118 protein-coding genes and 1 pseudogene (1 of these 119 running past the window's edge) are annotated in these 112,616 nt (G+C 71.1%); 58 read left to right on the forward strand and 61 right to left on the reverse strand.

Features of this window, described 5'->3' with window-relative positions; all coding sequences use genetic code 11:
* Positions 1-431: 431 nt before the first annotated feature.
* The 3 genes from AB0C12_RS08735 to mshA are packed head-to-tail and all read right to left on the reverse strand — an operon-like array spanning position 432 to position 3,537.
* Positions 432-1,709, reverse strand: a complete 1,278-nt coding sequence (locus AB0C12_RS08735; protein ID WP_360545685.1) for an MFS transporter — start codon at positions 1,707-1,709, stop codon at positions 432-434.
* Positions 1,710-1,741: 32 nt separating this feature from the next.
* The gene (locus tag AB0C12_RS08740) at positions 1,742-2,239 is read right to left on the reverse strand and encodes a YbjN domain-containing protein (protein WP_360545687.1); all 498 of its coding nucleotides are present in this window, start codon (positions 2,237-2,239) and stop codon (positions 1,742-1,744) included.
* Positions 2,233-3,537: a D-inositol-3-phosphate glycosyltransferase gene (gene mshA, locus AB0C12_RS08745; protein WP_360545689.1), complete on the reverse strand. Its 1,305-nt coding sequence runs from the start codon at positions 3,535-3,537 to the stop codon at positions 2,233-2,235. Before mshA ends, AB0C12_RS08740 begins: the two co-directional genes overlap by 7 nt.
* A gap of 143 nt (positions 3,538-3,680) precedes the next feature.
* Between mshA and AB0C12_RS08750 the strand changes: the two genes are divergently transcribed.
* A complete protein-coding gene (locus AB0C12_RS08750) occupies positions 3,681-4,442 on the forward strand; it encodes an SDR family oxidoreductase (protein ID WP_360545691.1) in 762 nt (253 codons plus the stop codon).
* 4 nt (positions 4,443-4,446) lie between these two features.
* Entirely contained in the window at positions 4,447-5,193 is a 747-nt protein-coding gene (locus AB0C12_RS08755; RefSeq protein WP_360545693.1) for a class I SAM-dependent methyltransferase, read from the forward strand.
* Between the two features lie 36 nt (positions 5,194-5,229).
* Here AB0C12_RS08755 and AB0C12_RS08760 read toward each other — a convergent pair whose 3' ends face one another.
* The 3 genes from AB0C12_RS08760 to AB0C12_RS08770 all read right to left on the reverse strand — a co-directional run bounded on the left by AB0C12_RS08760 (position 5,230) and on the right by AB0C12_RS08770 (position 9,353).
* Positions 5,230-6,945 carry a DNRLRE domain-containing protein gene (locus AB0C12_RS08760; RefSeq protein WP_360545695.1) on the reverse strand — a complete coding sequence of 572 codons (1,716 nt, stop codon included), beginning with the start codon at positions 6,943-6,945 and terminating at the stop codon, positions 5,230-5,232.
* Positions 6,946-7,181: 236 nt separating this feature from the next.
* Positions 7,182-7,583, reverse strand: coding sequence for a response regulator (locus tag AB0C12_RS08765; RefSeq protein ID WP_360545697.1), 402 nt, complete (start codon positions 7,581-7,583; stop codon positions 7,182-7,184).
* A gap of 72 nt (positions 7,584-7,655) precedes the next feature.
* Positions 7,656-9,353, reverse strand: coding sequence for a S8 family serine peptidase (locus tag AB0C12_RS08770; protein WP_360545699.1), 1,698 nt, complete (start codon positions 9,351-9,353; stop codon positions 7,656-7,658).
* Positions 9,354-9,582: 229 nt separating this feature from the next.
* Here AB0C12_RS08770 and AB0C12_RS08775 point away from each other — a divergent pair, with 229 nt between their 5' ends.
* On the forward strand, positions 9,583-9,810 hold the full coding sequence (locus tag AB0C12_RS08775; protein WP_360545701.1) for a hypothetical protein: 228 nt from the start codon (positions 9,583-9,585) through the stop codon (positions 9,808-9,810).
* 79 nt (positions 9,811-9,889) lie between these two features.
* Positions 9,890-11,701, forward strand: a complete 1,812-nt coding sequence (locus tag AB0C12_RS08780) for a PAS domain-containing sensor histidine kinase (protein ID WP_360545703.1) — start codon at positions 9,890-9,892, stop codon at positions 11,699-11,701.
* A gap of 7 nt (positions 11,702-11,708) precedes the next feature.
* Here the strand turns inward: AB0C12_RS08780 and AB0C12_RS08785 are convergent, their stop codons facing one another.
* From AB0C12_RS08785 to AB0C12_RS08795, 3 genes are all read right to left on the reverse strand, one after another.
* Positions 11,709-12,491 carry an SRPBCC family protein gene (locus tag AB0C12_RS08785; protein WP_360545705.1) on the reverse strand — a complete coding sequence of 261 codons (783 nt, stop codon included), beginning with the start codon at positions 12,489-12,491 and terminating at the stop codon, positions 11,709-11,711.
* A 73-nt stretch (positions 12,492-12,564) separates the two neighbouring features.
* Positions 12,565-13,317: a hydrolase gene (locus AB0C12_RS08790; RefSeq protein WP_360545707.1), complete on the reverse strand. Its 753-nt coding sequence runs from the start codon at positions 13,315-13,317 to the stop codon at positions 12,565-12,567.
* A gap of 113 nt (positions 13,318-13,430) precedes the next feature.
* Positions 13,431-14,990: a methyl-accepting chemotaxis protein gene (locus AB0C12_RS08795; RefSeq protein WP_360545709.1), complete on the reverse strand. Its 1,560-nt coding sequence runs from the start codon at positions 14,988-14,990 to the stop codon at positions 13,431-13,433.
* Between the two features lie 208 nt (positions 14,991-15,198).
* On the opposite strand from AB0C12_RS08795, the gene AB0C12_RS08800 reads away from it, so the two are divergent.
* The gene (locus AB0C12_RS08800; RefSeq protein ID WP_360545711.1) at positions 15,199-16,047 is read left to right on the forward strand and encodes a peptidoglycan DD-metalloendopeptidase family protein; all 849 of its coding nucleotides are present in this window, start codon (positions 15,199-15,201) and stop codon (positions 16,045-16,047) included.
* Positions 16,048-16,166: 119 nt separating this feature from the next.
* Here the strand turns inward: AB0C12_RS08800 and csrA are convergent, their stop codons facing one another.
* From csrA to flgN, 5 genes are read right to left on the reverse strand one after another with little or no spacing between them, the layout of a single operon-like run.
* Positions 16,167-16,418 (reverse strand): carbon storage regulator CsrA, encoded by a 252-nt coding sequence (gene csrA / locus AB0C12_RS08805; protein WP_360545713.1) that lies wholly within the window; start codon positions 16,416-16,418, stop codon positions 16,167-16,169.
* A gap of 48 nt (positions 16,419-16,466) precedes the next feature.
* On the reverse strand, positions 16,467-16,865 hold the full coding sequence (locus AB0C12_RS08810) for a flagellar assembly protein FliW (protein WP_360545715.1): 399 nt from the start codon (positions 16,863-16,865) through the stop codon (positions 16,467-16,469).
* A gap of 41 nt (positions 16,866-16,906) precedes the next feature.
* Positions 16,907-17,797 (reverse strand): flagellin, encoded by an 891-nt coding sequence (locus tag AB0C12_RS08815; RefSeq protein WP_360545717.1) that lies wholly within the window; start codon positions 17,795-17,797, stop codon positions 16,907-16,909.
* Between the two features lie 50 nt (positions 17,798-17,847).
* Complete coding sequence (gene flgK, locus AB0C12_RS08820) at positions 17,848-19,239, reverse strand: flagellar hook-associated protein FlgK (RefSeq protein WP_360545719.1); 1,392 nt, start codon at positions 19,237-19,239, stop codon at positions 17,848-17,850.
* On the reverse strand, positions 19,239-19,724 hold the full coding sequence (flgN, locus tag AB0C12_RS08825) for a flagellar export chaperone FlgN (protein WP_360545721.1): 486 nt from the start codon (positions 19,722-19,724) through the stop codon (positions 19,239-19,241). The genes flgK and flgN overlap by 1 nt, the downstream gene beginning before the upstream one ends.
* A 248-nt stretch (positions 19,725-19,972) precedes the next feature.
* Between flgN and AB0C12_RS08830 the strand changes: the two genes are divergently transcribed.
* The 30 genes from AB0C12_RS08830 (at position 19,973) to AB0C12_RS08975 (ending at position 47,792) form a co-directional block, all read left to right on the forward strand.
* A complete protein-coding gene (locus tag AB0C12_RS08830; RefSeq protein ID WP_360545723.1) occupies positions 19,973-21,106 on the forward strand; it encodes a flagellin in 1,134 nt (377 codons plus the stop codon).
* A 144-nt stretch (positions 21,107-21,250) separates the two neighbouring features.
* Positions 21,251-22,720 carry a flagellar filament capping protein FliD gene (gene fliD, locus AB0C12_RS08835; RefSeq protein ID WP_360545725.1) on the forward strand — a complete coding sequence of 490 codons (1,470 nt, stop codon included), beginning with the start codon at positions 21,251-21,253 and terminating at the stop codon, positions 22,718-22,720.
* 14 nt (positions 22,721-22,734) lie between these two features.
* Complete coding sequence (gene fliS / locus AB0C12_RS08840) at positions 22,735-23,127, forward strand: flagellar export chaperone FliS (protein ID WP_360545727.1); 393 nt, start codon at positions 22,735-22,737, stop codon at positions 23,125-23,127.
* A gap of 5 nt (positions 23,128-23,132) precedes the next feature.
* On the forward strand, positions 23,133-23,456 hold the full coding sequence (locus AB0C12_RS08845; RefSeq protein WP_360545729.1) for a hypothetical protein: 324 nt from the start codon (positions 23,133-23,135) through the stop codon (positions 23,454-23,456).
* 185 nt (positions 23,457-23,641) lie between these two features.
* Positions 23,642-23,989 carry a flagellar basal body rod protein FlgB gene (gene flgB, locus AB0C12_RS08850; protein ID WP_360545731.1) on the forward strand — a complete coding sequence of 116 codons (348 nt, stop codon included), beginning with the start codon at positions 23,642-23,644 and terminating at the stop codon, positions 23,987-23,989.
* A 5-nt stretch (positions 23,990-23,994) separates the two neighbouring features.
* Positions 23,995-24,390, forward strand: a complete 396-nt coding sequence (locus AB0C12_RS08855) for a flagellar basal body rod C-terminal domain-containing protein (RefSeq protein WP_360545733.1) — start codon at positions 23,995-23,997, stop codon at positions 24,388-24,390.
* A gap of 2 nt (positions 24,391-24,392) precedes the next feature.
* A complete protein-coding gene (gene fliE / locus AB0C12_RS08860; protein ID WP_360545734.1) occupies positions 24,393-24,728 on the forward strand; it encodes a flagellar hook-basal body complex protein FliE in 336 nt (111 codons plus the stop codon).
* 1 nt (position 24,729) lies between these two features.
* Positions 24,730-26,331: a flagellar basal-body MS-ring/collar protein FliF gene (gene fliF / locus AB0C12_RS08865; protein ID WP_360545737.1), complete on the forward strand. Its 1,602-nt coding sequence runs from the start codon at positions 24,730-24,732 to the stop codon at positions 26,329-26,331.
* A 42-nt stretch (positions 26,332-26,373) separates the two neighbouring features.
* Entirely contained in the window at positions 26,374-27,399 is a 1,026-nt protein-coding gene (fliG, locus tag AB0C12_RS08870; RefSeq protein ID WP_360545739.1) for a flagellar motor switch protein FliG, read from the forward strand.
* Positions 27,383-28,057, forward strand: coding sequence for a FliH/SctL family protein (locus tag AB0C12_RS08875; protein WP_360545741.1), 675 nt, complete (start codon positions 27,383-27,385; stop codon positions 28,055-28,057). Before fliG ends, AB0C12_RS08875 begins: the two co-directional genes overlap by 17 nt.
* Positions 28,058-28,069: 12 nt before the next feature.
* A complete protein-coding gene (locus AB0C12_RS08880; protein WP_360545743.1) occupies positions 28,070-29,377 on the forward strand; it encodes a FliI/YscN family ATPase in 1,308 nt (435 codons plus the stop codon).
* A gap of 89 nt (positions 29,378-29,466) precedes the next feature.
* On the forward strand, positions 29,467-30,141 hold the full coding sequence (locus AB0C12_RS08885; RefSeq protein WP_360545745.1) for a hypothetical protein: 675 nt from the start codon (positions 29,467-29,469) through the stop codon (positions 30,139-30,141).
* Positions 30,142-30,158: 17 nt separating this feature from the next.
* Complete coding sequence (locus AB0C12_RS08890) at positions 30,159-31,091, forward strand: transglycosylase SLT domain-containing protein (RefSeq protein WP_360545747.1); 933 nt, start codon at positions 30,159-30,161, stop codon at positions 31,089-31,091.
* Between the two features lie 27 nt (positions 31,092-31,118).
* Complete coding sequence (locus AB0C12_RS08895; protein WP_360545749.1) at positions 31,119-33,164, forward strand: flagellar hook-length control protein FliK; 2,046 nt, start codon at positions 31,119-31,121, stop codon at positions 33,162-33,164.
* An 84-nt stretch (positions 33,165-33,248) separates the two neighbouring features.
* Positions 33,249-33,740, forward strand: coding sequence for a flagellar hook capping FlgD N-terminal domain-containing protein (locus tag AB0C12_RS08900; RefSeq protein ID WP_360545751.1), 492 nt, complete (start codon positions 33,249-33,251; stop codon positions 33,738-33,740).
* 3 nt (positions 33,741-33,743) lie between these two features.
* Positions 33,744-34,943: a flagellar hook protein FlgE gene (locus AB0C12_RS08905; RefSeq protein ID WP_360545753.1), complete on the forward strand. Its 1,200-nt coding sequence runs from the start codon at positions 33,744-33,746 to the stop codon at positions 34,941-34,943.
* 271 nt (positions 34,944-35,214) lie between these two features.
* On the forward strand, positions 35,215-35,508 hold the full coding sequence (locus AB0C12_RS08910; RefSeq protein WP_360545755.1) for a flagellar FlbD family protein: 294 nt from the start codon (positions 35,215-35,217) through the stop codon (positions 35,506-35,508).
* Positions 35,508-36,296 (forward strand): flagellar motor protein, encoded by a 789-nt coding sequence (locus AB0C12_RS08915; protein ID WP_360545757.1) that lies wholly within the window; start codon positions 35,508-35,510, stop codon positions 36,294-36,296. Before AB0C12_RS08910 ends, AB0C12_RS08915 begins: the two co-directional genes overlap by 1 nt.
* Before the next feature lie 2 nt (positions 36,297-36,298).
* The gene (locus AB0C12_RS08920) at positions 36,299-37,315 is read left to right on the forward strand and encodes a flagellar motor protein MotB (protein WP_360545759.1); all 1,017 of its coding nucleotides are present in this window, start codon (positions 36,299-36,301) and stop codon (positions 37,313-37,315) included.
* A 20-nt stretch (positions 37,316-37,335) separates the two neighbouring features.
* A complete protein-coding gene (locus AB0C12_RS08925) occupies positions 37,336-37,803 on the forward strand; it encodes a flagellar basal body-associated FliL family protein (RefSeq protein ID WP_360545761.1) in 468 nt (155 codons plus the stop codon).
* Between the two features lie 109 nt (positions 37,804-37,912).
* A complete protein-coding gene (locus AB0C12_RS08930) occupies positions 37,913-38,845 on the forward strand; it encodes a flagellar motor switch protein FliM (protein ID WP_360545763.1) in 933 nt (310 codons plus the stop codon).
* Positions 38,842-39,594 (forward strand): flagellar motor switch protein FliN, encoded by a 753-nt coding sequence (fliN, locus tag AB0C12_RS08935; RefSeq protein ID WP_360545765.1) that lies wholly within the window; start codon positions 38,842-38,844, stop codon positions 39,592-39,594. The genes AB0C12_RS08930 and fliN overlap by 4 nt, the downstream gene beginning before the upstream one ends.
* Before the next feature lie 3 nt (positions 39,595-39,597).
* Positions 39,598-40,020 (forward strand): flagellar biosynthetic protein FliO, encoded by a 423-nt coding sequence (fliO, locus tag AB0C12_RS08940; protein WP_360545767.1) that lies wholly within the window; start codon positions 39,598-39,600, stop codon positions 40,018-40,020.
* Between the two features lies 1 nt (position 40,021).
* Positions 40,022-40,876, forward strand: a complete 855-nt coding sequence (gene fliP, locus AB0C12_RS08945) for a flagellar type III secretion system pore protein FliP (protein ID WP_360545769.1) — start codon at positions 40,022-40,024, stop codon at positions 40,874-40,876.
* Positions 40,873-41,637, forward strand: coding sequence for a flagellar biosynthetic protein FliR (locus tag AB0C12_RS08950; RefSeq protein ID WP_360545771.1), 765 nt, complete (start codon positions 40,873-40,875; stop codon positions 41,635-41,637). Before fliP ends, AB0C12_RS08950 begins: the two co-directional genes overlap by 4 nt.
* A gap of 3 nt (positions 41,638-41,640) precedes the next feature.
* Positions 41,641-42,732 (forward strand): EscU/YscU/HrcU family type III secretion system export apparatus switch protein, encoded by a 1,092-nt coding sequence (locus AB0C12_RS08955; RefSeq protein WP_360545773.1) that lies wholly within the window; start codon positions 41,641-41,643, stop codon positions 42,730-42,732.
* A gap of 77 nt (positions 42,733-42,809) precedes the next feature.
* Positions 42,810-44,852: a flagellar biosynthesis protein FlhA gene (gene flhA, locus AB0C12_RS08960; protein ID WP_360545775.1), complete on the forward strand. Its 2,043-nt coding sequence runs from the start codon at positions 42,810-42,812 to the stop codon at positions 44,850-44,852.
* A complete protein-coding gene (locus AB0C12_RS08965; protein WP_360545777.1) occupies positions 44,842-46,410 on the forward strand; it encodes a hypothetical protein in 1,569 nt (522 codons plus the stop codon). The genes flhA and AB0C12_RS08965 overlap by 11 nt, the downstream gene beginning before the upstream one ends.
* A gap of 3 nt (positions 46,411-46,413) precedes the next feature.
* Entirely contained in the window at positions 46,414-46,671 is a 258-nt protein-coding gene (locus AB0C12_RS08970; protein WP_360545779.1) for a hypothetical protein, read from the forward strand.
* A gap of 71 nt (positions 46,672-46,742) precedes the next feature.
* Positions 46,743-47,792: a sulfotransferase gene (locus AB0C12_RS08975; protein ID WP_360545781.1), complete on the forward strand. Its 1,050-nt coding sequence runs from the start codon at positions 46,743-46,745 to the stop codon at positions 47,790-47,792.
* On the opposite strand, the gene AB0C12_RS08980 is transcribed toward AB0C12_RS08975, so the two are convergent.
* The 11 genes from AB0C12_RS08980 to AB0C12_RS09030 all read right to left on the reverse strand — a co-directional run bounded on the left by AB0C12_RS08980 (position 47,745) and on the right by AB0C12_RS09030 (position 57,104).
* On the reverse strand, positions 47,745-48,803 hold the full coding sequence (locus AB0C12_RS08980) for a winged helix DNA-binding domain-containing protein (RefSeq protein ID WP_360545783.1): 1,059 nt from the start codon (positions 48,801-48,803) through the stop codon (positions 47,745-47,747). The two genes, AB0C12_RS08975 and AB0C12_RS08980, sit on opposite strands and share 48 nt — an antisense overlap.
* Positions 48,804-48,899: 96 nt before the next feature.
* Positions 48,900-49,385: a hypothetical protein gene (locus AB0C12_RS08985; RefSeq protein WP_360545785.1), complete on the reverse strand. Its 486-nt coding sequence runs from the start codon at positions 49,383-49,385 to the stop codon at positions 48,900-48,902.
* A gap of 7 nt (positions 49,386-49,392) precedes the next feature.
* Positions 49,393-49,755, reverse strand: a complete 363-nt coding sequence (locus AB0C12_RS08990) for a response regulator (protein WP_360545787.1) — start codon at positions 49,753-49,755, stop codon at positions 49,393-49,395.
* On the reverse strand, positions 49,752-50,228 hold the full coding sequence (locus tag AB0C12_RS08995; protein ID WP_360545789.1) for a chemotaxis protein CheX: 477 nt from the start codon (positions 50,226-50,228) through the stop codon (positions 49,752-49,754). The genes AB0C12_RS08990 and AB0C12_RS08995 overlap by 4 nt, the downstream gene beginning before the upstream one ends.
* The gene (locus tag AB0C12_RS09000; RefSeq protein WP_246595167.1) at positions 50,225-50,602 is read right to left on the reverse strand and encodes a response regulator; all 378 of its coding nucleotides are present in this window, start codon (positions 50,600-50,602) and stop codon (positions 50,225-50,227) included. The genes AB0C12_RS08995 and AB0C12_RS09000 overlap by 4 nt, the downstream gene beginning before the upstream one ends.
* A 15-nt stretch (positions 50,603-50,617) precedes the next feature.
* Positions 50,618-51,463, reverse strand: coding sequence for a protein-glutamate O-methyltransferase CheR (locus tag AB0C12_RS09005; protein WP_360545791.1), 846 nt, complete (start codon positions 51,461-51,463; stop codon positions 50,618-50,620).
* Entirely contained in the window at positions 51,460-52,650 is a 1,191-nt protein-coding gene (locus tag AB0C12_RS09010; protein ID WP_360545793.1) for a chemotaxis response regulator protein-glutamate methylesterase, read from the reverse strand. Before AB0C12_RS09010 ends, AB0C12_RS09005 begins: the two co-directional genes overlap by 4 nt.
* A gap of 16 nt (positions 52,651-52,666) precedes the next feature.
* Complete coding sequence (locus AB0C12_RS09015) at positions 52,667-53,539, reverse strand: hypothetical protein (protein WP_360545795.1); 873 nt, start codon at positions 53,537-53,539, stop codon at positions 52,667-52,669.
* Positions 53,539-53,976, reverse strand: coding sequence for a chemotaxis protein CheW (locus tag AB0C12_RS09020; RefSeq protein ID WP_125812421.1), 438 nt, complete (start codon positions 53,974-53,976; stop codon positions 53,539-53,541). The genes AB0C12_RS09015 and AB0C12_RS09020 overlap by 1 nt, the downstream gene beginning before the upstream one ends.
* A 1-nt stretch (position 53,977) precedes the next feature.
* Positions 53,978-56,320, reverse strand: a complete 2,343-nt coding sequence (locus AB0C12_RS09025; protein WP_360545798.1) for a chemotaxis protein CheA — start codon at positions 56,318-56,320, stop codon at positions 53,978-53,980.
* Between the two features lie 85 nt (positions 56,321-56,405).
* Complete coding sequence (locus AB0C12_RS09030) at positions 56,406-57,104, reverse strand: response regulator transcription factor (protein WP_360545800.1); 699 nt, start codon at positions 57,102-57,104, stop codon at positions 56,406-56,408.
* A gap of 223 nt (positions 57,105-57,327) precedes the next feature.
* Between AB0C12_RS09030 and AB0C12_RS09035 the strand changes: the two genes are divergently transcribed.
* Both AB0C12_RS09035 and AB0C12_RS09040 read left to right on the forward strand, forming a co-directional pair.
* A complete protein-coding gene (locus AB0C12_RS09035; RefSeq protein ID WP_360545802.1) occupies positions 57,328-58,041 on the forward strand; it encodes a HAMP domain-containing sensor histidine kinase in 714 nt (237 codons plus the stop codon).
* A 119-nt stretch (positions 58,042-58,160) separates the two neighbouring features.
* Positions 58,161-58,673 (forward strand): CAP domain-containing protein, encoded by a 513-nt coding sequence (locus tag AB0C12_RS09040; protein ID WP_360545804.1) that lies wholly within the window; start codon positions 58,161-58,163, stop codon positions 58,671-58,673.
* Positions 58,674-58,677: 4 nt separating this feature from the next.
* Here the strand turns inward: AB0C12_RS09040 and AB0C12_RS09045 are convergent, their stop codons facing one another.
* A complete protein-coding gene (locus AB0C12_RS09045; protein WP_360545806.1) occupies positions 58,678-59,763 on the reverse strand; it encodes a UDP-N-acetylmuramate dehydrogenase in 1,086 nt (361 codons plus the stop codon).
* A gap of 66 nt (positions 59,764-59,829) precedes the next feature.
* On the opposite strand from AB0C12_RS09045, the gene AB0C12_RS09050 reads away from it, so the two are divergent.
* From AB0C12_RS09050 to AB0C12_RS09060, 3 genes are all read left to right on the forward strand, one after another.
* The gene (locus AB0C12_RS09050) at positions 59,830-60,591 is read left to right on the forward strand and encodes a maleylpyruvate isomerase family mycothiol-dependent enzyme (RefSeq protein WP_360545808.1); all 762 of its coding nucleotides are present in this window, start codon (positions 59,830-59,832) and stop codon (positions 60,589-60,591) included.
* Between the two features lie 180 nt (positions 60,592-60,771).
* Positions 60,772-62,199 carry a GH1 family beta-glucosidase gene (locus AB0C12_RS09055; RefSeq protein WP_360545810.1) on the forward strand — a complete coding sequence of 476 codons (1,428 nt, stop codon included), beginning with the start codon at positions 60,772-60,774 and terminating at the stop codon, positions 62,197-62,199.
* A 4-nt stretch (positions 62,200-62,203) separates the two neighbouring features.
* Positions 62,204-63,220 carry a LacI family DNA-binding transcriptional regulator gene (locus AB0C12_RS09060; protein ID WP_360545812.1) on the forward strand — a complete coding sequence of 339 codons (1,017 nt, stop codon included), beginning with the start codon at positions 62,204-62,206 and terminating at the stop codon, positions 63,218-63,220.
* Between the two features lie 6 nt (positions 63,221-63,226).
* On the opposite strand, the gene AB0C12_RS09065 is transcribed toward AB0C12_RS09060, so the two are convergent.
* Together AB0C12_RS09065 and AB0C12_RS09070 are read right to left on the reverse strand one after the other, a co-directional pair.
* Complete coding sequence (locus AB0C12_RS09065) at positions 63,227-64,036, reverse strand: EI24 domain-containing protein (RefSeq protein ID WP_360545814.1); 810 nt, start codon at positions 64,034-64,036, stop codon at positions 63,227-63,229.
* 11 nt (positions 64,037-64,047) lie between these two features.
* On the reverse strand, positions 64,048-64,509 hold the full coding sequence (locus AB0C12_RS09070; RefSeq protein WP_360545816.1) for a hypothetical protein: 462 nt from the start codon (positions 64,507-64,509) through the stop codon (positions 64,048-64,050).
* Between the two features lie 152 nt (positions 64,510-64,661).
* Here AB0C12_RS09070 and AB0C12_RS09075 point away from each other — a divergent pair, with 152 nt between their 5' ends.
* Positions 64,662-65,696, forward strand: a complete 1,035-nt coding sequence (locus AB0C12_RS09075; protein WP_360545818.1) for a hypothetical protein — start codon at positions 64,662-64,664, stop codon at positions 65,694-65,696.
* A gap of 1 nt (position 65,697) precedes the next feature.
* Here the strand turns inward: AB0C12_RS09075 and AB0C12_RS09080 are convergent, their stop codons facing one another.
* The 8 genes from AB0C12_RS09080 to AB0C12_RS09115 form a co-directional block, all read right to left on the reverse strand.
* Positions 65,698-66,588, reverse strand: coding sequence for an alpha/beta fold hydrolase (locus AB0C12_RS09080; protein ID WP_360545820.1), 891 nt, complete (start codon positions 66,586-66,588; stop codon positions 65,698-65,700).
* Positions 66,585-66,908, reverse strand: coding sequence for a DUF2516 family protein (locus AB0C12_RS09085; RefSeq protein ID WP_360545822.1), 324 nt, complete (start codon positions 66,906-66,908; stop codon positions 66,585-66,587). Before AB0C12_RS09085 ends, AB0C12_RS09080 begins: the two co-directional genes overlap by 4 nt.
* A 70-nt stretch (positions 66,909-66,978) precedes the next feature.
* Positions 66,979-67,431, reverse strand: a complete 453-nt coding sequence (locus AB0C12_RS09090) for a hypothetical protein (protein WP_360545824.1) — start codon at positions 67,429-67,431, stop codon at positions 66,979-66,981.
* Positions 67,428-67,958: a helix-turn-helix domain-containing protein gene (locus AB0C12_RS09095; RefSeq protein ID WP_360545826.1), complete on the reverse strand. Its 531-nt coding sequence runs from the start codon at positions 67,956-67,958 to the stop codon at positions 67,428-67,430. Before AB0C12_RS09095 ends, AB0C12_RS09090 begins: the two co-directional genes overlap by 4 nt.
* Positions 67,959-68,027: 69 nt before the next feature.
* Positions 68,028-68,963, reverse strand: a complete 936-nt coding sequence (locus AB0C12_RS09100; RefSeq protein WP_360545828.1) for an asparaginase — start codon at positions 68,961-68,963, stop codon at positions 68,028-68,030.
* Positions 68,960-69,793: a 3-keto-5-aminohexanoate cleavage protein gene (locus tag AB0C12_RS09105; protein WP_360545830.1), complete on the reverse strand. Its 834-nt coding sequence runs from the start codon at positions 69,791-69,793 to the stop codon at positions 68,960-68,962. Before AB0C12_RS09105 ends, AB0C12_RS09100 begins: the two co-directional genes overlap by 4 nt.
* Before the next feature lie 27 nt (positions 69,794-69,820).
* A complete protein-coding gene (locus AB0C12_RS09110) occupies positions 69,821-70,882 on the reverse strand; it encodes a folate-binding protein (protein ID WP_360545832.1) in 1,062 nt (353 codons plus the stop codon).
* Positions 70,879-71,277: a Fur family transcriptional regulator gene (locus AB0C12_RS09115; protein WP_360547078.1), complete on the reverse strand. Its 399-nt coding sequence runs from the start codon at positions 71,275-71,277 to the stop codon at positions 70,879-70,881. Before AB0C12_RS09115 ends, AB0C12_RS09110 begins: the two co-directional genes overlap by 4 nt.
* 62 nt (positions 71,278-71,339) lie before the next feature.
* Between AB0C12_RS09115 and AB0C12_RS09120 the strand changes: the two genes are divergently transcribed.
* Positions 71,340-72,131, forward strand: a complete 792-nt coding sequence (locus tag AB0C12_RS09120; RefSeq protein ID WP_360545834.1) for an aminotransferase class IV — start codon at positions 71,340-71,342, stop codon at positions 72,129-72,131.
* An 88-nt stretch (positions 72,132-72,219) separates the two neighbouring features.
* On the opposite strand, the gene AB0C12_RS09125 is transcribed toward AB0C12_RS09120, so the two are convergent.
* Positions 72,220-72,819, reverse strand: coding sequence for an FABP family protein (locus AB0C12_RS09125; RefSeq protein WP_360545836.1), 600 nt, complete (start codon positions 72,817-72,819; stop codon positions 72,220-72,222).
* Complete coding sequence (mtfM, locus tag AB0C12_RS09130) at positions 72,816-72,920, reverse strand: small membrane protein MtfM (protein ID WP_281420991.1); 105 nt, start codon at positions 72,918-72,920, stop codon at positions 72,816-72,818. The genes AB0C12_RS09125 and mtfM overlap by 4 nt, the downstream gene beginning before the upstream one ends.
* 14 nt (positions 72,921-72,934) lie before the next feature.
* Here mtfM and AB0C12_RS09135 point away from each other — a divergent pair, with 14 nt between their 5' ends.
* The 3 genes from AB0C12_RS09135 to AB0C12_RS09145 are packed head-to-tail and all read left to right on the forward strand — an operon-like array spanning position 72,935 to position 74,468.
* The gene (locus AB0C12_RS09135; RefSeq protein WP_360545838.1) at positions 72,935-73,309 is read left to right on the forward strand and encodes a DsrE family protein; all 375 of its coding nucleotides are present in this window, start codon (positions 72,935-72,937) and stop codon (positions 73,307-73,309) included.
* Positions 73,310-73,351: 42 nt separating this feature from the next.
* Complete coding sequence (locus AB0C12_RS09140; protein ID WP_360545840.1) at positions 73,352-73,867, forward strand: sigma factor-like helix-turn-helix DNA-binding protein; 516 nt, start codon at positions 73,352-73,354, stop codon at positions 73,865-73,867.
* The gene (locus tag AB0C12_RS09145; protein WP_360545842.1) at positions 73,848-74,468 is read left to right on the forward strand and encodes a hypothetical protein; all 621 of its coding nucleotides are present in this window, start codon (positions 73,848-73,850) and stop codon (positions 74,466-74,468) included. Before AB0C12_RS09140 ends, AB0C12_RS09145 begins: the two co-directional genes overlap by 20 nt.
* On the opposite strand, the gene AB0C12_RS09150 is transcribed toward AB0C12_RS09145, so the two are convergent.
* From AB0C12_RS09150 to AB0C12_RS09180, 7 genes are all read right to left on the reverse strand, one after another.
* Positions 74,465-77,287, reverse strand: coding sequence for an RICIN domain-containing protein (locus tag AB0C12_RS09150; protein WP_360545844.1), 2,823 nt, complete (start codon positions 77,285-77,287; stop codon positions 74,465-74,467). The two genes, AB0C12_RS09145 and AB0C12_RS09150, sit on opposite strands and share 4 nt — an antisense overlap.
* 124 nt (positions 77,288-77,411) lie before the next feature.
* Positions 77,412-78,275 carry a hypothetical protein gene (locus AB0C12_RS09155; RefSeq protein ID WP_360545846.1) on the reverse strand — a complete coding sequence of 288 codons (864 nt, stop codon included), beginning with the start codon at positions 78,273-78,275 and terminating at the stop codon, positions 77,412-77,414.
* Positions 78,276-78,344: 69 nt separating this feature from the next.
* A complete protein-coding gene (locus AB0C12_RS09160; protein ID WP_360545848.1) occupies positions 78,345-78,674 on the reverse strand; it encodes a DUF1416 domain-containing protein in 330 nt (109 codons plus the stop codon).
* A 2-nt stretch (positions 78,675-78,676) separates the two neighbouring features.
* Positions 78,677-79,525 (reverse strand): sulfurtransferase, encoded by an 849-nt coding sequence (locus AB0C12_RS09165; protein ID WP_360545850.1) that lies wholly within the window; start codon positions 79,523-79,525, stop codon positions 78,677-78,679.
* A 172-nt stretch (positions 79,526-79,697) separates the two neighbouring features.
* Entirely contained in the window at positions 79,698-79,826 is a 129-nt protein-coding gene (locus AB0C12_RS09170; RefSeq protein ID WP_360545852.1) for an Ms5788A family Cys-rich leader peptide, read from the reverse strand.
* Between the two features lie 18 nt (positions 79,827-79,844).
* The gene (locus tag AB0C12_RS09175) at positions 79,845-80,633 is read right to left on the reverse strand and encodes a DUF2993 domain-containing protein (protein WP_360545854.1); all 789 of its coding nucleotides are present in this window, start codon (positions 80,631-80,633) and stop codon (positions 79,845-79,847) included.
* 65 nt (positions 80,634-80,698) lie between these two features.
* Positions 80,699-81,718: a hypothetical protein gene (locus AB0C12_RS09180; RefSeq protein ID WP_360545856.1), complete on the reverse strand. Its 1,020-nt coding sequence runs from the start codon at positions 81,716-81,718 to the stop codon at positions 80,699-80,701.
* 328 nt (positions 81,719-82,046) lie between these two features.
* Here AB0C12_RS09180 and AB0C12_RS09185 point away from each other — a divergent pair, with 328 nt between their 5' ends.
* Together AB0C12_RS09185 and mshD are read left to right on the forward strand one after the other, a co-directional pair.
* The gene (locus AB0C12_RS09185) at positions 82,047-82,763 is read left to right on the forward strand and encodes a response regulator transcription factor (protein WP_212989174.1); all 717 of its coding nucleotides are present in this window, start codon (positions 82,047-82,049) and stop codon (positions 82,761-82,763) included.
* Complete coding sequence (gene mshD / locus AB0C12_RS09190; RefSeq protein ID WP_360545858.1) at positions 82,760-83,626, forward strand: mycothiol synthase; 867 nt, start codon at positions 82,760-82,762, stop codon at positions 83,624-83,626. The genes AB0C12_RS09185 and mshD overlap by 4 nt, the downstream gene beginning before the upstream one ends.
* Positions 83,627-83,636: 10 nt before the next feature.
* On the opposite strand, the gene AB0C12_RS09195 is transcribed toward mshD, so the two are convergent.
* From AB0C12_RS09195 to AB0C12_RS09205, 3 genes are read right to left on the reverse strand one after another with little or no spacing between them, the layout of a single operon-like run.
* Positions 83,637-84,092, reverse strand: a complete 456-nt coding sequence (locus AB0C12_RS09195; RefSeq protein WP_360545860.1) for a universal stress protein — start codon at positions 84,090-84,092, stop codon at positions 83,637-83,639.
* A 4-nt stretch (positions 84,093-84,096) separates the two neighbouring features.
* A complete protein-coding gene (locus AB0C12_RS09200; RefSeq protein ID WP_360545862.1) occupies positions 84,097-85,803 on the reverse strand; it encodes an MFS transporter in 1,707 nt (568 codons plus the stop codon).
* On the reverse strand, positions 85,800-86,240 hold the full coding sequence (locus AB0C12_RS09205; RefSeq protein ID WP_360545864.1) for a MarR family transcriptional regulator: 441 nt from the start codon (positions 86,238-86,240) through the stop codon (positions 85,800-85,802). Before AB0C12_RS09205 ends, AB0C12_RS09200 begins: the two co-directional genes overlap by 4 nt.
* Positions 86,241-86,563: 323 nt before the next feature.
* Between AB0C12_RS09205 and pstS the strand changes: the two genes are divergently transcribed.
* The 4 genes from pstS to pstB are packed head-to-tail and all read left to right on the forward strand — an operon-like array spanning position 86,564 to position 90,660.
* Positions 86,564-87,655, forward strand: coding sequence for a phosphate ABC transporter substrate-binding protein PstS (pstS, locus tag AB0C12_RS09210; protein WP_360545866.1), 1,092 nt, complete (start codon positions 86,564-86,566; stop codon positions 87,653-87,655).
* A 47-nt stretch (positions 87,656-87,702) separates the two neighbouring features.
* Positions 87,703-88,788 (forward strand): phosphate ABC transporter permease subunit PstC, encoded by a 1,086-nt coding sequence (gene pstC / locus AB0C12_RS09215; RefSeq protein WP_360545868.1) that lies wholly within the window; start codon positions 87,703-87,705, stop codon positions 88,786-88,788.
* The gene (gene pstA, locus AB0C12_RS09220) at positions 88,785-89,867 is read left to right on the forward strand and encodes a phosphate ABC transporter permease PstA (protein WP_360545870.1); all 1,083 of its coding nucleotides are present in this window, start codon (positions 88,785-88,787) and stop codon (positions 89,865-89,867) included. Before pstC ends, pstA begins: the two co-directional genes overlap by 4 nt.
* A gap of 16 nt (positions 89,868-89,883) precedes the next feature.
* The gene (pstB, locus tag AB0C12_RS09225) at positions 89,884-90,660 is read left to right on the forward strand and encodes a phosphate ABC transporter ATP-binding protein PstB (RefSeq protein ID WP_360545872.1); all 777 of its coding nucleotides are present in this window, start codon (positions 89,884-89,886) and stop codon (positions 90,658-90,660) included.
* On the opposite strand, the gene AB0C12_RS09230 is transcribed toward pstB, so the two are convergent.
* Positions 90,661-91,422: an NUDIX domain-containing protein gene (locus tag AB0C12_RS09230; RefSeq protein WP_360547080.1), complete on the reverse strand. Its 762-nt coding sequence runs from the start codon at positions 91,420-91,422 to the stop codon at positions 90,661-90,663.
* 105 nt (positions 91,423-91,527) lie between these two features.
* Between AB0C12_RS09230 and AB0C12_RS09235 the strand changes: the two genes are divergently transcribed.
* The gene (locus AB0C12_RS09235) at positions 91,528-92,517 is read left to right on the forward strand and encodes a Gfo/Idh/MocA family oxidoreductase (protein WP_360545874.1); all 990 of its coding nucleotides are present in this window, start codon (positions 91,528-91,530) and stop codon (positions 92,515-92,517) included.
* Here the strand turns inward: AB0C12_RS09235 and AB0C12_RS09240 are convergent.
* The 5 genes from AB0C12_RS09240 to AB0C12_RS09260 form a co-directional block, all read right to left on the reverse strand.
* Positions 92,507-92,785 carry a hypothetical protein gene (locus AB0C12_RS09240; protein WP_360545876.1) on the reverse strand — a complete coding sequence of 93 codons (279 nt, stop codon included), beginning with the start codon at positions 92,783-92,785 and terminating at the stop codon, positions 92,507-92,509. The two genes, AB0C12_RS09235 and AB0C12_RS09240, sit on opposite strands and share 11 nt — an antisense overlap.
* Positions 92,778-93,263: a carboxymuconolactone decarboxylase family protein gene (locus AB0C12_RS09245; RefSeq protein ID WP_360545878.1), complete on the reverse strand. Its 486-nt coding sequence runs from the start codon at positions 93,261-93,263 to the stop codon at positions 92,778-92,780. The genes AB0C12_RS09240 and AB0C12_RS09245 overlap by 8 nt, the downstream gene beginning before the upstream one ends.
* A gap of 72 nt (positions 93,264-93,335) precedes the next feature.
* Complete coding sequence (locus AB0C12_RS09250) at positions 93,336-94,343, reverse strand: inorganic phosphate transporter (protein ID WP_360545880.1); 1,008 nt, start codon at positions 94,341-94,343, stop codon at positions 93,336-93,338.
* 3 nt (positions 94,344-94,346) lie between these two features.
* Entirely contained in the window at positions 94,347-94,973 is a 627-nt protein-coding gene (locus tag AB0C12_RS09255; RefSeq protein WP_360545882.1) for a DUF47 family protein, read from the reverse strand.
* 156 nt (positions 94,974-95,129) lie between these two features.
* Positions 95,130-96,098: a hypothetical protein gene (locus tag AB0C12_RS09260; RefSeq protein WP_360545884.1), complete on the reverse strand. Its 969-nt coding sequence runs from the start codon at positions 96,096-96,098 to the stop codon at positions 95,130-95,132.
* Between the two features lie 111 nt (positions 96,099-96,209).
* Here AB0C12_RS09260 and sigJ point away from each other — a divergent pair, with 111 nt between their 5' ends.
* Complete coding sequence (sigJ, locus tag AB0C12_RS09265) at positions 96,210-97,094, forward strand: RNA polymerase sigma factor SigJ (protein ID WP_360545886.1); 885 nt, start codon at positions 96,210-96,212, stop codon at positions 97,092-97,094.
* Here the strand turns inward: sigJ and AB0C12_RS09270 are convergent.
* Positions 97,077-97,583 (reverse strand): DUF402 domain-containing protein, encoded by a 507-nt coding sequence (locus AB0C12_RS09270; protein ID WP_360545888.1) that lies wholly within the window; start codon positions 97,581-97,583, stop codon positions 97,077-97,079. The two genes, sigJ and AB0C12_RS09270, sit on opposite strands and share 18 nt — an antisense overlap.
* Positions 97,584-97,603: 20 nt before the next feature.
* Here AB0C12_RS09270 and AB0C12_RS09275 point away from each other — a divergent pair, with 20 nt between their 5' ends.
* Both AB0C12_RS09275 and AB0C12_RS09280 read left to right on the forward strand, forming a co-directional pair.
* Positions 97,604-99,673 (forward strand): ATP-dependent DNA helicase, encoded by a 2,070-nt coding sequence (locus tag AB0C12_RS09275; protein WP_360545890.1) that lies wholly within the window; start codon positions 97,604-97,606, stop codon positions 99,671-99,673.
* Between the two features lie 114 nt (positions 99,674-99,787).
* Positions 99,788-102,535, forward strand: a complete 2,748-nt coding sequence (locus tag AB0C12_RS09280) for a transglycosylase domain-containing protein (RefSeq protein WP_360545892.1) — start codon at positions 99,788-99,790, stop codon at positions 102,533-102,535.
* Here the strand turns inward: AB0C12_RS09280 and AB0C12_RS09285 are convergent.
* Entirely contained in the window at positions 102,520-103,812 is a 1,293-nt protein-coding gene (locus AB0C12_RS09285) for an AI-2E family transporter (protein ID WP_360547082.1), read from the reverse strand. The two genes, AB0C12_RS09280 and AB0C12_RS09285, sit on opposite strands and share 16 nt — an antisense overlap.
* Before the next feature lie 137 nt (positions 103,813-103,949).
* On the opposite strand from AB0C12_RS09285, the gene AB0C12_RS09290 reads away from it, so the two are divergent.
* Positions 103,950-104,246: a co-chaperone GroES gene (locus AB0C12_RS09290; protein ID WP_212989171.1), complete on the forward strand. Its 297-nt coding sequence runs from the start codon at positions 103,950-103,952 to the stop codon at positions 104,244-104,246.
* Between the two features lie 1,052 nt (positions 104,247-105,298).
* Here AB0C12_RS09290 and AB0C12_RS09295 read toward each other — a convergent pair.
* A pseudogene (locus AB0C12_RS09295) lies at positions 105,299-106,657 on the reverse strand (PrsW family intramembrane metalloprotease); the annotation flags it as partial.
* 471 nt (positions 106,658-107,128) lie between these two features.
* Positions 107,129-108,337 (reverse strand): FUSC family protein, encoded by a 1,209-nt coding sequence (locus AB0C12_RS09300; protein ID WP_360545894.1) that lies wholly within the window; start codon positions 108,335-108,337, stop codon positions 107,129-107,131.
* A 30-nt stretch (positions 108,338-108,367) separates the two neighbouring features.
* Here AB0C12_RS09300 and AB0C12_RS09305 point away from each other — a divergent pair, with 30 nt between their 5' ends.
* The gene (locus tag AB0C12_RS09305; protein WP_360545896.1) at positions 108,368-109,015 is read left to right on the forward strand and encodes a metal-dependent phosphohydrolase; all 648 of its coding nucleotides are present in this window, start codon (positions 108,368-108,370) and stop codon (positions 109,013-109,015) included.
* On the opposite strand, the gene AB0C12_RS09310 is transcribed toward AB0C12_RS09305, so the two are convergent.
* The 3 genes from AB0C12_RS09310 to AB0C12_RS09320 form a co-directional block, all read right to left on the reverse strand.
* The gene (locus tag AB0C12_RS09310) at positions 108,999-109,268 is read right to left on the reverse strand and encodes a DUF4031 domain-containing protein (protein ID WP_360545898.1); all 270 of its coding nucleotides are present in this window, start codon (positions 109,266-109,268) and stop codon (positions 108,999-109,001) included. The genes AB0C12_RS09305 and AB0C12_RS09310 overlap by 17 nt on opposite strands.
* Complete coding sequence (locus AB0C12_RS09315) at positions 109,265-111,064, reverse strand: glycerol-3-phosphate dehydrogenase/oxidase (RefSeq protein WP_360545900.1); 1,800 nt, start codon at positions 111,062-111,064, stop codon at positions 109,265-109,267. The genes AB0C12_RS09310 and AB0C12_RS09315 overlap by 4 nt, the downstream gene beginning before the upstream one ends.
* A 149-nt stretch (positions 111,065-111,213) precedes the next feature.
* Positions 111,214-112,050 carry a winged helix-turn-helix transcriptional regulator gene (locus AB0C12_RS09320; RefSeq protein WP_360545902.1) on the reverse strand — a complete coding sequence of 279 codons (837 nt, stop codon included), beginning with the start codon at positions 112,048-112,050 and terminating at the stop codon, positions 111,214-111,216.
* A 25-nt stretch (positions 112,051-112,075) separates the two neighbouring features.
* Between AB0C12_RS09320 and AB0C12_RS09325 the strand changes: the two genes are divergently transcribed.
* A protein-coding gene (locus AB0C12_RS09325) for an MFS transporter (protein ID WP_360545904.1) crosses the window boundary here: on the forward strand, positions 112,076-112,616 show its 5' portion. The gene runs 722 nt beyond the window's last position; the window shows 541 of its 1,263 coding nt (coding positions 1-541); the start codon lies at positions 112,076-112,078; its stop codon lies off the right edge, out of view.

A 112,616-nucleotide genomic window follows, 5' to 3' on the forward strand; every position in this document is an offset into this window, starting at 1 on the left:
CGGACGTCAGCGAGAGCGCCATCGCCGCCATGAAGGTCGATGATCTGCGTCGCCGGTTGCGGGGGCACGGCGTCAAGGGCACCGGCGAGTTGAAGAAGCCGGAGCTGGTCCAGCGGCTCATCAAGGTCGAGACGGCGGGCGCCAAGAAGAAGGCCTCGAAGAAGTAGGGACGAACGGCGGACGGCCAGCGGTTGACAGCCGGACGACCGAGGCGGGCATCATCCGTGAGGGTGAAGTTGCCAGGTGTGACGGTTCAGACAGATGGCAGACAGCCAACCCGCTTGTGGCCCTTGACCGGCCCAACTAGCGTGGTCGATGGACGCCGAGCCGTCAGTTCGGGGAACGGGTCGGCCCTTCGGGGCCACCGCGGATCGGCGTTCGGGGACGGGTGGCATCAGCCGTTGGGGGACGGCGTTACCCGAGACCGGCGGTTAGTGCGGGCGACGCCTATGGGGATGGGTGTCGCCCGCCGCCGCCGGCGCCGTCAGCCTCTCGGCCTTCGGCTCCGCCGCCTTCACTCTTCGCTCCCGGCTCGGGCCCGCCGCCAGATGCAGAATCGCGGCGACGACACCCACGGCAGCAACGATCAGCCAGTGCGCCGGGCCGAACGCTTGCAGGCTCACCCCGCCCAGCGCCGGCGCCAGGAAAGCCGCCGCGGGGAAGGTGAGGAAGAACACCGCCTGGTAGCGCCCGCGCAGTTCGACCGGCGCCAGCTCCGAATTGATCTCCGCGTTCGGCGGCGCGGCCAGCATCGAGCCGACCGTCCAGATCGCCGCCGCCACCAGGTAGCCGCCGAGCCGGTCGGCGAACGTCAGCGTCGCGAAACCCACTGCCATCACCGCCACCGCCGTCGCCAGCACCCGGTCCTTGCGGTGCCGGTCGATCAGCCGCGGCACGAACAGCTGGCCCACCACGATCAGCGTCCCGCCCAGCGCGGTCACCAGTCCGTAGCTCGACGGGCTCAGCCCGTCGTCGCTCATCGCCAGCGGCACGATCGTGCTGGTCTGGGCATAGAGCAGCGCCTGCAGCAAGGTCAGGCCGACAAAGACCAGAAAGACCTTGTCGGCCAGCACCGCGCTGGTTTTCGCGGCGGCCATCCGCGGCCGCCGGCTGAGCGTCTCCGGGACCTTCCAGGCGATGAGTACGCCGGTGAGCAGAGTCGACGCCGCGTCGATCAGGAACAGCCCCGGATAGCTCCACTCGGCCAGCAGCCCGGCCAGCAGCGACGCCCCGGCCATGCCCAGGTTGAACGCCCAGAACTGGAGGTTGAACGCCCGGGAGCGGCGCTCGGCGGGCACCACGTCGATGATCGCCGCGACGAACGCCGGGCCGGGCATCGACTGGGCCAGCCCGAGCAGCAGGCCGAGCCCGGCCACGAACCGCAGATCCGTGCTCACCGCCAGGGCGACCAGCAGCGCGGCGGTGGCGAAGTGCGAGGCCAGCAGCGTGGGGCGGCGGCCCCAGCGGTCGGTGAGCAGACCACCGAGCAGGGTGCCGGCGACGCCGCCGATGCCGTACCCGCCGACGATGAGGCCGGCCAGGGCCGGGCTCGCGCCGCGCTGGGCGGTGAGATAGAGGCTCAGGAACAGCACGGCGAAGCCGCCGACCCGGTTGATCAGCAGACCGGTCCAGAGATACCAGTACGTCGCGGGCAGTCCTCCGGCCGCGTCCGTCCACCACTTACGCCCGGTCGGCACCCGGTCCCCCAACTGATAACGCTCTTAACAGTTAAGGCTTGAGGTTAGCCCGGGGTCTCCTCGTCGGCGAGGTGGGCGAAGGCCTGGAGGTTGGCCAGCGACTCGCCGCGCTTGACCCGCCACTCCCACTCACGCTTGATGGACGAGCCGAAGCCGATCTCGAGCATCGAGTCGAAGGATTCGTCGGCGTACGTCAGCACCGCGCCCAGCAGCCGGTCCAGCTCGTCCTCGTCCAGGCCCTGCAGCGACACCCGTCCGGTCAGGTAGACGTCGCCGGCCGCGTCGATCGAGAAACTCACGCCGTACATGCGGGCGTTGCGGCGCAGCAGCCAGGCCCAGAGCTCCTCGCTCCGCTCATCCGGGTGGCGCATCACGAACGCCTCGATGCGCAGGGCGTGCTCACCCACGATGAGGTTGCAGGCCGTCTTGAGCTTGTGCGTGCCCGGCAGGGTCACCACCCACGAGGCATCGCCGGTGGACTCGCACTCCAGCTCGCGTTCCGCGCAGACCCGCTCGATCAGCGCGCCGATCCCGGTCACCATGAGAACGAGCCTGCCAGGCGGGCCTCGATCAGCGCACGGTGCTCGGTCACCGCCTCGCGATAGACCCGCAGCAGACCGTCCGCGGTGCGGTCCCAGGAGAAGTTGGTGGCGTGCCGGACCGCACCGATCGACAACCGCAGCCGGCGGGCCGGTGCCAGCAGCAGATCGGCCAGCACCCTGCCCCAGTCGGCGGGATCGTGCCCGTCCACCAGCACTCCGCTGACACCGTCGGTGACCGCCGTGACCAGTCCACCCACGGCCGCCGCGACCACCGGCGTGCCGCAGGCCTGCGCCTCCAGCGCCACCAGCCCGAACGACTCGTTGTGGGAGGGGACGGCGACCAGGTCGGCGGCCCGGTAGAGCGCGGCCAGGGCCTCGCCGGTCTGCGGCGCCACGAAGCGCACCTTGTGCGAGACGCCGAGCGAGGCGGCCAGCTCGATCAGGGCGGTCGGCCGGTCCAGGCCGCTGCCGCTGGGGCCGCCGCAGATCACCACGGTCACGTCCTCGTCGCGCAGGGCGGGTGCGGCCAGCGCGTTGATCAGCACGTCCGGACCCTTGAGGGGCTGGATCCGGCCGACGAAGGCCACCACGTACCCGCGTTCGGGCAGGCCGAGCCGGCGGCGGTCGGCCGCCCGGGTGGACCGGGGTCGAAAGCGGTCCAGGTCCACGCCCGGCTGCACCACGGTGAGCCGGGTCGGGTCGGCGTCGTAACAGCTGACCAGGTCCTGGGCCTCGAACCGGGTGTTGGCGACCAGCCGGTCCGCCTCGGCGATGACCTGCTCCTCGCCGATCACCCGAGCCTTGGGCTCGGGGCGGTCACCGGCGGCGATGAACCTGTTCTTGACCTTGGCCAGGGTGTGCGCGGTGTGCACGTGCGGAACGCCCCAGCGCTCCCGGGCCAGCCAGCCGACCTGGCCGGACATCCAGTAGTGCGAGTGGATCAGGTCGTACGCGCCGGGCGGGCGCGCGGCCTCGGCCCGCAGCACACCGTTGGTGAAGGCGCAGAGCTGCGAGGGCAGCTCCTCCTTCGACAGGCCCTCGAACGGCCCCGCGGTGACATGGCGCACAGTCACGCCCGGCGCCATCTCGACGACCGGCGGCAGCTCGCTCGACGTGGCGCGGGTGAAGATCTCCACCTCGACGTCCCGCTCGGCCAGCCGCTTGGACACCTCGACGATGTACACGTTCATGCCACCGGCGTCGCCCGTGCCCGGCTGCTCCAGTGGCGAGGTGTGCACGGAGAGGGTGGCGATGCGCCGGGGGGTCGGCCAGGGGCCTGCAGCCCGCAGCTCAGCCACGTCGTGTCCCTTCGCGAAAGCAGTGGAACGTAACGGGGAACTGTTACGCCGTCGTTCATCTTCCCCATCCACCGGCCCTCAACCCAACGCCAGGAGGCCGGGGGTGACCCAGCTCTCCCGCCGCGGTGAGGCAGGATCAAAGGATGGTGCAGAAGAAGATCGCCGTCGTCACCGGGGCGTCCAGCGGTATCGGCGCGGCCACCGCACGCCGGCTGGCCGCCGAGGGCTTCCACGTGGTGGCCGCCGCGCGCCGGGCCGACCGGCTGGAGACGCTGGTCACCGAGATCGGCGCGGACGCCACCGCCGTGGTGTGCGACGTCACGTCCGACGACTCCGTGGACGGACTGGCCGCGGCGGTCGGCGAGCTCGGTGCGCCGGTGGCGCTGCTGGTCAACAACGCCGGCGGCGCGCGCGGGATGGACCCGGTCGAGGCCGGCTCGGTCGCCGACTGGCAGTGGATGTACGAGGTGAACGTCCTCGGCACGCTGCGGGTCACCAAGGCGCTGCTGCCGGCCCTGGAGGCCAGTGGCGCGGGCACGGTGGTCACCATCGGGTCGACCGCGGCCTTCACGGTCTACGAGGGTGGCGCCGGTTACACGGCGGCCAAGCACGCGCAGAACGCCCTGGTCGGCACGCTGCGCCTGGAGCTGGCCGGGCGGCCGGTGCGGGTCATCGAGATCGACCCGGGCATGGTGCGCACGGAGGAATTCTCGCTCAACCGCCTCGGCGACCCGGCCAAGGTCGACGCGATCTACGCCGGGGTGCGTGAGCCGCTGGTCGCCGAGGACATCGCGGACTGCGTCGCCTGGGTCGCCACCCGCCCGCAGCACGTCAACGTCGACCGGCTGGTGGTGCGCCCGATCGCCCAGGCGGCCCAGCACAAGGTGGCCCGGGAGCAGAGCTGACGCCATGAAGCCGGTCGGTGCGGTCACCCGGGGCACCACGAACCCCAACCGGCTGCGCCGGGTGGACAACTTCATCGCGTACCGCTGCGGCGAGCTGCTGGCCCGCGCGGCCGCACCGCTGGTCGTGGATCTGGGCTACGGCGCGACGCCGGTCACGGCGGTCGAGCTGCGCGGCCGGCTGGCCGCGGCGGTCCGCCCGGACATCGCGGTGGTCGGTCTCGAGATCGATCCGGTACGGGTGAGCGACGCCCAGCCGTGGGCGGACCCGCCGCTGCTGGAGTTCCGCCGGGGCGGCTTCGAGCTGGCCGGCCTGCGCCCCCAGGTGGTCCGCGCGTTCAACGTGCTGCGCCAGTATGACGAGGACGAGGTGCCCGCCGCGTGGGCCACCATGACCGCCACCGGCGCCCTGCTGGTCGAGGGCACCTGTGACGAGCTAGGCCGGATCGCCACCTGGGCGGTGGTCGGCGCGGACGGGCCGCAGACGCTGACCCTGTCGGCGCGACTGTCCGATCTGGACCACCCGGCCACCTTCGCCGAACGCCTGCCCAAGGCTCTGATCCATCACAACGTGCCCGGCTTCCCGATCCACGACCTGCTGCGGACCCTGGGCGCCGCCTGGGACGCGTCGGCCACGCCGTTCGGGCCCCGGCAGCGGTGGCGGACCACCGTCGAGAAGTTCCGCGAGCAGTGGCCGGTGCTACCCGGTCCGGCCCGCTGGCGCCGCGGTGAGCTGACCGTGCCCTGGCCCTGACCTACTCGGATCAGGGCCGGGCCCGGTCGAGCGATGTCACTTGCCGATGGTCACCTTGAACATCGGGTCGGCGGCGACCTTCCGGAACGCGGTGAGGCTGCTCGGCATCGAGTTCACCGAGATGTCCCGGTCACCCTCGTCGTCGCTGGCGGTGTCGAAGTAGACGACGGCCTTGATCGCCGGGTGAGCCTTCAGCTCGGGGATGACCGAGGCGAACGCGGCGGACTTGTCGGTGAGGGTCGCGCGGCGGTGGTACATGCCCCACTCGGCCACCATGATCGGCTTGGTGGGGTGGTTCCGCACGGCCCAGTCGTACCAGCCGAGGCCGCCGCCGGTGGGCTGGCGGTCGAGGATGTCACCCATGTCGCCGTAGTGGTAGTAGCCCTTCTCCACGCTGACGTAGGAGTCGAGGCCGACCCAGTCGACGTACGCGTCGCCCGGGTAGAGGTCCTTCCACCAGGACTGGGCCATCCACTTCTCGTTGCCCATGTAGGCGATCACGTTGACGGCGTTGGTGACGCCGTTGGCCCGCAGCCGGGTGATCACGTGCCGGTACATCGCGGCATAGTCCTTGGCGGTCATGCCCGACGCGGCGGTGGTCTGCACGTCGTTCTCCGGCTCGTGGTGCAGCGCGAGGAAGAACTTCTGCTGGAAGTTCTGCTTGACGTACGCGGACCACTTGTCGATCCGGGCGTCCTGCTGGCCGGCGGCGACCTTGGCCCAGGTCGAGTTGTAGGCGACCTTCCAGTTCAGCAACAGCACCCGCGGGCGCTGCGGGTCCTGGGTCATGGCGATCTCGGCCTTGGTCGGGAACTGCTCGTCGCCCTTGTGGTACTGGTGGAAGATCGTCGCGGTGCGCCCGGTGAGCGTCTCCCAGGTCTTGAGGGCCTGGTCGCGCGGGGTGTCGGTGAAGCCACCGGCCGCGGCGCCCCACAGCACGCCGCAGGACGGCACGAGCAGCGCACCGGTGACGCACTCCGCCGGCGGCGCCGTGGTCGGCGGGACCGTGGTCGGCGGGACCGTGGTCGGCGGGACCGTGGTCGGCGGGACCGTGGTCGGCGGGACGGTCGTCGGCGGCGTGGTGGTCGGCGGGACGGTCGTCGGCGGCGTGGTGGTCGGCGGCGTGGTGGTCGGCGGGACGGTCGTCGTCGGGGCGGTGGTGGTCGTGGCGCGCTTGACCGTCAGGACCAGCTCGGGGCCACCGGCGGTGGTGGTGCCGTACTCGATGGCGCGCAGCCGGGTGACGCCGGTGGTGGCCGCCGACTTCAGCGCGAACGCGTAGGTACCGGCCTTGGTGACCACTTTGGAGACGTCGAAGCGCAGCGTGGTGTCGGTGAGCTTGGGCTTGATCGAGGCCACCAGCGGGCCGAGGGCCGGCGCGTTCGCCGCGGTGAGCTTCTGCTCCGACCACCCGCTCGCCACCGAATAGACGCTGAGCGTGGCGGCGACCGGCTTGCTCTCCACCGGCAGCCGCAGCTCGGCCGCGGTGACGGTGGCACCCGCGGCGACCTTGGGCGCGAACTTCACATAGGACAGCCGGGTCTCCCCCGACTCCTTGCCGACCACCAGCTTGTCGGCCGAGCCGAAGTTCACCGTCCGGCGGGTGCTGGACGTGTAGGCGTCGTCGGTGCTGTAGGTGGTCGTCGTCTCGGTTGTCGTCGCGGCGTTCGCCGTACCGGTCAGCGCGACACCCGCGCCGGCCACCACCACACCCGTCAGTGCGACTCCGATCGTCCTGCGCCTGGCCGTCACGTCGTTCCCCCTGTATGTCAAACAATTGCTGTCTGACATTCAGGTTCGGCGCGGGCGGGTGCCGGTCCGGATCGCGAACGGGTGCAGGCCAGGAGCCGCGCCACAGTGGACCCTCTGGCGGCAGGAGCCCCAGCGGATGAAGGGCTTTGCGGCCGACGGCCCCTCCGCCGTTCGGCCGAGGCCGGAACGCAGAAAACGCCGCCGGAGCAGCTCCGGCGGCGTTCTCGCTCAGGTCGTCACACGGTCGGTGCCCGCTGGTCGAGGATCGAGCGCAGGGCCTCGAGCAGCAGATCGGCGGTGAACGGCTTCTTGACCAGCAACGCGTCCGCCTCGATCAGGCCTTTGGTGACGGCGATGTCCTTGGGCAGGCCCGAGATGAACACGACGCCCATCTCGGGACGCAGCCCGGTCGCGGTGCGGGCCAGCTCGCCACCCGAGTCGCCGGGCAGGTTGAGATCGGTGACCAGCACGTCGATCACCCCGGGATGGTCCTGGCAGACCGCGACAGCCTGCTCGCGGTCGCCGGCCACCAGGGTGGCGAAGCCGCGGCGCTCGAGCATCCGGCGCATGATGTCCCGCAGGTCCTCCTCGTCGTCGACGACGAGGACCGTGGGGCGCTCTTGCGTGGCCTCAGTCATGGCGGCCTCCTTGGCTCTACTAACGAGACACGCTATCGGCGCGGCCGCGCACCGGTACGGCTTTCCGAGCTTTCAGAACGTCAACTTCCACTTGTCCAGGATTCCGGTCGTGGTGCCGTAGGAGTCCTTGACCTGCAACGTCCACGTACCGTTGCGCGACGTACCGGACAGGTTGATCGGGTACGTGTGGGCCAGATTCGCCCCGGTGTCCGTCTTGTCGGCCTGCTTCAGGGTGTACTTCGTGCCCCGCGGACTCACCAGCGAGACGACGAGCGATCCGCGGTAGCCGTGCGCGACGGTCACCGTCACGCTGGAGGTCGCCGACGCGGTGCCGGTGCAGCCGGAGATGCTGACGCTGCTCGACGCGGTGCCGTACTTGCTGATCCGCACGTCCGTACCCATGGTGAACGGCCCGCACGCGGTCACCGGCGCACTCGTGACGGGGGTCGTCGTGGGCGGGGCGGTCGTCGGAGCGGTGGTCGGTGCGCTCGTCGGGGCTGTCGTGGTGGGGATCGTGGTCGGCGTGGGGCTCGGGGTGCCGACGGTGGCGTTCAGCCAGGTGGTGTTGAGCAGCTTGTTGACCGAGCCCGTACCCGGCGAGGTCACCTTGTCCGCTGACGCCTTCGTGGTGAGGGCGGTGAGCACCTGGGCCGGCGTGGCCGCCGGGTCGGCCCCCAGCACCAGCGCCGCCGCGCCCGCCACGTGCGGGGCCGCCATCGAGGTGCCGCTCATCGACTGGGTGCCGGTGTCCGACGAGTAGCCCGCGGACGTGATCTTGGCGCCCGGCGCGAAGATGTCGAGGCAGGAGCCGAAGTTGGAGAAGGAGGCCCGGGCGTCGGTGCTCTCGGTGGCGCCGACCGTGATCGCGTTGGGCGTGGCCGCCGGCGAGTAGTTGCAGGCGTTCTTGTTCTCGTTGCCGGCCGCCACCGCGTACGTGACGCCGGAGGCGATGGACTTGGTGACCGCGGCGTTGAGCGCGGAGCTCAGCGTGCCGCCGATGCTCATGTTGGCCACGGCCGGCTTGACCGCGTGCGTGGTCACCCAGTCGACGCCGGCGATGATCGCCGAGTACGAGCCGGACCCGGTGCAGTCCAGCACCCGCACGCCGACCAGCTTGACGTCCTTGGCGACGCCGTACGTGCGGCCGCCGATCGTGCCCGCCACGTGGGTGCCGTGCCCGTTGCAGTCCTGGGCGGTGGCGTCCTTGTCGATGAAGTCCCAGCCGTGGCCGGCCCGGCCGCCGAACTCGGTGTGGCTGATCCGGATGCCGGTGTCCAGCACGTACGCGGTCACGTTGGCCGCCGAGCGGTAGGTGTAGGTCTTCGACAGCGGGAGCGCGGGCTGGTCGATGCGGTCCAGGCCCCACGTCGGGGTGGTCTGGGTGTCGGCCATCCGGACGGTGGCGTCCTGCTCGACATAGTCGACAGCCGGGTTCGCGGCGAGCCGACGGGCCGCGGTGGCCGTCATGGTGGCCTGGAAGCCCCGGACGGCCGAGAGGTAGTTGGCGCGGACCTGGCCGCCGTACCGCTTCACGAGGGACCGGGAAGCGGAGGTGACCTGGGCGGCCGCCGCCGTACCGGGCTTGAGCACCACGATGTAGCTGCCGGGGATCGCGTCCACGGTGGCCGCCGCGCGGATCGGGCCGGTGGGCAGGGCGGTGGGCGTACCCGCGAGGGCCGAGCCGGTGACGCCGGTCACTGCGGCCGCGGTGGCGATGCCGGCGGTCAGCGCGAAGCGCGCGGTGCGGCGCCGGCCGTCGTTGCGAGTCATTCTGGGTTCCCTCCCGTTAAGCCACAGGCGAACGACTTCACCCGCGTGACGGCGCATGGCCGGTGGCGTCTGAGGGAAAGGTTGACGACGGGACAGAGTCACCAGGGACCTTGCCGGTTGCGCCTCAGTTGCAGGGCCCCGAACGACGTCCCGAGGGCTAAGGCGCCCTTCCGGCGGGCCGAAGTACCCGCTGTCAGGACCGCTGCACCGCCACCGAGCAAGGAGAGCGATGATGACCACCATGCTGTCGCCCGAGATCGTCACCGTCCCGTCCCTGGTCGACCGCTGCGACAGCTGCAGCGCGGCCGCCAAGGCCGAGATCGCCCTCAGCAGCGGCGGCTCGCTGGTGTTCTGCGGGCACCACGCCAACAAGCACGCCGACCGGCTGGTGCTGGTCGCGGCCAAGGTCACCGTCGAGGACGGCTTCGAGTGGGCCGGACAGTCTCACACGGCGTGACCACTTGATCCCATCCGCCGCGATATGATCACTCCCTCACACTTGGGCGGAAACGCCCATATTTAGAGGGGTTCCACCGGTGCAGATCGCGGCGCAGGACGTGGGCAGGCTGTCCCGGATCCTCGCCGGGTGCGCCGGTGTCGCGGTGGCCGTCTTCGGCGCCCTGAACCTGCTCACCTCCCCCGCTGGAGAGAACACCCTGACGTCGAGCCCGGCGGCCGCACTGCTGGCCGCCGGGCTCGCTCTGCTGCTGCTGGCGCCGACCCGGTCCACGCCGGTGTCGCGCGTCACCGCGTACGTCCTGGCCGGCGTGGCTGCTCTGCTGGGAGCCGCCGCCCTGGCCCGGCATCCGGCGGCGGCCGTCGCCACCCTGCTGACCGGGCTCGCCCTGACCTGCATCGACGTACGGATCCGCCGGCCCGGTGAGCAGTCCCGGTTCCGGATCGCCGATCCCCTGCTGGCCGGGGCCACGATCATCGCGCTGGTCGCGCTCGTGCCGCGGATGTTCGCGCCGACCTTTCCGGACGGCGGTGGGCCGGACAGTGTGATGACGCCGTACCACGCCGGCGCCCTGCTCACGCTGGCGCTGGGGGCCATCCTCGCGCGGCCGGAAGCGGGTCCGTTGCGTACCGCCGCGGCCGCCGGACCCGGCACCAAGATCCGGCACACGCTGCCCGCGGTGATCGCCGTACCGGTGGTCGCCGCACTGATCAGCGCGCTGGCGGTGCGCACCGGGATCAGCCGGCCCGCGGCCGCGATCAGCACCGGCGCGATCCTGGCCGCGCTCGCCGTGCTGGCCCTGATCGGCTTCCTGGTCCGTTCGCTGGAGGGCGCCGACCGCCAGCAACGGGAACTGGTCGCCGAACTGCGCGAGCGCCGGGAGTTCGCGGACACGCTGCTGCAGTCGATGAACGAGGCGGTGATGGTGCTCGACGCCAACCACCGGGTGATCGACGTCAACCGGCGCTGGCGGGAGCTGACCGGGCACAGCGAGCCGCTCGCCCCGGAACCGGCCTCGCTGCCGCCGGCCGGGACCGGCGACTGGCTGGTCCGGCACGCGGACGGCACGGACATCCCCGTACTGGCCACCATGGCGCCCATCCCCGACGCTGACGGGCAGCCCCGGGCCTACGTGGCGACCTACGTCGACATCACCGACCGCAAGCGGGTCGCCGACGAGCTCCGGGAACGGGCCGGTGAGCTGGAGCGCAGCAACGAGCAGTTGCGGGAGTCGAACGCGCGGCTGGCCGCGGCGCTGGCGTTCAAGAACGATCTGACCTCGATGCTGACCCACGACGTGGCCCAGCCGATCAGCTCCATCGCGAGCCTCTCCGAGCTGCTCAGCGCCGACTGGGCCGAGCTGGACGAGGACACCCGACTCGAGCTGACCACGAAGATCGACAAGAACACCCGGCGGCTCGTCAAGATGATGAACGACCTGCAGCTGCTGTTCCGGCTGGACACCGGGGCGGTCACCGCGCGGCGGACCCCGGTGCCGGTGCGGGAGGTCGTCACCGCGGTGGCGGCGGAGCTCAGGTGCACGGCGGACGTGGCGATCGAGATCGACGAGGACCTGGCCGCGCTGGCCGACCGCCAGCACCTCTGGCACGTGGTGCACAACCTGCTGGGCAACGCCCTGAGATACGGCGATCCGCCACTGGTGGTCAGCGCCGGCCCGGCCGGCGAGTCGATCGAGCTGGTGGTGCAGGACCGCGGCGCGGGGATCCCCGAGGAACTGGTGCCGCAGCTCTTCGACCGGTTCGTGCGCGGCGCCGGGCTGGGCCTGTTCATCGTGCGGCACCTGGTGGAAGCCAACCGGGGCTCGGTCCGCTACGAGCGGGCCGAGCCCCGGGGTGCCCGTCTGGTGGTCACGTTCGAATCGGCGCGGTGAGCCCGCGTCACCAGTCGTGGTCGCCGCCGCGTTCCTCCTCGTGGATGATGCCGTCGCCGCGGACGTCGCGGGAACCCATCGACCGGCCGCCCATCGGGGCGGCGCCGCCGCTCACCGACCGTGAGCCGCCGATCCGGCGGCCGGGGGCCAGTACGTCGTCCAGGTCGGCGGCGCTGGTGATGCCCGGGGCCGAGGTGATGTCCACGTCGGTGCCCGCGTTGGCGTTGCTGAACTCGCCGGCGCTGGTGCCCCAGCCCGCACCGGGATGCGGCCGGCCGCCCCGGGCCCGGGCCGCGACCGAGGCCGGTGACGCCGGGTTGCCCGGCACGCCGCCCAGCTGCTTGGAGCTCGCCCCGCGCAGCTGCAGGTCACCCAGCTTGCCGGTCTCGATCAGGCCCTTGAAGGTGTCCAGGTCGGCCTTGAGCCGCCGGCGCAGGGTCTCCTGACCGTGCCGGTCGCTGGGCAGCAGGAAGGCCACGTCGGCCTCGAGCTGGGCGACGATCTGGGTCCGGGTCTCACCCATCGGCCGCAACGTGATGGTCTCGGCGAGCAGCGGTCCCTCGGTGGTCGCCCAGGAGACCCGCTCGTCCAGGGAGCGCTCGGTGATCTGGGCGTCGAACTCCCGGCGATGGCCCTCGACGTCCATGATCCAGTGGGTCTGGTCGTCGCCGATCCGGGTCACCCGCTGCACACCGGTCATGAACCGCGGATAGTTCTCGAACGTCGCGATCTGCTCGTACACCGCGTGCAGCGGGGCACCGATCTCGACGGCCTGCTGAACCATACTCATCGCATCTCTCCCATGCTGAAGTGCTGGCATGACTGAGAGTACGTACGCGATTACGGATTGACGCCGGTTCCGATCAGACCCGGCGCAGGTACTGCCACTGGCCGACCTCGCCGGCGTACCGGGCGTCACTCGCCGCCACCAGGGCCACACCAGCCTCCCGCAGAGTGGCCGCCACCAGTGGGGACGGGCCCCGCCAGGCCTCGCTGATCTCGACGGCTGTACCGGTGACGAGGCAGGCGGTGGCCAGCGCCGCCAGCATGTCCCGGGTCACCGCCGACTCGTCGACGCCGACCTGGCTCAGCAGGCTCAACGGCCGGGCGAGCTGCGCCGGCGCGTACCGGGAGGCCCGGTCCATGCCCTTGATCGTCGCCGTCACCACGATCTCGGCGACCTGCTCCGGGGTGAGCTCACCCGCGGCGAGCTGGGCCCGCACGTCACGCGGCAGGGCCGGGCCGGAAGCCAGCGGCAGCCGGGACACGGCCACCGACACCGCCTCGAGGTGCCCCAGGTCCCCCGGCCAGGCCAGCCAGCCGTCGCACTGGACGACCTCGACCTCGGCGGCGATGCGCAGGTTCAGCTCGGTGCGCCGGCGGGCCCGGCGGATGGTGTCCGCGTACGCGGGCAGCCACGTCGTCTCGGGCCCCACCTGATCGGCGAAGGTGACGGAGGTCAGCCCGGCGTGGTCGGCGGCGGAGACGATCAGGCCCACACTGTCCCGGCCCGCCGCGAACCCCGTGTGCACGTGGGCGTCGGCCCGCAGATCGAGGGCGGGCGCCGGCGTGGCGAGGGTGGTGCCGTCCATGACCGATTCGCGCTCTGCACCCACGATGACTCCCGAGACCGATTCCCGCCGGACGAGCTCTTCTCGCCCTGGGGATTACGGTGCGGCCCCGGTGTTGTGGACCGGGGCCGCACCAGGTGCAGTCCGGGTGCGCCCGGTCAGAGCCGGAAAGCGCCCACCAGAGTGCGCAGTTGCTCGGCCGTCCGGGCCACTTCTTCGCTGGCCTGGCGCGTCTGCGTGACCCCGTGCACGGCGGTGCCGCTGGCGGTGGAGACGTCGGAGATGTTGGCGGCGATCCGGCTGCTGCCCGACGCCACCTCGCTGATGCTACGGCTCATCTCGCCGGTGGTCGCGGTCTGCTCCTCGACGGCGCTCGCGATCGTCGTCTGAAAATCATTGATCTTGGCGATGACCTCACTGATCCGGCCGATCACCTCGACCGCCCCGCCGGTGTCCTGCTGGATCGCGTTCACCCGGGATCCGATGTCCTCGGTGGCCCGCGCGGTCTCCTGGGCCAGATCCTTGACCTCGCTGGCCACCACCGCGAAGCCCTTGCCGGCGTCGCCGGCCCGGGCCGCCTCGATGGTCGCGTTCAGCGCCAGCAGGTTGGTCTGTTCGGCGATCGAGGTGATCAGCTTGATCACGTTGCCGATCTCCGCCGAGGACTCGCCGAGCTGCCGGATCGTCTCGGTGGCCTGCGCGGCCTCGGACACGGCGACCGCGGCGATCTGCGCGGCCTCGCTGGTGTTGCGCGAGATCTCCCGGATGCTCAGGCCCATCTCCTCGGAGCCCGCGGCCACCGTCTGCACGTTGCGGGAGATCTCCTCGGCCTCGCTCGACGCCGAGGAGGTCTGCGCGTCGGTGTCCTGGGCGGCGTCGGCGATCTGCCCGGCCACGGCCGACAGCTCGGTCGCCGAGCTGGCCAGGGTCTCGGCCTCCTGGCCGATGGTGGTGAGCGAGCGGTGGATCGACTCGACGGCGGCGTCCAGCCCGGTGGCCATCCGGCCGACCTCGTCGCGGGTCGTGATGCCGCTGCGCTGAGTGAGATCACCCCGCTGCAGCGCCTCGATGACCTCGCCGAGCCGCTGCACCGGGCGCAGGATCGACCGGGCCAGCGGGATGGACAGCCCGATCAGCAGGAGCAGCCCGACGAGACCGACGATCCAGGCGGCCCGCTTGGTGTCGCTGACCGCGTCGGCCATGGCGGCACGCTCCTTGAGGGCGGTGGCCGTCACCTTCTCGTTCAGGGCCCCGAGCTGGTCGTCCACGGCGTGGTTGCGCTCGGCGATCTGGTCGGTGTTCGGGGCGGCGGCCGCGCCGGGGGTCAGGGACTGCTGGACGAAGCCGGTGATGAAGGTGCCGAAGTCGTTGACGTCCGGCCGGATCGAGCCGAACTCGGTGGCCAGGGCGCCGGTCAGCCCGCACGACTCGACCCCGTCGGCCGCCTCGGTGGCCGAGACCACGTCGTCGGCGACGTCCTGGGTGACGTCGTGCTTCAGGGCCGACCGGTACGCGTCGACCTTGAGCTCACTCTGCCGGGTGTCGAGGTGGTTGAGCGCCCCCAGGCAGGCCTCCAGCGTGCGCACGTCGTCGGACTGGCCGACGACCCGGTTCTGCCCCTGCACCGTGATGGTGGCCAGGGCGAGCAGGGCCAGCACACCGACGAGCACGATAAGCGTCAGACGCTTGGCGATGCCCATTTCCGTCAATCTCGACATCTACGTCCCCCTCGAAGGCGACCATGTGCCCGAGTGTCCGGGCTCCTGGTGCGGCGGTAATTCCATCTTCAAGGCGGATCGGCCCATCCGCGCCGGTTTTTATCCATTTGCCGCAACTGTTCTGCACTGACGGAGCACCGGACCGGCATCCCGCGCTCGGCAGCCTGGCCTGACGAGCGCGCCTCCTCGTACAGCCGAAGGGAAACCCATGAAACGACGACATCAGCGCACCGCCCTCGCCCTGCTCGCCGCGGTCGGCACCGTCGGCGGCACTTTGACCCTCAGCCCCGCTCCCGCCGCCGCGGCGGGCACCGCGGCCAGGATCGCCGGTACCGGCAAGGTCGTCACCGGTGGAACGCCGCTCAACGCGCGCAGCGCCCCGTCCGCGGGCAGCCCCCGGGTCGGCACCATCCGCAACGGCGCCACCGTCTCGATCGTCTGCCGGATCGCCGGGCAGTTCATCAGCGGGACCGTGACGAACACCGGCTACTGGGACCGCCTGGCCGACAACAGCTACATCTCCGACGCGTACGTCCAGCGGGGCGCCTTCACCCTTCCGAAGTGCAGCCCGGCCGCGCCGGTGTCGGCCGTACCGGTGCCGCCCGTGTCCGGCACCTGGATGCTTCCCGTCGCCGCCGGTCTGGTCAGCGGCTTCCGTACCACCGGCCGTCCGGCCCACGACGGCGTCGACCTCGGCGCCACCCGCAACACACCGATCCGCGCGGCCACCGCCGGCACCGTCATCCGCGTGGTCTGCAACGTCTCCAAGGGAAGCTGCGACGTGGACGGCAGTTCCGCCCTGCGCGGCTGCGGCTGGTACGTCGAGGTCCAGCACGAGGGCGACCTGGTGACCCGGTACTGCCACATGGTGCGGCGCCCGGCGGTCACCGTCGGCCAGAGCGTCCCGCGCGGCGCGATCCTCGGCTACGTGGGCACGTCGGGCGCGTCCTCCGGCCCGCACCTGCACTTCGAGGTGCACGCCGGCGCGCCGGCGACCCGGGAGAACGCCGTCGACCCGATCGCGTTCTTCAAGGCCCGCGGGCTGTCCATCCGCTGAACCCGGCGCCGCCGTCCATCCGGGCGGCGGCGCCGGACCGGACCGGAAACCGTTGCCGGGCAAGCCAACGGGCCGGACTCCCACAGGGAGCCGGCCCAGGTTGGTACCACATTGGAGGGTCAGTCGCCCGGCGGTTCGGCACCGGCCGGACGCAACATCTCGGTCACCGCGCGGACGGCCGCCTCGTCGGGCGACGCCGCTTCCCGGTTGACCGCCTGCAGTTCCTGGTACACCTCTTCGCGATGCACCTGGACGCTGCGCGGGGCGTTGATACCGATCCGGACGACGTCACCGCGCGTCTCGAGCACGGTCACGACGACGTCGTCGCCGATCATCACGCTCTCGCCGGCCCTCCTGGTCAGCACGAGCATGGCGGCAGTCCCTTCTCCATCCGTGGACAGGACACCTGAGCGAGTCCGTCAGTACGCCTGGCGCATGACGGCGCGCACCGGCATGTCAGTGCCGGACAGCACGACCTGCATGGCCCGGCGGCTGTCCCGGTCCACGATGATCGGGGCCAGCAGATTCGCCGTGGTCTCCTGGACGCCCGCGGTGATGACGACCATGACCAGCAGCCGGTCCGGGTCCTTGGTGTTCAGCGCGGCGAAGACGTCGTTCTCGATCTCCGGCGCGTAGTCCGGGAAGAACGGCTCCGGCGGGGCGACGAGGAATCGCAGACTCGGGTCATCGACGGACGTGAACGCGTAGAGCAGGCCGTTGTCATTCAGCCGGACCAGGACGAATTGCCGATGGGCCGGAAAGCCGGGCATGGGGACGGCCATGTCGATGATCGGCATGTTCAGCTCGGTGTCGGTCACGGATGCCCCAATCGGTCGGGACGCGGTGCGAGTAGTCATGGTCACCTCAGGAAATCGATGAGCGAGGGTTGAATAACCTTGGCCGTGGCGGCCAGGGCAGCCTGGTACGAGGTCTGCTGAAGCTGCATATCCATGATGGTTTTCGGCAGATCGATGTCCTCGATGTCCGACAGCTGCGAGGTCACGGACAACAAGCGGTCCTGGGCCGATTCCTTCATCTGCGTAATCCGATTATATCGTGAGCCGATCTCGGAAATGGCCGATTTCAGTTTGTTGCCGGCCTTGTCAAGGCTGGTCAGGTCGTGCTGCAGGGCGGCGTTGTCACCGGAGCGCAGGTGCGCTGAAACGTTCTCCAGGACCCGGAACAATCCGGTGGTGTCGGCACTGACATCGGTGTTGTCGCCGAACGCCTCCGGGCCGGTCATGTCGACCCGCACTTTCACATTGGAACCGACCGTGCGCGACACACTCGTGCGCGAGGCATCGGCCGGGTCGTACGCATTCCCGGTGAAGCCGCCGTCCTTGTCGTAGGCCACCGGCTCGGTGGTGTTACCGCCGAACACCGGCCGATCGAGATAGCGGGTGTTCGCATAGGACACCAGCGACTCGCGGATCTGGTCGATCTCGGTGGCCAGCGCCTCGTTGGCCTGGGCCCCGTTCGTGGTGGAGTTCAGGCCCTGCACGGTCAGGTCCCGGGCCCGGTTGACCAGGGTCGACGAGCTGCCCAGGGTCTGCTCCAGGGTGCCGAGCCAGCCCAGGCCGTCGTCGGCGTTGCGGGTGTACTGCAGGCTGGTGCGCGTCTCGCCCCGCAACTGCAGGGCCGAGACCGTGCCGGCCGGCGAGTCCGACGGCCGGTTCAGTTGCTTGCCGCTGGACAGCTGGTCCTGGATCTTCGCGCCCTTGGCGATGTTGCGCTGGAGGTTGGCCAGCACCCGGGTGTGGATGCTGCCCTCGGTGACTCTGCCGCCGATCATGTCTACCCCTACCTGCCGACCAGGCCCGTACGGTTGATGAGCTGGTCGAGCATCGAATCGATCGTGGTCAGGACCCGGGACGCCGCTTCGTACCCGCGCTGGTACGTGAGCAGGTTGGTCATCTCCTCGTCGAGATTCACCCCGGACTCGCCCTCGCGCGCCGCGTCGATCTGCTCGGTCACCACGGCCTGGATCTCGGCCCGCCGGGTGGAGCCCTGCGAGGAGACCCCGAGCCGACCGATCATCGACTGGTACTCGCGGTCCGGGCCGTCGGCCGCGTCGCCGATGTCGGCGATGGCGTCGGCCACGGAGTTGTCGAGGGTGCCGCTGGCCCCCGCGACGGCCACCTTGTCCGGATCCTTGATGAGGACCGTGACGGACCCGTCCGGGTTGCGCCCGAAGAAGTCCAGTCCGGTGCTGCCGTCGACGCTGAAACCGTCGCGGTGCTTGGCGTTCACGGAGTTGATCAGATTGTCGGTGACCGAGGTGAGGTCGCCCGACAACCCCGGGATGATGGTGGTCATCGTGTCCATGGAGGCGCCCATCTTGCCGCCCGCCTGGATCGTCGAGCTGGGTTCGTCCTTCCAGACCAGTCGCACCGGGTCCGCGCCGGACAGCTGATCCTGCAGCCGCTTCGCGCCGGTGACGTCGATCTCGCGGACCGTGGTCCCGGTGACCAGGGTGGAGCCGCCGATGAAGACGTCCATCCCGCCGTTCTCCCGCTTCGCGGCGGTGGCCCCGGTGAGCTCGGCGAGCTTCATGGCCAGCAGGTCCCGCCGGTCCTCCAGCTCGTTGACCGTCAGCCCGGAGGCGTTGGCCATGATGATGCTGTCGTTGAGCTGGGCGATGGACCCGGCCGTCACGTTCACGTCGTCGACGTAGGCCGACATCTGCGTGCGGTCCTGGCTCCACTGCCGGGACAGCGAGTCCTGGGCGGCGTTCAGCTGGTCGGCCACGGTGGCACTCTGCTGGATCAGGGCCGAGCGGGGCGCGGAGAGCTGCGGGTTGTTGGAGACGTCGTTCCAGCCGCCCCACATGTCGCGCAGCTGGGCCGCCAGGGCGGTGTCGCTCGGCTCGGCGAAGGCGTCCTCGATCGCGGTGTAGGACGCGCTCTGAGCGGCCAGGTACGAACTCGCGCCGTGCTCGGTCCGGCCCCTGTTCTCCAGGTATTCGTCGCGCAGGCGCTGGACGTCCGACACGGCGACGCCGGTGCCGAGCCCGTCGGTCTTCGCGTACATGGCCGGTGAGAGCGAGCCGACCTGGGACTGCATCTGGACCCGCTGCCGGGTGTAGCCCTCAGTGTTGGCGTTCGCGATGTTCTGGCCGGTGACGTCCAGGCCGCGACGCTGCGCGTAGAGGGAGGTCAGTGCGGTGTTGATACCGCCGAAACTGCTGCCCATCAGATCGCCTCATCCACCAGGCTGGGGCGGCGCACGCCGCCGCTGACGGTTTTCCCTTGCGGGCTGTACGTTTCCACGGTTCCGGCGAACGCGAGCATGGTTTCGCGAGCTGCGCGCTGCCCGGCGGTCAACAGCTCACGGTTGGACTCCGCGATGGCACCGATCTCCGAGGTCAGCGTCAGGAACGCCTTGCGGTGCTGGTGCAGCAGGTCCGACCAGGGCGCCGGCGCCGCGTCGGCGAGCTGCCCGAGGGACGCCTCGGCGTTGAGCCCGAGCTCCACCGCGACACCTTGCGCATAGGCCGCCCGCACGACCTCGGTCTGGCGGATCTGATCCAGCACCACCTCCACCTCGCGGGTGGCGTGCGCGAGCCAGCGGGACCGGTTCGAGGCGAGCAGCAACTGCTCCTCCTCGAGTTTGAACAACAGGAGTTCCAACAGCTCCCGCGCACGCCACAGGACGCTGGACAGGTCAGTCAGACTCACCGGCTCCTCCTCTCCACGGCAGGAGTCCCTCCCGCTTCACCGGACAAGTCGGCACTCGCCGGGCGTCCCTGAGGACTTGAGCGCCTTCGGGTTGCGAATCGGGTCCCGGCCGGATCCGGCCCCGGAAGAAGTTCTGAACAAACTTCAGATACCCCTCAGGACGCACCGTGGCCGACCGATCACTGATGGCGTAAGCACAACGGCTCACGGACGGGCCGGTCAGGACCCCACTCAAGGAGGAAATTCAAATGGGTCTTCGTATCAACCAGAACATCGCTGCCCAGAACGCCTACCGCAGCCTGTCGGTCTCCGACAACCAGATGTCGAAGTCGCTGGAGAAGTTGTCGTCCGGCTTCCGGATCAACCGGGCCGCCGACGACGCCGCGGGTATGGCGATCAGTGAGGGTCTGCGCAGCCAGGTCGGTGGCCTCAAGGTCGCCGTCCGCAACGCGCAGGACGGTGTCTCGGTGGTGCAGACCGCTGAGGGTGCGCTCAACGAGGTGCACTCGATCCTGCAGCGCATGCGTGACCTGGGCGTGCAGGCCGGTAACGACTCGAACAACGACAAGGCCCGGGCCAACATCGCCACCGAGGTCTCCAGCCTCAACGACGAGCTGAAGCGGATCGGCGACTCGACCAACTTCAACGGCACCAAGCTGCTGAACGGCAACGCGACGCCGCTGAAGTTCCAGGTCGGCGCCGACGGGGACGCCAACAGCCAGATCTCGGTCGACCTCAGCTCGGTCGACGTCACCGACATCGCGGCCAAGCTCGGCGGCAACTCGAAGTCCTTCGAGGTGCTCACCCCGACGGACGTCGAGGGCGACATGTCCTTCAACATCACCGGCAGCGTCGACCCGGACGTGACGGTGAACCTGGGCGCGGCCCCGGGCAGCCACAAGACCGTCCAGGACGTGGCCGACACGCTCAACAACAACTCCGGCTTCGCGGAGAAGTTCGCGGCATCGGTGGACAAGGACAACAAGCTGATCGTCACGTCGAAGACCGGCGACAACGCGGACGTGACGTTCACGCTGCCCACCGCCGGCGTCACCGACGACGGCACCCCGAACACGGCCGGCATGCAGTTCAAGACGGCGGCGGACGCGCAGGCGGCCGTCAACCTGATCGACACCAAGATCGAGCAGGTGTCGACGGCACGGGCGAAGCTCGGTGCGTACCAGAACCGCTTCGAGCACACCATCGCCAACGCCAACGTCGCCGTGGAGAACCTGTCGGCGTCGGAGAGCCGGATCCGTGACACGGACATGGCGCAGGAAATGATGTCCTACACCCGTTCGCAGATCCTCACCCAGGCCGGCACCGCGATGCTGTCCCAGGCCAACCAGTCGCAGCAGGGCGTGCTGTCCCTCCTGCGCTGATCCGGCCGGTGAGGCGTCGCACCCCGCGGCGAATCACCACGGGAACAGCTCAGTCAACGGCTCAGACAACCGAATAGACGGGCGGTCGGCGACATCGCCGGCCGCCCGTCCCGTTCCAGCCCCACAGACGGAGGGATCAGCGCGATGGCCAGTATCGACGGCCTGATCAGTGGCATGAGCACCACGGACACGATCAACCAGCTCATGCAGATCGAGGCGGCCCCGCAGACGGCGCTGAAGAGCAAGGTCAGCACGGTCAACAAGGTGGTGACCGCCTACCAGAGCGTGAACAGCAGGCTGTCCAGCCTCGCCGCCGCGGCCACCGCGCTGGGCAAGAGCGACACCTGGGGTGGCATGAAGGCCACCTCCAGCTCGAGCGCCGCGGCGATCTCGGCCCAGCCCGGGGCTTCCGCCGGCTCGCTGAGCTTCCACGTCGACCAGCTCGCCGCGACCCGCCTGCAGACGTTCAAGGACCAGTCCGTCACCTCGATCACCGACGCCGACGCGGCCCCGGTGATGAGCAACGACTCCTTCGACATCTACCTCAAGGACGGCACGAAGAAGCCGCTCACGCCGACGGACCGGTCGCTGCAGGCGGTCGTGACCGCCATCAACGGCGAGGCGGAAGCGCCGTACAAGGCGTCGGCCGTGCAGATCGCGCCGGGTCGGTACACCCTGCAGCTCACCGCCAAGGAGAGCGGCGCGGCCGCGGCAGCCAAGATCGACAGCCTCGGCCTTCCCGAGGGCCTGGACCTCGGCACCTCCTCGGTCACGATCGACGGCCGCGACGCCGTACTGACGGTCGGCGAGGGCGGCGGCGCCTACGCGATCAACTCCGCGACCAACACCTTCGCCGAGATCCTTCCGGGCGTGACCGTCACCGCCGCGAAGGCGCAGGCCCCGGGAGACGCACCGGTCACCGTCGACATCGGCGCCGACGTCGACGGCATCGCCACCAAGGTGCAGGCCCTGGTCGACAACGCCAACGTGGTGCTGAACGAGCTCGCCTCGCAGAGCAAGATCAAGTCTGGCGAGATCGCCGCCGGCCCGCTCGTGGGCGACGCCGCCATCCGCAAGCTCCGCCAGGACATCCTGAGCGCCGTCTCGGGTGGTGCGGCCGGACTCGGCTCGAACGGCACGACGGCCAGCTTCAAGGAAGTCGGCGTCTCGATCAAGCAGGACGGCACGATCGGCTTCGACAAGGACGCCTTCCTGAAGACGTACAAGGCCGATCCGGCCCGGGCCGCGAAGTTCTTCGACTCCTACACCGACGTCACCACCGCCAAGGGCAACGGCACGGAGGGAACCTTCGAGCCGGGCCTCGACACGGCCGTCGGCCTGGGCCGCAAGCTGGAGACGATGGCGCTGATCGCCAGCGAGGGCGTCAAGGACCCGGACAACCCGACCAAGGCCCGGCAGGGCACCATCCCGGCGCTGATCGAGCGCAACACCAAGACCATCTCCAGCCTGAACGACCAGGTCAGCGAGTGGGACGTGCGGCTGGAGCTGCGCAAGACCGCGCTGCAGAAGCAGTTCTCCAGCCTCGAGGTGGCCCTGGGCAAGATGCAGCAACAATCCTCCTGGCTGGCGGGTCAGCTCGCCGGTCTCGGCTGAACGGAGCGCACTCCATGACCAACCTCTCACCGGCCATGCGTGAGCGTTACCTCGCCGACGTCGCCGCCACCGCCTCGCCGGCCAAACTGCTGCTGATGCTCTTCGACCGCCTGGTCGTGGACCTGGTCCGCGGCGAGGAGGCGCTGGCCGCCGGCAACCGTTCCGGGGCCAACACGCACCTGCTGCACGCCCAGGACATCGTCACCGAGCTGCATGTCTCGCTCAACCTCGACGCCTGGGACGGCGCCGCCGGACTGGCCGCGCTCTACACGTTCGTCGAGACCGAGCTGGTCAACGCCAACGTACGCGGGGACCTGGCCAAGGTCAGCGCCATCCGCGGACTGATGGAACCCCTGCGCGACACCTGGCGCGAGGCCGCCATGGCCGCGGCGGCGGCCGAGGGGTGATCCCGATGGCCGACGACTGGCGCCAGGCCTGGATCGCCGCCCTCGACGAGCTCGAGGCCGATGTCGAGGCCGTGGAGAGAATGATCGCGGAGGAGCACCGCAGCCAGGAGCTGCCGGCCGCGACACCGTGGACGCCGCCGCCGGGCCTCGGCCCGCTGCCACTGGATCTCCGCCCGCGGGCCGACTTCATCCTGACCCGCCAGCTGGAGGCGGCGCGCGCGGCCGCCCTCGCGATCACCGCCAACCGGCGGCAGACCGCCTTCGCCGCCCGGGTGGAGGTCGGCACGGCCGGCAAAGGCATTCCCAGCTACATCGACTGCGCCATCTGACCCACCAGCACCAGCTCTGTCACAACCCGGGACCCCGGCAGGGGTCTCGGGTTGTTGTGTGCAACCCACCAGCAACCGTTTCGGACTCAGCGGATCGGCCGACGGGCCGAATCGGAGAGTACGAGCAACGGATTGCTCCGACCTATCGCCAGGGACAGGCACCTCCTCCGCAGAAGGGAACTGCCGTGTTCGACGACGTCGCATCGTCCTCGCTCCGCGTCGCAGTGGCCGGCCTGTCCGCCCGGCAGAACGCCATCGCCAACAACATCTCCAATATCGAGACCCCCGGCTACCAGGCTCGTAAGGTCAAGTTCGAGGAGGCGCTCAGCAGCGCCGTCGCTCACGGCCAGTCGCCCTCGACGGTCTCGCCGAGCGTGCAGAACTCGCTGGAGCCGACGCGCCTGAACGGCAACAACGTCAACCTCGATGAGGAGACGCTCTCGCACATCGACACGACGATGCGCTACCAGCTCACGCTGCGCGCCCTCGACGGCAAATACGGACTGATCCGCGACGCGATCAAGGGGGCCTGAGCCAGATGAGCACCTTCAACGCGATCGGCACCGCCGCATCCGGCGTCACCGTCTACCGCAAGTGGCTGGACGCCGTCTCGGACAACATCGCCAACATGGACAACGTCAGCAAGACGTCCGACAAGGCCTTCCAGGCGCGCTATGTCGTTGCCCAGGAGGCCCAGGACGGCAACGGCGCGCAGGTGGGCGGCATCGCGTACGGCAGCGCGGAGGGTGTGCTGGCGTACGAGCCGGACAACCCGATGGCCGACACCGAGGGCTACGTACGCCGGCCGGACATCGACCTCGGCAGCCAGATGGCCCAGCTGATGATGGCGCAGCGCGCGTACCAGGCGAACCTCTCGGTCGTGGACCGGGCCCGGGAGTCCTACCAAGCGGCGATCCAGCTCGGGAAGGGCTGACCATGACCTCTCCGATCAGCGCGCTCGGCGCGGTCAGCGGCCTCAGCGGCATCGGCGCGGTCTCCGGCGTCGACGGTGTCGCCGGCGCCGGCCCGACCAAGGCTGTCACCGGTCCGAACACCGACTTCGCGGGCATGCTCTCCAAGGGCCTCGAGAGCGTCCAGGCCTCCCAGACCAAGGCCTCGGACCTGGCCGTGCAGGTCGCCAACGGCACGCTGCAGGACCCCGCCCAGTACACGATGGCCTCCACCGAGGCCGCGCTGGGACTGCAGCTGACCATGGCGATCCGCAACAAGGCTGTGGAGGCCTTCCAGGAGATCATGAGGATGCAGGCCTGACATGAGCGACCGACTCCCCGCGCCCGTACGCAAGGCCGGTGACACCTTCAAGTCCTTCACCCCGGGACAGAAGGCCGTCACCGTCGCCGCCGTGCTCGCCCTGCTCATCGGCGGCTACTTCTTCGCCACCTGGGCGTCCAAGCCGTCGTACTCCGCCCTGTTCAGCAACCTGTCGAGCAAGGACGCCAGCGCGATCGTCGAGTCGCTGCAGAAGAGCGGCACGGCGTACGAGCTGAGCAACGGCGGCAGCACCATCCTGGTGCCCAAGGACCAGGTGTACGACCTGCGGCTGCAGCTGTCCGGCGAGGGCCTGCCCGGCGAGTCGGACACCGGCTACGCGCTGCTGGACCAGCAGGGCATCACCACCAGCGACTTCATGCAGCACACGAACTACCAGCGGGCGTTGCAGGGTGAGCTGGCCAGCACGATCAAGTCGATCGACGGCGTGGAGGCGGCGACGGTCAACCTGGTGCTGCCGCAGAAGGACGTCTTCGCCGACGACCAGAACAAGACCACGGCCTCGGTGCTGGTGCAGTCCGCGGCGAACAAGCCGTTGACGGCCGAGAAGGTCCGCGCGATCGTGCACCTGGTCGCGTCGAGCGTCGAGGGTCTCGACCCGGAGCAGGTCACCGTGGCCGGCGCCGACGGCAAGATCCTGTCCACCGGCGGCGGCGCCGCGGTGGCCACCGGCGGTGACAGCGGTACGGAGTCACAGACCGTCGCCTTCCAGAACCGCCTCAACTCCTCCCTGCAGAACATGCTCGACAGCGTCGTCGGACCCGGCCACGCCGTGGTGACCACGACCGCTGAGCTCGACTACGACCAGACCGAGACGACCACCGAGCGCTACACCTCGGACCCGTCCGTCGCCGCGTTGTCGGAGAGCATCAGCCGGGAGGCGTACAACGGCAACGGCAACGGCACCGGCGGCGTGCTCGGCCCGGACAACATCCAGGTGCCCAACGGCGCGACCACCAGCAACGGCGCCGGGCAGTACGAGAACAGCAACACCGTGCGCAACAACGCCGTCAACAAGACCACCGAGGCCCGCAAGAGCGCCCCGGGCAGCATCAAGAAGCTGAACGTGGCCGTCCTGCTGGACAGCACGACCGCCGGCGCGGTCAACTCCGCCGACGTGCAGGCGCTGGTCAGCGCCGCGGCCGGGATCGACGCCACCCGCGGGGACACCATCGCGGTCAGCGCCATGCCGTTCGACACCAGTGCCGCCACCGCGGCCAAGGACGCGCTCGCCGCGTCCGCCGCCGCCGAGCAGTCGGCCAAGCAGACCTCCCTGATCAAGACCGCGGCGATGGCCCTGGTCGTGCTGCTCCTGATCTTCCTGGCCTGGCGGGCCAGCCGGCGGGCCAAGAAGCGCAAGGCGCTGACCCCGGCCGAGCTCAAGCACCTCGAGGACATGCAGGCGGCGCTGGAGCAGCAGCGGCTGGCGCAGCTCAACGCGGCGATCCCCTCGCCCGCGATCGAGGCGGCGAACGCGGACCTGGAAGCCCTCGAGGAGCGCCAGCGCGAGATCGAGCAGATGGTCGAGGACCAGCCCGAGGAGATGGCCGCGCTGCTGCGGGGCTGGCTCGCCGCCACCCGGTAGCCGTCCCGTTACGTCCACCCCCTGGTTCAAGGAGGAACCGCGTTGACCACACCCGGGCTGACCACGACGTCGATGACCGGTCTGCGCAAGGCCGCCATCCTGATGGTCCGGATGGGCAAGGAGTACTCGACCCGGGTGCTCGCCAACATGAAGGAGAACGAGGTCGAGGAGATCTCCGCGGAGATCGCCCGGCTGGGCAAGCTGGAGCCGCAGGTCGTCGGCGACGTCATCGACGAGTTCTACGCTCTGGCCACCACCAAGCACGCCGGCGCCGGCGGCATGGCGTACGCCCGTGAGCTGCTGGAGGCGTCGCTGGGCACCGAGCGGGCCCAGCTGATCCTGGACCGGCTGCAGGCCTCGATGACCGACATGCCGTTCAACTTCCTCAGCCACGCCGACCCCCGGCAGCTGCTCTCCTACGTGCAGTACGAGCACCCGCAGACGATCGCGCTGGTGCTGGCCCACATCCCGTCGGCACTGGCCAGCTCGATCCTGTCCGGGCTGGCGCCCGAGGTGCAGTCGGACGTCGCGCACCGGATCGCCGTCATGGACCGCACCTCCCCGGACGTGATCCGGCAGGTGGAGGTGGCCCTGCAGCGCAAGCTCTCCACCGTGCTCCAGCCGGACGAGCTCTCCACCGTCGGCGGCCTGGACCCGCTGGTCGACATCATCAACCGGGCCGACCGCACCACCGAGCGCCTCATCCTGGAGGCCCTGGAGGCGCGCAACCCGGAGATCGCCGAGGAGATCCGGCGGCGGATGTTCATGTTCGAGGACATCGTCAACCTCGACGACCGCTCGGTGCAGCTGGTGCTGCGCCAGGTCGAGCCCTCCGACCTCGCCACCGCGCTCAAGGGCGTGGCCGAGGAGGTCCGCAACAAGGTCACCCAGAACCTCTCCGAGCGGGGCCGGGAGAACCTGCTGGAGGAGATCGACCTGATGGGCCCGGTCAAGGTCAAGATGGTCGAGGAGGCGCAGACCAAGATCGTCGCGGTGATCCGCGCGCTGGAGGACTCCGGCCAGATCGAGATCCAGCGTGGTGGCGAGGCCGATGAGCTCATCGACTGACGACGGGCCGGTGCTGCGGGGCAGCGTCGCCGAGGCGGCCACCGCGGCCCGCTTCGGCGTGGACCTGCGCCGCGGCGTACCCGAGGACAGCGCGCCGGTCGAGCGGGCCAAGCAGCAGGCCCGGACCACCGGTTACGCCGAGGGGTGGGCGCAGGGCCAGCGGGCCGCGGCGGTCGCCGCCGAGGCGGCCGCCGAGCGGGCCCGGGCCGTGGAGCAGGCGCACGACCAGCGTCGTGCGGCCGCCCTGGCCCAGGCGGTCAACGCGCTGGGCCGGGCCGTCACCAACCTGGAGACCCAGCTGATGCCCACCCTGCACGAGTTGCAGGAGGCGGTGCTGGCGCACGCGTTCGAGCTGGCCGAGGCCATCGTCGGCCGGGCCATGGACGACCCGGAGGGCCGGGCCGCGGCCGCGCTGCGCCGGGCCATGAACGCCGCGCCCGAGCAGGGCGACATCGTGGTGAGCCTGCATCCCGACGATTTCCGCAATCTGGTCGGTACGGCAACCGACGCCGACTACAACTACGAGGGCCGGCCGGTGCATCTGCGGCCCGAACCGGCGTTGCACCCCGGCGACGCGGTGGCCGAGACCGGCACCACGACCGTCGACGCCTCCATCGCCGCCGCCGTGGCGAGAGCGCGGGCCGCGCTGAGACTGTGAGAGGCCCGACCGGTGACCGACGTCTTCCGCAATCGCATCAACGCCGCCCTGACCGCCGCCCAGCCGCTGAGCCGCGGCAAGGTCACCGGCGCGGTCGGCCTGCGGGTGACCGTCAGCGGGCTGGAGGCCCGGGTCGGCGAACTGCTGCAGATCGGCGAGGGTGACGAGGCCGTGCTGGCCGAGGTCGCCGCGATCGACGGTGAACGCCTCTCCTGCCTGCCGCTGGGCCCGATCGCGGGCATGAGCACCGGCAGCCCGGTGGTCTCCACCGGCGGTCCGCTGCGCGTCGCGGTCGGCCCGGATCTGCGCGGCCGCATCCTGGACGGCCTGGGCCGCCCGATGGACGGCGGCCCGCCGCTGAAGGGCGCGATGGTCAGCATCGAGGCCGCCCCGCCCTCGGCGATGGAACGCCAGCTGGTCGACGCGCCGATGCCGCTGGGCGTACGGGTGCTCGACACGCTCGTGCCCTGCGGCCGCGGTCAGCGCATCGGCATCTTCGCCGGTTCGGGCGTGGGCAAGAGCACGCTGATGTCCATGATCACCCGGGGCACCACGGCCGAGCTGAACGTCGTGGCGCTGGTCGGCGAGCGGGGCCGGGAGGTCCGCGAGTTCATCGAGCACGACCTCGGCCCCGAGGGGCTGGCCCGCTCGGTGGTGGTGATCGCCACCTCGGACACGCCGCCGCTGGTCCGGCTGCGGGCCGGCTCGGTCGCCACCCGGATCGCCGAGTACTTCCGCGACGAGGGCGGCGACGTGCTGATGATGATGGACAGCGTGACCCGCGCGGCGATGGCCCAGCGCGAGGTCGGCCTGTCCGTCGGCGAGCCGCCGGCCACCCGCGGTTACCCGCCGTCGGTCTTCGCGATGCTCGCCTCGCTGCTGGAACGGGCCGGGCCCGGCGCCCGGGGCAGCATCACCGGCCTCTACACGGTGCTGGTCGAGGGCGACGACCACAACGAGCCGATCGCCGACGCGGCCCGCTCGATCCTGGACGGGCACATCGTGCTCGACCGCAAGCTGGCCACGGCCGGGCACTTCCCGAGCATCCAGGCGCTCGACTCGATCTCCCGGGTGGCCAACCGGATCACCACCCCGGAGCAGAAGAGCGACGCCGCGGAGCTGCGCCGGCTGATGGCCGCCCACCGCGACGTCCGCGAGCTGGTCGAGATCGGCGCGTACGTGCCCGGCACCAACCCGGACGCCGACCGGGCCACCGCGATCTGGCCGCAGATCACCGCCTTCCTGCGCCAGGGCCTGGACGAGAAGGTCAGCGCGGCGGAGTCGTGGCAGGCGCTACGGCAGCTCATCGCCGCCTCCTGACGGGTGCAGCTCGGGTGCAGGCGCTCAGCCGGTCCGGGCCCGGGCCGAACCAATGATGAGGGAGTCGCCTCGACGCATCGGGAGGTCTCGTGAATCGCCTGTTCCGGCTCGGACCCGTTCTGCGGGCCCGCAAGGCTCAGGAGGACGCCGCCAAGGGCGCTGTCATCCAGTCCCGCCAGGAGATCCGCGACGCCCAGGCGCTGGTCAAGCGCCGTCAGCTCGACCTGGCCGGCGCGGACGCGCCGACCGAGGGCACCGCCCGGGCCATGGTCGCCTCGATGGTGGCCCGCCAGTCGATGGCCGCCACCCTGTCCGGCGCGCACCGGATGGTCGCCGACGCCGAGGACCTGGCCCGGGAGAAGCAGGCCGAGCTGGCCGACGCGGCCAAGCGGCGCCGGGCGGTGGAGTCGATGGCCGAACGGCACGCCGCGGCGGTCAAGGCCCACGACCTGCGGACCGAGCAGCTCGCCATCGACGAGATGGCCGTGACGGCCAAGGCCCGCAACGCGGCCCGGGGCATCGACGCGACCAGCGAGGAACGGGCCAGCACCCTGCGCCACGGCAACGGCACCGCCGCCGACCGGGAGGACGCCGCCCGGGAGACCGCGAACTCGGTGGCCGCCCAGCGGCCCGCCGTCGACCTGGCGAACGCCCGGCAGGCGATCGACGCCGCCCGGGCCACACTTTCGCTTGCCGCTAAGCGCGACGACGAAGCCGCCGAACTCACCGACGAGGGCAACGCCGACGACGGGAGCCGCGCATGATTGGTGTCCAGGGAGTCATGTCCCGCATCTCCGAGCTCAAGTCCCAGCTCGGGATCGCGCCACCGGCGGCGCCGGACGCCGCCTTCGCCAGCGCGCTCACCAAAGCCACCGGCACCACGGGCACCACCGGTGTCACCGGGCAGGCCGTGGTCGACGCCGCGAAGAAGTACCTCGGCACGCCGTACGTCTTCGGCAGCACGAACGCCGCCAAGGGACTGGACTGCTCGGCCCTGGTGCAGAAGGCGTACCAGGACCTCGGCATCGACCTGCCGCGCACCTCGGGCGAGCAGGCGCGGGTCGGCACCAAGGTCGACAGCATGCGCGACGCGAAGCCCGGCGACATCCTGGCCTTCGACAAGCCGGTCGACCACGTCGCCATCTACCTGGGCGACAACAAGATGATCGCGGCGCCCAAGCCCGGCGACCACGTCAAGATCCAGTCGGTCTACGAGGCGCCCACCCACATCCGCCGGGTCGTCGGCACCGACCTCGCCGCCCGCGCCGCCACCGGCGCCGGGACCGCGGCGGCCGTACGCCCGGCCAGCCTGCAGAACTCCACCTCACTGGCCGGCGTCCCGTACGCGGACATGTTCCTCAAGGCAGGCGCGAAGTACGACGTCTCGCCGAAGCTGCTGGCCGCCGTGGCCAAGGTCGAGTCCGGCTACAACCCGAAGGCCGTCAGCAAGGCCGGCGCGCAGGGCCTGATGCAGCTCATGCCGGCCACCGCACGTGGCCTCGGCGTCGACAACTCGTTCGACCCGCAGCAGGCCATCAACGGTGCCGCGAAGCTGCTCTCCAGCCACCTCAAGGAGTTCAAGTCGCTGCCGCTGGCGCTGGCCGCGTACAACGCCGGCGGTGGCAACGTGCACAAGTACGGGGGCATCCCGCCGTTCGCGGAGACCCAGGCGTACGTGCCCAAGGTCCAGAAGGCGCTGGCCGCGCTCGGCTGAGCGCCGTACTCAGAGGGGAACCGCCGCATGACGAGCTCCGTCACCGGGCCGGACCGCAAGCCGACGACCGACGCCGGGCGCCGTACGGGCCCCCGAGCGGGTGAGGGCGCGGACGCCTTCGGTTCGGCGCTCTCCGCCGAGCTGGACCGGGCCCCGGCGGACCAGGCCCAGGCCCGCGCGGACCGGCAGCGGCAACATCAGGCGAGCCAGGCGGCGCAGAGCCGGTCGGCGCAGCAGCGGGCGCAGGACCAGGCCGCGTTGCACCGTTCCGCGGCCGCGCACCGGGCGGCGCTGGGTCAGGCCGAGTCCCGCTCGGTCGACGCCCGGCTGCAGAACCGCGCCGCCCAGCACCGGGCTGGGCCCAACCGCGCCACCGACCAGCGGGCCGCGCCGCAGCGGATGTCGCAGGCCAGGCCGGCCGCGCAGCGCACCACTGTCGAACGGCCCGCCGCCGAGCAGCTGGAGACTCGGCCCACGCCCCCTGGGGCGGACGAGCTCCGGCCGCGGGGCCGGGAGGTCGAGGGCATGGCGGGGCGGCAGACCGCGCGCCCGGAGCAGGCCGTCGACGGGGAGACCCGACCGGTGGCGACGGAGTCAGCTGGGACCGGGTCAGTGGAGACCGAGCCGGTCGAGACCGAGCCGGTCGAGACCGAGCCGGTGGAGACCGAGACCACCGGGCCGGTACCGCCGACTCCCCCGGCCGTCCTGGCCCAGACCGCGATGTCCGCTGTCGGTCCGGTCCTGACCGGGCCGGTCACCACCGGGCCGACGGCGACACCGGCAACGCCAACCACGCCGGCAGTCACAGCGACACCGGCAACAACGACAGCCGCCACCAGCACCAGCACGACCGCCTCCGCCACACCCGGTACTGCCACACCCGGCACCGCGACGCCCGGTACTGCCACACCCGGCACAGCCGCGCCCGGTACCGCGACGCCCGGCACAGCCGCGCCCGGTACCGCGACGCCCGATACCGCCGCTCCCGGCACCGCGACGGCTGGCACCGCTACGGCTGGCACCGCGGTCGCCGGCCAGACGCCGATCGCTCCGGCGACGCCGGGGACCGATGCCGCCGGCGCCAGCGGCGCGGGCGGCGCGCAGGCGACCGCGACGACGCCGGCCGAGGGCGAGGCCGCCACGCAGACCGGCATCTCCGGGACCGCACCCAACCCGAGCAACGCCACCCACACTCCGGCCCCGCAAGCACAACCGGCCGCCACTGCCACTCCTGCCACCCCGGTGGCACCCGGCACCACCCAGGGTGTGGCCCGGGGCACCGATCCGGCAGCTCCGGCACCCGCCGCAGCCGCACTGGCCGCCACCCCGGAAGCCACAACCACTCCGGTCACGGAGGCCGCTTCACAGGCCGCCGACACTGCCACCACCGGACCCGAGGCTGCCGCGACCGACGTGCCCCCGGCCGAGGCACCGCCGCTCGGCGAACAGGCGAGCACCGGCGGCGACACCGCCGGGCAGAACCCGGACGGACAACCGGGCACCGGTACGAACACCCCGCAGCCGCCCACCACCGCACCGGGTACCGAACAGCCTTTCGCCGTACCCGGAAATGCCGGAGTGGCCGCGACCGCACCCACCGCACCCACCGCCCCGGTGGCGGACGCCCCGCCGCCGGCCCCGGCCGCACCCAGTCCGCAGGCCACCCAGCTCGCCGCCCGCATCATCCCGCTGCGGCTGGACGCGGACGGCGTGCACCGGCTCACCGTCAACCTGCACCCCGCCGATCTGGGCCCGGTGCAGGTCGTCGCCGAGATCCGCAACGGTGAGATCAACGTGCAGCTGTCCAGCTCGACCGACGCGGGCCACGAGTCGCTGCGCAACGCCCTGGACGACCTGCGGCGTGAACTTCAGCAGTCCGGCTTCGGCAACGCCTCGCTGGACCTGCGGCAGGGCACCGGCCAGGACCAGGCGCGCCAGCAGTTCGCGTTCATGGGCAGCAACAACGGGACCCGCGGCGGGAACGGCGGCGACACCGCGGAACCGGCTCCCGTACCGGCCGAGACCGGTCCCCCTCGCACCACTGGCAACAGCCGCCTCGACATCCGGGCCTGACCCGAAAACAGGGGCTAAGTGAATCGGCGAACCCGCCGAAACTGAGGGCGAGGGCCACCGACTCGAACTCTGGAGGACTTGTTCATGACGTCACCGATCGGCGGAAACGTCAGCAAGGAATTCGACGCCAAGAACGTCACCGCGACGTCGATGTACACGAACAAGACCAAGACGGACGCCGGCACCAGCAAGTCGGTCGCCGATCAGGACACGTTCCTGAAGCTGCTGGTGGCGCAGCTGAAGTACCAGGACCCCAGCAACCCGGCCGACTCGACCCAGTTCCTGGCCCAGACGGCGCAGTTCACCCAGGTCGAGAAGCTCGGCCAGATCGCCGAGATGATGCAGGCCCAGCAGTTGATCGGCGCGAGCGCGCTGGTCGGCCGCACGGTCACGTATCAGGACGCGAACGGCATGACCCAGACGGGCGTCGTCACCAAGACGAAGCTCAACGGAGACAGCGAACCGACGCTCGTGGTCGGGAACACGGATGTGCAGCTGTCCAAGGTCACGGAAGTCCAGCAAACCGCAACCGGACCAGCGACAACCACCGATCCCGCTACCCCGAAGGACACCTGACCCATGCTGCGTTCTCTCTTCTCCGGCATCAGCGGCCTGCGCGCGCACCAGCAGATGATGGACGTCACCGGCAACAACATCGCCAACGTCAACACCACGGGTTACAAGTCGAGCCAGACCGTCTTCCAGGACACGCTGTCGCAGATGGTCAACGCGGCCGGCGCCCCGCAGAACGGCTCCGGTGGCACGAACCCCGCCCAGGTCGGCCTGGGTGTGCGGACAGCCAGCGTGAACGCCAACTTCAGCCAGGGCGCCGCGCAGACCACCGGCAAGTCCGGCGACATGATGATCCAGGGTGACGGCTTCTTCATCACCAAGAGCGGCGGCGAGACGGTCTACACCCGGGCCGGCTCGTTCACCTTCGACGCCAACGGCTCACTGACCACGCCCAACGGCCAGATCGTGCAGGGCTGGAGCGCGGACGCGCAGGGCGCTGTCAACGTGGCGGGCGCGCCCGGCAACATCAAGCTGCCGATCGGCATCAGCCTGGCCCCGGCGGCAACCTCGAAGTTCACCCTGACCGGCAACCTGTCGTACGAGGCACCGATCGACCCCACGGGTGTCGCGCCGGGAAGCTCCAAGGTGATCCCCATCCCCGTGATCGACGGGAACGGCGCCTCCAGCACCCTGAACGTGACGCTGACCAGGTCAGGCCAGGACGAGTGGACGGCGTCGACGCCCTCGGGCACACCGGTGGCCATCCCGTTCGTCAACGGCAAGCCGAACGACGGCACCGACCCGGTCACCAGCATCGTGCTCGACGGCCTCACCGTCGACATCACCGACATCACCCAGTACAGCGGCAACACCGAGGCCCGGGTGAGCGCGTCGGACGGTTCCGCCGCCGGCATCCTGAGCTCCTACACGGTGTCGAACACCGGCCAGATCGTCGGTGTCTTCTCCAACGGCCTGAAGCAGACCCTGGGTCAGCTCGCGCTGGCCAACTTCAACAACGTCAACGGTCTGGAGAAGATCGGCGACTCGATGTTCCGCAGCACGGTCAACTCGGGCCTGGCCCAGGTCGGCTCGGCCGGCTCGGCGGGCCTCGGCCTGATCACCAGCGGCGCGCTGGAGATGTCGAACGTCGACCTGGCCCAGGAGTTCACCAACCTGGTCATCGCCCAGCGCGGTTTCCAGGCCAACAGCCGGATCATCACCACTTCCGACGAGATCCTGCAGGAACTCGTCAACCTCAAACGGTGAATCGGATGCATGGTCCGGCTTAGGCGGGGGCTGAGCAGAAGCACCCGCTTGGGCGGGCCAAGCAGAAGCACCCGCTTGGGCGAGCCAAGCAGAAACACCGGCTTATGCCGGGGCCGGGTAGGTCTGCCGGCCCCGGCTTTGCTCTTTCCGGGGCGGCTCGCACCCGGAAAGTGACCAGGTCGCGCTCATTGGCAACCGGTACCACGCCGAAGTGACTAAGGACGGGCCATGGACGGCCCACCAGCCAAAAGACGCCCCAAGGACGGATGTCGTGATTCTCGTAACCCGCCTCAACGGAGCCGTGTTCGCCCTCAACCCCGACCTGGTCGAGCGTGCCGACTGCACGCCCGACACGGTCATCACGCTGGTGGACGGCACCAAGTACGTCATCGCCGAATCGGTGCCCGAGTTCATCGACTCGGTGCGCCACTACCGCGCCTCGCTGATCGCCCAGGCGAGTCGCATCGAGTCCGAGCCGGCCCTGCTGGCCGAGCCCGGGCCCACTGACCACGACGACGAGACCGCTGCGACGAACGTCCTGCAGCTGCACCGGAAGGACCGCTGATGGACCTCGCCACCATCCTTGGTGTAGTCATCGCACTGGCCATCGTCTTCACCGTGCAGATCCTGGAGGGCGGCAGCCCGGCCTCCATCATCCTGATCCCGTCCATGCTGCTGGTCTTCGGCGGCGCGTTCTGCGCCGGCATGGCCGGTGGCGTGCTCAAGGACGCCCTCGGCGCCGGCAAGCTGCTGCAGAAGGCCTTCCTGGCCAAGGTGACGCCGCCGAACAAGCTCGTCGACGACATCGTCAAGCTGGCCGAGCGGGCCCGCCGTGAGGGCCTGCTGGCCCTCGAGGACGCGGTCAAGACCGTCGAGCACCCGTTCCTCAAGCGCGGCCTGCAGCTGGCCATCGACGGTACGGACCCCGAGGAACTGCACGACATCCTGCACGCCGAGGTCGGCGCCAAGAAGAAGGCCGACAAGGCCGGCATGAAGATCTTCGAGAACATGGGTGGCTACGCCCCGACCGTCGGCATCATCGGCACGGTCATGGGCCTGGTGCACGTGCTCGAGAACCTCGACAAGCCGGAGACGCTCGGTCACTCCATCGCCGCGGCGTTCGTCGCGACGCTCTGGGGCGTGCTGTCCGCCAACCTGATCTTCCTGCCCGTCGCGGCCCGCCTGACCCGGCTCTCCGGCATCGAGGCCGAGGAGATGGAACTGGTCATCGACGGTGTGCTCGCGATCCAGGCCGGCTCCAACCCGCGCCTGGTCGCGCAGAAGCTGCGCAGCCTGCTGCCGCCGGACGCCGCCAAGGCGGCCGAGGCCGCGTCCACCAAGAAGGCGGCCTAACCGTGAGTTCGGGCGGCGGGGGGCGCCGGAAGAAGGGCGGCCACGAGGAGCACGAGGAGCACGTCAACCACGAGCGCTGGCTCGTGTCGTACGCCGACATGCTCACGCTGCTGTTCGTCCTGTTCGTGGTGCTGTTCAGCATGAGCAACGTCGACAAGAAGAAGTTCGCCGAGCTGGCGGCCGGCCTCTCCGAGGGCTTCGGTGCCTCCAGCGTCGCGATGACCGGCAACGTCTCGAACCTGGAGGGCGCCGGGCAGAGCACCAACGTCGTCCCGATCGACCCGGGCACCAACCCGGGCGACGGCGGCAGCGGCACGGAGGGCATGACCAAGGAGCAGAAGGACGCGGTGCAGCGGGCCCTGCTCGCCGCGAGCCGCAAGGAGGCCTCGGCCAACGCGAAGGCGGCCACCAAGGAGGCCGAGAACCTCAAGGAGATCGAACGGAAGATCGCCGACGCGCTCGAGGCGGCCAAGCTGCTCAACCAGGTCAAGTTCACCATCAACGAGCGCGGCCTGGTGGTAACCGTGGTCACCAACGAGGTCGTCTTCGCCGGCAACCGGGCCGAGCTGCGGGCCGGCGGGCGCAAGATCCTCGACGCCATCGCGCCCACGCTGGCCAAGCTGCCGAACAACATCGAGGTCGACGGCAACACCAACCAGCTCAAGGCGACCACCACGTACTACCCCAGTGGCTGGGAGCTGTCCGCGGCGCGGGCGTCCACCACCGTCCGGTACCTGATCGGGCACGGCCTGCCCAAGGACCGGATGAGCGCGGTGGGCTTCTCCGACACCAAGCCGCTGATCGACCCCAAGGACCCGCGGGCGGTCACCATGAACCGCCGGGTGGACGTCGTCGTGCTCACCAAGCTCAACGCCGAGCAGGCAGCGCTGCTGCCGGCGGCAGCGGGCGACGACGCGAAGCTGCACACCGGAACTACCACCAAGCAAGCTGCCGCGGAGGCTAAAGCGACCGCCGGCACGACCGAATCAACCACCGAGTCCACCACCCCGCACGACTGACCACGACAGGAGGAGTTCCGATGAGCAAGGACGACAAGGACGCTACGGCGGAAGCGCCGAAGAAGAAGTCCAAGAAGATGTTGATGATCATCATCCTCGCCGTGGTGCTGCTCGGCGGGGGCGGCGCCGGCGGCTGGTTCTTCTTCCTCAAGGGCGACGCGGCCGAGGCCGCCGAGCCGGAGCCGGTGAAGGGCGCGGTCGTGGCGATCGAGGACACGATGACGATCAACCTGGCCGACGCGCACTACCTCAAGCTCGGGTTCGCCCTGCAGATGACCGAGGAGGCCGGCGAGGAGGAGGTCGACCTCGCGGAGGCCCGCGACCTGGCGATCGACAACTACACCGGCAAGGAGCTGGCCGAGCTGGAGACCGAGAAGGGCCGGCTCAAGGCCAAGGAAGAGCTGCTCGAGAAGATCGAGAAGGCGTACAACGTCGACCACAAGCACCTGGTGATGGGCATCTACTTCACCTCCTTCGTCACCCAGTGACCCCCGCGATGGGCAGGTCCGCTCCCCGCGGACCTGCCCATTTCGCGTAGCCGGGGACAAAGCACGCCCGGCGGCTCAGCGGTTCCGCAACCCGGCCGATCAGGACGACGTGACCACGTCTCCGACCCGATCCCCCGGCAAGATGGCCCGGCGCGGCAACGCCGGCCCCACCACGTACGACTTCCGCAAGCCGATCAAGCTCTCCCGCGAGCACATCCGCACGCTGCAGATCGCCTTCGAGACGTACGCGCGCAGCTGCGGAACGCTGTTCACCACCCGGCTGCGCGTGGTCAGCAGCGTGTCCCTGGTCTCGATCGAGCAGCTGAACTACGACGAGTACATCTCCTCGCTGGCCAACCCCACCGTGATCGCGGTCGTCTCCATCGAGCCGCTCTCCGGCACGGTGTTGCTGGAGCTCGCCTCCTCGGCCGCGATGACCGCTATCGACCACATGCTCGGTGGCCCCGGCGGCGCCCAGCCGGAGCGGCCGCTGACCGAGGTCGAGATGCCCCTGCTGCGCGGGCTGATGGAACGGATGCTCGGCGAGCTGCGGTACGGCTTCGAACAGCTGGTCGACATCTCCCCGAAGCTCAAGGAGATCGAGTACAACGCCCAGTTCCTGCGCGCGCACCAGCCGGGCGATGCCGTGGTGATCGCCTCGTTCGAGGTGAAGATCGGCACCGAGGAGTGCGTGGCCAGCATCTGCCTGCCGTTCAGCACCATCCTGCCGGTGCTCGAGAAGCAGGAGACGATCGAGCTCACCGCGGCCGAGCGGATGGTACGCGACACCTCGCTGCGCAACCTCACCGCCGGACTTTCCGCGGCGCCGATTGACGTAGCTGTCCGATTCCAGCCCATTCGCATGCGTACCGATGACATTGTGGATCTACGACCAGGTGATGTCGTGCCGCTGGCCCACCCGACCAGCGTGCCGCTCGAGGTCACCGTCAACGAGACCGTTTTTGCACACGCAGTGCCCGGTAACCAGGGTGCCCGGCTCGCCTGCCTCGTCGTGCCGTCACCCAAGGAGGAGCGCCGATGACCGCGCCCACGATCACCGATCCCCAGCTCGCGCTGGTCCGCAGCGCTGCCGAGGCGGCCCTGGCCGTGCTCCCGACCAGCCGTGAGCTGCTGGTCGGCGCGCCGGTGAGCGCGAGCGCCGACATGCTGACCACCGGGCAGGCCGTCACCGCCCGGTTCAGCGGGGCGGCGACCGGTGAGGTCGTCGTCGTGGTCGGGCAGGACCTGGCCGACGCGCTGAAGGAGAGCCCGCTCGGCGAGCTGGACCTGACCGCGGCGGTCCGGCCGGCGCTGGAGGCCGCGGCCCGGGCGTTCGGCCCGGTGGTGCTCGACCCGGGCCAGCTCATGGAGTCGGGCGTGGCGCTGAGCGCGATCGCCGCCAAGAACGACGCCGTCGCCGTGCCGCTGCTGGACGGTGGCGACATCAGGGCGGTCATCGCCATGACGCTGACACCGTGGCCGTCCGACGGCGCACCCGGTGGCGTGGCCCGCCGGGGCGAGGGTGGTGTCGCGCCCATGCGGGGCGGGCTGGACATGCTGCACGACGTCGAGATGGAGGTCTCGGCCGAGCTGGGCCGCACCCGGATGAGCGTGCGGGAGCTGCTCTCGCTGATCCCGGGCGCGATCGTGGAGCTGGACCGGGCCGCCGGCAGCCCGGCCGACCTGCTGGTCAACGGCCGGTTGATCGCCCGCGGCGAGGTCGTCGTCATCGACGAGAACTTCGGCATCCGGATCACCGAGATCGTCGCTCCCGGCAGCGAACGGGAGTAACCCTTGTTCGAGCTCGTGCTGCGGATCGGCTTCTCGCTGCTGGTCGTCTTCGGCCTGATGTGGGGACTGGCCAGGGTGGCGCGGCGCGGGGGCGTGGGCCGGCGCGGATCCGGCAACCTGTCGGTGCTCAACCGGCAGTCGCTGAGCCGCGGCTCGTCGGTGGCGGTGGTCCAGGTCGCCGACCGGGCGCTCATCCTCGGCGTCACCGACACCCAGGTCAGCCTGCTGGGCGAGACCGACCTGGACGCGTTCGGGCATGAGCCCCACGTCCGGCCCGAGCCGGTGGTCGCGGCCGACGGTGTGCTTCCGGCGGTGCACCCGACCGTGCTGCCGCATCACGGCGGCAAGCTGGACGGCTCGCTGCTGTCCCCGCGGACGTGGAGCTCGACCCTGGATTTCCTGCGCGACCGGACGACGAGGCGCTGACATGTGGCGTCGTACCCTGCTGATCCTGCTCTTCGCGCTCGGCGCGCTGGTGCCGGCCGCCGCGGCGCAGGCCGCGCCGCAGCCCATGCCCGTGCCCGCGCCCGCCGCCGTGCCGGTCGGCTACGAGTTGCCGCGCGCGCCGGGCCCGACGGCCCCGGTCGCGCCCACGGTGACCCCGAGCGGCGGCAGCATCAACTTCAACATCAACGGTACGAATCCCGACGGCAGCAAGCCGGCCTCCTCGCTGGTGATCGTGCTGGGCCTGACGCTGCTCTCGGTCGCCCCGGCGGCGCTGCTGCTGTGCACCTGCTTCACCAAGGTGTTCATGGTCCTCGGGATCACCCGCAACGCGCTGGGGCTGACCAGCCTGCCGCCCAACCAGGTGCTCGCCGGGCTGGCCCTGTTCATCAGCCTGTTCATCATGAGCCCGGTGGTGTCACAGGTGAACGAGGTGGGTGTGCAGCCCTACCTGGCCGGCGACAAGACCCAGTCGCAGGCGTTCGCCGACGGGGTGCAGCCGCTGCGCGAGTTCATGCTCAAGAGCACCCGCGAGGACGAGCTGGCCCTGCTGGTCAAGGTGTCCGGGCAGGAGAAGCCCGCGTCCCCGGCCGACGTGGAGCTCACCACCCTGATCCCGGCGTTCGTGCTGTCCGAGCTGCGCGCGGCCTTCATCATCGGCTTCGTCATCTTCATCCCGTTCCTCATCATCGACATGGTCGTCTCCGCGTCGCTGATGTCGCTGGGCATGATGATGCTGCCCCCGGTGACCGTGGCGATGCCGTTCAAGCTGCTGCTCTTCGTGCTCGTGAACGGCTGGGGGCTGATCATCACGGCGCTCGTGGGGTCGTATCAATGAACTGGGATCTGCCGATCTCGGAGCTGGTCGCCATCATGCTGGGTGCGGCCCGGGCCGGCGCGTGGCTGATGCTCTGCCCGCCGTTCAACTCCCGGCTCATCCCGGGGCAGGTCAAGGTGCTGCTCTCGATCGGGCTGGCGTTGCCGATGGCGCCGTACCTGACCACCTCGGTGCCCACCATCCAGACCTCGGCGATCATCGCCAGCTCGGTGCTGCAGGTCTTCGTGGGCGCGGCGCTGGGCTTCATCACGTACCTCTTCTTCGCCGCGGTGCAGGCGGCCGGCGACCTGCTGGACGTCTTCGGCGGCTTCACCCTCGCGTCCGCCTACGACCCGTTGTCGCAGAACCAGAGCTCGGTCTTCGGGCGCTTCTACAACCTGGTGGCGGCGACGCTGCTGTTCGCCAGCGACGGGCACCAACTGGTGCTGCGGGGGTTCCTGCAGTCGTACAAGACGCTGCCGCTGGACGCGAGTTTCTCGCTGGAGACGCTGAGCCGGCTGCTCACCAGTGGGATCGGCGAGATGGTGGTGGCCGCGGTGCAGATCGCCGGTCCGCTGATCGCCGTGCTGTTCCTCACCGATGTCGCGTTCGGCCTGCTCAACCGGGTGGCGCCGGCGCTGAACGCGTTCCAGCTGGGCTTCCCGGCGAAGATCTTCCTGCTGCTGACGCTGTCCGGGACCGCCATCGCGGTCCTGCCGCGGGCCCTCGACACCCTGATCGACAAGGCTGTCACCGCGGTCGTCCGGTTGAGCGGGGGGTGATCCGTGGCCGGCGAGAAGACCGAACAGCCCACTGCCCAGAAGCTCAAGAAGGCCAAGGCGGAAGGTCAGATCGGGCGCAGCCAGGACATCGGCGCCTGGGTCGGCATGCTGGCCGCCAGCATCGTGCTGCCGCGCACGCTGGGTTCGACGATGGAGCACTCGCGGGAGCTGATGGCCAAGGTCCCGGACGTCATCGCGGACCCCGATCCGCAGGTGGCCATGGGCATTCTCAAGGACGGCCTGATGAGTGCCGCCTGGGCCGTGCTCCCGCTGGCGTTGACGATGATGGCGGTGGGCGTCGCCGCGGCCGGTGCCCAGGGCGGCATCCGGGTTGCCACCAAGCTGTTCATCCCGAAGTTCAACCGGCTCAACCCGCTGCCCGGCATCAAGAAGATGTTCGGTATGCAGTCGCTCTGGGAGGGCACCAAGGCCCTGGTCAAGACCGGGGTGCTGGGCGGCGTGCTGTACCTGACGATGAAGGACATCGTGCCGCTGCTGATGACCGCGGGTCAGTTGCAGATCGGCTCCCTGCTCGGCGTCATCAACGACGCCGTGCTGTCGCTGATCCGGGCGGCGGCGGTGGCCGGCATCGTGATGGCCGCCGCCGACTACTTCGTGGTGCGCAAGCGCACCAACAAGCAGCTGCGGATGAGCAAGGAGGAGGTCAAGCAGGAGCACAAGAACACCGAGGGCGATCCGCACGTCAAGGGCCAGATCCGGGCCAAACAGATGGCCATGGCCCGCAACCGGCAGATGGCCGACGTGCCGACCGCCGACGTGGTGCTGGTCAACCCGACCCACGTCGCCGTCGCCCTGCGGTACGAACCGGAGCACGGCGCCCCGCGGGTCATCGCCAAGGGCCAGGGCAACACCGCCCAGAAGATCCGCGAGCTGGCCACCGAGCACCGCATCCCGATGGTGCAGGACGTGCCGCTGGCCCGGGCGCTGGAGCAGAGCGTGGAGGTCGGCATGGAGATCCCGGCCGAGTTCTACGGCACGGTGGCCAAGGTGCTGGCGTTCGTGATGAGCCTGAAGGCCAAGGGATCGGCGGCCGGGGTCCATCGCAACCCGAACCCGACCCCGGCGGCCGCATAGGACCATAGCCACAATCTGGGAGATTTACTCACATCACGCGCGCCACTGCGGGAGTATCAGCAAGTGGAGGGGGTGCTGTGAAGAACCGCAACCTCAGCAAGTTCGCCGTACCCGTCGGGGTCATCGGCATCATCGTCATGATGGTCGTGCCGCTGCCGACCTTCCTGCTCGACCTGCTCATCGCGCTCAACATCACCGGCGCCCTGCTGATCCTGCTGGTCTCCATGTTCGTCCAGCGACCGCTCGACTTCTCCGTCTTCCCGGCCCTGCTGCTGGTCGCCACCCTCTTCCGGCTGGCGCTCAACATCAGCGCCACCCGGCTGGTGCTGCGCGACGGTGACGCCGGCAAGGTCATTCACGCGTTCGGCAGTTTCGTGGTCGGTGGCTCCCTGGTCATCGGCCTGGTGATCTTCATGATCCTGATCATCGTGCAGATCGTGGTGGTCACCAAGGGCGCCGAGCGCGTCGCCGAGGTCGGGGCCCGCTTCACCCTCGACGCGATGCCCGGCAAGCAGATGGCGATCGACGCCGACCTCAACGCCGGTCTGATCGACGAGGCGGAGGCGAAACAACGCCGGGCCGACGTCGCCGCCGAGGCCGACTTCTACGGCGCGATGGACGGTGGTTCCAAGTTCGTCAAGGGTGACGCCATCGCCGCCATCATCATCACGGTCATCAACCTGGTCGGCGGCTTCGCCATCGGCATGCTCCAGGAGGGCATGTCGCCCGGCGAGGCGATGAACCACTACAGCCTGCTGACCGTCGGCGACGGCCTGGTCTCGCAGATCCCGGCCCTGCTGCTCTCGGTCGCCACCGGTCTCATCACGACCCGGTCGGCCACCAGCGGCGACATGGGCAGCAGCGTCACGGCCCAGCTCAGCCAGAACAAGCTGGCCCTGCGCATCGCCGGTGGCGCCGCCCTCGGGCTGTGCGTGATCCCGGGCCTGCCCAAGATCCCGTTCCTGCTCATCGGCGGCACGGTGCTGCTGATCGCCCAGCGGATCAAGGACCCGGAGCCGGTGGTCGCCGGCACCCCGGCAGCCGAGCTCGAACGCCCCGCACCGGACTCCCCCGAACAGCTGCTCGGCGAGATGCGCGTCGACCCGCTGGAACTGGCTCTCTCACCCGACCTGGTCGACCTGGTCGATTCCAACGGCGGCGACCTGCTGGACCGGGTCCGGGCCCTGCGCCGCAAGATGGCTCTCGAGCTGGGCATGGTGATGCCGCCCGTGCGGACCCGGGACGACCTGGACCTGCCGCTCTCCTCGTACGCGATCCGGATCAGCGGGGTCGACGCCGGTACCGGCCAGGCCCCGCCCGGCACCGTGCTGGCGATCGGCGACGGCCTGCAGGCGCTGCCCGGCCGGGCCGGCGTCGAGCCGGTCTTCGGGCTGGCCGGCAAGTGGGTCCCGGCCGAGCTGCACTACCAGGCCGAGCTCTCCGGCGCGACGGTCGTGGACCGGGCGTCCGTGATCATCACCCACCTGGCCGAGATCGTCCGGCAGAACGCCAGCCGCCTGCTCGGCCGCGAGGACGTGCGGTCGCTGACCGAGATGGTCAAGCGCACCCACCCCGTCGTGGTCGAGGAGCTGACGCCGTCGCTGCTCAGCCTGGGCCAGATCCAGCGGGTGCTGCAGGCGCTGCTCGACGAGGGCGTACCGATCCGCGACCTGGTCCGGATCTTCGAGTCGCTGTCGCTGCGGGCCAAGGTCTCCGTCGACCACGACGGCCTGGTCGAGGCGGCCCGGGCCGCCCTGGGACCGGCCATCGCCGCCCAGTACGCGGCCGGCGGCCGGCTCACCGTCATCACGCTGGACCCGATGCTCGAACAGAGCCTGCTCGAGTCGCTGCGCCCGAGCGAGACCGGTGCCTTCATGGCGATCGAGGGCATGCGGGCCGAGGCCATGGTCACCGAGGCCGGCCGGCTGGTCGAGGCGGCCGAACAGCAGGGCATCACCCCGGTGCTGGCCTGCTCACCGCAGCTACGGCTGCCACTGATGCGTCTCCTGCGCGCGGGTTCCCGCCGGGTGCAGGTGCTGTCCTATTCCGAGATCTCTGGTTCCACCGCACAGATCGAGACCATGGGGGTGGTGAACGGTGCCTACGCGGGTGCTGCTTGAGGGGCCGGCCATCGAGCCGTTGCTGGCGCAGGTGCGCGACGAGTACGGCTCATCGGTCCGGATCATCTCGGCCGACAAGGTCCGTAGCGGTGGCTTCGGCGGTTTCTTCGCCAAGCAGCACTACGAGCTGTCGGTCGAAGTTCCGGACGCCGACGAACGTGACGTACCGCGCCGGCCACCGGCGGCCGAAGAGCCGCCACAGACGCTGGAACAGTTGCTGGCGCGCGCCGAGTCCCGGGACCGGATCGCGCCGGACGGCCCGGCCGTCACGGACCGGCTGGCCGGCCGGGACGCGGGGATGGGGGACGCCGAAGCCGCGGTCGGCCGGCCCGGACCGGGGGCCGGTCAGCTGGGTGCCGGTCAGCCGGGCGCGGCCGGGCGGGCCGTGGCCGATCCGGGCGCCGCTTTCGCGGAGCTGATGGCCGGCCTGGACAAGGCCGACACCAACCCGTGGGGCCGGCCGGGGCCACGTCCCAAGGCCACCGAGGAGGACCGGCCGGACGGCCCGACGGTACGGCCGTTCCGCCCGGCCCAGGCCACCGGCTCCCCGGTCAACGGCGGCTCCGGCAGCACACGGCCGCTGCCGCCCGTACCGTCGCTGGCGGAGCTCATGGGTGGTCTCGGGGTGAACGACGCGCCGGCCTTCCCGACGAACGCCGCCGCCAACCGGGCCGCGCAGAATCCGGCGCCGCCGCGTACCGCCGCCGCGGCGTACGGGCTGGTGCCGACCTCGCCGGCGCCGGCCGGCAACGGGCTGGCCGAGACGCTGGCCGGGCTCGGGCTGGGGGTGCCGGCGACCGCACCGGCGCCGACCGTGCACGCGACGACGACGGCTCAGCCGCCGGCGGTGCTGCGGCAGTTCCAGGGCGATCCGGTGCAGCTGAACCTCATGAAGGTCGGCATGCCGGAGGAGATGGCCGCGCAGATCATCGGCGGGGACACGTACGCCGGGGTGCTCAGCGTGCTGGCGTCGCGGCCCGGCGCACCGCCCGTCCCGGACGCACCCGGCGAGATCCTGGTGCTCTGCGGGGATCTGGACCACGCCCTGCCGATCGGCCGCAAGCTCTGCGAGCAGGCCGGGATCGACCAGGCGCACCTGATGCTGGGCGGGCCCACCGCGGCCGGCACCGGCATGCACTCCTCGCGGGTGCTCGGTGACCCGCCGGCCGCCGCGGGCAAGGCGGAGCGGCTGCAGAGCGCCGACCACGCCTGGATCGTGGTGGTCGACGCACCGGTCGGCGGGACGGACCCGATCTGGGTCAGCGACATGTGCGACGCACTCGGTGCCACCGCGGTGTGGGCGGTCGTGGACGCGACCCGCAAGACCGCCGACACGGCCCGGCACCTGCGGACGCTCGGTGAGGTGGAGGCGCTGGTCGTGCACAGCGTCGACATCACCTCGGACCCGGCCACCGTGCTGGGCCTGGACCTGCCGATCGTCTCGCTGGACGGCAAGCCCGCCACTCCGCACGCCTGGGCCGCGATGCTGTGCGCCCGGATCGCCGCGGACGTGGTGCCGATGGCCGCTCTCCCGCGGCGGCCCGCCCGGGGCAGGTAGTCCGTGATCCGTCCCTCCGTCCTGCTGTTCGCGCTGCTGATGAGCGCACCGGCGCTGTACCGCTATCTCACCGACGAGGTCGACATCAGCCAGGTGCTGATCCGCTTCCTCATCGCCGTGCCGATCGCCGCGGTCCTGCTCGCCGGCCTGCGTTTCGTCACCGCCGGGTACGGCAGGACGGAGGAGCCGGGCACCCCCACGACGCCGACCCCGGGGGCGCCCGATTCGTCAGGCTCTGCGGGGATTCACGACACGCCTTGACAGTTCGTTAACAATTCCTTTTTGTTGGCATATGTTACCTCCGGTGCTCGACTGCCCACCGGAGGTGAACTGTGCCCGCTGACCGCCCGGTCATCGTCGTCGGCTGCCCGCGCTCGGGCACCACGATGCTGCAGCTCATGCTGCACGCCCACCCCCGTATCGCGATCCCGCCCGAGACCCGGTTCGTGCTCGGCGTCTACCGCGAGCGCCGCGACTTCGGCGACCTGTCGGTGCCGGCCAACCGGCGCGCCCTGGCCCGCCGGATCGTCGACCACCAGGAGACCCGCTTCTGCGACCTGGGCCTCGACGCCGAGGACGTGGTGGACCGGATCACCGCCGGGCCGGGCACGCTCGGCTCCGCGCTGGGCACGGTCTTCCAGCAGTACGCGGCCCGCTTCGGCAAACCGCGCTGGGGCGACAAGCGACCGGCCTACCTGCACAACATCGACATCCTGCTGCGGCTCTTCCCGGACGCGCAGTTCATCAACATCGTCCGTGACGGCCGGGACTGCGTGGCCTCACTCAAGGAGATGTCCTGGCACCGCAAGGACATCTACGCGACGGTCGCGGCATGGGCCCGGGCCGTCGACGATGCCCGCCGGGCCGCCCGGCGCCTGGGACCGCGGCAGTGGCACGAGGTGCGCTACGAGGACCTGGTGGCTGATCCGCACGGCCGGCTTGCCGCGATGTGCGCGTACCTGGGCGAGGAGTACCACCCGGCGATGGCCGAGCCGTCCGCGGTGGCGCAGGTGGCGGTGCCCTCGTTCAAGACCTGGCACGCGCTGACCCACGCACCGGTGACCACCCAGCGGGTGCAGAGCTGGCAGACCCGGCTCGACCCGGAGGAGATCGCCCTGTGCGAGGCGGCGCTGGGCTCCCGGCTCGTGGCCAGTGGATACGAGCTGTCCGGCACGATCCGTCCGGCCCCGGCCGAGCTGTTGCGCTACGGCTGGACCGCGGCTCCGCAACGGCTGATCCCGGCCCGGCGTGGTCTGAGCCGGGCCGCGAGCCGGCTGCGGCCCGATCGAGGGCTGGCGTATGTGCCGGGAATGACGCTCACGCAGCGGACCGCATCAGAGCCGCACGAGACGAACGGCCGGGTCGACGCCGGCCAGCCGTGACAGGTCGGCACCTTCCCGCTCCACCGCAGCGCGTTCCGCCGCGCTCAGCGGGGCGAAGAGCCGCACCTCCAGCACCCCGTCTCTGATCTTCCACAGGCCCCGCACCATCCCGTCGACCGTCAGCGCGGCGTCCACCACCAGGTACGGACGCCGCTCGGCAGCCACGATGCGGGACCGGTCGGCGTGACCGAACAGCACGTTGTCGAAGCCGGGCAGGAACCGCACGGGTGCCGGCACGTCGGGTCCCGGGCGCGGCGCGTCCGGCAGGTCGAAAAGCTCGACGCCGGAGTCATCGTGAAAGACGCGCAGCCGCGGGCGTAGCGCCTCGAAGACCTCGCGCAGCCGGGTCATGCCGCTCCAGGCCTGCATGTCCCGCGCCGAGGCCGGGCCGAACGCGGCCAGATACCGCCGGACGAGGTCCTGGACGTCCCGGATCTCCAGCGGCCGCCCCAGCAGCTGCTCGGCCTGCGCGAAGGGGGTGGCGCCCCGCCGGCCCCAGGTGCCGTCGGGCGCGGGATGCACGATCGGCAGCAGCCCCTGCACGGAGCGGGCGAGCCATTGCGGATCACACTGCGGCCACCGCCGGGCCAGCGTCCGGCCGAGCTCGGACCGGGTCAGGGTCCGGGCGCCCAGCACGTCGCGGGCCGACGCGGCCAGCTCGGCCGGCGCGATCCCGGCCGTGTACCGCCCGAACGCCCCGCGCCGCCAGACATCCAGCATGGGCTGCAACAGCGGCCGGACCCAGAGATAGTCGGACGCGGCCAGCAGGTGCTGCGTCCCCCGGAACAGGGTGGCCCGCAGCACCAGCCGCTCCTCGAGCAACCGGGTCAGATCGGTGAGCGCGAACCCCTCGATCCGGTTCCACAAGCCGAAGTAGGGCAGCTCCGGGTCCTGACCCTGCAACCCGGCGAGCTGCTCCACAACGGACAGTGCCGGCTGACGGACCCGGGAGAGCAGGAGCTGCCGAGCCAGGGTCGCCCGGCCCAGCTCGCGCGGGGAAAGCACATCCATGCGGCCAGCCTGGCCGCCATTGCGGTCAGGAGCTGACCGTTGCGGGCGCGGGGATCTGCTCGTGAGTGCCGAGCGAGGGGATCCCCGCGCCGCTGCCTAGACGACCGAGAGCGACAACTTCCCCTTGCCGTAGCGGGCCACCTCGACGGTCAGGTCCAGGCGCTTGCCCAGGGCCAGCAGGTGCGCGCGGGCGTCGTTCGGGATGTCCATGCCCGGATAGATCACCTGGTAGAGCTTCACGTGCGGGGCGCCCTCGCGGTTGAGCAGGCTGGTCAGCACGTTGCACAGCTCGAAGACGTTCTCGGCCAGGTTGGGGAAGAGCTGCTTCTCCTCGATGCTGTCTTCCGCGGCGCCGGCCGGGAGCAGGCCCAGGGCGGCGCCCGCGTTGGCCGCCAGCGCCAGTTGCATGCCCAGGACCGCGTAGAGCTGCTGCGACGTGTCCGCGTAGACGGCGATCACGGCGGTGGGCAGGTCGGCGGCGGTCATGGGGTCGCCCGGCGAGACGTTGACGTCGCGGCCGAGCAGGTCCTCGAAGAGATTGCGAACGGTGAGGGCGACGGGGATAACCGAGGTGTCAGACATAGCTATATCATCCCAAAATAGGAGAGAAGACCTCATCAAAACGTTCTGCAGTGAACGGCTTGACGATGAAGAAGGCGGAACCGGCGGCCTCCGCCGCCTGCTGCATCTCGGGCGTGCACTCCGAGGTCACGAAGCCGAACTTCACGTTGTTGCCGGCCGCACGCAGCTGGCGCAGCACCTCGATGCCGGTCATCTCCGGCATGTTCCAGTCCGAGATCACCAGATCCGGCTTCTCGGCGACCGCCATGTCCACGGCCTGCTGCCCGTCGGCCGCCTCGACCAGGTCGTGATCGCCGAAACCGGCCTGCCGCAAAGTACGGGTGACGATCTGGCGCATCACCCGGCTGTCGTCCGCGATCAGGATCTTCATGCGCTTGCCTCCTGCTTCACGCTCTGCCACATCGAGATGGAAACCGGCTCGCCGTCCCAGACGCCGTAGAGGCCGCTGATCCGCTCGGCCGCCGGGTAGTACGAAGCAGTGTCGGGGGCCAGCACCACGGTCGGCAGCGAGAGGAAACAACCGGCGGGCAGCATCGCCTTGACGTTGCCGCCGACGATGTTCGCGAGCTCTCCCAGCACGTCCGAGATGTCCTCCTGGCCGACCTCGTCGGGCTCCATGGCCAGGAACGCCGCGGCGGCCTTCTTGGCCGCGTCCCGCGACGAGGCGTAGACCAGGTGGCCGTGCCAGTTGCCGGTGATGGAGACCGTCGAGTGCACATCCGACGGCTGTTTCATGTCGCCGTGTACCACCAGCGGGCTGACCCCCTCAGGATCGAGGTACGACACCCACACCTGCTCCACCATCTCGGCGAGGTCTCCCTCGGTCACCACAGGTTCGCTCATGAGTTAGCTCCGGTCGGAACGAGGCCCAGCAGGGCCAGTTTTTCGATCATCGCGCCCTCGGTGAAGGGCTTGATCACGTATTCGTGGGCGCCCGCGGCCAGGGCCCGGACGATCTGGCTCTGCTCGCTCTCGGTCGTGACCATGACCAGCGTCATCTCCCGCAACCGGGGTTCGGCACGCACCTTCGTCACGAACTCGAGCCCGTTCATGTTGGGCATGTTCCAGTCGATGAGGGCCAGCTCCGGCACCTCGGTCATCGTGGCCAGCAGATCGAGGGCCTCCTGGCCGTCACCGGCCTCGACCGCCTCGAAGTTCAGCTTGGCGACGATGCGCTTGAGAATCATCCGCATCGCCCGGGAATCGTCGATCACCATGGCACGCACCGCAGCTCACCCCTTCCTCGCGGTACCGGCCGGCACCGCGCTCCGCACTCGGTAGGCAGAGGTCCGGCCGGCCGCCACCCGTTCGTAGTTGTCGTCGATGCCGATCGTGGTCTCGGCAGCGCCGAGAAACAGCCAGCCGTCAGGACGCAGCAGCCGGGCGACATTGCGCAGCACCGACTTCTTCGTCGCGACGTCGAAGTAGATGAGCACGTTGCGCAGGAAGATCACGTCGAACGGCGGCAACGCCGGCAACGGCGCGGTGAGGTTCATGAGCTTGAACGACACGTTGCGCCGCAGCCCCGGGGTGACCCGCCAGTGCGCGCCGGCCCGCTCGAAGTACTGGACCAGCTGGGTCGCCGGCAACCCCCGGTTGACCTCGACCTGGCTGTACTCGGCGGCCTCGGCCCGCTTGATCATCTCGGTGGAGATGTCGCTGCCCATGATCTCGTACGACCACCCCGCCGGCAGGTTCTCCTGCAACGTGATCGCGAGGCTGTACGCCTCCTGACCGCTGGAGCTGGCCGCCGACCACAGCCGCAGCTTGCGGTTCGTCCCCCGGGTGCGGACCAGTTCGGGCAGTACCACGTCGGTCAGTGCGGAGAACGGCTCCCGGTCCCGGAACCACGAGGTCTCGTTGGTGGTCAGCGCGTCGATGATCCGGCGCTGGTCGGCCGGGTTGGGCCGGCGCTGCAGGTTGGCCAGGAACTCGGCCACACTGGCCGCGCCCACCTGCCGGGCCACCGGGATCAGCCGCGCCTCGACCAGATACTCCTTGCCCGGGGCCAGCACGATGGCTGCCTCCCGGCGGACCAGGGCCGAGACGAACGAGAAATCGGCTGCCGAAAGGGTCATCGGGTCACCGCCGTCGGACGCGCGACGCGACCGGTCTGGACCCGCTGGATCAGTGCGGCCGCGATCCGGTCCAGCGGCAGGATCTCGTCCGCCAGCCCCGCGCCGACCACGGCACCGGGCATGCCCCAGACCACGGAACTGGCCTCGTCCTGCGCCAGGACTTCGGCACCTGCCTCACGCAGCACCTTCGCACCACCCCGTCCGTCGTATCCCATGCCGGTCAGCACCGTGGCGAACGCCGAGGCTCCGAAGAGCGCGGCCACCGAACGGAACATCACATCGACCGCCGGACGGCACGAGTTCTCCGGCGGCGCGCCACTGAGCTGGGTCAGCGTCGCGGTGCTCCGGCGTTGCAACACGAGGTGCTTGTCGCCGGGAGCGATGTAGACGGTGCCGGGTGCGAGCTCCATGCCGTCGCCCGCCTCGACGACCCGCAGCGAGGTGCTGCGGTCGAGGCGCTCGGCGAACATCCGGGTGAAGACCGGCGGCATGTGCTGGGTGACCACGATCGGCACCGGCAGGTCGGCGGGCAGCGCCTGCAGCACCTTGGTGAGCGCGTCCGGGCCGCCCGTCGAGGAGCCGATGGCCAGGATGTCGACGCGGCCGGGTGCGCCGGCGCGGCGTACCGGGCGGGCCGGACCGGCTGCCGCGGGACCGGCGGGCCGCAGCGGCGCCAGGCCGGGACGACCGGGCACCGGTCCGCCGGGCCGGCCGACGGGCGGTGGGCCCAGTCCGGGCCGGCCCGGTGACGGGCCGGGCCGGGCCGGTGGGCCGGGTGGCGGGCGGCGGCCGGCCAGCGCATGGATCTTCGGTACGAGCTGTTCGCGCACAGCCGCAATGGATTCCGCGATCGACCCGACGTTGCTCGGCTTCGTCACATAGTCGGTGGCGCCGGCGGACAGCGCCTCCAGCGTCGCGCTCGCGCCGGCGGCCGACAGCGTGCTGAACATGATCACCGGCAGCTGCTTGTGCCGCTTGCGCAGCTCCCGCACGGCTTCGATGCCGTTCATCTGCGGCATCTCGATGTCCATGGTGACCGCGTCCGGCTTGAGCTGGTCGATCTTCGCCTGGGCCAGCAGGCCGTTGGCGGCGGTGCCGACCACCTCGATGCCGGACGCGCCGGTCAGCGAGTCCACGATGAGCCGGCGGACGACCACGGAGTCGTCGACGACCAAAACTTTGATCATGAAGTCACCGCGCCCTTCACCCGAGCCACGCCGGGCCGAGCGCCGCGACCACCGGCGCGAGCAGCCGGTGAGCCGTGGCGGTGTCCAGCAGGTCCCGGACCACGAGGGCCTGCACCGCGCCGCTGAGCATGTTCCAGACCCCGCCCGCGCGATCGGCCAGCGGAATCGCCGCCGTGTCGATGGCCTGCACGAGCAGCATCTGCGCGGCCGCGGCGGTCCGGACCCGGTCGGACAGGTACGCCGCCCAGGACGCCGAGTGCACCGCCGGGGACCACCCACCGGCATTGCGCCGGGCGTCCTCCGCGGACTGCAGCAGCCGGGCCAGATCGTTCGCCCGGATCGAGCGCAGCCGGTCCAGCAGGGCCGACACCGCGTAGTGGTGCGGGCCCAGGTCGATCGGCTTGCCCGCGGGCAGCTTGCGCAGCGCGGCCACCCAGCCGGCGCCGAGCATCCGGCGGGTCGAGTCGTCCAGCACCTCCCGCAGATAGCTGGCCACGGCCGCGTCGCAGAGCAGAGCCGTCGCCGACGCGGCGTCCTCGCTCTGCTTGGCGTCGCGCCCGGCGCCCTGCCAGGTCCAGGCCATCACGTCGTAGCGCAAGCAGGTGAGCAGCGAGTCCACCGACCCGATCGGAGCCCGCTCGACCAGCGCCAGGGAACTGGCCGGGTCGTCGGCCTTGAGACCCTTGAGCGTCGGCATCTTGCGGGCCGCACTCTCCACCTCGACCCACAGCGGCCCACGGACACCCTCGTCGGGCAGCCGCTCGGCCAGCACCGGCAGGTCCCCGACGCTGAGGCGCAGGGCGCGCAGCAGCACCTCGGCGGTCGCCGACCCGCCACCGAGGCGGGTCAGGTCGAAGCCGAGGACGGGGGCGCTGACGAGGCTGTACATCAGGTGGTGGCTCGATAGGTGTCGACGGCCTGGTTCACGTCCAGGGCCAGCATGAGCCGTCCGTCCATCTTGAAGGTGCCGGTGACCAGCTCCCGGGTCGGGCCGCTGAGCGTGTCCGGCGGCCCTTCGAAGGCCTCGTCGTCGAGGTCGACGACCTCGCCGATGCGGTCCACGAGCAGGCTGACCGGCTCGCCGTCGCCGCGCAGGATCACGTTCATCACCGGACCCTGCATGGCCTGGCGGACCAGGCCGAGCTGCACCCGCAGGTCGACCGCGGCGATCACCTGGCCGCGCAGGTTGAACAGGCCGCCGACGGCCGGCGGAGCCAGCGGTACGGGGGTGTACTCGTTGTAGGACAGCACCTCCTGCACCGTGTGCACCTCGACCCCGAACAGCTGGTCGGCCACCTCGAAGGTGGCGAACTGACGACTCGCCATGTCAGGCCTCCACCAGCATCTCGTCGGTCACCTCGGTGTAGAAGTTCGGATCGGCGGCCAGGATGGCCCGGCGCACGTCCAGCAGCTCGGTCACCCGCTGCTGGATGACCGCGGTGCCGACCAGGCCGTCCTCCTCCGCCTCACGGCGCGCCGTCGTGGAGTTCTCGGCGATGTCGACGATCCGGTCGACGACCAGCGCGACACTGCGCTCGCCCTCGCTGTAGACGACCACGGACACGGTGTCGCCCTCCTCCACCTCGCTGTACGCCCCGAGCAGATGCGACAGGCGCACGAGCGGCAGGATCTGGCCCCGGTACTGCACGACTTCGCGGGAACCGGCGTGCTCGATGCGGTCCCGGGGGAACTCCTCGAGCCGGGTGACCGCGTCCAGCGGGATCGCCACCCGGCGTTCCCCGACCGCCGTGACCAGCAGGCGCTCGCCGTTGGCGGGTCCGCCGCTGGCCCGCGACGTGCCGACCAGGTTCTCCCGGTCCGAGTCGGCGGTCAGGTGCGAGCGCCGGGCCAGCGAGGAGACGTCGAGGATCAGGCCGACCTTGCCGTCGCCCAGGATGGTGGCGCCGGCGTACAGGCCGATGTCCTTGAACCGGCTGTTGAGCGCCTTGACCACCACTTCCTCGGTGTTCAGGACGCGGTCCACGACCAGGCCGAAGCGGCGGCCGTCGGCGTGCAGCACCATGATGTAGACACCCTGGTCGCCGCCGACGTCGAGGCCCAGCGCCCGGTCCAGGCGGACCAGCGGGAGCAGCTTGCCGCGCAGCCGGTAGACGGGCGCGCCGGAGGCGTACTCGATCTTCGTGGACTGGCCGTCGATGAAGACCAGCTCCAGCACCGCGACCTGGGGCACCACGTAGCGCTGGTCGCCGCAGTCCACGGTCAGCGCCTGGATGATCGCCAGGGTCAGCGGGATGGTGAGGCGCCAGACCGTACCCTCGCCCAGCGTCGAGTCGACGCTGACCGCGCCGCCGATCCGCTCGATGTTGGTCTTGACGACGTCCATGCCGACCCCGCGGCCGGACACGTTGGTCACCTTGGCGGCGGTGGAGAAGCCGGGCTGGAAGACCATCGCCATGATCTCGCGCTTGTCCATCGTGGCGATCTGCTCCGCGCGCAGCAGACCCTTCTCGACAGCCTTGGCGGCGATCCGGTCGACGTCCATACCGGCGCCGTCGTCGGCCACGTCGACGGCGACGTGCCCGCCCTCGTGGTAAGCCCGAAGTGTCAGCGTGCCCACGGCCGGCTTGCCCGCGGCGACCCGCTTGTCGGCCTCCTCGATGCCGTGGTCCACCGCGTTGCGCACCAGGTGCGTCAGCGGGTCCTTGACCGCCTCGAGCAGGCTGCGGTCGAGCTCGGTCTCCTTGCCCTCCATCACCAGCTCGACCTGCTTGCCGAGCGACTGGCTGAGGTCCCGGATGACCCGGGGCAGCTTGGACCAGATGTGCTCGATGGGCTGCATCCGGGTCTTCATGATGCCCTCTTGCAGCTCACTGGTGATCATCCCGAGCCGCTGGGCGCTGCGGACCAGACCGGAGTCGCCGGTCTCCATCACGCCGCGGACCAGCTGGTTGCGGGCCAGTACCAGCTCACCGACCAGGTTCATCAGGCCGTCGAGCAGGTCCACGTCGACCCGGATCGCGCTGTCCGCGACGCTGCGCTTCGGGGCCTGCTGCTGCAACGCCTCGTTGACCGCGGCGGGCTGGGCCTTGCCCTCCTCCAGCAGGATCGCGCCGAGCTTGCGCTCGTCGCCCTCGAGCTGCTGCTGCAAGGCGGAGCCGACGTCGCTGGGCGCTGCGGCGCCGGACTCGACGAGCATCTCGCCGAGCGGCTTCCGCTGCCCCTCCACGGGCTCGGGCGCCGCACGCACCGGCTTCTCCTCCAGCGGCTCCGGCTCCTCGGCGGGCTCGGCGGCCGCGGCGGGCTCCGCCGGTGCGGCGGCCTCGGGCGCGTTCATCTGGGCGTGTACGGCGGTGATGATGCTGTCGACGTCGACGTCGCCCTCGTTGCCGTCCTGCTCGATGGCCTCCAGCAGCGACCGGACCCCGTCGATCGTGGCCAGCAGGGTCGTGATCGTGGTGGGCGTGACCGGCTGGACCCCGTCCCGCAGCCGCGAGAGCAGTGACTCGCCGGCGTGGGCGAGTGTCTCGAGCCGGCTGAAGGCCAGGAATCCACTCGTTCCCTTGATCGTGTGGATGGCCCGGAAGATGCGTGAGATCAGATCACGCGATCCCGGTTCCTGTTCGAGGGCGACGAGATCCCGGTCGATCTGATCCAGGTTCTCGTGGCTCTCCATCAGGAATTCGCCGACGATCTCGCCAAGGTCTTCCACGGACTACCTCCTGCTCGGTTCCCATGCTGCTCATCGACCTCCGGGCTCCTCACCTGAGGACACCCGGACTGCTACCGTCACCGGCTCAGCTGTCACCACCCGGCCGCCGATAGCGGTAACCGAAGCCGCGCACGGATTCGATCGGGGAATCCTCGGGGTCCGTCCAGCCGAGCTTGCGGCGCAGCCGCAGGACCGCGAACTTGACCCGTTCCTGGCCGATGCCGGTCGGGTCGTCCCAGGCCTGGGTCAGCAGCTGGTTCGGGCTCAGCACCGCGCCCGCGTGCCGGACCAGTGCGTTGAGCAGCCGGAACTCGGTCGGGGTGAGGCGCTTCTCGTCGCCCTTGACGTAGACCCGGCGTTTGGTCGGATCCAGGTGCACCAGGCCGTCGTCGTAGATCTGGCTGGCCCAGCTGTTCTGTGCGCCGTTCGAGCGGCGCAGCAGGGCCTCGACCCGGGCGAGGAGCTCGTTGTTGGCGAACGGCTTGGTGAGGTAGTCGTCGGCCCCGCCGCGCAGCCCGCGTACCTTCTCGGCCTCCTGGCCGTGCGCGGTCAGCACCAGCACCGGGACGTCCGAGACGTCCCGCAGCCGTTCGAGCACCTGCCAGCCGTCCATCTCCGGCAGGCCGACGTCGAGCACGACCAGATCGGGGTGCTCGGCGTAGGCCTCCTTCAGACCGGTACGGCCGTCACCCGCGTGCGCCACCTCGTAGCCGGCCCGGCTGAACAGCAGCCGCAGGGCCAGCGCGATGTCCGGGTCGTCCTCGACCACGAGCAGCCTGCTCATGCTCCCACCACCATGACCCCCCAACGCGGCGTCGCCAGACGCGGCTGCCCGGGCCGGCACGGCACATGCCCGACATCGGTCAGCGTCTTGCTTGCGCCCCCCGCGACCGCGGGCGACGAAGATGAAATGTCCAAAACCACGATAGCGTGACGTGTCGGTTCATATACGGAAAGTTATAGTTCAGCGTGCGCTTCCGCTTCCGGGGCCGATCGGTGGACAACCGATGAGCCCTGCCCCCGCCCCCGCGACCCCGACCCTGTCGGGCGGCGCGCTCCAGCCCCGCTTCCTCACCGTCATCTCGCACGAGCTGCGGACGCCGCTGACCACCATCGCCTCGTTCACCGAGAGCCTCGACACCGACGACCTGGCCCCGGCCGAACGCTCGGTGGCGCTGGCCGCCGTACGGCGCAACACCGACCGGATGCTCACCCTGGTCGAGGACCTGATGCTGGTGACCCGCCTGCAGACCGGGGACCTGGAACTGCGGCCGGTCCGGGTGGACCCCGGCGCGCTGATCCGCGAGGCCGCCGAGCTGCTGGCCAGCCGGGAGCCGTACACCGCGGCGACGGTGCGGGCGGGCACCGGGCCGGCGTTGTCGGCGGACGCCTCGCTGCTGCGGGACCTCTTCTATGCGGTGGTCGGCACCGTGGCCAGCGGGGCCGCCGACCGGTCCGCCACGGTCAGCGCCGAGGCCGGGGCCGAGGGCTGGACCGTGCGCGTCACCGCGCGGCAGGCCGAGCAGCTCACCGACGAGCACCTGATGGCCGGGATGCTGGCCACTCCGGAGCCGCCGCACCGGCGGCGCAGCACCGCCGTCTGGATGCTGCTGGCGGAGGCCATCGCGGCCCGGCACGGCGGCTCGGTCCGGCTGACCTTCGCCCCGGAAACGGGCGCCGGTGCCGAGATCGGGCTTCCGCTGACCATCCCCTCAGACTGACACAGACCTCGCACCAGCCACCCGGAAACGGTCAAAGAAGGGACGTACCTCCAAAAAGCCGGTCCGATTACCATGCCGGGCGACAGGCGCCCGGCCGTGGACCGGGAGGCAGCACTTTGTTGAAATCCGTACGTCGTCTCGCCCTTGTCGCGGCCGCGCCGATCGCCCTGCTCGGGCTGACCGCCGCGCCGGCGCACGCCGTGGCCACGGTCCCCGCGACCGGCCCGGCGCGGACCGCCCCGACGACCTCGCAGGTTCTCGGGGCCGAGGTGGTCACGCTCACCAACGAGGAACGGGCCCGGTACGGGTGCCCGGCGCTCACCGTGGACGAGGAACTGACCGTCGCGTCCGTACGGCAGAGCCACTACATGGCGGCCACCGGGGACTTCGGCCACTTCGGCTGGCGCGGCTCGACCTTCCTGACGCGGTCGCGGGCGGCCGGCTACCACGCCGTGGCCGCCGAGAACGTGGCCTACGGCTTCTCCAGCTCGGCCGAGGTGATGGCCGCCTGGATGGCCAGCCCGCCGCACCGCCGCAACATCCTCAACTGCGACGTGAAGTCGTTCGGCGCCGGCGTGCAGCAAGCCGTGAACGGCACCTACTACTGGACACAGGTCTTCGGCTGGCGCTGAGCCGTCAGAGCGAGCAGTTGATCAGGACCGGTTCGGGATGCAGGACGACACCGAACCGGTCCCGTACGCCGTCCCGGATCTCGCGGGCCAGCTCCAGCAGGGCCGTCGTGGTGCCGCCGCCGCGGTGGGTCAGGGCCAGGGTGTGCTTCGAGGAGATGGCCACCGTGCTGCCGCCGTACCCCTTGGCGAAGCCGGCCTTCTCGATCAGCCAGGCCGCCGGCACCTTGACGGTGCCGTTCGGGGCCGGCCAGCTCGGCGGCTCGCCCGCGTCGACCAGCCGGTCCTGCACCCGGGCCCACTCCGCGGCGGACAGCACCGGGTTGGTGAAGAACGAGCCCACCGAGCGGGTGTCCGGATCCTCCGGGTCGAGCACCATGCCCTTGCTCGCGCGCAGCTTCAGCACGGTCTCGCGGACCCGCGCGGCACTGACCCGCTCACCGACCTCGACCCCGAGGTGCCGGGCGAGCTCGGCGTAGCGGATCGGCGCCGACTCCGCCGACTCGGCGAGCCGGAAGTCGACGTCGAGGACCAGCCAGCGGTCGCTGTGCTTGAAAATGCTCGACCTGTACGCGAAACCGCACTCCGGCAGCGACAGCACCCGCATCTCGTCCTCGTGCCGGTCGTAGACGTGCACCGCCTCGATGGTGTGCGCGACCTCCTGGCCGTACGCCCCCACGTTCTGGATCGGCGTCGCGCCGGCCGAGCCCGGGATGCCGGAGAGCGCCTCCAGGCCGGACATCCCCCGTTCGAGGGTGTCCGCGACGAGGTCGTCCCAGGGCTCACCGGCGGCCACCCGGACCAGCGCGCCGCGGTCGTCCCGGTCGATCAGCCGGACGCCCCGGGTGCGAAGCAGCAGCACGGTCCCGGGGAACCCGTCGTCCCCGATCACCACGTTGCTCCCGCCCGCGAGGACCAGGACCGGTTGCCCCTTTCGGGCAGCACCCCGTACGGTTGACACCGCTTCGTCCGGTTCGGACACCACGGTCAACGTGCTTGCCGGACCGCCGAGGCGTAGCGTCGTGTACGCCCCCAGCGAACTGGCATGCGCAGCGGATGCGTCGGTTGGGTGGTCAGCACTAACGTCAGGCACGACGTTCACCCTAGGCCGCGGGCCCGGGGTGGGAACCGGTGGACCTCCTCGAGCGGGAGAAGGCTGATGAACAGGCTGCACGCGACCAAGGACTTCTGGCTCGCCGCCCTGCGCGCGGACGGGCCGGCTTTCCAGGATGCCGTCACCGAGACGGGTCCCGACGCCGTCGTGCCCTCGTGTCCCGGCTGGACGGTCGCCGATCTCACCGAGCACCTCACCGTGCTGCTGCACTGGGTGCGTGAGCTGACCCCGCGCGGCGTGGTCGACCGGCCCGCCGACCGGGTCGTCCCCGAGCCGCGGCCCCCGTGGCCCGAGGCCCTCGACGGCCTGCGCCGGGAGCTGACCGGCACGATCGAGACCCTCGACGCGCTCGACCCGGACTTCCCCAGCTGGACCTGGCCGGCCCAGGCCCGCAAGGCCGGCTTCTGGCAGCGCCGGATCGCCCATGAGGTCTCGGTGCACCGCTGGGACGCCGAGTCCGCGGCCGGCCGGGCCACCCCGATCGAGACCAAGCTCGCCGCCGACGGGGTCAACGAGGTGCTCGACACCTGGCTGCCCGCCGGCCGCCGCAAGGGCCCCACCGACCTGCACGGCGTCGTGCACCTGGTGGCCACCGACGCCAGCTACGAGTGGTTCGTCCGGCTCCGCGGCGCGGGCATCGCGCTGCTCGACACCGGCACCATCCTCGACAGCGACGACCACCACGCCCGGGCCGAGGCCAGCGGCACGGCCAGCGACCTTCTGCTGGCCCTGATGGGCCGGATCGATCCGGACAATCTGGTCGTCACCGGCGATCGACGCCTGTTCAGCGCATTGCAGGCCGGTTGAGCATCTCGTCCCCCGAACGGGATTCCGCAACTTTCGGATGTCTCCCGGAAAGGTGAATGGCTCTACGCTGTACCGGTTAAGGGCGATCGCTTCCGGTCGCCCGTCATAGTCCCGCCGCTGATCAGACCGGTCGGCGCGGCCCGGCACGGCAGCGGCGGATCACGCAGGGAGCGGTGAAGGATGACGGCAACCGTCTCGGTGGAATCGAGCGACGATCCGCTGGCATCAGGGGTACGGTTCCCGGACGGCTTCGTCTGGGGCGCCGCAACGGCGTCGTACCAGATCGAAGGCGCGGTGAACGAGGACGGGCGGGGCCCGTCCATCTGGGACACGTTCAGTCGCGAGCCCGGCCGGGTGCACGCCGGGCACACCGGCGACGTGGCCTGCGACCACTACCACCGGTATGTCGAGGACGTCGCGCTGATGGCCGACCTGGGCCTGGCCTCGTACCGGTACTCGATCGCCTGGCCGCGCATCCAGCCCGACGGCACCGGCCCGGTCAACACCCGGGGCCTGGACTTCTACGACCGGCTGACCGACGAGCTGATCGGCAAGGGCATCGACCCGGTGGTCACGCTCTACCACTGGGATCTGCCGCAGAGCCTCCAGGACCGGGGCGGCTGGACCGTCCGGGACACCGCCGAGGCCTTCGCCGAGTACGCCCAGATCATGCACGCCCGGCTCGGTGACCGGGTCCGCACCTGGACCACGCTGAACGAGCCGTGGTGCTCGGCCTACCTGGGCTACGCCAGCGGCGTCCACGCTCCCGGCATCCGGGACGCGGCGTCGGCGTTCAAGGCGGTGCACCACCTGCTGCTCGGCCACGGCCTGGCCGCGCGGGCGCTGCGGGAGGCCGGCGCGCAGAGCGTCAGCATCACCCTCAACCCGTCGGCCGTCTTCCCGCTGGACGAGAACAACCCGGGCGACGTCGACGCCGCCCGGATCGTGGACGGCCTGAGCAACCGGATCTTCCTCGACCCGCTGCTGCGCGGCCGGTATCCGGACGACATGCGCGAGCACATGGCCCGCTTCACCGACCTGAGCTTCATCCGCGAGGGTGACGAGGCGATCATCAACGCGCCGATCGACGTGCTCGGGATCAACTTCTACACCCCGTCGTACGTCTCGGCCAAGCCCGGCCAGCCGGCCTCGCCCGACGCACCCGGCACCGAGGGCATCGCCTTCCGCAAGCCGGTCGGCCCGATCACCGACATCGGCTGGCAGATCGAGCCGGCCGCACTGACCCGGCTGCTGGACCGGATTCACCGGGACTACCCCGGTACGCCCATGATGATCACCGAGAACGGCGCCGCGTACCCGGACGGCCCGGCCGAGGACGGGCAGATCCACGACACCAACCGGATCGAGTATTTCGACGGGCACCTGCGCGCCTGCCTCGATGCCATTTCCCACGGCGTTGACCTTCGGGGATACTTCGCGTGGTCGTTGATGGACAATTTCGAATGGGCCGAGGGGTACGCCAAGCGGTTCGGCATCGTGCACGTGGACTACACCACGCAGCGCCGGGTGCCCAAGGACAGCGCACGGTGGTACCAGGAGGTGATCCGGCGGAACGGTCTCACCGACCAGGGCCGGATCGGGGAGTGAGCTGATGGTGACGCGGGAGCGACCGACCCTCGAGGCGGTGGCGAGGCGCGCCGGCGTCTCGAGGGCGACCGTCTCCCGCGTCGTCAACGGGTCGACCACGGTCGCCGTGGCGATCCGCGAGGCAGTGCACCAGGCCGTCGCGGAGCTGGGCTACGTGCCCAATCAGGCTGCCCGCAGCCTGGTCACCCAGCGCACCGAGTCGATCGCGCTGATCCTGCCGGAAACCGCCAACCGGGTCTTCTCCGACGACCTGTTCTTTCCCGCGGTGATCCGCGGGGTGAGCATGGAACTGGACGCGGCGGACAAACAGCTCGTGCTGATGATGGCGGGCTCGGCCGCGAGCCACGACCGGGTCGAGCGGTACGCGATGGCCGGCCACGTCGACGGCGTCATGTTCGCCTCGATGCACGGCGCCGATCCGCTGCCCGGCGCCCTGGCCCGGCTCGGCATCCCGGTGGTGTGCAGCGGGCGCCCGATGACCCCGGCCGAGCTGCCGGTCCCCTACGTCGACGTGGACCACGTCGGCGGCGTGGGTCAGGCCGTACGCCACCTGATCAGCACCGGCCACCGCCGGATCGCCACCGTCGCCGGGCCGCAGGACATGATCGCCGGCGTCGATCGGCTCACCGGTTACCAGGACACCCTGCGCGCCGCCGGGCTGACCGAGCACGTGGCCTTCGGCGACTTCACCCGCGACTCCGGGCTGCGCGCGATGCGCCGGCTGCTCGCCGAGGATCCGCAGCTCGACGCGGTGTTCGTGGCGTCGGACATGATGGCCCACGGCGCGTTGCAGGCGCTCAAGGACGCCGGCCGGCGGGTGCCGGCGGACGTGGCGGTGGTCGGCTTCGACGACTTCGAGATCAGCCGGCTCAGCGACCCGCCGCTGACCACGGTCCGCCAGCCGATCGTCGACATGGGCCGCACGATGGCCCGCCAGATGCTCGGCCTGGTCAACGACAAGCAGGACGTCCCGGACGCCGTGGTGCTGCCCACCGAGCTGGTGGTGCGCGCCTCGGCCTGAGGGTCCTCAGCCCTCGATGGGCAGGCCCAGCACCTTGCGGGAGAGCAGCGTGCCCCCGACGACCGCCGCCGGCATCAGCAGCACGGCGCCGAGCGGGATCAGGAAGCAGGCGAAGACCGCAACGCCGAAGCCCAGCGCCGTCGCCCGGTCGCCGCGCAGAGCCGCCCGGCGGTGCCGCAGCCGCCGCCCGCGCCGCTGGAACGGGACCCCGGTCAGCTCCACCGCCAGCAGCCAGCCGGCCACCGCGCCGCCGACCACCGGGACGACCGTCTGGCCGACCACCGGGATGAAACCGGCCGCGAACAACGGGATGCCGAAGAGCACCGACAGGCCGATCAGGCGCAGCGAGTCGACCAGGCTCCGGGCCAGCGAACGGCCCAGCGACACCTCGACCTCGTCCGGCACACCCCCGAAGCGGTCCTCGACCATCCCGGAGATCTTCTCGTAGAACGGGTCGCCGATCAGCAGCGTGACCGCGGTGAAGGTGAGCACGCCGATCAGGCCGCTGAGCCCGATCAGGGCCGCGCCCGCGACGATCCGGAGCACGTCCCGGCCGGCGGCCGACCAGTCGTCGGCGAACCAGGTGACCCCGGCCGCCAGGTCGTCGATGAAGACGATGAGGGTGATCAGCAGGGCCGCGTACAGCACGCCGGAGATCACCGCGGGCAGCAGGCCGAGGCCGAGCATCCGCGGATTGCGCAGGATCAGACCGAGACCCCGGGCCAGCAGGCCGGCCCCGGTGGCGAACCGGCGTACGGCGCCGCCGGTCGCCGCGGCGCCCCGGCCGGCCGCGGACCGCAGGTGAGTGTCATCCACGTTGCGGGAGCTTAGGACCTGCGGACCAGCCCTGCTCCGCCGAGGCCGAAGTCCGGTGCCGCGCTGCCGGACGGCACGGTCGCCGACGGGCTCGGCGGCGTGCTGACGATCTGGGTGGGCGTGGGCACCGGCGGCAGCAGTGTCAGGGTCGGATCCGGTGAGCCGGACGTGACGATGACGACCGGCGTGGAGGGGCTCGGCGCCGTACTGGCGGCGGGCGCGCCGGGCGGGCCGGGCAGCGAGGACTCCACCGCCACCGGCTCGGGCGGCCGGGGCGACCAGTCCAGCACCGGTGACGTGGTCGCCGTGGCCTGCTTCGGGGGTGGCGCGGCACCGATCCCGCCGGCCCCGCCGGGTGCGCTCACCGGCGGTGGGGCGGGGGAAGGCGTACCGAGGGTCCAGCCGACGGTGACGGCGAACGGGAGGCCGAGGGCCACGACGCTGAAGAAGATGGATCTGGGGGAGTACCGCACGTCCTCAACACCGGATCAGCAGCCCGAAAAGTTACGGCGTAGCCGGATTCGCCCCGAAGTGCCGCCCCGGGAACAGCTTGATCGACGCCGATCCGGCCCGGTACTGTCCATCGGCTCGCATCGAATGCGAGCACTTTTCCACGGGGAGATTCATGAATACCGGACGACCTCGCGGTCTCGCCGCGATGCTCACCCTCGCGCTCGGGGCCGGCACGGTGGCCGGCGCGGGCCTGCTCGGCTCGCCCGCCTGGGCCGCCGGCGGGCTGACCGGCACCTACACCCTGGACAGCACCAGCATCTGGACCGGTCAGCAGGTCACGCTGACCGAGGGCGAGCTGGTCGACGAGACCCCGGAGTCGGTCGCCGAGCGCACGGTCGACTGGGGCGACGGCTCGCCGGTGCAGACCCTGGCCGCCGAGGCCAGGAAGGCCACCCACAAGTACGCCGCGGTCGGCAGCTACCCGGTCAAGGTGCAGCTGAAGGACACCGACGGCGAGGGCACCGCGACGATCACCAACACCACCACGACGGTGCAGGTGGCGACCGCGATCGGCAGCTACAAGTTCAACGTCGCGTCGAACTGGAGCTGGGAGGGCGGCGGCGCCACCGCCAAGCTGCTGCTCTCGGGCATCCCGGCCACCGCGACCCGGGTGTGGGTGGACTGGGGTGACGGCAAGACCAGCCTGCTCGGCCCCACCACCGGCTCGACGACGCACTACTACCCGGTCGGTACGCACGCCGCGCGGATCACCCTGGAGAACGCCCAGGGCAAGACCACGCCGGTGACCACCCGGGCGTACACGGTGAAGGTCGACTACACGGCCCCCAGCAGCACCCTCACGGTGCCGCGCAAGCCGGCCCGGGCCTCGTACTGGAAGACCATCCAGGGCACGGCCAAGGACGGCCAGATCGGCATGGACTCGGTCGGCGTGCAGCTGTGGAAGTGGACCGCCACCAAGGACTACTACTTCAACTTCTCCACCCGTAAGTGGGTCCGCTACACCCCGGGCAAGACGAAGATCCCCAACGCGGCCGTCTCCTGGCGCGGAGTGGACTCCAAGGGCGTCTGGAAGGTGCCGGTGCCCGGCCTCTCGAAGGGCTACTCCTTCGAGGTCGACTACGTGGCGGTGGACCGGGCCGGCAACGACAACGGCTGGAAGTACCGGGTGCAGAAGCTCACCAGCTGAGTCACTCCGCGTTCAGGAAGGTCGAGATGCGCTCGCGCAGCTCCTTGCGATGGGTCCACAGCAGCGTGGGCCTGTCGTAGACCTGCAACTCCGCGCCCGGCAGCAGTCCGGCCAGGCGTTCCGCGACCGACACCGGGTGCACGTCGTCGCCGACACAGCCGATGACCAGGGCCGGGCCCCGGAACGCGGCCAGCACCGACTCGTCGGGCACCGCGGGAGCGCGCCACAGCGTGTCCAGCTCCGGGGCCAGCCCGTCGGTCAGCAGCTGCTCGACGCGGTGACGCAGATAGCTCCAGCCCGTCGGCGTGTTGCGCACCGCCGGCGGGAGTTCGGGCTCGACCGCCTCGGCGACCAGTGCCGCCTCGCCGGACTCCACCGCGGTGAGCAACCGGGCCAGCCGCGCCTCGGCCACCGGCGGCCGCACGCCGTCCAGCGGCGCGGGCAGATAGAGCACGATCCGCTCGAAGCGCTCGGGAGACTGTGCGAGCAGCCGGCACAGCGCCCCCGCGCCCATGCTGATGCCCAGTGCCCGGGTCGCCCCGGCCCGGTCGGCGACGGCCCGCAGGTCGTCGGCGAGATCGGCGAAGCTCCACGGGCCGGGCGGCGCGTCGGAGCGGCCGTGCCCGCGGAAGTGGAAGAAGACCCGGCGGCCGAGGACGCCGCTGCCCAGCGGGCGGGTCCCGGCGATGTCGCCGGCCAGCCCGTGCGCGAAGACGGTGACCGGCTCGCCGACGCCGGTGACGAGCTGTTCGAGCCGGCCGCCGTGCGGGGTCTCGATCAGCTGGGTCGGCGGCATCGGCAGGGTGGGCCGGCCGCTGCGGGGCCCGCTGGGCCCCGGGCCGGAGCTCCGCGGGCCGCCGTCCGGAGGCGGCGGCCAGCGGAGACGCTTCACCAGAAGCCCTTGCCGTCCGACAGGTCACGCAGGCCGGGCCGGACGTCGAGCAGGTAGATGAGGGCGGCCGCGACGCCGATGAGGCCGAACAGGCCGGTGGCGCCGCCGCCGACGCCGAGCAGCGTCAGGATGATGCAGACCGCGAGGATGGCCAGCCAGGCGCCCTTGGGCAGGGTGCCGATGGCCTGGAACCCGTCGCCGCGCTGGGTCACGCAGTGGATCAGTGCGACTGCCTGCACCACCAACGACAGGATCAGGACGGCGAACGAGATGAGGCTCGCGACGTCGTCGTAGAAGATGGGTGTCGCGCTGTAGGCCATGACCGCCAGTCTATGCCGCGGGCCCCGGCTGACGCCGAGGCCCGCTGATCAATCAGTCGCAGGTCGTTACTTACTTGTCGGTGGCGGGGCGGGCGACGCGCTTGCGCGGCTTCGGGGCCGGGGTGGCGGCCGCTTCGACGGCCTTCGGCTCCTCGGTGGTCTCGATGTCGGCGTTGACCACGTCGGCGGCCTCGACCACACCGGTGCCGACCACGCGCTCGCCGTGGGCGACCAGCGAGGTGTAGACGGCGAGGGCCCGCTCCTGCGCGGCCTGGGCGAACGCGACGGCGCCCGCGGTGGCGGTCTCGCGCAGCTTGTCGAAGTCGGTGCTGCTCGCGGTGCTCTTCAGCGTGGTGGCGGTGCTGTTCGCCGTGTCGTTCGCGGTGCGCAGCGAGGCGACCGCGCGGTCACCGAGCTCGGTGACGACGGCCGGCAGCTTACGCAGCTGCTGGTAGGCCAGGTCACCGGCACCGGCGGCGGCGTAGAGCGGAGCGGGGAAACGGGTCTTGGTCTGCTCGGTCATGACTTCTCCTCGGGCTTGGTGGTCTTGGGTGCGGGGGCGGCGCCGCCTTCGACGACTGCCACGTCCTGGACGACAGCCCGCAGGGCCTCGTCCTCGTCCGGCACGTCCGCGGCCGGCACACCGTCGCCGGGTGTGCTTTCTTCGGGCGTGCTCTCGTCGGACGGGGCCGCCGGCGGCATCTGCCGGGCGGTCTCGTTGCGGAACGTCTCGTAGATCTGCGACAGGGACTGCTTCTGCGCGATCGTCAGCTCGGGATCGGCTGCGATGGCGGCCAGCACCCCCTGCTGACCCTCGCCGTCGAGCAGGCCGGCCCGCAGGTACATCGCGGGGGTCGACACCCGCAGCGCGCTGGCCAGCTGCTGCAGCACCTCGGCGCTGGGCTTGCGCAGGCCGCGCTCGATCTGGCTGAGATAGGGATTGCTCACGCCCGCCCGGTCGGCGAGCTGCCGGAGCGAGATCTTTGCGGTCTGCCGCAGGTCACGGATGAATCCACCGATGTCCTGGGGCAGGTCCTTGGGTGCGGCCATGCATTCGACGGTAGCCCGCGGTGCTAGCTCCTGCAAGCAAAACGCTAACAAGAGCTAGCGTGAACCCGGTCACCAGGCCGCGCGGACCTCGCCGACCCGGACCCCGCCGCCGAGCATCGGCACTGTCTCCAGCTCGTCCAGTACGGGCGCGGAGACGCCGAGCCGGCGCAACGCGGACACCAGCACCGGCATCCGGGCCCGCATGGCGCCGTCCGCGACCTTGATCGCCACCGCGCCGAGACCCTCGACAGCCACCGCCACCACGCCCTCGGCCCCGCCCTTGGCCAGCAGCCCGGGCACGCCGCGCATCAGCCGGGTGTCGTCCTGGCCGGTGCCCGCCACCAGCTCCGGGTCGGCCCGCATGGTGTCGGCGACCAGCCGCTCGAAGGAGGTCGGCGGCGCGTCCACCAGCCGCTGGAAGCCCCGCGCCAGCGCGGTCAGCGACACGGCGAACACCGGCGCACCGCAGCCGTCGATGCCGGTGGCGGCGATCGGCTCCCCGGCCAGGTCGCTCACGGCCGCGGCCAGCGCCACCTGCAGCGGGTGCTCGGCGTCCCGGTAGTCCGCGAGCGACCAGCCGTTGACCACGCAGGTGGCGAGCATCCCGGCGTGCTTGCCGGAACAGTTCATCAGGACCGGGGTGGCTCCGCCGCCGTCCCGCAGCACGATGTCGCGCTCGTCCTCCGAGAGCGGCAGCGACGGCGGGCAGCGCAGCGCGGACTCGTCGAGGTCGGCGGTGGCCAGGATCTGGCGGACCCGGGCGACGTGGAAGGGCTCGCCGAAGTGGCTGCCGCTGATCAGCGCGAGATCGGCCGGGTCGGCGGTGCGCAGGCCGGCCCGCAGCATGCCGACGGTCTGCAGCGGCTTGTTGGACGACCGCGGGAAGAACGGGTCGGTGACGTCACCGGCCGCCGCGATCGTCGCGCCGTCGGCATCCAGTACGACCACCGAGCCGTAGTGCACGGACTCGACAAAACCCGAGCGCACGACCTCGGCGAGGATCATCGGGCCACCATCCCGAGCAGCTCACGGGCCTCGGCCGTGGTCAGCGGCGGACGCTGGGCCAGCTGGGCGAAGCCGACCGCCCGGGCCACCAGCTGCATGTTCGACTCGACGGGACGGCCCTTCGCGTACGTGACGGTGTCCTCCATGCCGACCCGCAGGTGCCCGCCCGCCGACAGGGAAGCCAGCATCACCGGGATCGTGCTGCGCCCGATGCCGGTGGCCGAGAACGTGGTGCCCGCGGGCAGGTCCCGGATCGCCTGGTGGCACGCGACCAGCGCGGCGGCGGTGCCGGGCATGCCGCCGGGCACGCCCATCACCAGGTCGACGTGGACGTGGCCGCCGTACGGCAGGCCGTGCTGCGCGAGCAGGCGTTGCAGGGTGGTGAGCTGGCCCAGGTCGAAGATCTCGTACTCGGGCACGATGCCCTTGTCCTGCATCCGGGTGTGCAGGTCGACGATGAACTCCCAGCGGTTCAGGAACACGCCGTCGCCGAAGTTGACCGTGCCCATCGTGCAGGAGGCCATCTCCGGGCCCGCGTCCAGCACGGCCAGCCGGTCGGCCTCGGGATCGGTCACCGCGCCGCCCGAGGAGAGCTGCACGATGAGGTCCGTCGACTGCCGCAGCGCGGCCACGGTCTCGCGCAGCCGGCCCTGGTCCAGGGTCGGCTCGGCCGCGTCGTCGCGGATGTGGACGTGCACGATCGCGGCGCCGAGCGCCTCGCACTCCTTGGCGGTGGCCACGAGCTCGTCGATCGTCACCGGCAGCGCGGGTACGGCTGCCTTACTGCTCTCCGCGCCGGTGGGCGCGACAGTGATGAGGGTCCCGGTCATGCCGCGATCCTGCCATGCCGCCCCTGCTCAGGAGATGTCGATGGCCGCGGCTGACTCCCCCACCAGCAGGGCCGCGTCGTCGGCGACGTTGCGCTTGAGGACGGCCAGCGCGATCATGCCCAGCTCGTGGTGGCGCACGGCGGTGCCGACGAAGCCCACGGCCCGGCCGTCCAGCGTCACCGGCGTGCCCTGCGCGGGCGGCTGGTCGGTGGCGATCCCGTCGAGGTGCAGCAGCACCAGCCGGCGCGGGGGCTTGCCCAGGTGATGCACCCGGGCGATCGTCTCCTGGCCCCGGTAGCAGCCCTTGTCGAGGTGCACGGCCGGCGCCACGAGACTCGCCTCGGACGGGATGGTCCGGTGGTCGGTCTCCCAGCCCAGCCGCGGCACCCGGTGCGCCACCCGGACCGCCTCGTACGCCCACAGCCCCGCCTTCGGCACGTCGGCCAGCAGCGCGAGCACCTCCGCCAGCGAGGAGCGCGGCACCAGCAGGTCGACGCCCAGCGGCACCCGGCGCGCCAGGGCCCCGGAGCCGAACGGCCGCACGTCGTAGAGCGCGGTCGGTGCGGCCGGCACCGCCCCGGCGGCGAACTTGGGCCCGGGCACCTCGAAGATCCGCGGCTCGGCGAGCTGCACGCCCAGGTGCTCCCGCGCGGCCGCCACGGCCTGCGGCCCGACCAGGGACAGCACGGCGGTCTCGGCGCTCGCGTCGCGCGGCTCGACCCTGGTGAAGAAGCGCATCATCTCGAGGTATCTGAGCAGGCCGGCGCCGGCCCCGGGCTCGGTGTCGAGCCAGGCGGTGGTGCCGTCCTCGGCGACCAGGGCGTGCTGCTCGACGTGCCCGTGCGGGGACAGGACAAGCAGCTCGGTGCCCTGCCCGGCGCGCAGGTCGCTGAGGTGCTGGGTGGTGAGGGTGTGCAGCCAGCTCGCGCGTTCCTCGCCCGGCACGGCGAGCACCTCGCGGTTGGAACGGTCGACGAGGCCGACGGCGGTGTCGAGGGTGCGCTGCTCGCGCATCGGGTCGCCGTAGTGGGCCGGGACGCCGGCGTCGGCCGACGTGGGCTCCAGCTCCTCGATCAGGACGGTGGTCATGGCTGCTCCTTGCAGTCGCCGCAGACGCCGAACAGGGACACGTGGCCCACGTCGACCCGGAAGTTGCGGTCCCGCTGCAGCTGCTCGGTCACCGGCAGCATCACGCCCGGGTCGACCTCGTCGATCGACCCGCAGTCGCGGCAGACGAGATGGACGTGCTGGTCCTCGCCGGCGCGGTGGTATGTCGGGGAGCCGTGCGACAGGTGGGTGTGGCTGACCAGCCGGAGGTCCTCGAGCAGCTCGAGGGTGCGGTAGACGGTGGTGATGTTGACGCCGGCGGCCCGCTCCCGCACGGTGTGGTGGATCTGCTCGGGGGTCGCATGGCCCAGCTCGTGCACCGCCTCCAGGATCAGCTGGCGCTGCGGAGTCAGTCGCAGGCCGCGCTCCCGGAGCATCTCGGCGAGGGAAGAGGAGGACACGGTACGAGCATAGTTCGCACGGCATACCCTCTTCTCTGGTGAGCGACAGCTTGATGGTGATCCCCGGCTCAGGCGAGCTGAGCCCGGTGGACCGGGGCGTGCTGTACGGCGAGGGTGTCTTCGAGACGTTGCACCTGCGCCCGGACGGCCCGTGGCTGCTCGACGCCCACCTGGACCGCCTGGCCCGGTCGGCGGCCCTGCTCGAAGTGCCCCTGCCGCCGCGCGCGGACCTCGCCGCCCTGGCCGCCCGAGCGGCGCAGGCCTGGACCGGCGGCGAAGGCGCCCTGCGGCTGATCGTCACCCCGGCGACGTTCTATGCCACGGTCGGCGCGGTGCCGGCCACCGCCCGCCGCCAGCGCCGCGACGGCATCAAGCTGATCACCGCGGACCTGGGCGTGACGTCCCGCCCACCCTGGTCGCTGGCCCCGGCCAAAACCATCTCGTACGCGGAGAACCTCGCCGCCACCCGCTGGGCGAAAAGGCAGGGCGCCGACGACGTCCTCTGGCTCCGCACCGACGGCCACGCCCTGGAAGCCCCGACAGCCAGCCTGATCTGGCTCACCGGCGACACCCTCTGCACGGTCCCCGCCGCCGAGGTCGGGATCCTCCCCGGCACCACGGCCGCCCACCTGCTCAGCCGAGCGCCGGAGCTGGGCCTGCACGCGGAAGAACGCATGATCACCGCAGCGGAGCTGGCCGCCACGGACGCGATCTGGCTGGCGAGCTCGCTGCGCGGCCTGGCGGAGGCGCGCAGCGTCGACGGCGTCGAGCGCGCGGCGTCACCGTGGACGCCGCGCCTGCTCAGCCTGCTCGGCTACGACGGGTCTTGACCAAGCACGCAGCTCGCGTTCGGCGGGAGCGACGGTCAGCACCATGCAACCAGGCACGACATGGCCTTGCCCTTGACCTTGAAAAAGATCAGCCACCCACCCGGAGCAGCCTCGCCGACAGGTGCGGCACCAGCGTCTCCCCCATGCCGGACATCTCGTGGGCGTAGAGGAGCGCCCCGTCGACGATGCCGAACAGCCGGTGCCCGGCCGTGACCTCCTGGGCGGACGGCGTCCGGACGACCGCGTCGGTCACCATCTCCAGCCGCGTGCCGCTGACCCGCCCGATGTAGAGCTCCATGACGCCGTCCGGGGTCATCATGGTGGCTTCCATCTCGTCGCCCGGCCGGTCGTTCACCAGCACGGGCCGCCACCAGCCGGTCTCCCGGTCGGCCATCCGCACCGGCTGGGAGTCCGCGTCCAGGATCCAGATCCGCGACTCGTAGGCCAGGAACGGCCGCCCGTCGTGGCTGATCCGGACCTCCTGCGCGAAGTCGAAGTCCTCCGGTGCCGGGAAGCCGCCCTGCCCACGTCCGCGCCACAACCCGATGAACGGCAGCAGCCCCAGCAGCGCCGGGTGCAGATCCGGCCCCTGCCGCAGGTCGTGCGTCTCCTCGTACGGGTACGCCTCGACCGGCGGCGCGTTCAGCCAGGGCGGCGGGCCCAGCGGGTTTTCCGTCTCACTGCTCACCAGCGTCCCCTTGCAATGCGCATCGCCAGATAGCCCAAACCGCCTGCCAGCCCGCCGAACCCGGCGACCAGCAGACTCACGAACCCGATCTCGGTAACCATGACCGGCCCATCCTATGCTGACCCGCATGGCCCGCTTGCTCGTCGTCAAGGCAACCGCCGGCGCGGACGCCCCGGAGCGCTGCTCGCAGGCGTTCACCGTGGCTTCGACCGCGGCCGCGTCCGGGGTGGACGTCTCGTTCTGGCTGACCGGTGAGTCCACCTGGTTCGCCCTGCCGGGCCGGGCCGCGCAGTTCGAGCTGCCGCACGCCGCGCCGCTGCCGGACCTGCTCGACCTGCTGATCGGCAGCGGCCGGGTCACCGCCTGCACGCAGTGCGCCGCCCGCCGGGAGATCGGCCCGCAGGACGTCCTGCCGGGCATCCGGATCGCCGGCGCCGCGGTGTTCGTCGAGGAGATCATGTCCGACGGCGCCCAGGCGATCGTCTACTGACGGGAATGCAACCGGCCCCGCCGCTGCGGGGTGTACTTGGTCATGCCACCCAGCACCGCTGACTTCGACGCCTTCTACCAGGCAAGCGCCCGGCGCGTCGTGCTCTACCTGTACGCCGTCTGCGGCGACCTGGCCGACGCGCAGGACATGGCCCAGGAGGCGTACGCCCGCGCCTGGCAGCACTGGCCGAAGGTCTCCGGTTACGAGAACCCGGAGGGCTGGGTCCGGGCGGCCGGGTGGCGGCTGGCGGCCAACCGGTGGCGGGGTCTGCGGCGCCGGTGGGCGGCCCAGGCCCGGATGGGTCCGCCCGAGCCGGCAGCGCCGAGCCCGTCACCGGACCGGGTGGCCGTGGTCGCCGCCCTGCAGCAGCTGCCGGCCGCCCAGCGCCAGGCGGTGGCCCTGCACTACCTGCTCGACATGTCGGTGAACGACATCGTGCTGCACACCGGCGCCCCCGCCGGAACCGTCAAGGCCCGGTTGTCCCGGGCCCGTACCGCGCTCGCCGGCCTGCTCGGCGACCACCCGCAGGAGGTCAGTGATGTCGCGTCCGGTTCGTGAACGTCTGTCGGAGCTGTCGGCCGATGTCGACCAGGTACGCCTGGCCCCGGCAGCCGCAGTCCGGGAGCGGGGCCGCAGCCGGGCCCGCCGCCGCCGGATCGGCACCGCCGCGGCGCTGGCCACGGTGGTCGTGGCGGGCGGATTCGGCCTGAGCTCGGTCACCGATGGGGACGCGGGCCCGGTCGCCACGCTGCCCGCCGGCCCGTCGTCGTCCCGTTGCTCGTTCCCCGTCGACCTCAAGCTCCCCGACGATCCCGGCGACGTGATCATCAAGGTCGTCGGCCGCTCCGATCTGGTCGGCGCGACGGCCGTCGAGCTCGGGCACCGCGGCTTCGTCGCGAGCGAGCTGAGGTCGTTCGATCCCGACGCCGACAACGCGGGACCCGCGGCGGTGCTCCGGTACGGGCCCCAGGCGGTCGGCGCCGCCACCGTGGTGCGAGCACTGGTCAGCGGCGACGTCGCCATGAAGTTCCTGCCCGACCGGGGCGGCCGGACCATCGACCTGGCGCTCGGCACCGGCTTCCGCCGGCTGGCCACCACGACCGAGGTGAACATGGCCCTGGTGGAGTTGGGCGAGCCGGCCCGCCCGCCCGGCTGTTAACCCGGCACGATCCGCCAGCGCTGATTCGCCCCGCCCAGGTCGGCCCACTGGGTGACGGCCGCACCGTCGGCCGTGGACTGCCCGGAGACCTCCAGGACCTTGCCGCTGTGCCGGGCGACCAGCGCGAACGTTCCCGATCCGGACCAGGCGAGCCGCCACTGCTGGTTGGTCCCGCCCAGGTAGTCCCACTGGGTCACCCGGGCGCCGTCGGTGGTGGCCGCGCCGCTGACGTCGACGCACTTGCCGGTCAGGTTGCTCACGATCCGGAAGTGGCCGCCGCCCACGTCCGCGAACTTCCAGACGTGGTCGGCGGTGCCGGTCGGCGGCCACTGGGTGAGCTGGGCGCCGTTGGCGGTGGACATGTCCTGGATCGCCAGCACCTTGCCGGTGTGGGTCACCTGGAGCTTGACCGTGCCGTCCGGGATCAGCTGCCAGTTGTGGTCGGCGGTGCCGGTGTCGGCGTACTGCACCACGTTGGCCGAGTCGGCGGTGGACATGCCGGCCACGCCGAGCACCTTGCCGGAGTTCTTGTTCCTGATCCGCAGGTGGCCGTCGCCGTTGTCGGCCAGCTGCCACAGGTGGTCGGCGGTGCCGGTGTCGTCGAACTGCACCACCTGGGCCGAGTCCGCTGTGGACATCCGGTCGACGCCCAGCACCTTGCCCGAGTTCACGCAGCGGATCCGGACGTGGCCGTCGCCGTTGTCGACCAGCTGCCACAGGTGGTCCGGGGTGCCGCTGTCCGCGAACTGCACCACCCGCGCGCTGTTGGCCTGGGACATCTGGTCGACGCCGAGGACCTTGCCGCTGTGCTGGTTGCGGATCCGGAAGGCGACACCGGGCGGCACCCACGGCCGGCCATCGCCGATCGTCGGGAACGAGGTGACGCGCAGACGGGCGGCCCCCATCGGGATCAGAGTGATGGTCTCCACCGGCTCCGCGGACGGCGTCGGGCTGTCCTGCAACGGAGTGACGATCTCGTCGCTGTCGGCCGTCCAGGCGGGGATCCGGCGGGCCGGCGTGGTGATCCTGATCGGCGCGGTGGCCGGGGTGAACGGATCGGCCACGTCACCCAGGCCGGTCGTGACGGCGAAGGACGTCGCGCCGTCGAGCCCGTAGTTCCACGGTGAGCCGGGCCGGACCTCGCTGTTCGGCCAGGTCTCCGTGCCGCCGGTGCGGGTCCATTGCTCGGTGACGGCCAGCGAGAAGGTCAGCGCGCCGAAGTCGACCGAGACGCTGTCCTGCATGGCGGTCCAGGTGCGGACCCGGGTCCGCATGGGCAGGCGCAGCACGACCCGGTCGCCGTCCTGCCAGGTCCGGCTGATCTTCGCGTACGCCGGGCCGGCCGCCACGGCCGCGGCGGCGCCGTTGACGGTGAGCACGGGGTCGGTGCACCAGCCGGGAACCCGCAGGTACAAAGGGAACGCGGCACTGGCCGGGGTGCTGACGGTGTAGGTGATGGTGTCGCCGAACGGGTAGGCCGTGTCGGCGACGATCGTCACCGCCGTACCCCCGGCGACCGCGGCGGTGACCCGCGACGGGCCGTGCAGGTTGGCCACCAGCCCGGCGTCCGGGGTGGCCGCCCACATCTCCTCGACGTAGTACGGCCAGCCCATGCCGTAGTTGTGCGGACAGCACCGGTAGTTGTCGATGCCCAGCATGTACGCCTGCATCGGGAAGCCGTTCTGGAACTGGCCCTGGCTGCCGGTCCGATCGCGCAGCGCGATGCTGTTCGCGCTGGTGATGTAGTGGATGCCGCGCTGCTTCGGGTCCAGCGCCGCGGGCAGCGAGTTGAACGCCAGGTCCTCGACCCGGTCGAACCAGACCGGGTCGCCGGTGATCCGGCCGAGCATCTCGTGCCCGGCCATGAACTCGACGATGCCGCAGGTCTCGAAGCCCTGCCGGGGGTCGCTGAAGCCGGGCCGGGCGTTCTCGTCACCGGCGAACCCGCCGCCGGGGAACTGCCCGTAGCTCTTCATGATCAGGTCGTAGTCGGCGTAGCTGGCCTGCCGGTGCGCGGCGTCGCCGGACAGCACGGAGTAGACGGCCGGCTCGCGGAAACCCTGTGCCAGGTTGACGTTGTGCGGCGACGGCAGGTTGTTCAGATAGTCGGCGGAGTTGGCGTGGATCTTGCGGGCCAGGTCGAGCAGGAACGCGTCGCCGGTGCGGTTGTAGGTCCAGAACACCACCTCGAGCGTGTCGGCCCACCGGTAGCTGCCCCAGCTCTGTGAGAAGACGCTGGTCGGGCAGCCGTTGACGTAGCGCAGGAAGCGGGTCAGGAACGGCACGACCCGGGCGTCGCCGGTGAACTCACCGAAGGTGCGGATCGCGTGCAGCATCGGCATGTGCGGCCACAGGTCGGGGCCGTTGTCCAGGCTCGTCCGCAGCCGGGTGGGGCCGAAGTAGCCGTCGGCCGCCTGGGTGGCCAGCACGCCGTCGATCCAGCGTTTGGTCTCCGCGATGACCCGGGGGTCGCCGGTGACGTAGCCCAGGCTGCTGAAGCCCTTGAGCCAGTACGGCACCTCCTCCCAGCCGCCCAGCTCCGGACGGATCCAGCCGGTCTCGTCGTACCGCAGGAAATGCGAGACCTCGGGCAGCCGGCCGTTGAGGCCGTCGAGCTGGTGGGCGAGCTGGGTGGCGAGCCACCCGCCGGCCCGGGTCCGGCCGGGTGTCAGCCGCAGGAAGGCGTCGGGACGCAGCGGCGAGCGGTTGACGACGTAGCCGGGCGCGGCCGCCCCGGCGGGCGCTGCCGTGCTGAGCTCGGTGACCGCCGCGACGGCGGGCACAGCGAGGGTTCCGGCCAGGAAGGTACGACGGTCCACAGCAGCCTCCGGGTGGGCCAGGGCGTGCAGTCATGGTGGATTATGTGCGATTTCTTGCGTTACGTGATCGTAAAACATCGATTCACGCATGTAAATAGATCGGCCGTGCTCGATGGAAAGTTTGTTAACGACAGCCGGTGGTGGCGTCCACCCGAGCCCGGCCCTCGCTGTCACTGACCACCACCGACACGTTCCCGGCCCGGTACGCCCACGCGTGCGGGTCGGATTGCACCACCATCGCCCCGGCGACGGCGCCCTGCAGCGCCCGCCCGAGATCGGCGGGTGCGGACAGCTCGTCGGCGGTGACCGTACGGGCGACGCCGCCGCTCGGGCAGCTCACCTCACTGCTCGTGGCCTTTGCTGCCGTCGCCCCCAACGCCCGCAGCGCGGCGGTGAACGCCGGCGGCACCTCGGTGGCCGCCACGGGTGCCGGATCGAGATCCACCCCGTCGGCCAGCGGCCGGCATCCCGTCGAGACCAGCAGCGTGAAGGCGGAGGCATCCGCGTCGGCAGTGGTGTCGACCCCCACGAACTCACCGGCGTCGGCCCGCAGGCCGTAGCGGGTGCGGGCCTCGTTGTGCCGGGCCGTGGCCGCGTACCCGGCGGGCAACGCCCGGGCGATCGCCTGCAGCACGCCGGGCACCTGACCCGGCTGGACGTGGACGGTGATCTCCCGGCTGGCCTCGACACCCTCGCGTACGGGCGTGAGGGCACAGTCCCCGTCGAAACTCAGCTGGCCCAGCGTGACCACCCGGTCGGCGGCGTCGGCCGCGGCCAGCGTCACCCCGGTGGCCCGCTGCAACACGGGCAGGGCCGCGGCGATGTCGCGCTGCTCCGGCACGGTCGGTGGATCATTGCGTACGGACCAGACGGCGAAGCCGGTCAGCACCACCGCCCAGGCCACCACCACCCCGGTCAGCCACCAGCGCCGCCGGGGCCGCCGGGCAGCGGGCGGCGGGGCGACAGGGTGGTACCCGGGGGCGGTCACGGCAGCCATGCTCGCACGACGAAGGGCGGGACCCGGTGCGGGTCCCGCCCTTCGTGAACAGAGCGTGGGTCAGGAGCTGACGCTGAGGCCGACCTCGTTGACGCCGCGGGTCGCGTCCACGGCCAGGTCGCCGTTGCCGTGCCGGGACAGGGCGCGCAGCGTCCAGGAGCCCGGCGCGGCGAAGAAGCGGAAAACGCCCTCCGGGGACGTGACCACCTCCGCGGTGAACTCACCGGTGGAGTCCAGCAGGCGGACGTACGCGCCGCCCACCGCCTCACCCTCGGCGTTGCTCACGACGCCCGTGATGACGGTTTCCTTCTGCAGGTCGACACTGGCCGGGATGGGAGCCGACTGGTCGGGCGCGGCGCAACCGTCCGCGATGTTGGAGGGGGAAGTCATGATCACGCCTCTCCCGGCTCGTCGCCGAGGGCGATCGGCACGCCGATGAGCGAGCCGTACTCGGTCCAGGAACCGTCGTAGTTCTTCACGTTCTGCTGGCCGAGCAGCTCCTTGAGCACGAACCAGGTGTGCGAGGAACGCTCGCCGATGCGGCAGTAGGCGATGGTGTCCTTGCTGCCGTCCAGGCCGGCCTCGCCGTAGATCTTGGCCAGCTCCTCGTCGGACTTGAAGGTGCCGTCCTCGTTGGCCGCCTTGCTCCACGGCACGCTGATCGCGGTCGGGATGTGGCCGGCGCGCTGCGACTGCTCCTGCGGCAGGTGCGCCGGGGCCAGCAGCCGGCCCGCGAACTCGTCGGGGCTGCGCACGTCGACCAGGTTCTGCACGCCGATGGCCTGCACGACCTCGTCGCGGAAGGCGCGGATCGACAGGTCCGGGGCGGACGCCTGGTACTGCGTCGCGGCCCGGTTCGGGACGTCCTTGCTGTACGGGCGGGCGTCGAGCTCCCACTTCTTGCGGCCACCGTCGAGCAGCTTGACGTCGCCGTGCCCGTAGAGCTTGAAGTACCAGTACGCGTACGCCGCGAACCAGTTGTTGTTGCCGCCGTACAGGATCACGGTGTCGTCGTTGGCGATGCCCTTGTCCGACAGGAGCTTGGAGAACTGCTCCTGGTTGACGAAGTCCCGGCGCACCGGGTCCTGCAGGTCGGTCTTCCAGTCGATCTTCACAGCGCCGGGGATGTGGCCGCCGTCGTAGGCGGCGGTGTCCTCGTCGACCTCGACGAAGACGACGCCCTGCGTGTCGAGGTTCTTCTCGGCCCAGTCGGCAGAGACGAGTGCGGTGTCGCGACTCATCGGAGTACTCCCTTGGTCAGGTGAGATGGGGGTGAGTCGGCGCGCGGAGATTCGGTCGCACCCCGCGCGGGACCCTTGCGGTACGGATCACGTTGGGTTGGGTGCGACGGCGCCACTGCCGGGCGGGGAGAATCAGAGGAAGATCAGATCCTGCGCAGCGTGAATGGCCCCGTCAGATGACAGGGCGACACAGGCAGGCGGCCACGCGGCACAGGTCGACCGCGCGCCTTTTGGTGAGCAGAGGGCTCATGAACGCGACCTTACCAGCGGGTCCACGGCTCGGAACACCGTCGACCACCATCCGGGATCGTGGTCGCGGTCACAGACCGCCCGAACTCAGTGACACGTTGCTTGCTCCGGTGGTCACGTACAGGCCGTCGGCGCGCGGCTCGACCTTCTGCACCTTCAGGCCCAGCGGCAGGGCCGGCACCTTGAGATCGAAGGCCAGCTGCTTCACGTAGTTGTCGACCAGGGTGCGCACCAGCGGGATGTTCGGCAGGCCCTCCGCGGTCACGTCGGCGAAGGTGACACTGACGACGCCGTCCTTGACCGCCAGGTTCGCCGTACCGGTGGTGTTGAAGGTCTGGCCCAGCGCCTCGAACGGCGCGGCCCCGATCAGCTTGCCGTCCCGCTCGCTGAGCTTGAGACCCTTCTGGCCGATCAGGTCGGCCAGGTCGGGATAGCTCAGCGTGCCGACGCCGGTGACCGTGGCGGCCACGATGTCGCCGTTGCCGGTGCGCACGGTGTCCAGCGGCGCGTTCACGTCCTTGGCCCGGATGTCGAGCCGGTCCAGCTTGATGTTCTTGCCGTTGCCGGCCGGCCCGGAGAAGTTGTTCAGCAGGATCTTGATCTCCTGGTACTTCCCGGCCAGGACCTGGGTCAGGAACGGCACACCCTCGATGGTCACGTCCGGCTTCTCGGCCGTGGCCTTCTGCTCGGTGAGCTGCTGGGCGACCCGGTCGCCGATCTCGCGCTCGGCGTAGGAGGCGCCGAACCGGTCGGCCACCACCAGCGCCCCGAGGATGATGAGCAGCAGCACCACGAAGGTGATCAGCAGACGCCGACCCCAGCGCTTGCGCGGCCGTGCGGACCCGTACACCTCAGCCACTACGGCCTCCCGTTCACGTCAGGATGGGGCACGGTATATGCCCGATGCGAGCTCTCCGGACACCCTCAACTGAGGAAGAAGGCCGTCAGGACGTACGCACCGGGCAGGGCCAGGGCGAACGCACCCAGCGGACCCTGCATGTGCCGGGCCACCCAGAAGGTCGGTGTGTCACCGGCCATCCGGCGGCCCACCTCCGAATAGTTGACCGCGAGGTCCACCAGCATGGCCACCCCGGCGGCGACGAAGCCCAGCAGGGCGCCCTTGGCCGGCGTGAACGGCAGCACGAGCACGCTGCCCAGCGCGGCCGCCGCGAGAGTGCCCAGCATGGCCCCGGCGATGATGCCGCTGGCGCCGCGGGGCACCTGCGGCGCGATCCGCGGCCGTGGGAAGAAGGCGTCGACCAGGTGCGCGACCAGCACCGACACGGCCACCGCGGTCAGGCAGACCAGCACCGCCTGGGTGCCGACCGGCTTGCGGGTGAGCACTATCAGCTGCGCGAACGAGACCACGCCGACCACGATCAGCAGCGTGCCGCTCAGCGCGTCGCGCACGTGCATGCGGTCGCCGGGACGGATGAACTGCCCGGCCACGGCCACCGCGTAGCCGGCCGCCGCGACCACGATCAGCGGCACGATCCCGGCGGGCTCGCGGTTGACCGCCAGGTAGTCGGCCACCAGGGCGGCGGCCACGCAGACCCCGGCGACCGTGCCGACCGCGGGCGGCCGGATGGCCATGGTGAAGGCCAGGATGAAGAGCAACTGCACCCCGAAGACCACGATCGCGTACGGCAGGCGCGCGTCCGGTCCGGAGGTCTGGGCCCCCAGGATCAGGCCCACGCCGAGCAGAGCCGCGAAGCCGGCGATCGCCACCGACAGCTGGCGGCGGACCGGGACCTCGGGGATCTCCTCCTCGATCTCCTCGGCGTCGTCCTCGTCCGGATCGCCGCCACGGGCGCCGATCCGGGAGGCGGGCTCGGGGGCGCCGGCGTAGAAGCCGGACGACGACCGGCCCGGCGCCGACCGGGCGATCTCCCGGGAGACGTCGTCGTCCCAGGAGTCGTTGTCGCGCGGCGCGGAGGGAAGCACGCCTGCGATCGTGCCAGACCCGGAGCCGATCGCGCTCATCGCGGCGTGCTCATCTCATTCGACACGAGCCGGCAACATGGACGCGCTCCCACGGAGCCGGCGGCGCGGGTCGGGTGAAAGGCTGGTTACGATCCGGCCGTTCGGCCACCTCCGGGGCGTAGTTCACATCACTTGGCGATCCGACCAGGGCTTTCCGCGTAGTGCATCGGTTAAGGTATTCGCAGCCCACCCGTCGGTGACGCCGGGACAAGTCCTACCGGTGGCGCAGCCCTGAGCTGCGCGGACCGGGTCACCCGAGCGGCCCCGTGCCGCGAGGATCGAGGTGAGTGTGGAAATCCTCCTGTTGGTGACGACACGTGCTGGTGAGCCCTCCGCCGTGCTTCCCGCCCTGGACCTGCTGCCCCACTCCGTGCGCACGGCGCCTCGCGACGTGCGCACTCTGGTGTCCGGGCCGAGCCCGGACGCCGTGCTCGTCGACGCCCGCTCGGAGCTCTCCGAGGCTCGTGCGACGTGCCGGATGCTGCACGCGACCGGCATCGGTGTCCCGCTGATGGCAGTGGTCACCGAGGCCGGCCTGATCGCCCTCAACGCCGACTGGGGTGTCGACGACGTCATCCTGGCCAGCGCGGGTCCCGCCGAGGTCGAGGCCCGGCTGCGCCTGGCGGTCGGCCGGCTGACCAACGCCACGGCCGGGGCCGGCGGCTCGATCCGGGCCGGCGAGCTCAACATCGACCCCGACACCTACGCCGCCAAGCTCAAGGGCCGTCCGCTCGACCTCACCTACAAGGAGTTCGAGCTGCTCAAGTTCCTGGCCCAGCACCCGGGCCGGGTCTTCACCCGGGACCAGCTGCTGCGCGAGGTCTGGGGCTACGACTACTTCGGTGGCACCCGGACGGTCGACGTGCACGTGCGGCGCCTGCGCGCCAAGCTCGGCTCGGAGTACGAGTCGATGATCGGCACCGTCCGCCAGGTGGGCTACAAGTTCGTGGTCCCGCCGAGCGGCCGGCAGCTGCCCGACAACGAGCCCGTGTCGCTGCCCGTATGACGAAGGTCCGCTCCCAGGACCGGCTCTCCCCCGCCGAGGCGGCCGACGTGCTCACGTTGGCCGCCGCGGCGGACGAGGCCGACGGCGTCCACCCCCTGTCGGAGGACGGTGTCCTCGGCCTGCGCGGCTCCGGCCGCACCCACCTGCTCGTGTATGCGGACGACACCCTGGCGGGCTACGCCTACCTGGACGGCACGTCCGGCGAGCTGGTGGTGCACCCGAAACACCGGCTCCGCGGCTACGGCACTGCCCTGCTGGCGGCGGCCGGTCCCGGCCCTCTCCAGTTCTGGGCGCACGGTGACGAGCAGGCCGCCCGGGCCTTCGCCGAGAAGGCCGGCTTCTCCCGCTCCCGCGTGCTCTGGCAGATGCGCCGGTCCCTGAGCGACCTGCCCCAGGTGCCCCTGCCCGAGGGCATCGCCGTGCGGACCTTCGTGCCCGGCGCCGACGACGAGGCCTGGCTGGGCGTCAACTCCCGGGCCTTCGCCCACCACCCGGAGCAGGGCCGCTGGACGGCCGACGACCTGCGGCTGCGCTTCGGCGAGCCGTGGTTCGACCCGGCCGGTTTCCTGCTGGCGGTGGACCCGGCCGACGACCGGCTGCTCGGCTTCCACTGGACCAAGGTGCACCCGGCCGAGGGCAGCGAGCCCGCGATCGGCGAGATCTACGTGCTCGGGGTCGACCCGGGCGGTCACCGCCGTGGGCTGGGCGCCGCCCTCAGCGTGGCCGGTCTCCGGCATCTCGCCGGGCTGGGCCTGGCCGACGTGCTGCTCTATGTGGACGAGTCGAACGCCGCCGCGGTCGCCCTCTACCGGCGGCTGGGTTTCGACATCCACTCCACCGACGTGATGTACAGCCGGGACTGATCCCCGGCGGTCACGGGACGACGGTGACCGGCCAGCGGCCGCAGCGGACCAGCCGGACCGCCAGCGAGCCGGCGATCCGGTGACCCACGCTGCGCGACGAGCCGACTATCACCGCGTCCGCGCGTACCTCATCGGCGACCTCGCTGAGCACGGTGAGCGGGTCGCCCTGGCGGGCCTCGAGGCGGGCGTCGACTCCCCAGACCCGGGCCTGCCGGTCGAGCTCGGCGCGGAGCTGGGCCTCGATCTGGTCCTGGGTGTCCAGCTCGGCCCGGGTGGCCAGGCCGGTGGGATCGGCCAGCGTGAGCAGTGCGCCCGGGGCACCGCGGGCATAGACGACCACGAGCCGGGTGTGCTGGCGCCGGGCCAGGCCGGCGGCGTACGCGGCCGCGCGCAGTGAGGTCTGCGAGCCGTCCACGCCGGCGATGATGGCGTGCGGTCCGTCCGTGCCGAACTCGAAGCCGGACACCTCGTCACACGCCGCGAAGCTCGGGCAGTGTCGCGGCGGTGAGCCGGCGCGGGGTCTCGTCCGGCGTGACGAGCACGACGGTCGAGGCTGCCGCCCGGGTCAGAGCCGCGGTGAAGCTGCCGTCCGCGAACTGGGCCGCCGGTCCGCGCGGCGAACGTCCCACCGCGACTGTCCGGGCCTGCACATCCTCGGCGTGCGCGGCCAGGGCCCGGCCGGCCGCGGCGTGGTCACCGACGCTGGTCAGCAGCATCCCGGTGGCCGCGATCCCCCGGCCGGCGAGCCGGCGCAGGTGGGCGGTCACCGCGGCCCGGGCGCTCTGCTCGTCCTCCGGCTCGATGGCCAGTTCCTCGATCACGACGGTCTCGCGGACCCGGACCACTTCGAGCGGGGCGTCGAGGTCCCGGGCGAGCACCGCGGCCGCGTCGACGATCGCGGCCGCGTCGGCGGTGGCCCCGACGGCGACGACGACCGGCCGGGCGTCCGCGGGCGCCACGGCACCGACCGGCACGAACGGCGCTACTGCCTCGCTTGCCCCCGACTCGGCCGCGGTGACCAGCTTGTGGCCGGTGGCCAGCACGACGATGGCCAACAGGAACGCCATGCCGCCCAGGTAGAAGGGGACGCTGAGGTCGAAGCGGTCGGCCAGCTTGCCGGCCACGAACGGGGCCAGGCCGCCGCCGATGAAGCGCACGAAGCCGTACGCGGAGGAGGCCACCGACCGCTCGACCGGCGCGACCAGCATGACCGCCTGGGTGGTCAGCGTGTTGTTGATGCCGATGAAAGCGCCGCTCACGATGACGGCGACGATGACGGTCCGCGGGGTCGAGACGCCGGCCGCGATGACCGCCATGACGATGGCCAGCGCGGCCATGTTGGTGTAGAGCACCTTCGCGGTGCCGAAGCGGGCCTGCAACCGCGGGGCGAAGAAGACACTGAAGGCGGCGACCAGCAGCCCCCAGCCGGTGAAGACCAGGCCGAGCTGGTGCGCGTCCAGCTCCATCGGGTACGGCGCGTAGCCCAACATGGTGAAGAAGCCCCAGTTGTAGAGCAGCGCCATGATGCCCATGGTCAGCAGCCCCCGGTGGCGCAACGCCTTGAGCGGCGCGGTCAGTGACGTGGGCCGGGCCGGCCGGGGCAGCGAGGGCACGAAGGCGATCGTGGCGATCATCGCGATGGCCATCAGCACCGCGACGCCGAAGAACGGGCCGCGCCAGCTGATGCTGCCCAGTTCGCCGCCGAGCAGCGGACCGACGGCGATGCCCAGCCCGAGGGCGGTCTCGTAGAGGATGATCGCGCCCGCGAAGCCGCTGGTGGCCGAGGCGACGATGACGGCCAGGCTGGTCGCGATGAACAGCGCGTTGCCCAGCCCCCAGCCGGCCCGGAAGCCGACGATCTGGCCGACGGTGTCGGAGGTGCCGGCCAGCGCGGCGAAGACGACGATGATGCCCAGCCCGACGACCAGCGTGAGCTTGGGCCCGATCCGGCTGGCCACGGCGCCGACCACGAGCATCGCCACCGCGGTCACCACCAGGTAGCTGGTGAACAGCAGCGACACCTGGCTCGGCGTGGCGTGCAGGTCGTTCGCGAGGGCCGGCAGGATCGGGTCGACGAGCCCGATGCCCATGAACGAGATGACACAGGCGAAGGCCACCGCCCAGACGGCGCGGGGCTGCTTGAAGGGGTTGGTCGCGGGTCGGTGCGGTGCGGTCATGAGGTGGGCTCCTGGAAGTCGGGGGTACGGACCTCGATGAGCCGGGTCAGCGCCGGCAGGGCGTGCTCGATGGCCGCCCGGTCGTCGGGGTCGAGCTGGTCCAGCAACCGGCTCAGCGCCTCGGCCCGCTGGGCGTGCCGCAGGGCGACCAGCTCGCGGCCGGCGGCGGTCACCTCCACCAGCACGGCACGGCGGTCGCCGGTGCCGGCCGTACGGGTGACCCAGCCGTCGCGTTCCAGCCGCCCGACGAGCTGGGTCATGCCGGGCTGCGACAGGCGTTCCTGGCCGGCGAGGTCGGTCAGCCGCTGGGGTCCCTGCCGGACGAGCCGGCCGAGCAGCATCAGCGCCGACATGCTGAGGTCGCCGGCGGTGGCGAGCTGCCGGACCAGCCGGGTCAGCTGCTCCAGCGCCGTGGCGAGTTCTCCGCCGATTTGCATAGCTGCATTATGCATCTATAGGCGCGGCGAGAGCCAGTAAGCCACCTCACACCGGCCGCATCCCACCTGTCCCGAGCCGGTCACTCAGGCCCGAAAGAGAACACAAAATAACGGACTTATACGGCGTCGTGCCCTCGGTTCACTTAACGGACAACCCTTCCTCAGCCAAAGGCTACGAACCGGCGCAGACCTGTTCACCCTGCGTTCACTTAGGCCCGGGGAGCCGGTCACCTCGCGCTCTTAGCTTTCCGGGTGTGCCGATGAGAGTTCGGCCGGCCGGGACTACGGAGCCCGGAGTTGCGATTCATTCGAAGGGAAACCCGTTGAAGCTCCAGCGGTTCTACGTTGCCGGCATTGCCTTGACCGCCTCGGTCGCGCTCGCGGCATGCGGCTCTGACAACACCGACTCGCCTGCCGCCGGCGGTGCCTCGGCCGCCTCCGCGAACTGCGCGGCCGGCGACCTGACGGCCCAGGGTTCTTCGGCGCAGAAGAACGCCATGGACGAGTGGATCAAGGCCTACCAGGGCCAGTGCTCGGGCGCCAAGATCGGCTACGAGGGCACCGGCTCCGGCGCCGGCATCCAGGCGTTCATCGCCGGCACGGCCGACTTCGCCGGCTCCGACTCCGCCCTCAAGGAGGAGGAGCAGCCGCAGGCCAACGCCAAGTGCCCCGGCGGCCAGGCCCTCAACCTGCCGATGGTGATCGGCCCGATCGCGGTCGTCTACAACCTCGACGGCGTGGAGAACCTCCAGTTCTCGCCGGCCACCCTGGCCAAGATCTTCGCCGGCAAGGTCACCAAGTGGGACGACCCGGCCATCAAGGCGGAGAACGCCGACGCCAAGCTCCCGTCGACGGCGATCCAGGCCGTGCACCGCTCCGACGAGTCGGGCACCACCGACAACTTCACCAAGTACCTGAGCAAGACCGCCGAGGCGGACTGGACCTTCAGCAACGCCAAGGCCTGGAAGGCCCCGGGCGGCGTCGGTGCGGCCAAGTCGGACGGCGTGGCGACCGCGGTGAAGAGCACGGTCGGCGCGATCTCCTACGTCGAGCTCTCCTTCGCGGAGAACAGCGACCTGAAGAAGGCCAAGATCAAGAACGGTGCGGGTGAGTTCGTCGAGCTGACCGGCGAGAGCGCCGGTAAGACCATCGCCGGCGCCAAGGTCAAGGGCACCGGCAACGACCTGGCCCTCGACATCGACTACGCCACCACCGAGGCCGGCGCGTACCCGATCGTCCTGGTCACGTACGAGATCGCCTGCAGCAAGGGCAGCGCCAAGGCCGCCGCCATCAAGGGTTTCCTGAGCTACACCGCCAGCACCGGTGGCCAGTCCGCGCTCGCCGAGCTCGGCTACGCCCCGCTGCCGGAGGCCGTCCGCAGCAAGGTCGAGACCTCGGTCGCGGCCATCTCCTAGGCAACCCGGCCCCCCGAAGCCCCTTCTAGACGACAGCGAGCGAGCGAATGGGTGACTATCCCTCCCGCTCGGCGAGCACCGAAGCCGGCGGATCGAGCGTGACAGCACGTCACGCCCGATCCGCCGGCGGCGGCCTATCGCCGATCCCTCCCGATGATCTCGACGGCAGCCGCCCGCCGCTCGGTGGTGGGGGCGCCCTGCCCAGGAAAGCCCGGTTCTCGATGGAGACCGGCTTCCGGGCCCTGAGCACGTCCGCCGGCGCGATGGTGCTGGTCATCATCGTCGCCATCGCGATCTTCCTGATCTCGAAGGCCGTGCCCGCCCTACAGGCCAACACCGAGAACTTCCTGACCTACAAGGCCTGGTTCCCCAACGACGCCGAGCCCAAGTTCGGCATCGCGGCGCTGGCCTTCGGCACGGTCCTGACCTCGATCATCGCGCTGATCGTCGCGGTTCCCATCGCCCTGGGCATCGCTCTGTTCCTCTCGCACTACGCGCCCAAGCGGCTGGCCAACCCGCTGGGTTTCATCATCGACCTGCTCGCCGCGGTGCCCAGCGTCGTCTTCGGCCTCTGGGGCCGGGACGTGTTCCGGGAGCCGGTGCAGGACTTCTCGGTCTGGCTGAACAAGTACTTCAGCTGGCTGCCGATCTTCGGGGGCGACGGCCCGTTCGGCCGGTCGATCCTGCTCGGCAGCCTGGTGCTGGCCATCATGGTGCTGCCGATCGTGACCTCGCTGTCCCGCGAGGTCTTCCAGCAGACCCCGCTGATGAACGAGGAGGCGGCGCTCGCCCTGGGCGCCACCAAGTGGGAGATGATCCGTACGGCCGTGGTGCCCTACGGCAAGCCCGGCGTCATCGCCGCGGTCATGCTGGGCCTGGGCCGCGCGCTCGGCGAGACCATCGCCCTCGCCCTGACGCTGGGCATCGTCTTCAACATCTCGTTCAACCTGATCGAGAGCGGCGGCAACAGCATCGCCGCCAACATCGCCAACACGTTCGGCGAGGCCAACGCCACCGGCCGCGGTGCGCTCATCGCCTCCGGCCTGGTGCTCTTCGCCATCACCCTGGTCGTCAACATGGCAGCGCGGGCGATCATCTACCGCCGCCGCGAGTTCCGGGACAGTGCCGCATGAGTCTGCTGGAGAAGGAAGTCCCCGGTGTCGTGATGACGCCGGACAACATCCGGTCGAAGAAGCTGCCGCTGGTGGTCGACCTGGGCATCGCCGTCGTCGCGCTGCTCGTGTCCGCGGCGGTCGTGCTCGGCCTCGGCCTGGGCAACTGGGTTCTCGTCATCGTGGTCGGCATCGTGTTCTACCTGGCCGGGCTCTTCGCCGCGGCGACCCGCGTCGAGGGGCGCCGCTCGGCCCGCAACCGGCTCTGGAAGACGCTGATCTACGCGGCCTGCATCCTGGCCATCCTGCCGCTGGCCTCGGTGGTGTGGACGCTGGTCTCCAAGGGCGCCGCCCGCCTGGACGGCGACTTCTTCGGCAGCTCGATGAACAACATCGGCGCCCGGGACCCGAACGGCGGCGCGTACCACGCCATCATCGGCACCCTGGAGCAGGTCGGCATCGCCACCCTGATGGCCGTCCCGCTGGGCGTGCTGGGCGCGATCTACCTGGTCGAGTACGGCCGTGGCAAGTTCGCCCTGACCGTGCGCTTCTTCGTCGACGTCATGACCGGCATCCCGTCGATCGTGGCCGGCCTGTTCATCCTGGCGTTCTGGGTGCTGATCGTCAGCCCCTGGTTCAACAACGGCACGCCGCGCTTCTCCGGCTTCGCCGCCTCCCTGGCGCTGACCGTGCTGATGTTGCCGACGATCGTGCGGTCCACCGAGGAGATGCTGCGGCTGGTGCCCGGGCCGCTGCGCGAGGGGGCGTACGCGCTGGGCGTGCCGCAGTGGAAGACGATCGTCAAGGTCGTCCTGCCCACCGCGCTGCCCGGCATCGTCACCGGCGTCATGCTCGCCGTGGCCCGCGCCGCCGGCGAGACCGCCCCGGTGCTGCTGGTGGCCGGTGGCGCCGCCGCGATCAACTTCGACCCGTTCGCCGGCAACCAGTCGTCGCTGGCGCTGTTCGTGTACCAGCAGGCCGGCGACGCCTCCCGGTACGCCCCGGACCGCGCCTGGACGGCGGCACTGACGCTGGTCGCCCTGGTCCTCATCCTGACGATCGCGGCGAAGCTGCTCGCCCGCCGCAACCGGCTGACCTGACAAAGAGGTGTCCCCCATGGCCAAGCGCATCGAGGCGAGCAACGTCTCGTCCTACTACGGCTCGTTCAAGGCGATCGACAACATCTCCATGACCGTGGAGCCGAAGACGATCACCGCCCTGATCGGCCCGTCCGGTTGCGGCAAGTCGACGTTCCTGCGGTCCATCAACCGTATGCACGAGGTGCTGCCGAACGCCCGCATCGAGGGCCGGCTCACCATCGACGACCAGAACATCTACGACGCCGATGTCGACGTGACCGCCGTACGCCGGATGATCGGCATGGTGTTCCAGCGCCCCAACCCGTTCCCCACGATGTCGATCTACGAGAACGTGGTCGCCGGCCTGAAGCTCAACGGCGTCAAGAAGAAGTCCCTGCTGGACGAGGCGGCCGAGAAGTCGCTGCGGTCGGCCAACCTCTGGGACGAGGTCAAGGACCGGCTGGCCCGCCCGGGTGCCGGCCTGTCCGGCGGTCAGCAGCAGCGGCTCTGCATCGCCCGCACCATCGCGGTGCAGCCCCAGGTCGTGCTGATGGACGAGCCCTGCTCGGCCCTCGACCCGATCTCGACGCTGGCCATCGAGGACCTGATGTTCAAGCTCAAGGACCAGTTCACGATCATCATCGTCACGCACAACATGCAGCAGGCGGCCCGGGTCAGCGACAAGACCGGCTTCTTCTCGATCGAGAAGACCGGCGACCCCGGCCGGCTCATCGAGTACGACGACACCCAGAAGATCTTCAGCAACCCGGCCGAGAAGAAGACCGAGGACTACATCACCGGCCGCTTCGGCTGATCACATGTGCAGCACGCCGCCGTCTTCCGTCAGCTCCACCCGGGGCATGACGGGAGTGGCGGCGTCGTGCTCCCCTTCCGCTCGCAGCACATCATCAACACTTCGGTACGCGGACAGATCGTTCAGCATCACCCGCGTAGGTGGCAGCATGGCCAGGCCGTTGGCGGCCGCCGGGCTGATCCACATGGTCCGGTCAGCCTCGCCGGAGACGTCCCGCGCCGTCTGGGCCGGCGGCAGGGCCGCCACGAAAAACCACGTGTCGAAGCGCCTGGGCTCGAACTCCGGGGTGATCCACCGGGCCCACGGGACCAGGAGATCGTCGCGCAGCCGCAGCTGCCGCCGGTCGAGCAGCTCCGTCATGGTCAGCTCCCGCCGGTGCACAGCGACCCGGTCGGCCTCCCAGTCGTCGCCGCTGACGTCGCCCACCAGCTCATCACCGGCCGGGCCGGCGAGCAGGACTCCCGCCTCCTCGAAGAGTTCACGCGCCGCCGCGCCCACCACGGCCTTCGCCTCCGGCTCGGGGACGCCCAGGCGCTCCGGCCAGTCGCTCCGGATCGTCCGCGGGAGGTCGTTACGGTCCACGCCGCCGCCCGGGAAGGCGTGGACGCCACCGAAGACCATCGTCGACGCGCGCCTGAGCACGTACACGTCGAAGGCCTCCGTGGCCGGGCGCAGCAGCACGACGGTGGCCGCCGGGCGGGCCGGGGCCGGCGGGCCGGCGAAGTCGCGGGCCCGCTGCAGCATGGCCGCCGGCAATGGCATCGATTGGCTCACCCAGGAATCCTCTCCCATCCGACCACCCCACCCACCACCCGAAGCACGACTGAAGGCCGAATTACCGCGGCCAGGGAGGATACGGTGGCGATCATGACCGAGAAGAACGTCCGCTGGGGGATCCTGGGCACCGGCGGCATCGCCAGCACCTTCGCGTCCGACCTGCCACTCGTGCCCGGGGCCGAACTGGCCGCCGTCGGGTCCCGTACCGGTGCGGCCGCGACCGCCTTCGCCGAGCGGCACGGCTTCGCCCGCGCCCACGGATCCTGGGCCGACCTGGCCGCCGACCCCGACGTCGACGTGATCTACGTGGCGACCCCGCACGCGTTCCACCTCGACGCGGCGCTGGCCTGTCTCGCGGGCGGTAAGGCCGTGCTGTGCGAGAAGCCGATGACCCTGGACCACGCGTCGTCGGCGCGGCTGGTACGGGAGGCCGGCAGCCGGGGCCTGTTCCTGATGGAGGCCATGTGGATGCGCTGCAACCCGGCCGTCCGGCGGATCGTCGAGCTGGTCACCGAGGGCGCCATCGGCGAGGTCACGGCGGTGCACGCGGACTTCGGGCTGCAGGGACCGTTCGAGGCGACGCACCGGCTGCGGGACCCCGCGCTGGGCGGCGGCGCCCTGCTCGACCTGGGCGTCTACCCGCTCAACCTGGCCCACCTGATCCTGGGCGCGCCGGCGACCGTGCACAGCTGGGCGCGGCTGACGGCCGAGGGCGTGGACGACAACACCGGCATGCTGCTGGGCTACGACTCGGGCGCGGTCGCGGCGCTGACGTGCAGCCTGGTCGGCGAGACCCGCAACGCGGCCTCGATCACCGGCACGCTCGGCCGGATCGACCTGCCGCAGGGCTTCTTCGTGCCCCGCTCGTTCCGGCTGCACCGGGTGGGCGCGGAACCGGAGGAGATCAGCTACCCGTTCGAGGGCAGCGGCTACCAGTACGAGGCGGCCGAGGTGCAGCGCTGCCTGACCGAGGGCCTGCTGGAGAGCCCGCTGATGCCGCACCGGACCACCCTGGAGATCATGACCCTGATGGACGGCATCCGGGCCCAGCTCGGCGTGGTGTACCCGGTCACCGGCTGAGCCGGGCCTCAGCGCCGAGCCGGGCCAGCTTGTCCGGGTTGCGCACCGCGTAGATGCCGGTGATCCGGCCGCCGTCGAGCACCAGGCTCACCGCCGTGTCGAGCTCGTCTCCGAGGTCCAGGCGCATCGCCGGCGCGCCGTTGAGCCAGATCGGCCGCACGGTGAAGTCGCCGGCCACCTCGGCCAGGCTCGCCAGCAGCGGAGCCACCCGGCGGGCGGCGACGATCGGGCGGCGCGCGGCGGCGACGACACCGCCGCCGTCAGACACCAGGACGACGTCGGGCGCGAGCACGTCCAGTAGGCCCTGCAGGTCGCCGTCGCGCACCGCGACCCGGAACCGCTCGACGACAGCCGCCTGCTCGGCCGGGCTCACCCGCACCCGCGGCCGCCGGGCAGCGCTCCAGCGGTGTGAAGACGTCCGACTCCCGCCAGCGCGGCACCTGCTGGGCCTTGACCTCGTCCAGGCCGTTGTTGTGCGCCTGGAAGTAGCCGAGGTCGAGGCAGAACGAGCAGCCGACCAGCGCGGCGACCGCCATGTGGGCGTACGACTTGAGATCGTCGTCGCACTCGTGCCACTTGGCGGCCCTACGGCCCATACCCATGCTGGTGCTGAGCACCTGCCGGTGGTGCCACATCACTTCGAGGGCCTCGGGCACCTGGCCGAACATCTTGCGGCTGAACCTCTTCAGCACGGCGCCGTAGACACCGGTGATCTCAGTTCTGGGGACCCTGGTGTGGCCGGTCATGTCTCCTCCTCGGTGTCGATGACATGAAGACACCGAGGAGGGCCGCTCTGTGACAGCGCACGCGGGACCGGCTCAGTTGAACAGGGGCCGGACCGCCAGGTAGATGACGCAGGCGAGGGCGCCCGCGGCCGGGAACGTGATGATCCAGCCGAGCACGATGTTGCCGGCCACGTTCCAGCGGACCGCGCTCAGGCGTTTGGTGGCGCCGACGCCCATGATCGCTGAGGTGATCGTGTGGGTGGTCGAGATCGGGGCGTGCAGGACCAGCGCGTTGAAGTAGAGCACCGAGCTGGCCACCGTCTCGGCCGCGAAGCCCTCCGCCGGGCCCAGGTCGATGATCTTGCGGCCCAGGGTGCGGATGATCCGCCAGCCGCCGGCGTAGGTTCCTGCTGCCAGCACCGCCGCCGAGGTCCAGAAGACCCACCACGGGATGTGCGTCGCGTCGCTCTGGAAGCCGCCCGTGTAGAGCGCCAGCACGATGATGCCCATGGTCTTCGCGGCGTCCTGCATGCCGTGGCCGACCGACATGAAGGCGGCCGAGACGGTCTGCGCGTGCCGGAAGCCGCGGTTCAGGCGGCCCGGGTTGCCGCGCCGGAAGATCCAGGTGATCGCGATCATCACCGCGAAGCCGAGGACCAGGCCGACGACCGGCGAGGCGACCATCGGGATCAGCACCTTCTCGGTGATGGTGGCCCATTCGATGGTGGCGTCGGCGGCGAAGAACGTGGCGCCGACCAGGCCGCCGAACAGCGCGTGGGACGAGGACGACGGCAGGCCGAAGTACCAGGTCACGAGGTTCCAGCAGATGGCCGCCAGCACGCCGGCGAAAACCACGCCCAGGCTGGGGATGCCGGTGGGCAGCTTGACCAGGCCGTCGCCGACCGTCTTGGCCACCCCGGCGCCGAAGTGGGTGCCGATGAAGTTGCCGACCGCGGCCATCGCGAGCGCGACGCGCGGGGTCAGGGCCCGGGTGCTGACGCTGGTGGCGATGGCGTTCGCCGCGTCGTGAAAACCGTTGGTGTAGTCGAAGGCCATCGCGGCGATGATCACCGCGAGCACTGCGACGAGCTCGGCGGACAAGGCCTAGGACTCCTTGACCGTGATGGTCTCGACCGTGTTGGCCACCCGCTCGAAGGCGTCGCAGGCGTCCTCGAGCTCGTCGGCGACCTCCTTCATCTTCAGCACCGTGAGCGCGTCGTACTCGCCCGAGAAGAGCCGGACCAGCAGCATCCGGTACGCCCGGTCGCCGTCGTTCTCCAGCCGGTTGATCTCGATCCAGTACTCCTCGAGATTCTTCATCGTGCGCAGCCGCGGCATCGCGTCGGCCGTGATCTTGGCCTGCTGGTCGAGCACGGTCACCAGCTCGTGCATCTCGCGCGGCAGCGACGGCAGCTCGGTGAGGCCGTACAGGTAGAGCAGGTTGCCGACCGCTTCGAGGTGGTCCATGACGTCGTCGAGCTGGGAGCCCAGCGAGTAGATGTCCTCACGGTCGAACGGCGTGATGAAGGTCGAGTTGATCTTCTTGTACAGCTCGTGGGTGATCTGGTCGCTGTCGTGCTCGACGTCGGTCAGCCGGTCGCTGACCGACTGCACGTCCACCCCGGGCAGAGCCAGCTCGTTGAGCAGCTCGGTGCCGCGCACGAGGTTCTGGGCTGCCCGGGTGAACAGCTCATAGAAGGCGCCCTCGGTGGGGCGGAAGGAGAACTTCACGGCGCGAACCTCGTTTGCGGGTGGACGGGGTCTGGCGAATTCGAGGGAATGCTAGGTAATGCCTCCCCGGGTTCCGAGCCCGCCTACCCCTGCTCAACAGCAGTTCAGTGCTCGTTCACTTGCTGTTCACCTGGAACGTGCACTTATCCGGATCTTTCAGACGACTGGCGCGATGTCCGGTCGCTGATTGGTGGCTCGCGGGGCTGGGGCGCTACGGCGGGTCACCGGTCCGGGCGTCACTCGGGGTGGCACCGGCCGGTGCACCGGATGCCGGCGCAGGTGCCGGGCCAGCCCCACCTGGTCGCTGTCGGCGATCACGTCCACGCCGGCCTCACCGAGCTCGGTCCAGACGGCCTGCCGGGCCTTGCGGGAGCCGGTGGGCAGGCCGGAGATGCGCACCGTACGCCCGTCCTCGTGCGCGGAACGAACCAGCGCGTGCAGCAGGTGCCGTTCCTCGGCGGAGATCGGCTCGCGACCGTCCCAGCCGAACCGGCGGCTCCACGGCTCACTGATCATCGGCACCAGCGCGGGCGGCGCCGACGCGGAGCCGATGTCGTCGAAGGAGCCGTCGGCGAACGCGTACCGGCGGGTTTGAGTGGCGAGCAGGGCCCGCACGTCCACGATGCCGGTGATGGCGACCGTGACGGCCCCGGGATCGAGGCGGCCGTCGACACAGCGGCTCAGCAGCGGGGCATGGTCACGCAACTGCTGGTCGAGCATCCGGTACGCCCGCAGCAACGTGTCCGCGTCCCGGACCGGCCCGGTGAACTCGACCACCAGCCGGAACGGCACCCGCTGGTCCCGGCAGAGCCGCCCGCCACGCGCCTGAGCCCGGGTGAACAGCGGGGTGAGGACCATTCGGCGCAGCGTACGACCGGGTTGCGGCTGCCCCGAGCCGAGGAACAGCTCCCCGTGCGGCCCCGGGCGTACCGGGACGGTGAGACCGGCGAGCCCGCGGCGCAGCACCCCGGGCAGCGGGTCCTCGGCCTGGTTGGCGACCAGGGCGTGCCCGGCGGGGAGGTACGGCCTGGGCCGGCGAGCCACTGCGACGCCGAGTGTCGCCGCACCGGTGGCTCCCGCCACTCCGGCCAGCCCGCCCAGCAGGGTCGCCACGTCGTTCGCCACCGTCTGCCCCCGCCCCCCGCAAACGCGAAATAGGACCAAATACTCTTATCGCGTTTACTACTGTGTCACACGTGACACCTGTGACCGGGCAATGTCCTTCAGAATTCCCCCATGCCGTCGGACGCTTTCGAAGCTGAACGCCCCCACCTGCTCGCCGTCGCGTACCGGATGCTCGGCAGCCGGGCCGAGGCCGAGGACGCGGTCCAGGAGGCCTGGCTGCGCTATCACAAGGCGCGGACCGGCGGGGAGATCCACGACCTGCGCGGCTGGCTGACCACCATCACCGGCCGGATCTGCCTGGACGTGCTCAAGTCGGCCCGGGTCCGCCGCGAGGCCTACCCCGGCCAGTGGCTGCCGGAGCCGATGGTGTCCCGGCTCGACGACCCGGCCGAGCGGGTCACCCAGCGCTCCGAGGTCAGCCTCGCACTGCTCGTCGTGCTGGAGAAGCTCACCCCCGAGCAGCGCGTCGCGGTGGTCCTGCACGACGCGTTCGGGATGCCGTTCGACGAGGTCGCCGCAGTGCTCAACACCACCGTCCCGGCGGCCCGTCAGCACGCCTCCCGGGGCCGGCGGGCCGTCGCCGAGGGCCAGGCCCGGCACACCGCCGACCTGCCGGAGCAGCGCAAAGTGCTGGACGCCTTCCTCGCCGCGGCCGCTTCCGGCGATCTGCAGGCCCTCGCGGCCGTGCTCGCGCCCGAGGTGGTGGCGATCGGCGACGGCGGCGGCGTGGTCAACGCCGGCCTCAACCCGGTCGTCGGCCTGGACCGGGTGGCCCGCTTCTACATCGGCATCCTGAGCCGGCGGGCCCGCGACTACACCGACGTCACGGTCGAGCCGGTCCTGGTCAACGGCGACGCCGGCGTGCTGGTCCAGGGCCGCCACCCGGACGGGCGGCCAGTGCTCTTCGTGCTCACGGTGGCCGTCGCCGACGGCCGGGTCACCGCCATCTACAACCAGCTGAACCCGGCCAAGCTGAGCTCAGTCGACGACCGCTGAGAGCCATTTCCGGTACGTCGAAGCGAAGGGTTCCGAGCCGTCGCCCAGGGCCACGAACAGGCGCGCGGCGGCGGCCCGGGCCTCGGCCACCAGCTCGTCCGGATAGCCGAAGCGCACCTGGTGGTCGGCGAACTCGTCCTCGTCGCGCAGCTCGATCACCCCGGTGTCGCGGCGCCGCGAGACGTCCAGGTCCAGGTCGACGATGTGCACGGTGTCACCCTCCCAGCGGGCCGGGGTGGTGATGTCGCAGTAGACCTCGCTGGTGCGCGGCGGCGGGTTGAACATGCCGGTCCACCACGCCCGGTGCGGGATGAGCAACACGAACGGGATCTGCTCGACCGACGGCAGGCCGTGGTAGACGGACGCCGTGCCGCGGGTCACTCCGACCCATACTCCCAGCTCGTCCTCGTTGAGCCGGCGGGCCGGGTAGTCGCGGTGGGCGGAGCCGTCGTACTTGGTGTAGACGACCCGGACCATCTCGCTCGGCATGACAAGACCCTAACGGTGACATGGTTTCGTCGGTGGTGGCGGGTACGGTCTCGGACGTGACTGCCGCGACCCGCAAGAAGGCAACCGCTTCCCAGCTTCTCGCCGCCGCTGTCGGCGCTGTCCCGGGCGGCGCCTCGCGGCCCGGGCAGGAGGAGATGGCCGCGGCCATCGAGCGGGCCGTCAAGCAACGTGAGCATCTGCTGGTGCAGGCGGGCACGGGCACCGGCAAGTCGCTCGCCTACCTGACGCCGGCCCTGCTGGTCGACGGTCCGGTCGTGGTCTCCACCGCCACCCTGGCCCTGCAGAACCAGCTCGTCGAGCACGACCTGCCCCGGCTGGCCGACGCGGTGGAGCCGGTGCTGGGCCGCCGCCCGACCTTCGCGGTGCTCAAGGGCCGGCACCACTACCTCTGCATGGCCAAGCTCGAGCACGCCGACGAGGAAGCGCCGACCGACACCCTCTTCGACGACGCGCCGCCGCGTGCGACCCAGTGGCTGGGTGAGGCCGGCAAGCTCGGCAAGCAGATCCTGCGCGTGCAGGCCTGGGCGGAGAAGACCAAGACCGGCGACCGCGACGAGCTGGACCCGGGGGTCGACGAGACCGCCTGGCGGCAAGTGTCCATGCCGGCCCGCGACTGCGTCGGCGCGGCCCGCTGCCCGTACGGCGCGGAGTGCTTCGCCGAGGCCTCGCGGGTGCGCGCCCGCGAGGCGGACATCGTGGTGACCAACCACAGCCTGCTCGCGGTCGACATGCTGGCCGAGCGCAACATCGTCCCCCCGCACAAGCTCCTGATCGTCGACGAGGCGCACGAGCTGGCCGACCGGGTGTCCTCGGCCGCGCAGGCCGAGCTGACCCCGGAGGCGGTCGAGCGGGCGTCCCGGCGGGCCAAGCCGCTGGTCTCCCCGGCCGCGGCCGAGGCCCTGGCCGAGGCGGCCGACGCGCTGACCGTCGGCCTGAGCGACCTCCCGGCGGGCCGGCTGACCACGGGCCTGCCGCCGCTGCTGCACCAGGCCGTCATGCTGATCGAGTCGTCCACCCGGGCCGCCCTGGACGCGATCGGTGACGTCAAGAACGACGACCCCGACCCGGTCCGCAAGCAGCAGGCCAAGGCCACCCTGGACGACATCTCGACCACCGCCCAGCGGCTGCTCACGGAAGACCAGTACGACGTGGCCTGGGTCGAGAAGTCCGACCTCGGCAACGGCCGCCGCGCCCTGGTGGTGGCGCCGCTCTCGGTCGCCGGCACCCTGGCCACCAACCTGTACGACGAGCGCACGGTGGTCGCCACCTCGGCGACGCTGACGCTGGGCGGCCGCTTCGACACGGTGGCCCGCTCGCTCGGGCTGCCGGCCCCGGCCCCGGTCCCGGCGGCCCGCTCCGGCGCCGGCCTGACCGCGGACGCACCGCCGGTCTCCGGCGACGGCTGGAGCTCGCTGGACGTCGGCTCCCCGTTCGACTATCCCCGCCAGGGCATCCTGTACGTCGCCGCGCACCTGCCCCGTCCGGCTGCCTCCGGGCTGCCCGACCCCGCGGGTGAGGAGCTGCTCAAGCTGGTGGAGGCGCTCGGCGGTCGCACGCTGGGCCTGTTCTCCTCGCGCCGCGCGGCGACCCAGGCGGCCGAGCTGCTGCGCGCCCGCACCGATCTGCCGGTGCTGCTGCAGGGCGAGGAGTCGCTGCCGATCCTGGTCCGCAAGTTCCGGGAGCAGAAGGAGAGCTGCCTGTTCGGCGTGATGTCGCTGTGGCAGGGCGTGGACGTTCCCGGCGATGCCTGCCAGCTGGTGGTGATCGACCGGCTGCCGTTCCCGCGTCCGGACGAGCCGCTGGCCGCCGCCCGCGCCGCGGCCGTGGACGCCACGGGTGGTTCCGGCTTCGCCTCGGTCAGCGTGCCGATCGCCGCGGTGCGCCTGGCCCAGGGCGTGGGCCGGCTGATCCGCTCGACCGGCGACAAGGGAGTGGTCGCCGTGCTCGACTCCCGGCTGGAGACGGCCCGCGGCTACGGCGCCTTCCTGCGCAAGTCCCTGCCCCCGTTCTGGTACACGACCCGTCCGGAGGTCGCGATCGGCGCTCTGCAGCGCCTGGCGAAGTCCTGACCGCCCGTACCGCTGCGACTACTTTCCTCCGAAAAGCAACATAACCCCCGTCCCATCCGTCTACTGGTCAGGTGTTGATCGACACCGCCGTGGACGTCGAAGGGACCCCGCTTCATGACGGACGCCGCCGATCCGAAGCCGATCTCGCATCGCAGGCGCTTCAAACTGCCGCGATGGGCCCGTCGTCTGACCGCGGCCGCCGCCGTGGGCGCGGTGGCGATCAGCGCCGGTGTGGCGGGGTACGTGGCGAGCGTCGACCTGCCACCGGATCCGGTGCCGCCGCAGGCTTCCGTCCTGTACTACCGCGACGGTCGCACGGTGCTCACCCGCATCGGCGCCACCGACCGCACCGACGTCGGGCTGAGCCAGGTCCCGGTGCCGGTCCAGCGGGCGTTCCTGGCCGCCGAGGACCGCGGCTTCTACGACCACGTCGGCGTCTCGACCCGCGGCGTGCTGCGTGCACTGTGGACCAACATCTTCCACGACAGCGGTCAGGGCGCGTCGACCATCACCCAGCAGTACGTGCGGAACGCCTACCTCACCCAGGACCGCACAGTCAGCCGCAAGGCCAAGGAGTTCGCCCTGGCGCTGAAGGTCGAGCACCGGTTCAGCAAGGACGAGATCCTCCAGCGCTACCTCAACACCATCTACTTCGGCCGCGGCGCGTACGGCATCCAGGCCGCGGCCCACGCCTACTTCGGCACGACGGTCGACCGGCTGACCGGCTCCCAGGGCGCTGTGCTCGCCGCGCTCATCAAGGACCCCACCCGCGGCGATCCGGCCGTCGACGCCGAGTGGGCGCAGACCCGCTGGCGGTGGATCCTGCGGGCCATGACCGAGCAGGGCTGGCTGCCCGCCGGCGAGGCCGACAGTGCGAAGTACCCGGCCGTCGCCAAGGAGTCGGTCACCGCGAACAGCATCGGCGGCGCCGCCGGGCTCATCGCCGACCGGGTCGAGGACGAGCTGGTGCGGGCCGGCATCAGCCGGCAGCAGGTGCGCACCGGCGGCCTGCGGATCACCACGACGATCGACTTCACCGCCCAGGGCGCGGCCTCCGACGCCATGGCTGCCGCGCTGCGCGGACAGCCCAAGGAGCTGCGAACCGCTCTGGTGGCGGTCGACCCGGCCAGCGGCGGGGTACGCGCCTACTACGGCGGTGACCGCGGCCGCGGCTACTTCGACGACGCGCTCGCCGCCCGCCCGCCGGCCTCGACCATCAAACCGGTCGTCCTGGCCGCCGCCGAGGAACGCGGCATCGGCTTCCAGTCGCTCTACAACGGCAGCTCACCGCGCCTGTTCCCGAGCCGGCAGGGCGTGCCGCTCTACAACCAGCGCAACCTGCAGTGTCCCGTCTGCCCGCTCGACCAGGCCATGGTCCACTCGCTCAACACGCCGTTCTACGCGCTGGCCGAGCAGATCGGCCCGGACACCATCCGGCGCCTCGCCCATCGGTTGGGCGTGCCGGAGAAGTACGGCAAGCAACCGACCATGGTGGACGTCGCCGGCGATCCCGCTCCTGGGCGTACCCGCCCCGACATCGCCCTCGGCCGGTATCCGGTCGCGCCGGCCGACCTGGCCACCGTCTACGCCACTCTGGCGGACGGGGGCCGCCGCCGGGACCGGCACTTCGTCGAATCGGCCATCAACGGCAAGGGCGCGGTGCTGCACCTGTACGCGGGGAAGCCCCAGCGCGTGCTCTCCGGTGCCGTGGCCGCGGACGTGCAGACCGTGCTGTCCAAGGTGGTGGCCAAGGACGGCGTGGTGGCCGGGGTCGACGCGGCCGCCAAGACCGGCTCCCAGCAGTGGGGTGACACCACCGACTCGTCCGACGCGTGGACGGCCGGCTGGGCCCCGGGGCTGGCCGCGGTCACGTGGATCGGCCGGGACAAGCCGGGACCCATCCGCGAGAAGAACGGCACCGCCATCAACGGCGACGGCATGCCGTACCGGATCTGGAAGTCTTTCCTGGCCACCGCCCTGCAGGGGCAGCCCGCCCGGGCGGTCAACCGCCCCTCGCACGTCGGCCGGCTGGAGACCACCGACCTGAGGTCGCTCGGCGCCGCCATCAAGGCGCCGGTCGGTGCGGTCTTCCAGGGGCCGCAGCAGGGCGACCAGGTCGACAAGTCCAAGGCGACCGGCTCGTGGCAGCAGCGGGTCGACCGGCTGACCAAGGTGCTCGACAGCTACGCCGCCACGGTCCCGGAATTCTCCGTCGCGGTCACCGAACGCCGGACCGGGCGCCGGTTCGACTATCACGGCAAACGGCAGCAGGAATCGGCCAGCATCATCAAGGCCGAACTGCTGGCGGCGTTGCTGCTCAAGGCCCAGGACGACGGCCGCAAGCTGACCAAGGCCGAGCGAGGCCGGGTGACGAAGATGATCCGGGCCAGCGACAACGACGCGGCCACCAAGGTGTTCGACGCGGTCGGCGGCGCCGACGGTCTGCGCGCGGCGGGTGAGCGGCTGGGACTGACCGGCACCGACCCGGACGAGTCCTGGGGCCTGACCCGCACCACCGCGAACGACCAGCTCAAGGTGCTCGCCGCGGCGTCGGACCCGGACGGCGTCCTGAACGAGGACTCCCGGGAGCTGATGCTCGACCTCATGTCGTCGGTGAACGCGGACCAGAAATGGGGCGTCAGCGCGGCGGCCCTGCCGGGCGAGCGCGCCGCGCTGAAGAACGGCTGGGTTTCCCGTACGGCCGAGGACAACCGCTGGATCATCAACAGCATGGGCCGGATCACCGGTACGGACACCGACACCGCCGTGGCCGTGCTGTCCCACGGCCACACCGACAAGCAGGCCGGCATCGACGTCGTCGAGCACGTGTCCGCGCTGACCCGCAGCTACCTGGGCTGGTGACGATGCTCAGGGTGCGGTGGCCCCCCGGCCGGCACCACGACAGCGTCCGGCGGCGCCTCCGGACGTTGCCGGGCCAACCGCCGTACCCCGGTGTTGAGGACCGCGATCAGCGGGACCGCGACCAGGGCGCCGATGATCCCGGCCAGCACCACGCCGGAGGCGATGCCGATGATCACGACCAGCGGATGGATCGCCACCGCCCGGCCCATGATCAGCGGTTGCAGGATGTGGCCCTCGACCTGTTGGACCAGGATCACCGCGCCCAGCACGATCAGGGCGATGACCCAGCCCTGGTCGACCAGCGCGACCAGCGCCGCGACCGCGCCGGACACGCTCGCGCCCACGATCGGGATGAACGCGCCCAGGAACACCAGCGCCGCCAGCGGGAACGCGAACTGGACGTTCAGAATCACCAGCGCCAGGCCGATGCCGGTGGCGTCGATGAAGGCCACCAGCACGGTCGCGCGCACGTAGGAACCCAGCGTCGACCAGGAGGCGTCGCCGGCGTCGGCCAGGCTCCAGCGGGCGTTGACCGGGAAGAGCCGCACCAGGAAACGCCAGATCTTGCGCCCGTCGCGCAGGAAGAAGAACGTCGCGAAGAGCACCAGCAGCGTGCCGGTGAGCACCTCGAACAGGGTGGCGGCGGTGGCCACGCCGGTCGCGGTCAGCGACGACGTGTTGGCGTTGATCCAGTTCTGGGCGGAGTCGATGGCCTGGTTGACCTGCTGGTCCGACAGGTGCAGCGGGCCGGTACGGGCCCACTCCTGGATCTGCCGCACCCCGCTGATGGCCTTGTCGGTGAGCTCACCCACGCCGTCCACGAACTGGTTGACGACCAGCGTCAGAGTGCCCGCGACCGCGGCGATGCCGCAGATCAGCACCAGGAAGGTCGCCAGCGATGGCGGCAGCCGGAACCGGCGCAACCAGCCGACCGCCGGCGACAGCAGCGCCGACAGCAGCAGGGCGATGGCGAGCGGGATGACGACGATGCTGACGATGGCGACGAAACGCAGCAGCACCCAGCCGACGACCCCGACGATGATGAGCCGCCACGACCAGGCGGCCGCGATCCGCAACGAATGCGGCACCTCGGCATCGTCCCGGCTCGACGTCGACCGATGATCAACCGGCGGGTCCGGCGCCGGCAACTCGAACCCGACATCCCGATCGTCCGGCGCCGGATCATGCTCCGTACGCGCCAGCCGGACCGACTCCCGCCCGCTGTCGTACGCACGACGCAGATTCGCCCGGACTCGCTGCAAGCGGCTCAACCGCAGACCCCCTCGTCCGTCGTCACGCCGGTCCCACCGTAGTGCAGACCCGCCCGTGGACCCGCTCACCACCCTGGCCGGGCCGGGCGTACCGTCCTGTCGTGAACACCGACACCCGTACCGAGGCCGGGCTGCCCATCCGGATGTTGCACGACCGCGTCCTCGTCCGGCTCGACGGCGGCGACGGCGAACGCCGCTCCAGCGCCGGCATCGTCATCCCGGCCACCGCATCGATGGGCCGCCGCCTGTCCTGGGCCAAAGCCGTCGGCGTAGGCCCGAACGTCCGCTCCATCGTCGTCGGAGACCGGGTCCTGTTCGACCCGGACGACCGCGCTGAGGTGGAACTGCACGGCAAGGAGTACGTGCTGCTGCGGGAGCGGGACGTGCACGCGGTCGCCGCGACCCGGGTCGAGTCGGACGGCACCGGGCTCTACCTGTAGGGCCTGGAGGGTCAGTGCTGCCGGGTCTCCGGCGGAGTGGGGTCGCCGGTGGCCGGGTCGGTGAACTCGGTCGGGTGGTGTCTCGGCTGGTCCTGGGCCCGGTGGCCCTCTTCCTGACCTGAGTGGTGGCTTTGGTTCTGGCCCTGTGTCGGGGCTGGGCCGTAGGCCGGTGCGCCTCCCGGCTGCTCGTGCTCGCCATAGCCGGGCTGCTGGCCATAGCCGGGCTGCTGGCCGTAGGCGGAAGGCTGGCCGTAGGCGGCCTGGTCGCGGTCCGGCTGCTGGCCGTGGGCGGCCTGGCCGAGGTCCGGCTGCTGGCCGTAGGCAGAAGGCTCGCCGTGGGCGGCCTGGCCGTGGTCGGGCTGCTGACCGTAGGCGGAAGGCTGGCCATGGCCGGGCGGCGGGCCATAACCAGGCTGGCCGGGACCCGGCTGCGGGCCGTGGCTCGGCTGGGCGTGACCCGGCTGCTCGCTGTAGCTCGGCGGGCCGTAGCCAGGCGGCGGCCCATAACCAGGCTGGAGCTGACCGGACTGGCCATGACCTGACTGGCCTTGATCGGGCTGCTGGCCGTAGCCGGGCGGCGGGCCATAGCCCGGCTGGGCATAACCCGGCTGCGAGCCGTAGCTGGGCTGGCCCTGCGGCGGACCGTAGCTGGGCTGGCCGTAACCGGGCTGGCCGTAGCCGGGCGGCGGCCCGTAGCCGTTGCCATCCGGCTGGCCGTAACCAGCGCCGTAGCCGGGCTGGCCGGAGCCTTGCTGTCCATAGCCAGGCTGCGCGGCACCAGGCTGGGTGTACCCGCTGTGACCAGAATCCGGCTGCCCATAGCCACCCGAGCCCGAAGCTGATTGCCCGTAGCCGGTCTGGCTCAGACCAGGTTGGCCATAACCAGCCGGGCCATAGCCCGGCTGACCACCCTGACCAGAACCGCCGTAACCCGCCGGACCGGAACCAGGCTGACCGCCCTGACCAGGACCGGCGTAACCCGCCGGACCAGAACCAGGCTGACCGCCCTGACCGGGACCGGCGTAACCCGCTGGACCGAAGCCGGGCTGGCCATAACCGGCCGGGCCGCCGTATCCGGGACCGACCTGACCAGGTGCCCCGGCGTAGCCAGGTGCGGCATGACCCGGCGGCATCCCGTACCCGCCGGCCATCACCGGCATCGGGGGCAGCCGCACCGGCACCGGCACCACCGGCTCAGCCGGAGCGTTCACCGTGCGCGTCACCCCGTCCGGGAACGCGATCTGGTAGCTGCTCCCGTTCCAGAAGGCCTGCGGCATCTGCGGGTCCCGCCCGACGAACACCGACCGGTAGCTCGAGATGGCCGTCAGCAGGCGCTGCTCCTCCTCGAGGGCCCGCTGCTGGTCGTCCGGACCGCCACTGTGCAGACCACGCTGCATGCCGTCGCGCAGCAGCGCCAGTTTTGTCGATGCCGCCTGGAAGCCGCGCATTGCGCGTACCCCGGTGTCGCCGGCTACTCGCTTGGCCCATTGGCGGGCCGAGTGCCGGCGGCCCAGGGAGCCGAGCGTCGCCACCTCCGGCGGGGACAGCCAGCCGGCGCTCACGTAGCCGGGCAGGATGCGCTCGCTGAGCCGGCCCTCCCAGCTGCGCAGGGCGATGGCGAAGCCGACCACCAGGAAGAAGAACGGGACCATGAAGCCGAGGTAGCCGTACAGCATGATCAGGGTTTCGCCGGTGGCGACCGACAGGGTCGGCAGCAGGTTGAACGTGCCGTGCAGGATCATCGCGAGCAGCAGGCCCGCGATCGGCGCCAGCCATTTCACCCGGCGGTCCGCGGAGCGGGCGGACAGGCCCAGGCCGATGCCGGTCATCGCGGTGAACAGCGGGTGCGCGAAGCCGGTGAAGATGATCCGCACGATGAAGATCAGGAAGAGGTTCTGGATGCCGGTCGCCGGGCCGTACTGGTCGGCGCCCGACGCGTAACCGTGGCCGCCCAGATAGAGCACGTTCTCGACCATGGCGAAGCCGAGCGCGGACAGGCCACAGTAGACGATGCCGTCGGTGATGCCGGACCACTCGCGGCGGCGGCGCCACAGCAGCAGGATCGGGCCGAGGGCCTTCATCGACTCCTCGATGAACGGCGCCACCAGCACCGCCACCAGCGCGTCGGGCAGGCCGATCTTGTCGAAGCCCCAGGCGGCCAGCGAGTTGACGCCGATCGCGACCAGGGTGGCCACGGCCGAGCCCCAGGCGAAACAGAAGATCAGGTAGCGGCTCGGCTCGGGCTCGTACCGGTCCAGCCAGAGGAAGCAGCCGACCAGCACCGGGACCGGCAGGATCGCCGCGCCCAGGCCGATGGCCAGGCCTTTCGGGCCGTTGCTGAAGCCCAGGATGATCAGCATCACGATCGCGCAGATCGCGATGAAGGTGATCACCAGCGTCAGCGGCACCCAGCGCGGAATCCTCGACCGTCGGCGCGGCATCTTGTCCAGGGCCGCGGGATCCGGCACACCGACCGGCGCGTCCGGCGCGACAGCGACCGCGCCGGCAGCCGCGTCACCCCCGCCCGAACCGGAACCGGCCGAACCGAACGCGGCCGAACCGGCGGAATCAGCACCGGAGAAATCCGAACCGGCCTGCGCAGCACCGGCGAAACCAGGCCCAGCAGATCCAGAACCAGCAGAACCAGAACCAGCAGAACCAGAACCAGCAGATCCAGGACCAGCAGATCCAGGACCGGCCGGGCCGGAAACCGGCGCAGCGGGATCCGGCGCCGGAGTGGCCGGAGCCGCGGGGGTGGGCGCCGGGTCGGGCGACCCGCCGTGAGCTACGTCGGCCATGTCGCCCAGCGTAGCCACCCGGACCGTGCCGGGCAGGCCCGCGGCGGCGGAAAGAGGATCAAGAGCGGAAAAGGGCCGGAAATCTCAGGACGGGCCGCGGCCGGAGCCGCCGGGCCGGGACCGGCCGGCGCTCTTGCGGGCGGTACGCCCCCGCGCCTGCCAGCCGACAGCCCGCCGCACCAGCCGGGGTGCTTCCGCGTACTCGATGCCGGTGGCCCGGAGCAGGTCCGAGACCGTGGTCCGGACCTGCGCGACGACCACCCCGCCGGAGAAGCCGACGCCTTCGTCGTACGCCCGGCCGGATTCCGCCGCCGCCCGCAACGCTCGTTCGCGGGTGGCGATCGGCTCGGTGCCCTTGGCCCATTCCTGGCGCAGCAGGTCCACCGCGTCGCCGAGCAGCGTGATCGAGGTCGGCAGGCATTCCGGGATCTGCTCGCCGTCGCCGAGGGCTGTCATCACCCGCCGGGCCAGGACGCGGACGTTGCGCAGCGCATACGTCACGTGGTCCGCGCCCTCGACGTACTGGCTCAGGGCGCCGCGGGCCCGCCAGCGGGCCGGGGCGAAGGCCACGTTCTCGCTCGCCGCGGTCGCCGCCTGGTCGAAGCCGGTGAAGTTCGCCTCGGCGGTCCGCAGCTGGTCGAGGGCACCGCCCACCGCGCCGGCGTCCCCGGATTTGAGGCCTTCGGCGATCGCGTGCAGGCCGTCCGCGAGCGCCTGCAGTGCCGGGTCCGCGGCCCGGCGGATCACCGTCAGCGGGTTCAGTGGCAGCAGGACGGTCATGACGGCCAGCCCGACCGCGCCGCCCACGAGCGCGTCGAAGAAACGGGTGTACGGCAGGCCGGTGCTCGGTGTCGTCAGCGTCGCGACCAGCACCGCGGATGAGGCGGACTGGACCACCAGGGGCGTACCGCCGCCGACAGCCGCCGCGGCCGTGATCGCCAGGATCACCACCAGGCCGACCTGCCACGGCCCGGTGCCGATCAGCAGGATGATGCCGTCGCCGATGCCGATGCCGATGGCCACCCCGATGACCAGTTCGGCGGTGCGCCGGGCGCGCTGGCCGACCGACGAGGCGAGGGTGATGACGGCGGCGATCGGCGCGAAGAACGGGCTGGGCCGGCCGATCACGTCGTGCGCGATGAACCAGGCGATGCCGGCGCCCAGTCCGGCCTGCGCGGCGAGCGGGAAGCCGGCCCGTACCCGGGACCAGCCGGCGCCGATGCCGGACCGGGACCGGCCGCGCAGCTCGGCGAGAACCGCGGCCAGCCCGCGCTGCGCCTCCACGTCGGTCATGGTGCAGACCCTAACCGCAGGCGTGTCAGGATGACCGTCGTGACAAATCTTGTGCAGCGGTGGGTTGCGGCGGCCCGGGGTGCCGGTGCGACCGCCGACGACGCTGATCTGGGCGCGGCCGGTGAGTACCTGCTGACCCGCTGGTCGGAGCCGCAGCGGCAGTACCACACCGTGGCGCACCTCACCGCGGTCCTCGACGTCATCGACCGGTACGCCGAGCTGGCGCCGGGCGCGGACCGGGTGCGGCTCGCGGCCTGGCTGCACGACGCCGTCTACGACCCGCGGGCGCTCGGTGACGCCAACGAGCGGGACAGCGCCGAGTTCGCGGCCGGGCTGCTGGCCACGCTGGGCGCACCGGACGAGGTGGCGGCGGAGGTGGCCCGGTTGGTGGGGCTGACCGCCGGGCACGCCACCCAGGACGACGATCCCGACGGCGAGCTGCTCTGCGACGCCGATCTGGCCATCCTGGCGAGTGACCCGGACGGATACGCGGCGTACACGGCCGCCATCCGCCGGGAGTACGCGCACGTGCCGGACGACGCCTTCCGCGGCGGCCGGACCCAGGTGTTGAAGGCCCTGCTGGAGCTGCCGTCGATCTACCGGCACGCCCCGTTGCGGTCGGCGTGGGAGGACAAGGCCCGGGCCAACCTGGAGGCCGAGCTCAAGACCCTGAGCTGAGGTGCTTGGGCCGGCGCAGACCGGCCGCGCGCAGCCGGGCGGAGACCTCCCGGGAGCGGACCAGCGTGGCGCCGAGCCACAACGCCATCGGGAAGCGGACGTCCGGGATGTCGTAGTGGTCCCGGTCGAACGCGCGCCGGGGTGCGCCCAGCATCTCCGCGAAGGCGTGCAGCTCCGCGTACGAGACGTCGCTGACCAGGTGCGACCAGAGCCGCCCGCGGGCCGGCCAGCGCGGCTCGTCGACGAGGATCAAAGTTCCACTTCGAGCAGATCGGTGCCGCGGTCGGCGGCGTAACCCCGTACGTCGGGTACGCCGAGCCGGGCGGCGTCGGCGGTGAGGTCGTCGGGCATCTTCTGCGACTGCCGCTCGGCCTCGACCCGGGCCAGGTAGTGCTCGATCTCCCGGGAGCGCACGGCGGCGTCCCAGCCGAGCGCGTCACCCATCACCGCGGCGGCGTGAGCGGCGGTGTCGGCGCCGCGGTGCGGGGTCTCGAACGAGATCCGGGTGCGGCGGGTGAGCACGTCGTCGAGGTGCAGGGCGCCCTCGGCCTGGGCCGCGTACGCGACCTCGGCGGCGAGGTATTCCGGGGCGCCGGCGAGCGGGGTGGCCAGCGCCGGATCGGCCTCGATCATCGCCAGCAGGTGGACGGTGAGGGTGCCGTACCGTTCCAGCAGGTGCTCGATCACCCCGGCGGTGACGCCGTGCCGGCGGGCGATGTCGAGCCGGTCCCGCCAGGCGGCGGCGAAGCCGTCGGCGCCGAGCAGCGGAAGCTGATCGGTCCGCGAGGGCTGCGCCGAACCGCCGAGCCGGCGCACGGCCCGGTCGATGACGTCGGCGGCCATGACCCGGTATGTGGTGTATTTGCCGCCGGCGACCAGCAGCAGCCCCAGCATCGGCTCGACCACGGCATGTTCGCGGGACAGCTTCGAGGTGGAGTCGGCCTCGCCGGAGAGCAGGGGCCGCAGCCCGGCGTAGACGCCCTCGATGTCGTCGGCGGTGAGCGGCCGGTCCAGCACGGTGTTGACCTGGTCGAGCAGGTAGCGGATGTCCCGGGCGGACGCGGCCGGGTGCGAACGGTCCAGCTCCCAGTCGGTGTCGGTGGTCCCGATGATCCAGTGCCCGCCCCACGGGATGACGAAGAGCACCGAGGTCGGCGTGCGCAGGATCAGCCCGGCCTCGCCGGTGATGGCCGACCGCGGCACGACCAGGTGCACGCCTTTGGAAGCGCGCACCCGCAGACCGGGCCGGACGCCGACATCGCGCAGCATCCGGGACATGTCGTCGCTCCACACCCCGGTGGCGGCGACAACGGTGCGGGCCCGCACCTCGAACTCCGGCGAGTCGGGCGACTCCAGATCCCGCACCTTGACCCCGACCACCTCGCGCGCCTCCCGCACGAACCCGGTGACCCGGGCGCTGGTGACCACGGCGGCGCCGAGGCTGGCGGCGGTCCGGGCCAGGTTGACCACCAGGCGGGCGTCGTCGACCTGCCCGTCGAAGTACCGGATCGCCCCGGTGATCTTGTCCGCGCGCAGGCTGGGGAAGAGGTGCCGGGCGCCGTCGCGGGTCAGGTGCCGGTGCAGGGGCATGCCGCGCCCGCTGCCGAAGACCCCGGCGAAGACGTCGTAGGCGGCGACCCCGAGGCCGTAGTAGGCCCGCTGCCAGACCCGGGCCGGCGGCGAGGCGGCCGGCAGCGGCACCAGGATCGGCACGGGCCGCACCAGGTGCGGGGCGAGCCGGCTGGTCAGCAGCCCCCGCTCGGTGAGCGCCTCGTGCACCAGGTGCAGCTCGAGCTGCTCCAGATAGCGCAGGCCGCCGTGGATGAGCTTGCTGGACCGGCTGGAGGTGCCGGCGGCCAGGTCACGAGCCTCGACGAGGGCGACTCTCAGCCCGCGCGAGGCGGCGTCCAGGGCCGCGCCGGCGCCGGTGACCCCACCGCCGATGACCAGCACATCGAACTGCTCGTCCCGCAACCGCCGCAGGTCGGCGGTGCGACGGATGGGCGAGAGCCGCCCGGCGGCATAGCGGGAGACGGAAGGAGAGCGCACAACCCCCACGGTAGCGCTGCCGGGTGTCCCCCCGGCGAGTGAAAAGAGATTGGCAAGATCAGATACGGACGATCAAAGACTTCAGGTCGTAGGTCTGTGCGGATAACTGACCGTCGCTCCCGCCGATCGCGAGCTGCGTGCTCGCAAGGTCAACTGCGGGCCCGGACCGCGTTCAGCATCTCGGTGACCGAGGCGGCCGGGTCGGTGATCGGGAACTGGACCGTGCGGATCGTCGCCGTCGGGTCGGCCAGCAGGGTCAGGCGCTTGAAGCGGTCCTCCCCCGCCGCCCGGAAAGTGGGCAGGCGCAGGCTCGCGGCCAGCTTGACGTCCTGATCCGACAGCAGCGGGAACGGCAGCTGCGCGTGGGCGGCGAAGGCCTCCAGCTGGTCCGGGCGCTGGGTGCTGATGCCACGGATCTCGGCTCCCGCCGCGGTGAAGTCGGCCGCTCTGGCCGCGTACGTCATGGACTCGAGGGTGCAGCCCGCCGCGCCCGGGATCTCGCCCCAGCCGGGCGGGTAGCCGGGGGTGTCCGGCGCGAAGGCGCCGGGGAAGAAGTAGAGGACCGTCCAGGTCTCCAGGCGCAGTGCCGGGATCCGCCGGCCGACCAGGCCGTGCACGCGATTGGCCTCCGCCGAGGTCGGCGCGGCCGTCGCGGTGAGCGAGCCGTCGCCGAGCACGTGCCGGTCGCCCCACTCCTGGAGGGCGATCAGCACCGGCAGCAGGCCCTCGCCCTTGAGGGTGAGCAGGTAGTCGTGGCGAGGCGGGTGCTCGGAATACGGCTCCCGGCGCAGCACTCCGTGCTCGACCAGCGCGGCCAGGCGTTCGGTCAGGGCCCGCCGGCTGACCCCCAGCGAACGCTGCAACGCCTCGAACCTGGTCACACCGCCCGCGATGTCGCGGACCACGAGAAAAGTCCACCAGTCGGTGAGCACGCCGAGGGCCTGCTCGATGCCGCAGTCGGCATCAACGAGTTCGACCCTGCGCACGCGCTCCACTATAGTCCGTTCCAGAATGGAACTTACTCGAACGGGGGCGGGGACCGTGAGCGTGTTCTGGCGGTGGTGGACGGCCGGCACCAGCAGTGATCTGGGCTCGGCCGTCGGCGGGGTGGCCCTGCCGCTGACCGCGCTCGCGGTCCTCGACGCGACCCCGTTCGAGATGGGCCTGATCGCCGCGGCCGGTTATGTGGCGTGGCTGGTGATCGGGCTGCCCGCCGGGGTCATCGTGCAGCGACTGCCGCTGCGCGGCACCCAGGTCACGGCGGACCTGGTCCGCGCGCTCGCCGTCGCCTCCATCCCGGTGGCCTGGTGGTTCGGCGGGCTCACCGTCGCTCAGCTGGTCGTCGTCGCCCTGGTGGTCAGCTTCGCGCACGTCGTCTTCTTCGTCGCCAACACCACGTTCCTGCCCGAGATCGTCAGCCGGGACCAGCTCCAGTCGCGCAACAGCCTCACCTCCGGCACCCACGCCACGACCCAGCTGGCCGGTCCGTCGCTCGGCGGCCTCGCGGTGCAGTTCCTCGGCGCGGTGCCGACTCTGCTGATCGACGCGATCA

Source organism: Actinoplanes sp. NPDC048967, from assembly GCF_040649415.1.
GTDB lineage: Bacteria > Actinomycetota > Actinomycetes > Mycobacteriales > Micromonosporaceae > Actinoplanes.

Coding starts and splice junctions, on each gene's coding strand:
- AB0C12_RS08740 (WP_360545687.1), bottom strand. CDS start 2,239: ATGGTGACCGGGATCGGCGCGCTGATCGAGCGGGTCTGCGCGGAACGC.
- AB0C12_RS08750 (WP_360545691.1), top strand. CDS start 3,681: ATGGTGCAGAAGAAGATCGCCGTCGTCACCGGGGCGTCCAGCGGTATC.
- AB0C12_RS08755 (WP_360545693.1), top strand. CDS start 4,447: ATGAAGCCGGTCGGTGCGGTCACCCGGGGCACCACGAACCCCAACCGG.
- AB0C12_RS08765 (WP_360545697.1), bottom strand. CDS start 7,583: ATGACTGAGGCCACGCAAGAGCGCCCCACGGTCCTCGTCGTCGACGAC.
- AB0C12_RS08770 (WP_360545699.1), bottom strand. CDS start 9,353: ATGACTCGCAACGACGGCCGGCGCCGCACCGCGCGCTTCGCGCTGACC.
- AB0C12_RS08775 (WP_360545701.1), top strand. CDS start 9,583: ATGATGACCACCATGCTGTCGCCCGAGATCGTCACCGTCCCGTCCCTG.
- AB0C12_RS08785 (WP_360545705.1), bottom strand. CDS start 12,491: ATGAGTATGGTTCAGCAGGCCGTCGAGATCGGTGCCCCGCTGCACGCG.
- AB0C12_RS08795 (WP_360545709.1), bottom strand. CDS start 14,990: ATGTCGAGATTGACGGAAATGGGCATCGCCAAGCGTCTGACGCTTATC.
- AB0C12_RS08800 (WP_360545711.1), top strand. CDS start 15,199: ATGAAACGACGACATCAGCGCACCGCCCTCGCCCTGCTCGCCGCGGTC.
- csrA (WP_360545713.1), bottom strand. CDS start 16,418: ATGCTCGTGCTGACCAGGAGGGCCGGCGAGAGCGTGATGATCGGCGAC.
- flgK (WP_360545719.1), bottom strand. CDS start 19,239: ATGGGCAGCAGTTTCGGCGGTATCAACACCGCACTGACCTCCCTCTAC.
- AB0C12_RS08830 (WP_360545723.1), top strand. CDS start 19,973: ATGGGTCTTCGTATCAACCAGAACATCGCTGCCCAGAACGCCTACCGC.
- fliD (WP_360545725.1), top strand. CDS start 21,251: ATGGCCAGTATCGACGGCCTGATCAGTGGCATGAGCACCACGGACACG.
- fliS (WP_360545727.1), top strand. CDS start 22,735: ATGACCAACCTCTCACCGGCCATGCGTGAGCGTTACCTCGCCGACGTC.
- AB0C12_RS08845 (WP_360545729.1), top strand. CDS start 23,133: ATGGCCGACGACTGGCGCCAGGCCTGGATCGCCGCCCTCGACGAGCTC.
- AB0C12_RS08855 (WP_360545733.1), top strand. CDS start 23,995: ATGAGCACCTTCAACGCGATCGGCACCGCCGCATCCGGCGTCACCGTC.
- fliE (WP_360545734.1), top strand. CDS start 24,393: ATGACCTCTCCGATCAGCGCGCTCGGCGCGGTCAGCGGCCTCAGCGGC.
- fliF (WP_360545737.1), top strand. CDS start 24,730: ATGAGCGACCGACTCCCCGCGCCCGTACGCAAGGCCGGTGACACCTTC.
- AB0C12_RS08875 (WP_360545741.1), top strand. CDS start 27,383: ATGAGCTCATCGACTGACGACGGGCCGGTGCTGCGGGGCAGCGTCGCC.
- AB0C12_RS08890 (WP_360545747.1), top strand. CDS start 30,159: ATGTCCCGCATCTCCGAGCTCAAGTCCCAGCTCGGGATCGCGCCACCG.
- AB0C12_RS08895 (WP_360545749.1), top strand. CDS start 31,119: ATGACGAGCTCCGTCACCGGGCCGGACCGCAAGCCGACGACCGACGCC.
- AB0C12_RS08900 (WP_360545751.1), top strand. CDS start 33,249: ATGACGTCACCGATCGGCGGAAACGTCAGCAAGGAATTCGACGCCAAG.
- AB0C12_RS08905 (WP_360545753.1), top strand. CDS start 33,744: ATGCTGCGTTCTCTCTTCTCCGGCATCAGCGGCCTGCGCGCGCACCAG.
- AB0C12_RS08915 (WP_360545757.1), top strand. CDS start 35,508: ATGGACCTCGCCACCATCCTTGGTGTAGTCATCGCACTGGCCATCGTC.
- AB0C12_RS08925 (WP_360545761.1), top strand. CDS start 37,336: ATGAGCAAGGACGACAAGGACGCTACGGCGGAAGCGCCGAAGAAGAAG.
- fliN (WP_360545765.1), top strand. CDS start 38,842: ATGACCGCGCCCACGATCACCGATCCCCAGCTCGCGCTGGTCCGCAGC.
- fliP (WP_360545769.1), top strand. CDS start 40,022: ATGTGGCGTCGTACCCTGCTGATCCTGCTCTTCGCGCTCGGCGCGCTG.
- AB0C12_RS08950 (WP_360545771.1), top strand. CDS start 40,873: ATGAACTGGGATCTGCCGATCTCGGAGCTGGTCGCCATCATGCTGGGT.
- AB0C12_RS08980 (WP_360545783.1), bottom strand. CDS start 48,803: ATGGATGTGCTTTCCCCGCGCGAGCTGGGCCGGGCGACCCTGGCTCGG.
- AB0C12_RS08985 (WP_360545785.1), bottom strand. CDS start 49,385: ATGTCTGACACCTCGGTTATCCCCGTCGCCCTCACCGTTCGCAATCTC.
- AB0C12_RS08990 (WP_360545787.1), bottom strand. CDS start 49,755: ATGAAGATCCTGATCGCGGACGACAGCCGGGTGATGCGCCAGATCGTC.
- AB0C12_RS08995 (WP_360545789.1), bottom strand. CDS start 50,228: ATGAGCGAACCTGTGGTGACCGAGGGAGACCTCGCCGAGATGGTGGAG.
- AB0C12_RS09000 (WP_246595167.1), bottom strand. CDS start 50,602: ATGGTGATCGACGATTCCCGGGCGATGCGGATGATTCTCAAGCGCATC.
- AB0C12_RS09005 (WP_360545791.1), bottom strand. CDS start 51,463: ATGACCCTTTCGGCAGCCGATTTCTCGTTCGTCTCGGCCCTGGTCCGC.
- AB0C12_RS09010 (WP_360545793.1), bottom strand. CDS start 52,650: ATGATCAAAGTTTTGGTCGTCGACGACTCCGTGGTCGTCCGCCGGCTC.
- AB0C12_RS09015 (WP_360545795.1), bottom strand. CDS start 53,539: ATGTACAGCCTCGTCAGCGCCCCCGTCCTCGGCTTCGACCTGACCCGC.
- AB0C12_RS09020 (WP_125812421.1), bottom strand. CDS start 53,976: ATGGCGAGTCGTCAGTTCGCCACCTTCGAGGTGGCCGACCAGCTGTTC.
- AB0C12_RS09030 (WP_360545800.1), bottom strand. CDS start 57,104: ATGAGCAGGCTGCTCGTGGTCGAGGACGACCCGGACATCGCGCTGGCC.
- AB0C12_RS09035 (WP_360545802.1), top strand. CDS start 57,328: ATGAGCCCTGCCCCCGCCCCCGCGACCCCGACCCTGTCGGGCGGCGCG.
- AB0C12_RS09050 (WP_360545808.1), top strand. CDS start 59,830: ATGAACAGGCTGCACGCGACCAAGGACTTCTGGCTCGCCGCCCTGCGC.
- AB0C12_RS09055 (WP_360545810.1), top strand. CDS start 60,772: ATGACGGCAACCGTCTCGGTGGAATCGAGCGACGATCCGCTGGCATCA.
- AB0C12_RS09060 (WP_360545812.1), top strand. CDS start 62,204: ATGGTGACGCGGGAGCGACCGACCCTCGAGGCGGTGGCGAGGCGCGCC.
- AB0C12_RS09075 (WP_360545818.1), top strand. CDS start 64,662: ATGAATACCGGACGACCTCGCGGTCTCGCCGCGATGCTCACCCTCGCG.
- AB0C12_RS09085 (WP_360545822.1), bottom strand. CDS start 66,908: ATGGCCTACAGCGCGACACCCATCTTCTACGACGACGTCGCGAGCCTC.
- AB0C12_RS09090 (WP_360545824.1), bottom strand. CDS start 67,431: ATGACCGAGCAGACCAAGACCCGTTTCCCCGCTCCGCTCTACGCCGCC.
- AB0C12_RS09095 (WP_360545826.1), bottom strand. CDS start 67,958: ATGGCCGCACCCAAGGACCTGCCCCAGGACATCGGTGGATTCATCCGT.
- AB0C12_RS09100 (WP_360545828.1), bottom strand. CDS start 68,963: ATGATCCTCGCCGAGGTCGTGCGCTCGGGTTTTGTCGAGTCCGTGCAC.
- AB0C12_RS09105 (WP_360545830.1), bottom strand. CDS start 69,793: ATGACCGGGACCCTCATCACTGTCGCGCCCACCGGCGCGGAGAGCAGT.
- AB0C12_RS09110 (WP_360545832.1), bottom strand. CDS start 70,882: ATGACCACCGTCCTGATCGAGGAGCTGGAGCCCACGTCGGCCGACGCC.
- AB0C12_RS09115 (WP_360547078.1), bottom strand. CDS start 71,277: ATGCTCCGGGAGCGCGGCCTGCGACTGACTCCGCAGCGCCAGCTGATC.
- mtfM (WP_281420991.1), bottom strand. CDS start 72,920: ATGGTTACCGAGATCGGGTTCGTGAGTCTGCTGGTCGCCGGGTTCGGC.
- AB0C12_RS09135 (WP_360545838.1), top strand. CDS start 72,935: ATGCTGACCCGCATGGCCCGCTTGCTCGTCGTCAAGGCAACCGCCGGC.
- AB0C12_RS09140 (WP_360545840.1), top strand. CDS start 73,352: ATGCCACCCAGCACCGCTGACTTCGACGCCTTCTACCAGGCAAGCGCC.
- AB0C12_RS09145 (WP_360545842.1), top strand. CDS start 73,848: ATGTCGCGTCCGGTTCGTGAACGTCTGTCGGAGCTGTCGGCCGATGTC.
- AB0C12_RS09160 (WP_360545848.1), bottom strand. CDS start 78,674: ATGACTTCCCCCTCCAACATCGCGGACGGTTGCGCCGCGCCCGACCAG.
- AB0C12_RS09165 (WP_360545850.1), bottom strand. CDS start 79,525: ATGAGTCGCGACACCGCACTCGTCTCTGCCGACTGGGCCGAGAAGAAC.
- AB0C12_RS09170 (WP_360545852.1), bottom strand. CDS start 79,826: ATGGTGGTCGACGGTGTTCCGAGCCGTGGACCCGCTGGTAAGGTCGCG.
- mshD (WP_360545858.1), top strand. CDS start 82,760: ATGACGAAGGTCCGCTCCCAGGACCGGCTCTCCCCCGCCGAGGCGGCC.
- AB0C12_RS09200 (WP_360545862.1), bottom strand. CDS start 85,803: ATGACCGCACCGCACCGACCCGCGACCAACCCCTTCAAGCAGCCCCGC.
- AB0C12_RS09205 (WP_360545864.1), bottom strand. CDS start 86,240: ATGCAAATCGGCGGAGAACTCGCCACGGCGCTGGAGCAGCTGACCCGG.
- pstC (WP_360545868.1), top strand. CDS start 87,703: ATGGGTGACTATCCCTCCCGCTCGGCGAGCACCGAAGCCGGCGGATCG.
- pstA (WP_360545870.1), top strand. CDS start 88,785: ATGAGTCTGCTGGAGAAGGAAGTCCCCGGTGTCGTGATGACGCCGGAC.
- pstB (WP_360545872.1), top strand. CDS start 89,884: ATGGCCAAGCGCATCGAGGCGAGCAACGTCTCGTCCTACTACGGCTCG.
- AB0C12_RS09230 (WP_360547080.1), bottom strand. CDS start 91,422: ATGCCATTGCCGGCGGCCATGCTGCAGCGGGCCCGCGACTTCGCCGGC.
- AB0C12_RS09235 (WP_360545874.1), top strand. CDS start 91,528: ATGACCGAGAAGAACGTCCGCTGGGGGATCCTGGGCACCGGCGGCATC.
- AB0C12_RS09245 (WP_360545878.1), bottom strand. CDS start 93,263: ATGACCGGCCACACCAGGGTCCCCAGAACTGAGATCACCGGTGTCTAC.
- sigJ (WP_360545886.1), top strand. CDS start 96,210: ATGCCGTCGGACGCTTTCGAAGCTGAACGCCCCCACCTGCTCGCCGTC.
- AB0C12_RS09270 (WP_360545888.1), bottom strand. CDS start 97,583: ATGCCGAGCGAGATGGTCCGGGTCGTCTACACCAAGTACGACGGCTCC.
- AB0C12_RS09275 (WP_360545890.1), top strand. CDS start 97,604: ATGGTTTCGTCGGTGGTGGCGGGTACGGTCTCGGACGTGACTGCCGCG.
- AB0C12_RS09280 (WP_360545892.1), top strand. CDS start 99,788: ATGACGGACGCCGCCGATCCGAAGCCGATCTCGCATCGCAGGCGCTTC.
- AB0C12_RS09290 (WP_212989171.1), top strand. CDS start 103,950: ATGTTGCACGACCGCGTCCTCGTCCGGCTCGACGGCGGCGACGGCGAA.
- AB0C12_RS09300 (WP_360545894.1), bottom strand. CDS start 108,337: ATGACCGACGTGGAGGCGCAGCGCGGGCTGGCCGCGGTTCTCGCCGAG.
- AB0C12_RS09305 (WP_360545896.1), top strand. CDS start 108,368: ATGACCGTCGTGACAAATCTTGTGCAGCGGTGGGTTGCGGCGGCCCGG.